This window comes from Novosphingobium resinovorum, from assembly GCF_001742225.1.
Taxonomy (GTDB): Bacteria; Pseudomonadota; Alphaproteobacteria; order Sphingomonadales; family Sphingomonadaceae; genus Novosphingobium; species Novosphingobium resinovorum_A.
This window is the reverse complement of sequence record NZ_CP017076.1, coordinates 1,070,344-1,185,686: the sequence shown is the minus strand read 5'-3', so window position 1 is coordinate 1,185,686 and position 115,343 is coordinate 1,070,344. Positions and strand designations below refer to the sequence as shown.

The following is a 115,343-nucleotide window of genomic DNA, read 5'->3' as shown; positions in this document are numbered from 1 at the left end:
TCGACCGGTTCTGGAACGAGTTCTCCGCCCGGCCCGAGCGCTTCAGCGAAGCCTCGCGCGTCCACTATGCCGCGCTCTACGCCCGGCCGGGGGCCATGCACGCGGGCTTCGCCCAGTTCGCCGCCTTCGACCAGGACGCGATCGACAACCGCGCCTTCGTGGCAGCGGGCAAGCTGGCGATGCCGGTGCTGGCGGTCGGCGGGGAGAAATCCTTCGGCCCGATGATGGCGACGGTCATGCGCTTCGCCGCCTCCGACGTGACCGAAGCCACCATCCCCGACGCCGGGCACTGGCTGATGGAGGAGCAGCCAAAGGCCACCGTCGCAGCCGTGCGCGGCTTCCTCGACACCCACAAGTAAGCGCCCCCGCGCCTCACGCACTACCCATCACAAGCACTACAGGAGCAGTACGAATGACCGACTTTTCAGGAAAGACAGCCCTCGTCATCGGCGGCAGCCGGGGCATCGGCGCCGCGATCGTAAAGCGCCTCGCCGCAGACGGCGCGGCCGTGACATTCTCCTACGCCGGGGCGACAGACGCCGCACAGGCGCTGGCCACCGAGACGGGCGCCAGCGCAGTCCGGTCGGACGCGGCCGATCGTGACGCGGTGATCGCCCTTGTCGCCGATGCCGGACCGATCGACATTCTCGTCGTCAATGCGGGCGTTCTCGTGTTCGGCGATCCGCTGGAGCAGGACGCCGACGTCATCGACCGCATGATCGACGTCAATGTCCGCGCCCCCTACCATGCTGCCGTGGAGGCCGCCCGGCGCATGCCGGACAATGGCAGGATCATCTTCATCGGATCGACCAACGGGGACCGCATTCCATTCACGGGCGGCGCGGCCTATTCGCTCACCAAATCCGCGATACAGGGGCTGACCCGGGGCCTCGCCCGCGATTTCGGCGGCAGGGGCATCACCGTCAACACCGTCCAGCCCGGTCCGACCGATACCGACATGAACCCCGGCGACGGGCCGATGAAGGACCTCATGCACGGCTTCATGGCGATCAAGCGCCACGGCCGCCCGGACGAGATCGCCGGGATGGTCGCCTATCTCGCCGGTCCGGAGGCCGGCATCGTGACCGGCGCGCTCCATACCATCGACGGCGGGTTCGGGGCGTGATGCCCGATACCTGCAAACTCCGCATCGGCGATCAGCGGGCCGTAGCGGGTCCGCGTGTCCAGATTGGTCAAGTCGTAGCGGCGGTTTTGCGGCATTGAACTTCGGTGGAAGGGGCTTGTCCGCGCGACAGGCCCCTTCGCGATACCGCGCATTCAGGAGCCGTCAAAGCGGCCAATGCGTCCCGGCATGACGGCAAGGAGAGGTTGGATGGAGCAGGCTTTACGCGAGATGATCGACCGCGAGGCGATCCGCACTTGCGTGGCGCGGCTGGCGCGCGGCGAGGACCGGCGCAGCGCGGACCTGATCCGCGCGTGCTGGTGGCCCGATGCCCGGTTCGACTACGGCGTGCACGGCGGCACTTTCGACGCCTATCTCGCTTGGGTCGTGCCCGGCGCCGATGCGATCAAGGACACCCAGCACCTGCTTGGCCAGACGCACATCGAACTGGCGGGAGCCACCGCGCGCGCCGAGACCCACGTGTTCTCGTACCACCGTGTCGATATGGGCGAAGGCGATCGGGATACCTGCATCGGCGGACGCTATCTCGACACCTTCGAGAAGCGCGCCGGTGCCTCGGCCGAGCCGGAATGGCGGATCGCCGACCGGGTGATGCTCTACGACTGGGAACAGGACTGGGGCGCCGCAGCGGACTGGTCCAAAGGCGTGATGGGCTATCCTTTCACCGCAGACCATTTCCCCGGCCGCGCCAAGGGCGACTACAGCGAAGACTGGTTCGCAGGGAACGCGGCATGAGCGCGCCGCTTGCGGGCAAGGTCGCGCTGGTCACCGGCGCCAGCCGCGGCATCGGCAAGGGCATCGCGCTCGTCCTCGCCGAGCAGGGCGCCACGGTCTACGTCACCGGGCGCACCGTCAGGGAGGGCTACTACTACCTGCCCGGCACGGTCGGCGGCACGGCTGCCGAGTGCGACGCGCGCGGTGCGACCAGCGGTGGCAGCGGCATCGCCGTCGCCTGCGACCATGGCGACGACGAGGCCGTGGCCGCGCTGTTCGCCCGCATCGCGGCGGAGCAGGGCCGCCTCGACATCCTCGTCAACAATGCCTTTACGCTGTCGGACGACCTGCTGGAACCCAAGGGCTTCTGGGAAAAGCCGCTCTCCAACCTCGAGATGTGGGACGTCGGGGTGAAGTCCAACTACGTCGCGGCGTGGCACGCGGCCAAGATCATGGCGCCGCAGAAGTCGGGGCTCATCGTGGCGATCTCGGGCTTCGCGGCGGTGACGTATACCTACAGCGTCATCTTCGGCACGTCGAAGTCGGCGGTCGATCGCATGGCGCGCGACATGGCGATCGAACTGGAACCCCACGGCGTCGCCTCGCTGACCTTGTGGCAGGGGCTGACCCTGACCGAGAAGGCGCAGGACAACCTTGCCAAAATGGGCGACAAGATGACCACCTCGATCACCTCGATGCAGGGCAGCACGGTCGAGCATCCGGGGCGCGTCGTGGCCGCGCTCGCCGCCGATCCCGAGGTGATGAAGCGCTCGGGCGGGGAGTTCGTCACCGCCGAACTGGCGCAGGAATACGGCCTCACCGACGTGGACGGCAGCGTCATTGCATCGGCTAGGGCGACGCGCGGCTCGCCGATCTGGAAACCCGTTTCGGAGGTCGACTACCGTGGCAAATGATCGTGAGGCCCGTATCGCGGCGATGCTGGACAAGCACGAGATCCGCGAATGCCTGGAGCGTTTCTCGCGCGGGATGGACCGCTTCGACCGCGCCGTCTACCTCTCGGCCTTCTGGGACGATGCCGAGATGGCGGCCGGACCTTTCGTGGGCAGCGCCGCGGACTGCTGGGACTGGGCGGTGCCGATGCACGAGGCCGGGCAGATCGTCACGCATCACGCGCTGTTGCAGTCCAACATCGACCTCGACGGCGATACCGCCCATGCCGAGACGTATTACCAGTTCGTCGGCCGCAACCGCGACGAGAGCCTGTGGATCGCGGGCGGACGCTATGTCGACCGGCTGGAGCGGCGGGGCGACGCATGGAAGATCGCGCTGCGCACCAACCTGATCGAATGGGGCTGCCTGCCGCCGCCGATGCCGATCCCCTTTGCCGACGTGCCCGACATCGCGCTGAACGGCGTATCGGCCCGCGATCCCGGCGATCCGTCCTACCACCGCCCGCTCGTCAACCGGCGCCAATCCGCCAATCCGGGAAAGCCGTCTTGAGCGGACTTGCCGGCAAGGTCGCGCTCGTCACCGGGGCGACGCGCGGGATCGGCAAGGGCGTCGCCTGCGCGCTGGCGGATCAGGGCGCGACCGTCTACGTCACCGGTCGCACGCTCTCCGCAGGCGGCCACGTCCTGCCCGGCTCGCTTGAGGAGACGGTCGCCGAAGTGAACGCGCGCGGCGGGCGCGGTGTCGCTGTTGCGCTGGACCTGCTCGACGATGCCCGGATCGGCGCGGTGTTCGATCAGCTCGCGCGCGACGAAGGGCGGCTCGACCTGCTGGTGAACAACGCCATGGCCATTCCCGACAGCATGACCGAGCGCACCGGTTTCTGGGAAAAGCCGCTTCAGGATGAATGGCAAATCTGGGATACCGGCCTGCGCGCCGCTTACGTCGCCGCCTGGCATGCCGCGCGGATCATGGTGCCGCAGGGTTCGGGGCTGATCGCGGCGCTGTCCGGCTACGTCGGGGTGACCTACACGTACGATGTGGTATTCGGCACGACCAAGACCGCGACCGACCGCATGATGCGCGACATGGGCCGCGAACTTCAGGGCACCGGCGTCAGCGCGGTCTCGCTCTGGCAGGGCTTCACGTATACCGAGCGCGCGACCGAGAACCTCAAGTCGGTTCCCGGCATGGCCAGCCAGCTCAACAGCGCGGTCGGCTCCTCGCCGGAGTTTCCGGGTCGGGTGATCGCGGCGCTGGCGATGGACCCGGCGGTCGGGGACAGGTCCGGCGGCACCTTCATCAATGCCGAGCTGGCAATGGAATACGGCGTGACCGACAAGGACGGGCGCACGATCCCTTCGCTGCGCGAAAGCCGGGGCGCACCGCTCTGGGGCGCCGGCGACACGACATGGACGGAGCCGGCGAGCAAGGTTTCATAAGGACGGTCGCGCGGCTTCACCCGTGCGCTTTCCTACATGCCGCGCCGTCCGGTACATTGCTCCGCATGGCCCGTCCGCTTCACAAGGTTACACCGCAAGGTGACACATTGCCCTCAAGGTGACATGTTGTCCTTACAAGGTGACACTTCCGCCGCGAAATGTGTCACCTTGCGCGTGCGAGGTGACACATTTCTGCCCAAGGTGACACCTTTTCCCCCTGGACAGTGTAAACCGTGTAAACCCTGTCACCTTGCAGCGCGCCTGCGGTCACGCGTTGGCCAGCCCGGAAGGCTCTTCGCGGGCGAACGTCGGCTGTATCGCCTTGCCGTCCCGCGCGCTCAGGAACGCGCGTACCTTGCGTTCAGCCCAGGTGTACGCGTGGGCGAAGACGATGCCGAACCCGATCGCCACGGAAAGCGCCACCCACGGCTTCGGCCCGTGGAACATACGGATGATCAGCGACCGGACCTGATAGTGGCTGAGATACATGAACATCGACGAACCGGCGACTTCGGACACCATCGACTTCACGAACGACGGCACCTTGATCGACGTTCCGAAAAGCAGCAGCGCCGCTCCGCCCAGTATATAAGCGCTGGCCGAGGTGACACCGTGATGGACCAGCACGGCGACGCACACCACCGCCATCGCCACCATCCGGCTCTGCAGGTCCCGCGCGCTGGCCATCAGCATGCCCACGGCGACCGTCCACATGTACCAGATCGGCGTGCGGTGGAAGATGTAGTTGGTATCCCAGACCCTCTCCACCGTCCAGCTGACCACCGTGGCCACCGCGACCAGTACCGTGCAGAACGTCATCGGCCTTGCCTTGAGAAACTCGCGGATCGCCGGGAACGAGAACAGCGCGGCGAGCACGAGCAGAAGCTGCATGTACAGCTCCGCGAAGTAGTAATAGGCGATGTGATACTGGTGCGGATCGAACCAGTTGGAGATCAGCAGCAGCGGCTTCACTTCCATTTTTCCGGCCCACAGCTGCATCGCGATGGTGACCATCAGGGTCGGGATGGCCACGCTGACGACGGTTCCGAAGATCGTGCCGACCTTTCCGGTGCGGCTGATCTCCGGCCACTGGAAGCGCATCACGCTATAGCCGCACAGCATGAACAGGAAGTACGCCGCTCCCCAGTTCCGGCTGTAGACGAAGGTATCCAGATGCAGCGCGACGATGCAGATCATGAAGAAGGCGCGCGTCAGCATCGCGGCGTCCAGCTTGCGCCAGCTGTCGACGGCCGTGGTTCCGGCGCTCTTCTCCAGTTGCTCGACCGTCAGCGATTCCCAACCATCGGGAAGGGCGCCGAAACGGCCCTCGAAACCTAGCGAGAACTGGATGTAGCTGAGCGAATCCCCGCCCATGCTTTCGAAGCTGTCGTTCGGACCGATGCGGCGGCCGGGGAAGAACTGGCGGAAGAAGCCCTGCACGTCGCGCGGTGCAGCCTCCACCGCCCGTTCCACGACCGGCTCGGGAGGCGCGGACTTGCGTTCCTCGACGAACTCCTGGGTCAGGACGCGGCGCATGGCCTTGCCGGTCGCCGTGCGCGGAATCTTCGGCATGACCCTGACGTGCAGGGAATCTCCGGCAACCACGCCGAACGCCTTCAGCGCCTCCGCCGATGCGGCATGCAACCGATCGACTGCAATGTCGGTCGCATCGGACGCGACCAGCACACCCTCGCCGCGCAGCGCGTCAGGCACCTTGGCGACGACGACTTTGCCGCTCTGGCCAAGAAGCTGGGCGATCCGCGCTTCGAGCAAGTCCGGGTTGAGCTTCACCCCGCCCGAATTGATCAGATCGTCCGCTCTGCCGTCGTAGTAGAGATAGCCGTCCTTGACGTGTCCGAGGTCGCTGGTTTCGAGCCAGCCGTCCGCGCCGCAAAGATCGCGCATTTCGTCGCCGTCCAGCCGCCAGCGCGCGACGTGCGGACCACGGATGCGGATGCGCCCCTCTTCGGAAATCGCGACCTCGGTAGCGCCGACGGCTCTCCCCACGGAATCCAGCAGTTCGTCCGGAACCTCCGAAATCTGCAGGAACGTGCTGCGCGAAGCCTCGGTGAGACCATAGTGCTGCACGATCCGGGCATTGGGAAACAGGTCGCGGATACCGCGCTTCTCGGCGCCGGACATGTACTGCGAACCGATCTCCAGCCACAGCAGCTTCTTGCCCGCGTCCCCGATCACCGCCTTCTGCTGCAGCACGATGCGCAGCAGCGTGGGGACGGCCGACAGCGCATTCACTTCGCCCGCCTTGAGCATTCGGGCAAGCTCGAGCGGATCGAACCCGCGTGGCGGCAGATAGGACCGGCCGCCCACGGCACTGACCGCACGGATACGGCCGATCCCAAAGCTGTAGGTGACCGGGACGCCGACATACTCGCGCACGTCGGAAGTGAGGCCCATCTGGTCGATGATCCGCTCCGCCGCATCGGCCAGGTTTGCGTAAGTCAGGACAATGCCCTTGGGCTTGCCCTCCGTACCCGATGTATAAGTGACCTGAGCGGGCCGATCGTCGTGGATCAGCGGGCGGCTCTCGTCGAACCAGCCGCCCCCTTCTTCCGGCACGATGCAGGAAACGACGTCCAGTCCGGTCAGCGTCGCCGCATGCGCCTCGTCAGGAACATTGACGAAGGCCTGACGGGCCTCATTCAGCGCGAATACGTTCCGGACGTAGGACAGTGAACTTCGAGTAACGAGCGCGGTGGCTGTCAACTTCTGGTTGCGCACTGTAGAGCCCCTGTGCTGATCGCCGTCAGGCGATAGTGACGAACGGCACGAATCAGTGCTTGCACGCCAAGCCCCCAGTGCAATTCAGGCAGAAGGGTAAATCCGCTCCCTGCGCCCGAAAATGCTGAGAAACACCAACCGAGAAGCGTGATCACAGGATCGGGACGCCCCTTTCGAAGCGCCCTTTCCTGGGGGTTGGCTCACTCTCCGGTCTTGTGTGCCGAACCGACCGAACTGTCGGGGCGGCCGCTGCGCAGGACTTCGGCCCGCGTGCGGATATACTGGCGCAGGGCTTCGACCTGATCTGGCGTGAATTCACCGAACCTGGGCATTCCCGCCGGGACCAGCGCGCCGTTGCGGACGACTTCGGCGAAAGCCTCGGCATTGGCGGGGATCGGCGAAGTGCGCAGGTCCGGCGCAGTGCCCCCGGCGATGACCGAGGTGCCATGGCAGACCGCACAGCGACCGCCGAAGATGCCTTCTCCGCGCGCGGCCTTGCCTGCGTCCGGCTTGAAGTCGGCATCCTCGAAGGCGACGGCCTTGTAAGGTTCGCGCGGCGGCAACTGCTGCTTGCCGCCGATCGCGAAAGTCAGCACCCGGCGCGCCTGCGTGCGATAATCGATGCCGTACTGCGCGAACATCGGGCCGAACAGGCCGACGCTGGTGCCGATCCCGGCGATTACCGTGACGTACTGCTTCCCGTTTACCCGGTAAGTGATCGGCGGCGCCACCACGCCCGCGCGGGCGTCGAAGTTCCACAAGCGCTTGCCGTCCTCGGCGTTATAGGCCGAAAAGCCGCCGTCGGGCCGCCCCTGGAACACGAGATTGCCGCCCGTCGCCATGATGCCGCCATTGCCGTGTGTGGGCATCGGCAGCTTCCAGCGCGCCTTCTGCGCCACCGGGTCCCAGGCGACGAGCCAGCCGGTGACGTCCTTGCCCCCCGCGTCGATCGCGTAGCCGACGCCCGGAGACAGTCCCATGCCCTCGGCGAACTTGAAGTTTTCCCGGGTGATGCCGGTGTCGTCGAAGTGCGCCTGCAAATCGATGGCGGGAATATAGGTCAGCTTCGTCTTCGGGCTGTAAGCCATCGGCATCCAGCTATGCGCGCCGAGCGGCGTGGGGCGGAACGAAGTCCTGCCGCTTTCGTAGCGCACGCCGGGGTTCTCGACCGGACGGCCGGTGGCAAGGTCGATCTTCTTCGCCCACGTCACTTCCACGAAAGGCTCGGCCGAGATCAGCTTTCCATCCTTCCGGTCGATCACGTAGTAGAAGCCGTTCTTCGGCGCCGTCATCACCACCTGACGCGGCTTGCCGTCGATGGTCAGGTCGGCCAGTTCCATATCCATCGCGGCGTTGAAGTCCCAGCTTTCGCCGGGGTTGATCTGGTAGTGCCACTTGTACTTGCCCGTCTTCGCATCGAGCGCGACGATCGAGCAGACGAACAGGTTGTCGCCCTTGCCCAGAGAACGGATCTTGTGGTTCCAAGGCGCGCCGTTGCCGGTGCCGAGCAGGATCTGGTCGTTGGCCTTGTCGTAAGTGATGGCGTTCCATACCGAACCGCCGCCGCCGTACTTCCACCAGTCGCCGCTCCAGGTCTTAGCGGCCATCTTCTGCGTCTCGTCCTCGAAGCCCTTCGCCGGGTCGCCGGGGACGGTGTAGAACTTCCAGAGCTGCCTGCCGCTGTCCGCATCGAAGGCGGTGACGAAGCCGCGCACCGCACTTTCATCGGACCCGGCATTGCCGATGATCACCTTGCCATCGAACACGCGCGGCGGACCGGAGATGAACATCGGCGCGCCCTCCTCCAGCGTCTGCACGGTCCAGACCGGCTTGCCGGTCTTCTCGTCGAGCGCGAGCAGGCGGCCGTCCTGCGTGGCGGTGATGACCTTGTGGTTCCAGTAAGCGATGCCGCGACTGCCCCAGCCCTGCCTGAGGCGGATGCCGGAGGCTTCGGGGGCCTTGGGATCGTGTTCCCATTTCACCTTGCCGGAAGCGACGTCGATCGCGCGGACCACCGAATAGCCGCTGGCGAGATAGACCGTGCCGCCCACCTCGATCGGCCCGGTCGCGGGGTTGCCCGCCGGAAGGTCCACCGCCCAGACGAGGCCGAGATCCTTGACGTTCCCGGCGTTGACCTGATCAAGCGGGCTGTAGTGCTGCTCGCCGTAGGTGCGGCCGAAGGCGGGCCAGTCGTCGCCGTCACTGGCATCGTCTAGCTGGCGCTCCCACCCCTCGGGAGCGCCCTTGCCCGCCAGCGCCTGCTGATCTGCCGATCCGCAGGCCGCGAGCGACCACGTCAGCGCGACGGCAATCCCGCCGCGCAGCACCTTTGCCTCAAACATCAAGCACCTCTCAAAGATGGTCGCCGAACGACAGCCCGAGTTCGACACCGAAGTAACGCGGCGCCCCGTATTGCGAGTTGAGCCACAGCCCCGCGACGTTCTGCACCGCCACGCGGTAGCGCTTGTCGGTCAGGTTCTTGCCGATCAGGCGCACGTAGTAGCGGTCATCCGCCTGCGCGAGCGTGATCGAGCCGTTCACCAGCGTCCTCGCATTGAGGAACGTGTTGCCCAGCGGATCGTCGATCGCCTGCGTATTGAGGTTGCGCCCGGTATACGCGACGTTGCCGTTCACCGTCAGCTTGTAGTCGCTGCCCAGCGGCAGCGCGTAGGAGCCGTCCAGCGTCCACTGCCACTTCGGCGCGCGGTCCAGCGGGGCGGAAGCAAGATCATAACCCGCGTTCTCGGCGGTATAGGTCTTGTACTTACCGTCCTGGTAGCCGAGCACGCCGCGCAGGGTCAGCCCCTCGACCGGAGTGGCGGAGAGTTCCGCCTCGATACCCTTCACGTCGGCGCTGGCGGCGTTGACGAACAACGTAACCTGATTGGGCTGGCCGTTGACCACGATCGGCACGTTGAGCTGCTTCTGCAGATCCTTGTACTTCACGTAGAAGCCGGTGAGGTTGAAGCGCAGCCGGTTGTCGAGGAACTGCGACTTGAAGCCCAGTTCGAAGCTGTCGGCCTTTTCCGGGTCGGTCGGCCGCGCGGCGGCGCGGAAGGCGTCGAGGTCGGTGCCGAAGGCCGCGAAGCCGCCGATCTGGTCGTTGAAACCGCCGCCCTTGTAACCGTGCGAATAGCCGCCGAAGACGAAGATATCGTCGGTCGCCTGATAGCTGATGCTGGCGCGGTACGTCGGCTCGCGCCACTTGCCCTTCACGCTGACGACGCCCGCCGGGTATTTGTAGACGCTGGCGTCGAGCGCCTCGTTGATGGTGATCGTCGGGTCGAAGCCGCCGTTCAATGCCGGGATGAAGGTCTGCTGGCGGCCGAGCCAGGTCTTGTCGTCCCAGGTATAACGCCCGCCCGCCGAAATCGTCAGCTTCTCGCCCAGCTTCAGCGTGCCTTCGAGGAACACCGCACGCGACTTGGCCCGCTGCGCGTTGCACAGCACGTAAGGCGTGTCGTTCCAGTTGCCGAACGGCAGCGGGCCGGAGGTGAGGTCAAGGAAGCCGAGGATCTGCGCCACGCAGAAGTCGATCTTGTCGCGCTGGTAGAACCCGCCCGCGACGAAATTGAACGGCCCCTGCAGGTCGGAGGCGAAGCGCAGTTCCTGCTGCCAGGTCTTGCGGTTATCGTCGCGGGTCGCGTCGAAGAACGACAGGTACTGGCCGTCCGCCGCCACGGCCGTCGCACCCGCGTAGGAGTTGGGAATGCGCGAGCGCTGGTTGCGATAGCCCGAGACCGAGGTGACGGTGCCGATGCCAGTGTCATATTCGAGGTTGGCGTAGAACCCGTCGACCGAAATGCGCTGGCCCTTGTCCATGAACAGCAGGCCGTCGTGCCGTCCGGTGTAGGCCGCCCGCTTGAGCGGATCGGTGCCTTGCGCATTCGGATCGGTCAGCCCGAGCAGGTCGGTGACGAAGGGGTTGGTCCCCGTATAAAGATAGTTCTCGTTCACCGACGGCACCGAGTCCGAACGATCGCGAATCCATTCGTACTGGAACAGCGCGCTAAAATTGGGCGATGGCTCGACCAGCAGCTTGGCCCGGGCCTGCCACACGTCCTTGCCGCCGATCGTCTCGCCGCCAAGGCAGCCGCTGCGCCCCTGGAACTTGTTGTCGACGAAGCCGGTGACCGGGCCGTAACAGGCCCCGTTCTTGTAGAACCCGTCAGACTTCTCGTAACCGCCGACGAGGCGGAAGGCGGCGATATCGCCGATCGGCACGTTGAGCGCGGCCTGCACCTTCTTCTGGCCGAAGTCGCCGTACTCGGCGCGCGCATCGACGCCCACGTATTCCATCTGCGGGCGCTTGGTGCGCACTGTAACGACGCCGCCGGTGGTGTTCTTGCCGAATAGCGTGCCTTGCGGCCCGCGCAGCACCTCGACCTGCGCGATGTCGAAAGTATCGAGCAACTGCGTCTGGACGGAAGGCACCACGAAGTCGTCCACCAGCACGGCCACCGGCGGCTCGAAGTAGACGATGATGGAGGTTTGCCCCACGCCGCGCATGGCGAAGCTGGCGGCGTTGAAGTTGGCGATCGTCGCCGCCGAGAAGTTCGGTACGAAAGCCGCTATGTCACCGAGATCGCGCGGGGCGGCCTGTGCGATCAGCGTGCTGTCGACCGCCGAGACCGAGACCGGCGTGGACTGAAGGTCGGTGGCGCGGCGAGTTGCGGTGACGACGATCTCGGCCAGGCCACCCGACGCTTGCGGCCCCGATTGCTGCTGGGCTGCGTCGGTGGTTGAATTGTCCTGTGCGAAGGCTGGCGTGCTTGCGATTCCGGCGACGAGCGCGAACGCGCAAGACGAGCAGTAAAGCTGCCTGGTGAACATGCCTCTCTCTCCTAATGCCCCGCCATTTGTTTGCGGGTTGCATTAAGGATTATCACGAAGACTGCATTTGGCAATCATTCATGTATGTTTTTTTGACGACTATTTTCGTCATATGCCTCGGGCTCATGCGATGGTTGTGGGCAAACTTCTCAGGGGGCGGGAAAACGCGATATAGCATGCATTCATGATTGTTTTTATTTTGCGATCGCCTATCCTCGATTCCACGGAACGCGCGCCGGGATAGGCGCGGCATCGGAGAGAACCTGCGGATGTGCGAGCGAATCGCCCCCGTACTGAAAGGAGAGATTGCCTCATGGCCTTCAGTTTCCTGTCCCGCTTCCGCGTCCGCGACGACCGGCAGGACGATTTCATCGCCCTCGCCCTCCAGATGGAGGATTTGTCGAAGCAGGAACCGGGCACGCTTGCCTACAAGTTCTTCCGCCTTGCCGAACCTGGCATGTTTGCCGTCCACGAGAGCTTCGTGGACGAAGCCGCGGACGAGGCGCACATGGCCTACGATCATAACAAGCCGCTGATCGAAAAGATCGTCGGCTGCATGGAAGGCACGTACGAACGCGAGTTGCTGTTCGACCTCGCGCCTCACGGAAGGGCCTGACCCGATGCCCGCCAAGAGCTTCATCGCCCAGCTGCGCACCCGTCCGGAAAAGCGCGGCGACATGATTGCCCTGCAGTCGGAACTGAAGGGCCTCGTCTTCCAGAACGAGCCCGACGCACTCGTCTACGAGCTGTTCCAGTCGGAAGCCGATCCCGACCTTTTCCAGGTCGTCGCCACCTTCCGCGACGAGGCCGCCTACGAAAAGCACATGCATATAGACTTCCATGACCGGCTGGTCCCGCCGATCCTCGAATGCGTGGCCGAGGACATGAAGCTGGAGTTCTACCGCTCGCTGCCGTGATCGAGGCTGCGAGGGCACTTTCGCCCCTCGCAAGCGGCGCTTATACGGCGGGGATGCAAACCGATGCCGCCCCTCTCTCCACCGACGCCGCGCTTTCGGCTGTCGCGATCAGCGCTCTCGACATCTTCTCTATCGGCATTGGCCCGTCCAGTTCGCACACGGTCGGGCCGATGCGCGCGGCGCTGGCGTTCATGGAGAGCCTGCCGCAGGCGCCCTCGCGCGTCGCCTGCGACCTCTACGGCTCGCTGGCGCTGACCGGGCGGGGCCATGCGACCGACGCGGCGGTGCTGCTCGGCCTCTCGGGGCTGCGCCCGGAGTCGGTCGATCCCGATGCCGTGCCCGCGACCATCGCCGACATTCGCGAACACGGCCGCCTCGTCAGCCGGACCTTCGACACGGAGATCGGTTTCGACGAGAGCACCGACCTCGTCTTCCATTTCGGCGAGTTCCTGCCCGCTCACGCCAACGGCATGCGCTTCACCGCCTGGTTCGCGGAAGGGACCGAACCGGTCGAGCAGCATTGGTACTCCGTCGGCGGCGGCGCGGTGGTGCGCGGCGATGCGACGTCCCTTGCACCCCTGACGCCCGAGAGCGGGCACAACCTGCGCCAGCCTTTCCCGTTCTCCTCGGGCGCGGAACTGCTGGCGCTGGGCGAGGAAACCGGCCTCTGCTTCGCCACGCTGGTCCTGCGCAACGAAGGCGTCTGGCGGCCCGAAGCCGAGACGCTTGCGGGGCTCGACCGCATCATCGACGCCATGGACGCCTGCGTCCAGCGCGGACTGAAGCAGGAAGGCCTGCTGCCCGGCGGCCTCAAGGTGCGTCGCCGCGCCCGGACCATTCACACCCGCCTGCGCGCCCAGAAGGACAGCTTCGGCCCGGCGCAAACATTCGAATGGGTCAGCCTCTTCGCGCTGGCCGTGAACGAGGAGAACGCAGCGGGCGGCCGCGTCGTCACCGCCCCTACCAACGGCGCCGCCGGGGTCATCCCCGCAACCCTGCTCTACTACCGCAAGTTCGTACCAGGGGCCGACCGCGAGGGAGAGCGCACCCTGCTGCTGACGGCCGCGGCGATCGGCTTCCTCTACAAGAAGCGCGCCTCGATCTCGGCGGCCGAGATGGGCTGCCAGGGCGAAGTCGGCGTCGCCTGCTCGATGGCGGCGGCGGGTCTGGTCGCGGCGCTGGGCGGCACCAACCAGCAGATCGAGAACGCCGCCGAGATCGGCATGGAGCACAACCTGGGCCTCACCTGCGACCCCATCGGCGGCCTCGTCCAGATCCCCTGCATCGAACGCAACACCATGGGCGTGGTCAAGGCGATCAACGCCGCCTATCTCGCCCTGCAGGGCGATGGGCGCCACATCGTCAGCCTCGACGCGGTGATCGAGACGATGCGCCAGACCGGCGTGGACATGGCGAGCAAGTACAAGGAAACCAGCCTCGGCGGTCTCGCCGCCAACGTCGTGGAATGCTGACCGCGCGCCGGAACGCCGGGCGATCCAGAGCGTTTGCCTCGCATCGGGGCCTCGCTTAAGCACCGATTCTAGAGATGGTTCGGGACAGGCATGGCAGCTGGAAACGAAAACGGCCTGACGGCTACCCCCGTGACGATTCCCGCGGCGCTGGAGGCGCTTTCGGTGGAGGAACTGAGGCGCCGCCTCCACGAAGCGGAAGAAGCCCTGCGTGCCATCCGCGAGGGGGATGCCGACGCCATGCGCAGTGCGGACGATAGGCGCCAGACCCTGCTGATGCATGAACTGGATCACCGCGTAAAGAACACGCTGTCGATGGTTCTGTCCATCTGTAGTCGGACTTTGTCGAATTCTGACGGGCTCGACGACTTCCGCGTGCGCTTCACGCGCCGCATCCAGGCGCTGGCAGCCACCCACAACCTGCTCGCCGATGTCTCCTGGACCGGGGTTGACCTCTCCGCGATGATCCGCTCCGAACTCGCGCCCTACCTTTCTTCTCCCGGACCACGCATGGAACTCGCCGCACTGGATCGTCTGGTCGCACCCGACGTCGCGATCGCCTTCGGCCTCGTCGTGCACGAACTTACGACCAACGCAGTCAAGTACGGCGCATTATCGGCCGAAACCGGCTGCGTGACCGTCGGGGGACGCGCGCTCGACGGCGATCTCTACGAAATCATGTGGACGGAAAGCGGAGGCCCGCGCGTGGAATCACCCAGGCGCCACGGTTTCGGCCAGACCCTGATCACCCGCAGCCTCGCCCGCGGAGAAGGCACCGGAGCGACGGTGAACTTCACGGCCGACGGGGTCGTCTGCCGAATGGTCCTACCTGTCGAGGCCCACGCATGACCGACGCTTTCGGCCGGCCCAGCCATGAGGAACTGCGTAAATGGCAGGCATTCCAGCTGCGTCTGCTCGACCGCATGCGCCGCAGCGAAGACGCCGAGGACATCCTCGCCACGGCAGCGCAACTGCTGGGCGAGCACCTCTCGGCTGGCCGCTGCGGCTTCGCCACGATAAGCGACGACGGTGTGAGGGCGCATCTGGACGCGGACTGGTCGAGCACCCTGCCAAGCCTCGCCGGAGAGACGCGCGTGCTCGACAGCTTCGGCCCCGCGATCATCGCAGAACTGCGCCTTGGCCACACGCTGGTAGTCGCCGACAGCGATACCGACCCGCGCACCGCCGCCTTCGCTGAAGGCTGGCGAAGCATCGGCTCGCATGCGCTGGTGGTCTGTCCGATCTTCCGCGAAGGCAGGTTCGACAGCGTTCTCTATGTCCACCACGCAACCCCGCGCATCTGGACGGAAAGCGAGACCCGGCAAGTGGAAGACGTCGCCCTGCGCACCCGCGATGCCGTCGATCGCGCCCGCAGCGAAGTCGCCTTGCGCGCCAGTGAGCAGCGCTATCGCTCCCTTTTCAATTCCATCGATTCCGGTTTCTGCGTCGTCGAAGTCGTATTCGACGATGATGGCAAGGCCAGCGACTATCGCTTCATAGAGGTCAACGATTCCTTCGAGGCCTACACCGGCATCGCCAATGCCCAGGGCCGATGGATGCGCGAGATCGCACCCGCCCATGAGCAGCACTGGTTCGATCTCTACGGCCGTGTCGCCAGGACTGGCCGCCCCGAACGGATCGAACTTCCCGCCCGCCAGTTGGACGACCGCTGGTACGCCGTACAGGCCTATCGCGTCGATGACCCCGCCCGGCACCACGTCGCCGTCCTGTTCACCGACCTGACCGCACGCCGCCGCACCGAGCGCGCGCTGGAGCGCAGCCGCGAGGAACTGGAACTGGCCGTGCGCGCCGCCGAACTGGGCCGCTTCGACTATCGCCCGCGCGAAGGCACGCTGACCTGGGACGACCGCTGCCGCGCCTTGTTCGGCCTCTCCCCGGGTGTAAGCGTCAGCTACGAGACGGCCTTCCTTGCAGGGCTTCACCCTGAAGATCGCGACCGCGCCGACCGCGCCGTGGCGGCATCGCTAGACCCTGATGGATCGCATCATTTCGAGGTCGAGTACCGAACCATCGGGATCGAGGACGGCGAACTGCGCCACATCAGCGCCCATGGCCTCGCCTTCTTCGAAGGTCGCGCGCCGGTACGCCTGATCGGCACCGTGCAGGACGTCACCAGCGACCGGGAAGCCAATGCGGCCCTGCGCGAAGTGGGCGAGCGGCTGCGCCTTGCCGGGCGGGCCACCAACGACGCGGTGTGGGACTGGGACTTGCGCGCCGACCACGTCACCTGGAACGAGGCCCTGGCCCATGCCTACGGTCACGTGCCCGAGGCAGTGGCTCCGACCGGTGAATGGTGGCTGTCGCAAATCCACCCTGACGACGCTCGCCGCATCCATGAAAGCATCTTCCGCGTCATTGACGGACAGGGCACCGACTGGACGGACGAATACCGCTTCCGCCGCGCCGACGGCAGCTACGCCGACGTTCTCGACCGCGGCTACGTCATCCGCGACGAGGCCGGACGGCCGCAGCGCATGGTCGGCGCCATGCAGGACGTGTCCGCTCGCAAGGCGGTGGAGCGCCAACTCGAGGAAGAACGCCGCCGCCTTCACGAGGAAGTCCTCGAAACCGCCGCCGAGCGCGACCGCGCCGAGGATGCGCTGCGCCAGTCGCAGAAGATGGAGGCAGTCGGCCAACTCACCGGCGGCCTCGCGCACGATTTCAACAACCTGCTGGCCGGCATCTCGGGCGCGCTGGAGATGATACACACACGCATTGGGCAAGGCCGCACTGGCGAACTGGAGAAATACTCGACCGCCGCGCAAGGCGCGGTGCGCCGGGCGGCAGCGCTGACGCATCGGCTGCTTGCCTTTTCCCGCCGCCAGACGCTGGCACCGACTCCTACCGATGTCGCAGCCCTCGTGGTCGGCATCGAGGATCTGGTGCGTCGCACGGTCGGGCCGCAGGTCGAAGTGCGAACCTCGTCTTCCTCCGGGCTGTGGTCCACCCTGGTCGATCCCAACCAGCTTGAGAACGCGCTGCTCAACTTGTGCATCAATGCGCGCGATGCCATGCCCGGCGGCGGCATTATTCGGATTTCTAGCGCCAATGTCACCCTGTCAGACCGACAGGCGCGTGAGCAGGACCTGGAGCCGGGAGAATACGTCGAAATCAGTGTATCGGACACCGGCACCGGCATGACACCGGCCGTCGTCGAACGCGCCTTCGACCCGTTCTTCACCACCAAGCCGATCGGAGAGGGCACCGGGCTCGGCCTGTCCATGATCTATGGTTTCGCGCGTCAGTCCGGTGGACAGATCGGTATCGCGACGCAGCCCGGGCAAGGCACCATCATGCGCCTCTACCTGCCGCGACACGAGGGGACGGAGGCGCCCGCCGCCGTTGCAGCGCCCGTTCCCGAGCAGGAACCGGTCGCCGAACGATCGCAGCGAACCGGCCGGATCCTCGTCGTGGACGACGAACCGACGGTGCGGATGCTCGTGGTCGAGGTCGTGGAGGAGCTGGGCTATCGGGTCATGAAGGCGCACGACGGACCCAGCGCCATGCGGATCATCGAAAGCGGACAGCCGATCGACCTGCTGATAACCGACGTCGGCTTGCCCGGAGGCATGAACGGGCGGCAGATAGCCGATGCCGCACTGGCCCGCCTGCCCGCGCTCAAGGTGCTGTTCATCACCGGCTATGCAGAGCAGACCGTGATGAGCAACAACCAGCTGGCGCCGAACATGGCGATCATGACCAAGCCGTTCGCAATGGAGGCGCTGGCGAACCGAATCCGTGAAATAGCCGATTAGCAGGTTGCGGAAAAAGGCTCTTTCCTTGAACCGCTTGAGGTGATTCAGACGCCTTCAACTGAGGTTGAAGGATTTGAGATGCGGGGCGGCGATTACCGGAGCGAAGGGTTGTTTTCCTACGTGAGCTGCGAAGCTCGGGTTCCGGCTAACCATCCACTTCGGGCGATCCGCGCGATCGTCGACGAAGCTCTCGAGGTGATGTCGGCTGATTTCGATGCGATGTATTCGCGCATTGGCCGGCCATCGATCCCGCCCGAGAAGCTGCTGCGCGCATTGCTCCTGCAGGCTTTCTATACGATCCGCTCGGAGCGCCAGCTCATGGAGCAGATGGATTACAACCTGCTCTTCCGCTGGTTTGTCGGCCTGGCGATGGATGCGCCGATCTGGGATGTCACGGTCTTCACCAAGAACCGCGAGAGGCTACTATCCAGGGACGTTGCCGCCAGGTTCCTGTCCGCCATCATCAACCAGGCCCGCGTGCAGGCTCTTCTGTCCGACGATCATTTCTCGGTGGACGGCACGTTGGTCGAAGCGTGGGCCAGCGTGAAGAGCTTCAGGCCCAAGGATGAAGGCGGCCCCGGGGATGACGATGGCGGTGGTTCAGTCTCCGGCCATGGCGAGCAGAAAACAGCGCCGAGCAATGCCGGACGCGATTTCCGGGGCGAGAAGCGCAGCAATGCGACCCATGCATCAACCACTGATCCCGATGCCCGCTTATTCAAGAAAGCGCGGGGCCAGGCAGCCAAGCTGTGCCATATGGCCCATGTCCTCATGGAGAACCGCAATGGCCTCGTAGTCGATGCGATCCTCACCCACGCGACCGGCACCGCCGAACGCGAGGCCGCACTGACCATGCTGGGCCGGATGGAAGGGCGCCATCGGATCACGCTGGGCGCGGACAAGAACTACGACACCGCCGCCTTCGTCGAGGCATTGCGCGAGATGGACGTCACCCCGCACGTGGCCCAGAATAACACCAATCGCCGTTCTGCCATTGACGGGCGTACGACACGCCATCCCGGCTACGGCCTCTCCCAGAAAATCCGCAAGCGGATCGAGGAAGTGTTCGGATGGGCAAAAACCTGCGGCACCATGCGAAAAACCCGACACCGTGGGCAAGATCGCGTCGGATGGTCCTTCACGCTCACCGCTGCCGCCTACAACCTCGTCAGGCTGCCGAAACTGCTGGGCGCAACCTAGGCCTGCGCCTCATAGCGCCCGAGGCCGGTCAAAAACGACCGGATTCTGGAAGGTTACCTCCCAGAATGACTGACGCCTTGGGCTAGAAAACGGCGAAAGCGAGGCCAATGGCCGGCTCTGCCAACCCTTTTTCCGCAGCCTGTTAGAGAGGGATGGCTTCAAGGGGAACCATCCTTCGCTCGTACTGAAGATGCCCGGTGCGGTGATCGCCCTCAGGCCACGCTTCCGGGCCGGCCTTCAAATCATAATTATCATATGAAACGTTCTTGTCCGGCCTGCCACGCGCACTACGATGGCATTGCGCGACGGCGCAACGAAAAGGACAAGGACGGTTTCGTGGCAGGGTCTTCCCATCTCACAGTCGATGAACCGGCGACCCAGCTGGGCCGGAACCTGACATACGGACTGCTCGACAATATCGGCCGCGCCATCGTCACCGGCCGGTTCGAGAACCAGGTCTTCCCGACCGAGGCGGAACTCGCCAAGCAGCACGGTGTCAGCCGGTCGGTGACGCGCGAAGCGGTGAAGATGCTGACCGCCAAGGGGCTCCTCAGCGCTCGCCCGCGTCAGGGCACGACGGTTCAGCCGACATCGTCGTGGAATCTGTTCGATACCGATGTGCTGCGCTGGATGCTGGAACGCCGGCTTTCGCTAGACCTGCTGCGCCAGTTCAACGAACTGCGCGTGGCAGTGGAGCCCGAGGCCGCAGCCCTCGCCGCCCGCGTCGCGGGTGAGGACGATATCACGCGCATCGACGACGGCCTGCGCCGCATGCAAGCGGCCGAGCGGGGCCTGGATGACCCATTGGAGGCCGACATAGCCTTCCACGTCGCAGTGCTGCGGGCCTCGAAGAACCCGTTCTACATCCAGTTACGCGACGTGGTCGGCACCGCGCTGCGCACCTCGATCCGCTTCACCAATCGGATCAAGGGACGCACGGCGGACGTTGCCGAACACGCCAAGGTACGCGATGCCATCGCCTCTCGGGATGCGAGCGCCGCACGGGTCGCGATGCGCACGATCATCGGCGACGTGCTGGTACTGGTCGAGGACCGCCTGCCCTCCATCGACCGAGCAGCCGAGCCCCCACGCACCGCCTGAGATTAATGGCCGTAGGGTGGAACTACAGTTCCAGTTCACATGTCAAACAGGAACATCGCCAAGTATCTGCACGCGAAAACCGGACCGGACTTGGGGGAAATAGTCCCAGGTCGCCGAGTGTTGCGTGCAGCGGTTGTCCCAGAACGCGATCGAATGCTGCGCCCAGGAGAAGCGGCACTGGAACAGCGGATGCTTCACGTGATCGAACAGGTAGCCGAGCAGCGCGTCGCTTTCGGCGCGCGGCAGACCTTCGATATACGTGGTGTATCCCTTGTTGACATAGATGGCCCTGCGGCCCGTAGCCGGATGCGTGCGGATCACAGGATGCGTGCTGCGCGGCAGCTTCATGCCCTCCGGCGTGATGCCGCCGAAGCCGACCACCGCGTCATGAACCGCCGTCAACCCGTCAAGATGCGCCTTCATCCGGTCCGAAAGCGCATCGTAGGCGGCATACATGTTGGAAAACGCGGTATCCCCGCCCACCGGCGGCACCGTGTGGAGGTAGAGCACCGAACCCAGCGGAGGCTCGGCATCGCAGCTCATGTCCGAATGCCAGTCTTCGCCCGCGACGAAAGTGGAATCCCCGTCGGCGTGCATGACCGTGATTTCGGGGTGTCCCGGCTGCTGCCAGGGCTTGGTGCTGGGCGCGATGTGGATGCCGCCGAAGTAATTGGCGAAGCGCTTGTGCGCCGTATGGTCGATGGGCTGATCGCGAAAGAAGATCACCAGCCGATCCTCCAGCGCGCGGTGCAGTTCCTCCACCTCCAGATTGGAGAGCGGCTGCGTGAGGTCCACACCCGAGACCACCCCGCCCATGCCGGGGGTGAGCGGGGTCACCGTAATCGCCGAGTATTCCACCTTGTGCGTCCCTTCCTTCGTCAGATGATCGGCCATTCGCTGACCAGCGGCAATCCCGAACGCCCGAGCACCGCTTCCGCCATCGCCTGGCCCTCGGTCCAGAGCGCGTCCTCGTCGATGAGAGTGCAGCGATGATCGGCCACCACACGCACGCCATCGACCCAGACCGAATCGACGCCCCGCCCATCGGCGGAGGCGACCAGCTGCTCGACCGGATTGTTGAGCGGCACCCATTCCGGGCGCCGGATGTCATGCGCGACGATGTCCGCCTTCATGCCGACCGCCAGAGCGCCGATGCTGTCCGACAACCCGAGCACTTTCGCGCCGTTCAGCGTCGCCATCTCCAGCGCTGCGTGCGCGGGGAACAGCGAACGGTCCTCGCGCGCGTCGCGGAATAACGAGGCCATCAGCGCCATGACGCGCATCATGTCGTGGTTGTCCGCGCCGTCGGTTCCAAGCGCGATATTGACGCCCGCCGCCGCCATTTCCGGAAACAGCCCGCGCCGCGTCACGCCGTAACCGCCGCGCAGGGCCGCATCGGGGCAGTGTGTGACATTGGCTCCGCTCGCCGCGACCAGTTCGGCTTCGCGCGCATCGATGTGGACCATGTGGACGAGGTTGAGATGCGGCCCCAGCACGCCAAGGTCGGACAGATGCTCGACCGCGCGCTTTCCGGTCTGGGCAAGATACCATGCGGAATCGCCGGCGACAGGGCTCATGTGCGCGGAGACCCCGGTGCCGGTTCGCCGGGCGAGATCGGTCACGCACCGCCACAAGGCGTCGGTCGCGGTCATGTGGCCAATGAGGTTGGGCCAGGCGGCAATGCGGCGGCCATCCTGCGGGTATGCCTCCAGATCGCGCTCCAGCGCCGCGAAAGCGTTCCGGGTGAGCGCCTCTGCATTGGCGGCCGGGTCCCAGGCGCGATCCTCGGTCCAGCGGCCGACCCGCCCCCGAATGCCGGTTTCTGCGATTGCTGCCATGACCTCGTCGAAGGCGATGACCGTGCCCGCCTCCAGGAAGGTCGTCGTGCCGGTACGCAGCATCGCCGCGATGGCCAGTTTCGCCGCAACCGCCTGTTCGGCGGGCGCGTGGTCCTTGTAAAGGGGGATCACCCAGCGGCCGAGCGTCTCGTCGAACGGCAGGTCGCCGGGAATGAAGCCCCGGATGAGGGTCTCGGTGAGGTGGACATGGGCATTGACGAAGCCCGGCGTCAGCAGGAACCGGGAGCCATCCACCACCTCGCGCGCCTCGATCGCCGCCAGATCGGCGGCCTTCCCCACGGCGACGATGCAGTCACCTGAAAAGGCGATGCCACCGTTACGGATGACGCGGCGCTCGGCGTCCATCGTGATGACGGTCGCGCCGGTGATGATGGTGTCTGCCTGCATGCGTCCCCGCCGTGGTGATGGCTGCGACTATAGCTCTGGTGCCGGGCGGCACTTGAGCGAGCGCGGCAGTTTTGTTGATCGCCCCCGTAATCGTTAGATCCGCAATCTTCAGCCAGGCAATGTCGAAGTCTGCCGCAACCCTTCGCCAAGGGCCAGCGCCGCCGAAGTCGCGAGATTCATCGAGCGAACCTGCGGACGCATGGGAATACGCACGCGGGCATGGCATGCATCGGCGACCGATGGGGGAACGCCTGCGCTTTCCTTTCCAAACAACAGCACGTCGTCAGGCAGGAAGCTGAACTCGTAGGCGGATTCGCTGCTCTTGGTCGTGAACAGCACCAGCCTGCTTTCGCCGACCGTGCCTCTGAACGCCTCGAAATCGGCATGGCGCGTCACGCTGACGTGATCGATGTAGTCCATCGCCGTGCGGCGCACGCGGCGGTCGTCCCACTCGAAGCCCATCGGCTCGATGAGGTCCACACCGACACCGAAACAGGCGCACAGGCGAAGGACGGCGCCGACGTTGCCGGCGATTTCCGGTTCGAATAGAGCAATGCGCATCGGCCGCTAATAGGCACCGCTGCATGTTTCGCGCAAGCCTGCGCTCAGCGCTCAGCGCCAGGCGAAGCCCAGCGCTTTCTGGATGGCGACGTAATCCCCTGTCAGGGCGGCACGCGCTGAGACGAGGTCCTGCTCGGCGCGGTTGAGGTCGTTGCGAGCGCTGAGCGCGGCGATTCTCGTTGCTGTCCCAGCCTGATAGCGGCTCTGCGCCAGCCGTTCGGTCAGAGCCGCCTTGTCCCGCACGCGCGCCAGCGAGGCGACGGTCACGCGGGCTTCGCGGAACCGTGCAAGGGCGTCTTCCGCGTCCTGCAGGGCCGACAGGACGGTGCCGTCGTAGCGGGCCTCCGCCTCGTCACGGGTCGCCCTGGCCTGCCCGACTTTCGCCTTGGTGCGGCCGAAATCGAGGAAACTCCAGCTCAGCTGCGGCGCGCCGACCGCCACGAAATCGTCGAGATTGCCGAGATCGCTGATCTTGGTGCCGCCGATGCCGATGAGGCCCATGAACGACAGGCGCGGGAAGCGGGCGGCCTCCGCCTGGCCGATTTTCGCGGTATCGGCGGCCAGCGTACGCTCGGCAGCGCGAATGTCGGGACGGTGCGCAAGCAGCACCGAAGGGTCACCCACCGGCACCAAGGCGGGGGGTAAGGGTATCTCACCGGCCGCCGACAGGTCCGCATCGACCGCGCCAGGCTGCTGACCGGTCAGCACCGCCAGGGCATTGAGATAGGCGTCCCGCTCGGCCGCCAGAGGGGAAATCCGTGCCCGCGTCGCATCCAGCTGGCTCTCGGCCTGCGCGACGTCCGCCGCTGTCGCCGTGCCGCGGTCGAAGCGCTGGCGGGTGAGCGCCAGCATGTCCGTCTGCATCGCCACCGACTGCTCGCCCAGCGCGATGCGCTGCTGGCGGTCACGCAAGTTCAGGTAGTTCTGCGCGACGTTGGCGGAGATGCTGACCTGCACGTCGGCAAGGCTCGCCTCGGTGCCTTCCATCTGTGCGCGCGCGGCTTCGACGGTGCGGCGCTGGCCGCCGAACAGGTCGATCTCCCAGCTCGCGTCGAAGCCGAGGTTGTAGAGGTTGAGGTCGCTGCTGGAACTGCCGCTGCTGTCGCTGGACCCCAGGCTCGCCCCGGGAATGTGCGCGTGGGCATAGAGGGCGGAGGCGCTCGCCTTGGGTGCGCTGTTCGCGCGCTGCTCGCCCAGCGCGGCCCGGGCCTGCCGCAACCGGGCTTCGGCAGCGCGAATGTCGGTGTTACTGGCAAGAGCGCGGGTGATCAGGGCGTCGAGCTGTGGATCGCCGAGGGTCTTCCACCAGTCGGCGACCGGCGGCGCGCTGGTCGTGCCCGCATCGGCGCGCACGAAGGCCGCGCCAGCGGCATCCGATGCCGTCTTGGGCGGCCCGGCATAGTCGGGGCCGACGGTGCAACCGGCCAGCAAGCCGGTGGCGAGGGAAAGCAGCAGAATCTGGGAACGCATGGTCTTCCTCAATGTCCGGACGCCAGCGGCGCGTTCTTGGGCAGCGGGCGCAGGAAAAGCACGAGCGGGATCACGAACACGATCCCCACCGACATGATCCAGAACATGTCGCTGTACGTCATCGTCAGCGCCTGGGTCTGGATCGTCGCCGCGATCGAGCGCAAGGCGCCGCTCCCCTGCCCGGCGACGTAGTCCTGCACCGCCAGCGAGTTGGCGTTGAGGCTCTCCTCGAGCCTGCGGCTATGCAGCCACAGCCGCTGGTCCTGGATGATGGCGATCCCGGCCAGAGCGAACGAGCCGCCCAGGTTGCGCGCGGAATTGTAGAGCCCCGAGGCGTCGCCCGCCTGCTCCGGCGGCACCGATCGGATCGCCGCCTGATTCAGGAACATCATGCAGAACACGGTGCCCATGCCGCGCAGCAGCTGGGAATCGGTGAAATCCGAACTATCGGACGTGGCAGTCAGCCCGGTCTCCAGCCAGGCGCTGAGCGCCAGGATGCACAGCCCGAGGCAGACGGAAATGCGGATGTCCACGTTGCGCAGCAGCCAGGGCGTGATCGGCATCATCAGCATCACCGGAATGCCCGAGAGCATCACCACCTGCCCCGCCTGCAGCGAATTGTACCCGGCGATGGTCGCAAGGAACTGCGGGATCGCATAGGACGTGCCGTAAATCACCATGCCGACCACGGTGACCATGGCGACGACGCTGCCGAACTGCCGGTTGAGCAGGAGGCTCAGCCGGATGACGGGCTTGCGCGCCGCCACCTGCCCAAGCCCCAGCAAGGCGAAGCCCAGCAGCGAGATCAGCGTCAGGGTGATGATCAGCGAGGATTCGAACCACTGTTCGCGCTCGCCCTCTTCCAGCACGACCGTCAGCGCGCCCAGCCCCAGCGCAAGGCCGAGGATGCCGAGCCAGTCCGCCTCGCGGATCAGGTGCAGCTTGGCCGGCTGGTGCGGGATCGCGAGGAGCAGCAGCGTCACCAGCGCGATGCCGACCGGCAGGTTCAGGAAGAAGGCGTAGTGCCAGCTCACGTTCTCGGTCAGCCAGCCGCCAAGCACAGGGCCGACCACCGGCCCCAGCAGCGCGGTCGCACCGAACAGGGCGTTGCCTACCGGTTGCTGCGCGCGAGGCAATCGTGTCGCCACGATCGTCATCGCCGTCGGGATCAGCGCGCCGCCGGTAAAGCCCTGCCCGATGCGGCCGACGATCATCATCGGCAACGTCGTCGAAAGACCGCAGGCAATCGAGAACAGGGTGAACAGGATCGAGGCGACCAGCAGCAGCGTGCGCAGGCCGAGCAGCCGCTCAAGCCAGCCGGAGAGGGGAATGACGATGATCTCCGCCACCAGATAGGCCGTCGCGATCCACGTGCCCTCGGTGCCGCTGGCGCCGATTTCGCCCTGGATCGTCGGCAGCGAACTGTTGACGATCGACACGTCGAGCGTCGCCATGAGCGCACCGAGCGTGCCCGCCGCCACAGCCAGCCAGGCCGCCGCATCGGCGCGCTGTTCAGGTTGAGGCGCGGAAACCGCGTCGTTCACGGCTTGGCGTCCCGGCGTGCCTCTTCCTGAGCGGCGATGCTGCGCTGCGCGCCCTTGGCCGAGATCGTGTCGACGGTGACGACGACCGACAGGCCCGGCACCAGCACGCGCCGCGCTTCGGTGCCCGCGTCGATGGCGATGCGCACCGGCACGCGCTGGACGATCTTGGTGAAGTTGCCCGTGGCATTCTGCGGCGGCAGCAGGGAGAACTGCGCGCCCGTGCCCGGCGAGATGCTCTCGACGTGTCCGGCGATCTTCGTGCCGTCCAGCGCGTCGATCTCGATCGTCGCGGGCTGGCCCGGACGCATCAGGCCGATCTGGGTTTCCTTGAAATTGGCGGTGACGTAGAGCTTGGACAGCGGCACCACCGACATCAGCCGCGTACCCGCCTGCACGAACTGCCCGGCACGCACCGTACGGTCGCCGATCCGGCCCGCAACGCTGCTCTTCAGCACGGTCGACCCTACGTTGACGTGCGCGGCGGCCAGTTGCGCACGCGCCGCCTCGCCCTGCGCGTCGGCCTGGCGGACCTGCGCATTGAGCGAAGCGATCCGGCGCTCGGCCGAAAGCAGCGTGGCGCGCTGTGCATCCGCGACGGCGCGGGCTTTCGCCGCCTGATTGCGCAAGCTGGACAGACGCTCGGCGGTCTCCGCTCCGCTGGCGGCGAGCGGCGCGTAGCGGGCCGCCTCTCCAGCGGCGAAGCGTGCGTCCTGCTCGGCCGAGGCAAGCTGGGCGCGCGCCTGCGCGATGGCCGCTTCCTGCTCGCCGATCGTGGCGCGAACATTGTCGGCATTGGCCTTGGCGACGTCGATCTGGGCCTGATACTGCTGCGCCTGCGCATCGTAGTCGCGCGGGTCGATGCGGACGAGCGGCTGGCCCACCTTCACATCCTGGTTGTCACCGACGAGGACTTGCTCGACATAGCCGGAAATCTTGGGAGAGATGGTGACGGCGTCAGCCTGGATATAGGCGTCGTTGGTGTTCTGCTCGAATTTGCCGTAGATCTGGTACTGGGCCAGCCACAACCCGCCCGCCACCAGCACCAGAACACCCGCCGCCAGCAGACCACGACGCACACCCGGGCGCTTGAGCGGTGGCACCCGTTCCGGTCCCTGATTCGCGGCAGACTGCCCCTGCGATTCGCTCAAATCCGTTGCCATCAATCGAAATCCATACCGTTATTGCTGCATCGCAGCGGCGATCGCGCTCGCACTTGCACCTAAGCGCGATGTATGGCAACACCATTTTATATGGTCCCACACTATTTCTCGTCATGAGCATCGAGCAAGAAATCCTCGAAGAGATGCGCGATCTGCACCAGCGGATGCATCGCCTGTTCAACGATCGCGTGCGCGAGCGGGGCACGTCGCTTGCGCAGCTCAAGCTGCTGATGCTGCTGGATCGCGCCGGGCCGATCCGCTCGACCGACATCGCCGACACCCTCAATCAGGCGCCGCGCACGGTGACCGAGGCTGTGGATGCGCTGGAACGCGATGGCCTGGCGATGCGCACGCCCGATCCGAACGATCGCCGCGCGAAGCGGATCAGCCTTACGCCGGCCGGGGCGGTGGTGGTGCAGGAAGTCGCGCCTTACCGAGATGCGTTCGCCGCCGAGTTCTTCGAGACTCTTCCGGCAGCGGACATGGCAGAGTTCCTGCGCATCCTGAAAACGCTGAACGACCGGATCATCGAGATGGGCGCGCCGGTCGGCCTGATCCCGGGTGCAGCCTCAGGTCAGTAAGGCAACCGTCAGAGCCGCGATCGTGCCGGTGCACATCACCGCAATGCACAAGATGCGGAATTCGCAGGCGCAAAATACGGATTCCAAACCGTCCATAGCCTCTCTCCATGCCGCCTCATTCTTGAGTGCGTCAGGGAGAATACCACGGACGATAATGGCCCGCCAGCGGCGGCTGACGGGCCATGAATGCATCGCGGCGGCGTTGGCCTACGCCTGTGCGGCGCTCTTGCGCGCGAAGAGGCCGAAGCCCGCGATGACCGCGTAGCATAGCGCCGGAAGCACCAGCGCCACGCCGAGATTACCCCCGGCCGCGTCGGCGATCGCGCCGGTCGCCAGCGGCACGATCGCACCGCCGCAGATCGCGACGTTGATGATGCCCGACCCGTCCGCCGCACGCATGCCCAGCTTATCGCAGGCGAGGCTGAAGATGGTCGGGAACATGATCGAGTTCATCAGTCCCACCGCCAGCAGGGCATAGCCCGAGACATGGCCGCTGGACGTCACCGAAAGCGCGATCAGCGCTATCGCCGCGCAGGCATTGAAAGCCAGCACGATGCCGGGGTTCAACACGCGCAGCACCGCCGAACCGATGAAGCGGCCGACCATCGCTCCGCCCCAGTAGAGGCCGATCAGCTTGCCCGCCGACTGCTCGGGCAGCGCCATCACATGGTCCTGCATCAGGTAGCTGACGATGAGCGAGCCGATCGAGACTTCCGCACCGACGTACAGGAAGATGCAAAGCGCGCCGTAGCCGAAGCGCGGGCGCTTCAGCAGGTCGAAGCCCGCAAAGCCGCCGGTGTCCCCGTGCTTCTCGACCGGGAGACGATTGCGGAACATCCACACGGCTCCCGCGACGATCGCCAGGGCGACCGCGATGCCCAGATAGCCGTGCACGATCGCGGCGCTTTCCGCGCGGCGATAGGCGTCGAGCGCCTCTCCGGTCAGGTCATGGGCGGACACCTTGGCCAGACTGCCGAGGATCAGCACCGACCCCGCGATCGGGAAGATCGTGGTCCCCAGCGAGTTGAACGCCTGCGCGAACGTCAGGCGCGAACTGGTGGTTTCCGGCTTGCCGAGCAGGCTGATCAGCGGGTTCGCCACCACCTGCACGATCACGACCCCCGCCGCGAGCACGAAGTACGCGGCCAGGAACAGCCAGTAGCTCGCGGTCTGCGAGGCCGGGATGAAGGCCAGGCAGCCCGCAATCATGATCACCAGGCCGGCGGCCGCGCCGCGCATGTAGCCGACCTTGCGCACCAGCATCGCGCCCGGAATGCCGATCACCGCATAAGCCGTGAAGAAGCAGAACTGCACCAGCATCGCCTGCGTGTAGCTGAGCGTGAACAGTTCCTTGAGCTTGGGGATGATCACGTCGTTCAGGCTGGTGATGCCGCCGAAGATGAAGAACAGCGCCATCACGAAATAGCGCAGCTCGGCCGCATCGACGTGGCCTCCGGGCACTTCCTCGGCGAATTGCGGATCACTGCTGGTGGACGGCGCCATCGCCATGACTGGGGATTCCTTGTGCTGCGTGTCGGGAGCGGTCGTAGATCAAGCGGGGGTTTCTGCAAGGCCGGTCGCGGAGGAGGGTGCGACCGGCCTTGCTGGGAGGATCAACCCTCCCAAAGCTCTCCGCCCGGCCGCGCCGCCACGGGTTCGCCCGGCTTTTGCGCCGAAGCGACTGCAAGGAATTCGCTCACTGTCCCCTCCCGCTCTGCCGGCGCGCTTGAAGATTGCGCCTGACGTTTGATCTGCTGCATATGTATTTCCAAAAAACAGCGCTGTCATTAAAAAAGATGCTTGCGATTTCAGGTAGAAAGTGACCGCTAACAGGATTGCTTGATACAACGCTGTCTTCATACTGAACCCGCTTCCCGCGTGATGGCGATTGCCTTGCATTCGGGCGGGCTTGGTGAAACAGAGGCCATGCACAAAGCCAATCTGAGGACGCACCGGGGGAAATGAAAAAGGTCACCATCATGGACGTTGCCCGTCAGGCGGGCGTCTCGATGAAAAGCGTCTCCCGGGTTATCAACAACGAAGCGAGCGTCCGCCCCGACCTCAAGGCCAAGGTCGACAAGGCCGTCGCCGAACTGGGTTACCGCCCCAACTTCGCCGCGCGTGCGCTGGCGGCCGGGCGCTCGTTCTTCCTCGGCATCCTGTTCGACAACCCGAGTCCGGGCTACACGCTCCAGATTCTCAACGGCGCTTATGCCGCCTGCCGCGCGGCAGGCTTTCAACTGGTCATCGAGAGCGTCGACACCTCGGCCAGCGACATCCGTGAGACCATGGACGGCCTGCTCGCCAGCGCCCGCCTGGACGGCATGGTCGTCACCCCGCCCGCCTGCGACAACGCGGCCGTGATCGCCGCCCTCGACGCGCGCAAGCTGCCCTACGTCCTGCTCGCCCCGATCCGCGACAATCCCGAAGTCGCCAGCGTCCGCTCGAACGACGCAGCGGCGGTGCACGATCTCGTCCGCCACCTCTGGGGCCTCGGCCACCGCAGGTTCGGCCTGATCGACGGCCCGGCGACGCATGGCGCGAGCCAATGGCGGCGCGAAGCTTTCGTCGCCGCGCTGGAGGAACGTGGCCACGCCCCGTCCGACATCGTCACCGCCACCGGCGAGTTCACGTTTTCCTCCGGGATCGGCGCTGGCCTGCAGATCATGCGCGCGCCCCAGCCGCCGACCGCGATCTTCGCGGAGAACGACGACATGGCCGCCGGTGTCTTCGCTGCCGCCGCGCAGCTGGGCGTCAAGATCCCCGACGACCTCTCCGTCGTCGGCTTCGACGACAGCTGGATCGCCCGCAGCGTCTGGCCGGAACTGACGACGATGCGCCAGCCTATCTTCGAAATGGCCGAAGAAGCCGTGCGGCTGCTCCTCGACTTCAGGAAGACCAGCGAAGTCGGCAAGAAGACCTTCGACTGCACCCTGGTGACGAGGGGATCGACCGCGCCCCCTCGCCGCTGAAGGCGCTTAATCCTCCAGGAAAAGTTCGGCGGCGGCGTCGATGATGGCGTCGGCATCGAGGCGGTAAGTCCGGTAGAGATCGTAGAGGTCCCCCGTCTGCCCGAAGCGGTCGGTGCCGAGCGGGCTGACGCGCATGCCCTTGACCCCGCCCAGCCACGACAGCGCCCCCGGCGAGCCGTCCAGCACCGTCACCAGCCCCGCCCCCGGCGCCAGCGCGCCCAGCAAGGTCTCCGCATGGCTCGGCGCCTGCTTCTGCCCGTTCCAGCGCGCCGCCCGCCGCGCCGACCAGCCCCGATGGAGCAGGTCCGGCGAGGTCACGTTGAGCAGGCCGATACCCGGCAGATCCTCCGCCAGTTGCTCCCACGCCGCCAGCGCTTCGGGTGCCACGACGCCGGAGAAGGCGATCGCCGCCTGCGCGTCCGGACCCGGCTTCTTCAGCCAGTATCCGCCCTTCAAGGCATCGGCCTGCCAGTCGTCGTTCTCGCGCGACACCTGCGGGATCGCGCGGGTGGAGAGGCGCAAGTAGACCGAGCCGCCGTCCTCGCGCTGCATGTGGTCGAACGACCAGCCCATGATCAGCGCCAGTTCGTCGGCGAAGGCCGGGTCGAAGGCCGTCAGCCCCGGCTGGCCCATGCCGATCAACGGCGTGTTGATCGACTGGTGCGCGCCGCCCTCCGCCGCCAGCGTCAGGCCCGAGGGCGTACCCACCAGCAGGAAGCGCGAGTCCTGATAGCAGCCGTAGTTCAGTGCATCGAGCCCGCGCGAAATGAACGGATCGTAGACCGTCCCCACCGGCAGCAGCCGCGTGCCGAAGTGCGGCCCGGCCAGCCCCAGCGAGGCGAGCATGATGAAGAAGTTGTTCTCGGCGATGCCCAGTTCGATGTGCTGGCCCGCCCCGTGCGCCGACCACTTCTGCGCCGAGGGGATCTTCGCCTTCTGGAACACGTCGGCCAGTTCCTGCCGCCGAAACAGCCCGCGCTGGTTGACGAAGCCGCCGAGGTTGGTGGTCTGCGTGACGTCGGGCGCGGTGGTGACGATGCGGTCGGCCAGTTCCTCGCCCGACTTGGCGATGTCGAGCAGGATGCGCCCGAAGGCGGCCTGCGTGGATTGCTCCGCGCCTTCGGGCGCCGGCAGCGCGGGCACGGCAACCATCGGCGCCAGGGGCTCGGCGGGCTTGCGGGCGATCGGGCTGGTCTTGACGAAGGCGTCGAGCGCGGCGGCGGCATTGTCGCCAAGGCCGCCCCAGGGTTCCCACTCCTGCCCTTCCGGCACGCCCATCAGGGTGCGGAACTGCTCCATCTGGGGCGGGTTCATCATGCCCGAATGGTTGTCCTTGTGCCCCGCCAGCGGCAGCCCGTGGCCCTTGACGGTGTAGGCGATGAACAGCGTCGGCCGGTCGTCGTCGCAGGCATCGAAGGCGTCGATGAGGCTCTCGATGCAGTGGCCGCCAAGGTTCGTCATCAGCGCCGCCAGCGCATCGTCGTCGTAGCTGTCCAGCAGCTTGCGAACTTGCGCCTTGCCGCCGATGTCGGCCATCAGCCGCGCGCGCCACGCCGCGCCGCCTTGATAGGTGAGCACCGCGAAATCGGCATTGGGGCACTGGTCGATCCATTCCTCGATCGCCTTGCCGCCGGGCTTTGCGAAAGCCTCGCGCTGCAGCTTGCCGTACTTGAGCGTGACGACGCGCCAGCCGCAGGTCTCGAAGATGTCGTCGAAGCGGCGGAACATGCGGTCCGCCGTCGTGCTGTCGAGCGACTGGCGGTTGTAGTCCACCACCCACCAGCAGTTGCGCAAGTCGTGCTTGTAGCCTTCGATGAGGCATTCGTAGATGTTGCCCTCGTCGAGTTCGGCATCGCCCATCAGCGCGATCATCCGCCCCGCGTCTTCCTCGCGCACTTGACCATGCGCGACGAGATAGTCCTGCACCAGACTCGAGAACGCCGTCACCGCGACGCCGAGGCCGACCGAGCCGGTCGAAAAATCGACGGGGATCGTGTCCTTGGTGCGCGAGGGATAGCTCTGCACGCCGCCGAGGCCGCGAAAGCGCTCCAGCTTCTCGCGCGTCTGTTCGCCCAGCAGGTAGTGGATCGCGTGGAGCACCGGCCCCGCGTGGGGCTTCACCGCCACCTTGTCCTGCGGGCGCAGCGCATGGAAGTAGAGCGCGGACATGATCGCCGTCATCGAGGCGCAGCTGGCCTGATGCCCGCCGACCTTCAGGCCATCGCGCTTGGGGCGCAGGTGGTTGGCGTTGTGGATCGTCCATGCCGAAAGCCACAGCAGCCGCTTCTCCAGTGCCTCCAGCGTCGCGACAAGGTCGGCGCGGGTCTGGGTGATCGTGTCGGCCATCTGCTCATGCTCCCTGAATGGCGCTCGAGCGCCATCGCGGCAGGATACGCTCGGCGGGCTGCGCATGTCCTTGCGTGTTCGGCCTCTCAGCGCGTATCCATTGGCAGAACCTGCCGATAATTCCACAATGGACGCCATAATCATGCCATCACCGCTGGACTCGATTGACCGCCGGATTCTCGACGAGCTGCAGTCCGACGGACGCATCACCAATCAGGAACTGTCGGAGCGGGTCGGCCTGTCCCCCTCCCCCTGCCTGCGCCGTCTCAAACAGCTGGAAGGCGAAGGCGTGATCACCCGCTACGTCGCGCTGGTCGATCCCGAGACGGTAGGTCTTGGCGTCACCGCCTTCGTCCGCGTGCGACTGGACCAGCAGGATGACCGCCACCTGGAAGCCTTCGAAACCGCGATCATGCAGTTTCCCGAGGTCATGGAATGCTACCTGATGACCGGGGAGGCGGACTATCAGTTGCGGCTGCTGGTGCCTTCGCTGGGCACTTTCGAGGATTTCCTGCGCAACAGGCTGACGCGGATCGAGGGCGTCTCGCAAGTCACCACCAGCTTTGCACTAAGGCCGGTGGTGTACCGGACTAAAATCCCGGTGTGATGACGGCAGGGACGTCGTCCCGGACTTGATCCGGGACCGCTGGCCGTGACCAGCCCACTTACGGGAGCAGCACCCTGCCGACAGAACTCGCCTAAAGACAGCCACCGGTCCCGGATCAAGTCCGGGACGACGAACTGTCACGGCGTCGCCGAAGGACTCGGCGCGACCGATGATCTCGGTGCGGGTGAGGCGCTGCCGCTCGGTTCGATGCGCAGGCCCTGCCCCTCCAGCGTCACGTCGAGCGGCACCCCTTCGACCCTGGTGCTCAACACCGCCTGCCCGTTCTCGATGCGGATGTGGTTGTCGTCGCCCACCGGAATGTCGCCGAGGTCCGGCACGTCGAGCGGCTGGACCGGGCCGTCCGGATCGGCAGCCTTGCGCGGCGGCGGCGCGGCCTTCTCGCCCAATGCCTCGCGCATGAAGTCGCGCCAGATGCGCGCCGGGACGGTGCCGCCGGAGACCCCGTTCAGCGGCGAATTATCGTCCTTGCCGACCCAGACGCCGACGACGAGATCACCCGAATAGCCCACGAAGAGCGCATCGCGGTTCTCCTGACTGGTGCCGGTCTTGCCGAAGTTCGGCGCCTGCAGCATGGCCGCACGGCCGGTGCCGCGATTGACGGTGGCGCGCAGCATGCCCTCGATCGCCTCGTGATCATGCTTCGAGAGCGAGCGCTTGCCGTCGAGCAACCAGTCGAACCAGCCCGCCTCCGGCACCGGGAAGGCGCGCGGCTCGACCGGGAAGCTGTTGGCGGCGACACCCGCATAGGCGGAGGTCAGTTCCAGCAGCGTCATCGTCGCGGTGCCGAGCGCCAGACTGGGATCGCCCATCGGCAGCGGCGAAGACACGCCGAGCCGCCGCGCCATGTCGATCACCGACTCGTCCCCGACCCGGTTGAACAGCCGCACCGCCGCGACGTTGCTGGACCGCGCAAAGGCATCCTCCAGCGTGATCGTCGGCGAATAGGCCCCGCCGGCGTTCTGCGGGCGGTAGGAGCCGGTATCGATCGGCGTGTTGGGGATCGTATCCTCGGGGCTCATCCCGGACTTGATCGCGGCGAGGTAGACGAACAGCTTGAAAGTCGAGCCTGGCTGGCGGCGCGCCTGCGTGACGCGGTTGAACGGGCTTTGCGAATAGTCCCGCCCGCCGACCATGGCGACGACCTCTCCGTTGCGGCGCATGGCCACGAGCGCGACCTGCGTGCCTGCAGGAACCTGCCGGGTGGCGCGGTGCGCGGCGGCTTGCAGGCGCGAATCCAGCGTGGTGCGATAGGACTCGGCGTGGCCCGCCGCTTCGAGCTGGCGCGCCTGCGGCAGCGCCCAGTCGGCGAAGTAGGTGCCGGTCGGAAGCTCGGCCCGGTTGCGCACGTCGAGACGGGGCGTGGATACGGCCTTCGCGTGCTGCGGAGTCATGTATCCCGCATCGGCCATGGCTTGCAGGACCACCCTCATCCGCTTTTCGGACGCGGCGAAGTTGTTGGTCGGCGCCAGGCGCGAGGGAGCCTTCATCAGCCCCGCCAGCAGCGCCGCCTGCCCCTCGGTCAGCTTCTCGGGCTGGCGATGGAAGTAGTGCAGCGAGGCCGCGCGGATGCCGTAGGTATTGTCCCCGAAGTAGGCGTTGGAAAGGTAGCGCTCGAGGATCTCGTCCTTGGTCAGCCATGCCTCCAGCCAGAACGCGATCAGCATCTCGCGCGCCTTGCGCGTGAGGCTGCGCTCCGAGCTGAGGAAGGTGAACTTGGCCAGCTGCTGCGTGATGGTGGAGCCGCCCTGCGTATTCCCGCCGGTCACGTTGCTGAGCGCGGCGCGGGCGATGCCGCGCGGGTCGATGCCCCAGTGCGAATAGAAACGCCGGTCCTCGATCGCCAGGAATGCCTGCACGACGTGCGGCGGCAGGTCCTTCACCTTGACCGGATCGTCGGTGACCGCGCCGTTGCGGGCGATCGGCGTACCGTCGGCGGCGAGCAGGGTGATCTCGGGCGGCGCGATCGGCTGGAGCGACTTGGACAGCGGCGCGGTGACCGCGAGATAGCCCACGGTCAGCACGAACAGCGCCAGAACCCCCGCGAAAGTGCGGACGATGCGCTGCTTCCACGTCCAGCGGTGCCACGGCAGAAGCCGCCACAGCCATGCCAACAGTCGGCGCGGCCAAGTGCGCCACCCCCTGCCTTCGGGCAAGGGGGTCTCGACGAGCACGTTGTCCAGTTCGGGCTCGCGGGGGTCGGCGGCTATATGGCGGGAAAGCTCCATTGCCGCCTGCGTTTAGCTGATTCTCCCGGCAAACGCATCCGGGGTTTCGACGAAAGGCGTACAGCGTCCTGCCATCGTCGTCAGGTCGCCTTTTCGGGATAGGGCATGATGATCGTGCCGTCGGGCGCGGCGGTGAAGGTCGTCTGCGTGGGATAGGGGATCGCAATGCCCTCCTGCGCGAACCGCTCGACGATCGCCACCATCAAGCGGTCGCGCAAGGGGTGGGCGATGCCCCAGTCCTTGCCGGGCACGTCCACCAGCAGGCTGAAATCGAGCGAACTGGCGCCGAAGCTCTCGAAACCGGCGCGCGATGCCTTGCCGCCTTCCGCCTCGACAAGTTCGGTCAGGATGCCCGGAATGCGCGCCAGCGTCTCCGGAGGGGTCTCGTAGGCGACGCCGATGGTGAACGGCAGGCGGATGTGGTCGCGCCCGCTGACGTTCAGGATCTCCTTGTCGAGCAGGTTCTTGTTGGCGATGATCCGCAGTTCGCCGGTATAGGCGCGGATGCGGGTGGACTTGAGGCCGATCGCCTCGATAACGCCCGAACTGGTGCCGAAGCTGATCTGGTCGCCCTTGCTGAAGGGGCGGTCGAAGATGATCGCCAGCGCCGCGAAAAGATCGGCGAAGATGCCTTGCGCTGCCAGACCGATGGCGATGCCGCCCACACCCAGACCCGCGACGAGGCCGGTGACGTTGACGCCGATGTTGTCGAGCAGAACCACCGTCGCCACCGCGAAGACGACCACGCTCACCAGCAGGCGGATGAGGCCCATGGCGTTGATGATCGCCTCGCCCTTGAAGTGCTCGGCCGAAGTCTTGTGCTCGATCGCGCCGAGGATGAACTCGCGCGCCCAGATCGCGCCTTGCAGGACGGCGGCGAGGGTGAAGAAGAAGGTCACCATCCGGTCGATCATCGGCGGCGTCTGCGCGTAGCCGTCGACCGCGCGGATCGCGACCATGATGATGAAATAGTTGGTCGTCTTGGTGACCACCCGGCCGACGATGGTGAGCCAGTCGCCCCGCCCGCGTTCTTCGCGGCACAACCGCGCGCCGAGGCGGCGTAGCGCGTAAAGCGCCGAGACGATGGCGACGGCGATGGCCACCGCGATGATGATCTGCAGCCAGTAGGTCTGGAACCACGCGAAGGTCGAATTCGACAAGTCGCGGACCTGCACGGAAACGTCGGGAATGGGGGACTTTGCGGGAGCCGGAGTGGCGGCGGGGGCGGCTGCCGCTGCGGCGATAGTGGTGATTACGCTCATCGCGTGCTCGTGATCCTGCGTCTGTGGCGCCGGCTGCGGATGGCGACCCGAACCGGCGGATGGGCGACGCTCCCGAAGCGAAACGGAGCGTCGGCGCGGGCTTTTGAAATGAACGGCCCTCGACTTTGTTCCCGTATCGGGACCGCCCGGGCGGGTCAAACCTTGCGGCTTCTCCGCTTATACCCTAAGGGGGTATAGGTATGGCACATCTCGGCAAGGACAATCAGGCGCTCATCATGCGGATACGTCGCATGGTCGGGCAGTTGCAGGCGGTCGAGCGCTCGCTCGTCGAAGGGGAGGACTGCGCGAAAGTGCTGCTGCAGAGCGCGGCGGTCCGCGGCGCGGTCAACGGTTTCATCGACGAACTGATCGAGGACCACCTGCGCACCCACGTCTCCGCGCCCGACCTCTCCGATGCCGAGCGCGAGGACGGCGTACAGGCCGTGATCGCCGCCATCCGCCGTTACGCGAAGTAGAAAGACCGCATCTCCCATGGCTTCCCTGCCTCACCCAACCATTCACGATCATGACTTCCTCGGCGCCTCGCACGACGCCAACGCCCGCCGCACGCAGTGGGTCGTCGTGCTCACCGCCGTCATGATGGTGGGCGAGATCGTCGCCGGATATGCCACCGGATCGATGGCGCTGCTCGCCGACGGGTTCCACATGGCGACCCATGCCGGAGCGCTCGGCGTCGCCGCGCTGGCCTATCGCTATGCTCGCAGGCACCGCCGAAATCCGGCCTTCAGCTTCGGGACCGGCAAGGTCGGTGACCTCGCCGGCTTCGCCTCGGCTCTGGTTCTGGCGCTGTTCGCGGTGGGGATCGGGGCGGAATCAGTGGAACGCCTGCTCAACCCCGGTCCGGTGGCGTTCGGGGACGCCACCATCGTCGCGGTGATCGGCCTGATCGTGAACATCGTCAGCGCCCTGCTGCTCTCCGGCGACCATCACCACCATGGGCACGGGCATGGGCACCATCATGATCACGGGCATCGTCACGGCCACGCGCACAACGACAACAACTTGCGCTCGGCCTACCTGCACGTGCTGGCCGATGCGCTCACCTCGGTCATGGCGATCGTCGCGTTGTTGGCCGGGCGCTATCTGGGCTGGACCTTCCTCGACCCGCTGATGGGCGTGGTCGGCGCGGTCGTCATTGCGCGCTGGTCATGGTCGCTGATGAAGGACACCGCCGCCATCCTGCTCGACCGCACCGACGACCACGTCGCGGAAGAAGTGCGCGAGGCCATCGAAGGCCCCGGCGACGCGCGCATCACCGACCTTCACGTCTGGCGCATCGGCCCCGACGCCCATGCCGCGATCATATCGGCCAGTTCGGCACGCGACCATGGCGAACTGCGCCGCCGCCTCGCGCCGGTGCATGAACTGCGCCACGTCTCGATCGAGCGACATTGAGGGCCTGCGTCGTCCCGGCGCAGGCCGGGACCGGTGGCTGTCTTTAGGCACGGCCTTGCTCACCGGGGGCTTCGACAAGCTCAGCCCGAGCGGGATTTGGGGGCTGGTCCTCCACACCGCCTATCCAAAGAGAATGTGAAGACCCGTTTTCGACACCGCTCAGGTTGAGCTTGTCGAAGCCCCCGCGAACCAAGCCGTATCCTCGCCCGTGGCGGTCGCGTAGCGCTCCAGCTGGCTGTCGAGGCCGGAGAACTCCCAGGTCAGGCGCAGGAACACCGCATCCTCGCCGTGCACCCACAGCCGCGCTGGCGGCCAGTGCGGTTGCCAGCGCAGTTCGTAGACGTCGGCCGTGAACGTGCCCGCCGGGACGGTCACCTCCTCCTTGCCGACATAGGTAACGCCGATCGTGATCGGCAGCGCGACAAGCGAGCTTTCGCCGTTGATGTCGTAGGAACAGGTGACGCTCGGGATCATCCGCTCCGCACCCGGCTCGTCGATCCCGCGCGCAAGCGCGATGGCACCGTCGCCCACGAGCGGATGCAGGCCGAGATAATCGACCCGTCCGGGCAAGGTCTGGCTGGTGCGACCGAGGTTCGCGGTCAGCGACTCGCAGTGCGTGGCGTCGGGCGTGAAATAGTACCACGAACTGCCGGTCAGCTTGCCGTGCTGGACGACGCGCACCTGACCCTCGACCGGGCGCAGATCGGCATCGAGGCTCCACGAGGCGTCGCGGGTCAGGGCGCCGTCGCCCATCTCGCAATAGGCGCGGACCGTGCGGCCATCGGCGCGCACGTCGATGCCAAAGTCCTCGATCCCCTGCGGACCATCGGCGTGATGATAGACGATGCGGCCCGCATGACGGCGAAGATAAGTCACTGCACTTTCCATCACAGGGCCACGGTCACGGCCTTGGTCTCCAGATAGAGGTCCAGCCCCTCCCGCCCGAACTCACGCCCCCAGCCCGACTGCTTGAAGCCGCCGAACGGGATGTTGGCGCCGACCGCACCGTGAGTGTTGACCGAGACATGGCCCGACCGCACCCGCGCCGCCATCTTGTGCGCGGTGGACAGGTCCTGCGTCCAGACGCTGCCCGAAAGGCCGAAGTCGCTGTCGTTCGCCATCGCGGCGATGGCGTCGAGGTCGTCGCCCTCGAAGCGCTGGACGGCCATGACCGGGCCGAAGATCTCCTCGCGCACCACGCGCATGTCGGGGGTGGTGTCGGCAACGATGGTGGGTTCGACGAAGTGGCCGGGGCCTTCGGGCGCCTTGCCCCCCGCGACGACGCGCGCCGGGCCTGCCTTCGCCTCCTCGACGAAGCTCATGACGCGGGCCTTCTGCTTGGCGGAGATCAGCGGACCGATCATCGTGTCCGCATGCAGGCCATGGCCGATCTTCATAGACCCGGCGAACGCGGCCATCCCTTCGAGCAGTTCGTCGTAGATATCGGCGTGGACGAAGATGCGCGTGCCCGCCATGCAGTTCTGGCCCTGCAGGAAGAAGGTCGCCATCGCAACGCCCGGCACGGCCTTGGCCATGTCCGCATCCGGGAAGACGATCACCGGCGACTTGCCGCCCAGTTCGAGGCTGACTTTCTTGAGATCGTCGGCGCATTCGCGCACGATCAGCTTGCCCACTTCGGTCGACCCGGTGAACGAGATCTTGGACACCAGCGGATGCTTGACCAGCGCCGCGCCCGCCGTCGCGCCATCGCCGTTGACGATGTTGACGACGCCTTCAGGGAAGCCCGCCTCCATGATCAGACGGCCGAGCACGACGGCGCTGAGCGGCGTCTCCTCGGCGGGCTTGAGGACCACGGTGCAGCCCGCCGCCAGCGCCGGAGCCAGCTTGAGACACGCCATCGAGAGCGGGACGTTCCACGGCACGATCTGGCCGACGACGCCGACCGGCTCGCGCAGGGTGTAGGTCAGCGCCTCTCCCGCCGCGAGGACATGCGCGGGCGGGGTCGTGGTGGTGCCCTCGATCCGCTCCGCCCAGCCCGCGTAGTAATGGAACAGTTCGGCATTGTTGCGGGCGGTCAGGCCAGCGAGCCACATCGGCATGCCGTTGTCGATGACCTCGAGTTCGGCCAGCACTTGCGTGTTGGCCTCGAACAGGTCGGCCAGCTTGCGCAGCAGCCTTGCGCGCTCGAAGTGCGAGAGCTTCGACCACGGGCCGCCGAAGGCCTTGTGGGCCGCGCGGACCGCAAGGTCCACGTCCACCGCATCGCCGAGCGCGAAGTCCGCCAGCGCGGCGCCGGTCGCGGGATCGTGGGTTACGCCCGCCGCGCCGCTTGCGGAAGATACGAACTTGCCGTCGATCAGGAGCGGGAAGTCGCCGCGCAGGACGTCCCAGGTGCCGGGCGAGAGTTCGACGGGGAAATCGGCTGCAGTCAGGGTCATCTTATACTTCCACCTTGCCGGCATCGTAGGCGAACAGGCCCAGCGTTTCCTCGTTGCGGACTTCCTTCTTGCCGAAGTTGTCCGCGTCCTTGCTCTGCAGGCGTTCGGCGTTGGCGTTCGATTCCGCCTGGATGAACGTCGCATGCTCGATGCGCGCGCGTTCGTAGCGTTCGATCGCCTCGGCCACCGTGTCGCTCCCCTCCATCGCACGGGAGAGCACGACCGCGTCCTCGATGGCGCAGGAAGCGCCCTGCCCCAGGAACGGCGTCATCGCGTGCGCCGCATCGCCGAGCAGGGTGATGCAGCCGCCCTGGTTCCACGTCGACAGCGCCGAGCGGGCGTTGATCGCCCATTTGAACAGGCGGTCTTCCTCCAGATGCGCGATCATGTACTGGATCGGCTCGCACCAGCCGGCGAAGACCTGCTGCAGTTCGGCGCGCCTGGCCGGAATCGTCCAACCGTCATCGGTCCAGCCTTCCTCGCGGGCGAAGAAGACGAGGTTGATCTGCGTGCCGCCGCGTAGCGGATACCACACCGCCATGCGCTCCGGCCCGATGAAGTTGCCGGGGTTCTCGGCAAGCTCGCGCAGTTCGGCATCCACCGGCACTACCCCGCGCCATGCGACGTGGCCGGTGAAATGGGCCGAGATCGGCTCGAAAATCCTGCGCACCACCGACTTGAGGCCGTCCGCGCCGACCAGCAGGTCGCCGCGATGCTCGGTGCCGTCCTCCAGCTTCAGCCAGGCTTCTGCGCCGTCATGCCCGGCTTCGGACACGCGGGCCGAGAGATGCAGCTTGCCGCCCAGCTCCCGCGCCGTCTCGACGAGGATCGCGTGAAGGTCGGCGCGGTGCATGTAGAGGTACGGAACGCCGTACTTCTCGCGCATCTGGTTGCCGCGCTCCAGCGTCTTGAGGACACGCCCGTCCTCCCAGTGCCGCACCACCTGCCGCATCGGCTCGCTGCCCGCAGCCTCGATCCTTGGGCCGAGGCCGAGGTACTGCAGCCCCGCCATCGCGTTGGGAGCGAGCGTGACACCCGCCCCCACTTCCCCGAAGCTCTGCGCGCCTTCGAAGACCTCGACCTCGAACCCCTTGCGCAGGAGCCCGATGGCCGCGGCCAGCCCGCCAATGCCGCCGCCGGCGACGAGAACCCTAGCCTTGTCCATCAGCCGACCCGACCCTGGCCAAGTTGACCCTGCCCAAGCTGACCCGGAATATGGCTCTCGTGGTTCTGGAGATACCACTCAGCGATTTCCTCGCGGGTGGCCCACCAGACGCCGTCGAGCGACTTCGCGTGCTCGATGAACTCGCGCACCGCGCGGACGCGGTGGGCGCGGCCGGCGACGTGCGGGTGCAGGCCGATGTTCATGATCCGGCCGCTCTTGGCGCCTTCGGCATAGAGCACGTCGAGTTCCTCGATCAGCGCATCGCGGAACTGGTCGGTGGTAAAGTTCTTGCGGGTGATGAAAGTGAAGTCGTTGATCTCGTTGGAGTACGGGACCGAGACGATGGGGCCGTTCGGCGTGCGCAGCAGGTACGGCTGGTCGTCGTTCATGATGTCGCAGTAGAAGGTGCAGCCCTCCCCTGCGAGGATGTCCGCCGTCTGCATCGTGCCGCGCAGCGACGACGAGAGCCAGCCCTTCGACTTGCGGCCGGTGTACTTCTCGAACTGCTCGAGCGAGCGCATGATGATGTCGCGCTCCTTCTCCGGCTCGTGCGCGAAGGTGGTGAGCAGTTCGCCCTGCTCCCAGTTGTGGGTGAGCAGTTCCCAGCCGCGCTCCAGCACCGCATCGGTCATCGCCTTGCGACGCTCGAAGGTGACGGCGTTGGTGGTGCAGCTGGCCTTGACGCCCAGTTCGTCGAACAGGTCGAACAGGCGCCAGATGCCCACGCGCTGGCCATATTCGCGCCAAGTGTAGTTCGGGAAGTCCGGCGTGTTGCCGGGCAGGATGTCCGGCAGGATCGCCGGGCCGCCCGCGTAGTAGGGCTTGTCGGTATCCTTGGTGAGATCCCAGGTCTCGAGATTGAAGGTGATCAGCAGCGCCACGCGCTTGCCGTCCGGCCACTGGAGCGGCTGGCGCTGCGGCATCGGGACGTAATCGTATTCCATTGTGAACTCCGTATTCTAATCTCTCGACCCTGAGGTCAGCTTAGAGCGCCGATGCCGTATCGCCAGTGCTTGCTTTGCAAGTGGCGGATCAGAAATCCGCAAGCAGGCGGCCGAAACCTTCCTTCTGGTCCGTGAAGCCCATCGTGCGCAGGGCGTGCCAGTAGGTGGCGGTGTTGATCGCGATCACCGGCTTTTCCAGCCAGAACTCGGCCATGGCGGCGACTTCGGCGAAGGCCAGGTTGGTGCCCGCCTGGATCACCGCGTCGACGCCCTCGCTTACCTTGATGGCGGCGCGCTTGAGGGTCTGCTTGCTCTCGTGCGCGATAAGCATCGGCGACTGGCACTTGAGGCCCTCGACGTGGACGACCTCGTAGCCCTGGTCCTCGAAGAACTTCTTGACGTTGGCGTCGCCCACCGGCGCATAAGGGGTGAGGATGCCGATCTTGCGGATTTTCTTGCCGTCGGCCTCCCCATAGGCCCGGATCGCGGCGTCCACGGCGGTGGAGCCCATGATCACCGGCACGCCGCCGGTCCGCTCCAGCATGCGCTGGTGCAGGCGCTCGGCGCCCTCGGCACCGTCCCAGAAGGTCTCGGCCGACATGCCCATGACGACGCAGCCCGGGTCCATCGACATCGACACGTCGACCGCATCGAACGTGGCGCTGCGGATGTTCTCCAGCATCTCCACGAACGTCGCGTCGTCCACGACCTTGGTGTCGGGAATCGCGATGCGCGAGAAGTGGTTGGTCACGCCGCGCGGGCGCATGTCCGCGTACTCGGGCTCGACGCTGGTGTTGGTCGAGGGGGCGACCACCGCGAACTTCATGCGGTAACCGAGAGAATCCGTCATTTTCTATATCCCACGCAGCTGGAGAGCGGACTCTCCGAAAGAGTTGCAGACGGGCCGGCAGAACCCTGGCCGGAAGATCGTGTCGCCCTTGCGGATCGGGGGCTGCTGATGCTCCCGGTCATGACCGTTCATCGCGCCCCGGGCCGACCTTCCGCAAGGCGGCACCCGTCCCGTTGTCCACCTGACGACCATTGGCGGCCGCGCGCTCGCGGCGGCGCGGCAGGACGGGAACTATCGGGGCGAACCAGCAAAGGCAGACCGATGACCGAGCATCCCTCCTCCGCCCTCGTGCGTGCGACGATCTTCGTGCGCGATCTCGACAAGGCGACGCAGTTCTACCGCGCCATCGGCCTCACCGAGACCTACTTCGAGGGCAAGCTGAGCCATCCTTCGGCGACCGAGATCCTGGGCTTCGACGACCCGCGCCCATTCGAGATCCGCATCGTCAAGCGCCCCGGCCCCAACTACGGCATGGTCGGCCTGTTCAAGCTGGCGGACGGCACCACGGACGACGCCATCCCCCCCGCAACCGGCCCGGCGCGCATCGGCGAGGTGGCGCTGGTCTTCTACGTGACCGACATGGCCGGAACGATGGAAACGCTGCGCGCCCTCGGCGCAACGTGGGCGCCGGAGCCACAGGTCTTCGCGATGGAACACCGCGCGCAGCTGGAAGTCTGCATCCGCGACTGCGATGGGGTATTCATCAACCTCGTTGAAACCGACCCCGCGCAGCAGGAGCGCACCCGCCCGGAACTGGATTATTCCTGATCCACGTCGTCCCGGACTTGATCCGGGACGACGCCAGAAACTCTTCCACCGCGCGCGCGACGCCTTGCGGGTCCGCGGTGGCCTGGAAGTTCGCCCCGCCGGTGACGGCAAGGCTCGCGCCGGGGAAAGCGGCCTTCGCGCGGTCCAGCTCGGCGTGGAAATAGTCGTCGGGTGAGGTCAGCAGCAGCACTGGCGCGGTGACGCGCGCTGCCAGTGCAGGCGTGTCGGACTTTGCCACCGCCATGTAGGCTTGTGGTCGGGCCTTCCATGCGCGCAGCATGGCGACGACTTCGTCATGGATGATCTCCACGTCGATGCCCTCGTTGTAGCCGGCGGCGTAGTCCCAGTTGGTCTGGAGGTGCGATCCGTCGCGCTTGAGGCCGATCGGCTCGCCATGCGTCTGCTCGAAGTGCGCGCGCTCATCCGGCGTCATCAGCTCGGCGCCCGCCAGTATGATTGACGCCACCCGCTCGGGATGGTTCGCGGCGAAGTACACCGCAAGGCTGGAGCCGGTGTGATGCCCGAAGACATGGAAACGCCCGATCCCGAGCGCGTCGATCCCTTCCAGAATCCACGCCGCATAGTCCGCGAGCGAAGGCCAGCCGACCGGATCGAAGCTGCCCCCGAAGCCCGGCGTGTCGATCGCGACGAGCCGGTTGGGCAGATCGAGTTCGGCCAGCAGCGGGTCGTAGCTCTGCGCCGAGCACGCGGTCTGGTGCAGGAAGACGATGGCGGGCTCCCCGCCCGGCGCTTCAAGGCCCGCCACCTCGCGCACGTGCAGCTGCCCGTCCGCAAGGTCCACGTAGGACTTGCGGACGGTGTTACGGGTCACAGGCCCAGCACGCCCGGACCAATGAGGCCCTGCGGATCGAGCGCCGACTTGATCGCGCTGACCAGCGCCTTGGGCTCTGCTCCGAGGCGCGCGGCGTAGGGATAGGCACGGCCGAGCTGGAAGTGCAGCGCGCCGTGGGCGTCGTAGAGATCGACAAGCTCACCCTTGAGCCGATGGACGTACTCACGCGCGGCCGGGTTCGCCGGGAATTTCGGCAGGCTGGCGAGGTAGTCGCCGGGCACCGATTCCGCGTGGTAGGCGGTCTGCTCGTCCGGCCAGTAGAGCGCGATTTCGTAAAGGAAACCGCTCGACCCAACGGTGGAATACATGCCGCCGCCCCACACGCCGTGCTGCTTCATGTCGGCGGCGCGGTCCGCGTAGAAGCGCTGGAGCGCTTCGTGGAAATCACGCACGCGGTCGTGCGCCATGACGCCGTGCAGCGGCACCCAGCGCTCGCCGCCCGGGCCGAGCGTGTTGTAGAGCGGTGCGAAAGGCATGCCGCGCACCACCGAAGGCACCGTCGCGACGATTTCGCGGCCGAGGTCGGCGGTCAGGTCGCGCAGGCGCTGCAGCTTGGCGCGGCACTCGGCATCGTCGAAACCCTCGACGATGTAGTGCGTCATGAAGTTCGAGGCCGAAATCTGCTTGCGGGCGAGAATGCCCGCCGCCGCGACCTGCTTGAGCCCGGCGAAGACCGAGGGCGAACTCTTGACGATGGACATCGCCATCGCCAGCTGCCCGCCCGCGCGCTCCTGCTTGGCGATCTGGCCCTGCGACAGCGCAGCGTCGAGCGCGAAGTGCGAATCCTCGACCCGCTCCATGGCGATGCGGCGCATCGATTCGTGCATCTGCGCGAATTCAGCGAAGGCGAAGGACAGCACGCGATGCGCGGGCTTGTGGCGCAGCAGCGGCAGCGTAACGCGGGCCTTGAGGCCGAAAACGCCGCAGTCGCCGGTGAACAGGCCGGTGAGGTCAGGTCCCGCATGACGGCCGAACGGCTTCTCGCCCAGCGCGCCTGTGCCGGTGCGCAGCAGGCTGCCGTCGGCGAGTACCACGTCGAAGGCCAGCGCCGATTCCGCCGAAATGCCCCATGCGCCCGAGCCGTGGCTGATCGAGTTTTGCGACATCGATCCGCCGATGGTCGCCGCGATCCCCGAGAACGGCCCACGGAACGGCGTGCGCAGGCCCTTGGCCTCCAGCGCGTCGGACAACTGGAGCCAGGTAACGCCCGCCTCGACGGTGACGTAGCCGTTGAACTCGTCGATCTCGACGATGCGGTTCAGGCGGCTCATGTCGATGAGCAGGTGCGAGCCGTCCACCGCATTGTAGCCATCGGTGTAGGACGCGCCGCCGCCGCGCACGGTGAACGGCAGCTTGGCGGCCGCCGCCTCGCGCACCACGGCCTGCAGTTCCTCGATCGTGCCAGGACGCGCGACCGCGCCCGGCATGACCTGTGCGCGGTAGACGTCGGTGGCAAAGTAGGCGACCTTGGCCGGGTCGGTCAGCAGGTTGTCCGCACCGACGATGTTCGCCAGCGCGCTCGCATTCATGCTCATTGTATCGCTTACCCTTCCGCGATCGCGTCGAGGGTGGCGATGTAGCCTTCGGTTGTTTCCTTGCCTGCCGCCTCGGAAGCTTCCTTGCGGACGAGATAGAACATGCGTTCCAGCATCTGCTGGCGGCGCGCCTCGCGGGCTTCCAGCGCCGCGTCGTCGAGGACGAGCGCATCGACTTCGGCGCGCGCGTCGATGTTGTGGTTGGCCAGCACGCGCTGGGTGGAATCGAGCTGGTCGGCCAGCACCGAAACCTCACCCGCGAGGACCATGATCATGCCCATCATCTGGTCGAGGGCCGGGTCCTGGTAGAACTGGGGCCGCTTGCCCCGTGCGTCACGCTTCATGTCTTTGTCTCGTTCCTAAGGGATCAGGCAGTAGGCTGAGCGTGGGGCTTTTGGGCGATGAGAACTTCCCAGCCGCCGCCGGGAGCGAACTCGCCCGCCGTGAACTCGCGCTCGGCGACGTCGGCGGCAGATTCCTCGGTATAGCCCGCACCCGCATATTCCATCACCGCCATCGGCGCGGTGTCGAAGCGGATGGTCGCCGGGTCGAAGCCCGCCTTGGTGGCCAGCGCGATCTGGTCCATGTCGCGCATCGCGCCCCAGAACGGCTCGTTGTTGTAGTACGTCTCGTTGTCGAGGATGAACTGCGTGAACGGGTCCATCAGGTCGAACGGCGGCAGATCCGCGTGGATCATCAGGCCGCCGGGCTTGAGGACGCGGGCGCATTCCTCGAACACGCGGGGCATCGCCTTGCCGCTGGTCTCGTGCAGCAGGATGTGGCTGACGACGAGGTCGAACGAGGCGTCCTCGAACTCGGTCTTCTCGGCGTTCATCTGCGCGAAGTTGACGTCGAGGCCGAACGCACCGGCGCGGGCGTGGGCATAGCGCACCATCGGACCGCCGACATCCACGCCCCAGATCTCCGCCTCGGGGAACAGTTCCTTGTACGGCAGCGTCGAGTGGCCGACCGTGCAGCCCAGGTCGAGGATGCGCCTGGGCTTGAAGTCCGGCATGTTGCGCTTGAGGTAGTTCACCACCGAGCGGCCCATGTCGTCGTTGAACGGGCCGGTGTAGCCCATCGAATAGAGGTACACACCGCGGTCGTAGAGCACGCCGAGCGAGACGTCCGAAGCATCGTCCGGGCCGCCCGCATAACCACCCGGCATGCAGTGGATGTCGAGCGAGGAGACGTAGCGCGGAACCTCGAAGCCCTCGGGGATGTGCAGCTCGCCCTTGTTCTTCGCCGAATTCTCTGCGGCGGCGGCCTTGAGGCTGTCTTCCTCGCGCTCGATCGAATCGATCACGCTGTCCCACAACAGTTCCTGGCTGATGCGGTTCACGGCGGCGTAGTGGCGGAAGTAGTTGTCCGGCACCATCGCCTTGCGGATGTCGTGGCGATCGACCGGCGCGCGACCCGCTTCCTTCTCGAAGCGCTGGGCGGCGCGGCCCGAATAGATCGGGTGCAGGCCGGGCAGCAGGCCCTGCTGGATGAAGTGCTTGAGGCTCTTCGCGAACTCCTGCCGCGAGGCTTCTTCCGAGGTCGGGGTGGGCAGCATGCCATGGATCTGCTGCTGGAAGGTGTTGAGCATTGGGTTATCCCTGAAGACGTATGCGCAAACTATAAGCGGGGCCGGCGATCACGCACCTGCGAAAGTGGAATCTCCACCCCTCGGACAGTGGAGCGTCACACCCACTTGCCCGAGGTGTAGCCGCCATCGACCGGGATCGCCGCCCCGGTCACGAAGCTGGCTGCATCCGAGATAAGGAAAGCGACCATTTCCGCAACCTCGGCGGGCTTGCCGATGCGGCGCAGCGCGTGGGCCTGGAGGTTGGCCTGCATCAGCGCCTCCAGCCCGGCATCGGCGAGCGGGGCCGTCATCTGCGTCTCGATCAGGCCGGGGCACACGCAGTTCACGCGCACGCCCGCATCGGCAAGGTCTACCGCCATGCATCGGGTCAGGTGGATGACCGCCGCCTTGCTCACGCCGTAGGCCACGCAGTCGTTGCGCGCGACGAGACCGAAGGTGGAGCCGATGTTGACGATCGAGCCGCGCCCCCGCGCGCGCATCGCCGGAAGCACCGCCCGGCAGCCGAGCGCCGTGCCCCGCAGGTTGACGGCCATGATGCGGTCCCAGTCCTCGATGGCGATCTCGTCGATGGCGCCGAGGCCGCCGACGCCCGCGCAGTTGACGAGGCCGTCGATACCACCCTCGGCCTCCAGCCGCGCGACGAGTGCATCCCATGCGGCGGGATCGGCGACATCGAGCGCGACGCCGCGTCCGTCGTGATCGTGCAAATCCGCGCGAACCACCGTGCGCCCGGCCGCTTCGATCAGGTCCGCCGCCGCCTTGCCGATGCCGGACGCCGCGCCCGTGACCAGTACGACGCCCGCGCCCTGCGTTGCGGTAAGCTCTGCCATCATGACCTCCACTGCGTTGATTTCGCGGCAGTCTGACGCTCGCCCCTAAAAGTGGCGCGCTACCCGGCCGTTTTTATCCGCACAGCGGTTCATGCATGGAGCGATGCGTCTGAGTTATCATCCTGCGGACAGTTTGCGGCGCAGCATTGCCACAAAACCTTATCACCGACAGCTTCCGCTTTGCCTGACGGGCGCCGACGCAAAGCTCCTTTCGAAAAGAGCCACGTCGCCACGGGCCAGGGTTCAGAAGATACTACGCACAAAGGTTCATTCGACACCATGATGAAGGCATTCTCCAAGGGGCTGCTGCTCGCGACCGCGATCGGCTCCTTCCCCGCCATGGCCGCCGCGCAGGACGCCGCCGCAAATGCGAGCAGCGACGCCAACGGCTTCGGCGACATCGTCGTCACCTCGCAGCGCACCGAACAGCGCCTGCAGGACGTGCCCATCAGCGTCACCGCCATCACCGCTGACGAAATCCAGACCCGTCAGGTGAACACCCCCACCGACGTCGCGCGCCTCGTCCCCAACCTCAAGCTGGACGGCGTGACCGGCGGCTCGGCGGGCCTCAAGGCGTACATCCGCGGCGGCGGCGGCACCGACGGCGGCTACGTCATGTCGGAAGCCGAAGTCGCGCTCTACATCAACGACGTCTACAACGCCCGCATGCAGGGCGCGCTGATGGACTTCGCCGAGATCGAGCGGATCGAAGTCCTGCGCGGCCCGCAGGGCGTGCTCTACGGCCGCAATGCCTCGGCCGGTGCGATCAACATCATCACCAAGCAGCCCTCGGACGAGTTCACCGGCAACGTGCAGGTCGGCTACGGCACCTGGAACGAGCGCCGCGTGAAGGGCTACATCTCGGTCCCGCTGAGCGAGGACGGCAAGTGGGCCGCATCGTTCAACGGCATCGTGCGCGCCCGTGACGGCGGCCGCCAGTACAACGCCACGCTCGACAAGAAGGTGGGCAAGGAAGACTTCAAGGGCGGCCAGTTCGACCTCGCCTACAAGGGCGACGTGGTGAAGGCCCGCCTGAACCTGTTCTACCTCGACCTCAACTCGGACGGCCAGTGGTCGGTCAACACCACCACCAACGACGAGGGCAAGATCGTCCCGCTCTCGGGCTCGTACCGCACCGTGCTCTCGCCGGTGGCATCGGACACCCGCGTCAAGCAGAAGGGCGGATCGCTCCACCTCTCGGCCGACTATCCGGGCGGCACGCTGACCTCCATCACCGGCTACTCGGAGATGGACGACTTCTGGATTCAGGACTTCTCGGGCGGCGTCTATCCTTCGATGATCGGCTCCACCGGCACGACACCGCTTGCTCTGTTCGTGCGCAGCAGCGACTCCCAACAGTGGCAGTTCAGCCAGGAAGTTAACGCCGCCGGCTCGCTGGCTGACGGCCTCGTCGATTACGTCGTCGGCTTCTACTACTTCCACGAAAACGGCGACCAGATCGTCGACACGACGACGTTCTTCGTGCCCTCGCGCACCAACTTCCATGCCAAGACCGACGCCTGGGCGGGTTACGGCCAGCTGACCTTCAACGTCACCGACCAGCTCGCCCTTATCGCCGGCGGTCGCTATACGCTCGAGGACAAGGCGCTCAACGCCGACATCGGCGGCGATCTGGCCGTGAGCCGCGACCACTACAAGAAGTTCACCCCCAAGCTGGGCGTCAACTTCAAGCCGAGCAACGACGTGCTGCTCTATGGTTCGTACAGCGTCGGCTTCAAGTCGGGCGGCTACAACGGCCTCGCCTCCACCGCCGCGCAGCTGGCCGCAGCCTTCAAGCCACAGAGCACCGATGCCTTCGAAGCGGGCATCAAGGCCGACCTCGGCAGTACCGTGCGCGTGGCGCTCTCGGGCTTCGTCAACAAGATCAAGAACCGTCAGGAATCGATCAACCTCGGCGACGGCGGCTTCCTGATCGAAAACTACAACATGACGATCAAGGGCCTCGAAGCCGAGATCGCATGGAAGCCGGTCTATGGCCTGCAGATCTGGGGCAACGGTGCACTCAACAAGGGCAAGTACCGCACCTCGGGCGGTTCACTCGCAGGCAATGCGCCGCCGTTCCTGCCGGATTACCAGGCAACCGTCGGCTTCGACTACAACTTCGATCTCGGCTCGGGCAAGGTCAAGTTCGGCGCCGATGCCAACTTCCGCGACAAGTTCTTCTCGACGGCAGACAACGCCGCGATCGGCGCAGTCACCTCGACGCAGATCGTCAATGCCTATGTCGGTTACGACGTCGGGCCTTGGCAGTTCCAGGTCGCGGGCAAGAACCTGCTCAACCAGATCAACTGGCAGACCGGCTTCGGCTTCTCGGTCGTGAACCCGCGCTTCATGACCGATCCGCGCACCGTGCTGGCGACTGCCCGCTACAGCTTCTGATCTCTCCCGGACCGGGTGCCAGAAATGGTGCCCGGCCCACCCTCACCCTAAAAGGCCCGGCGGGACGCAAGTCCTACCGGGCCTTCTTTTTTGTCCTACATCCTCCCTGTTGCGCAGCAATGGGGAGGTGGCAGTCGCGAAGCGGCTGACGGAGGGGAAATTCCCCCTCCACCACCGACTGCGTCGGCGGTCCCCCTCCCCATCCCTTCGGGACAGGGAGGATTCCTGCATCACACCACAGCGCAGATGGTCTTCGTCTCAAGGTAGCTTTCCAGCGCCTCGCGCCCGCTGTCGCGGCCGTAGCCGGACTGCTTTACGCCGCCGATCGGCAGGCTGGCGTCGTACATCGAGTGGCAGTTGATCCACACCGTACCCGCCTTGATCCGCGAGGACAGGCGATGCGCGTGCGAGAGCGATTCCGTCCAGACGCTGGCGGCGAGGCCGTAGACGCTGTCGTTGGCCATCGCGACGACTTCTTCCACGTCATCGAACTTCTGCACGGCGAGAACCGGGCCGAAGACTTCCTCGCGCACGATCTCCATGCTGGCGGTCACGTTCGCCACCACGGTCGGAGTGATGAAAGTGCCGGCCGGACCAAGGCGCTCGCCGCCCGCGACGATGGCCGCGCCTTCGCTGCGCGCACCGGCGATGAAGCCGCTGACGCGTTCGGCCTGACGCGCGTTGACCAGCGGCCCCATCTGCGTCGCCGGGTCAAGACCGTGGCCGAGCTTGAGCCCGCCGGCATAAGCCGCCAGCCCCTCGACCACCTGATCGTAGACCGAGGCGTGGACATAGGAGCGCGACCCCGCCACGCAGACCTGTCCGGCGTTGAAGAAGATCGCGTTCGCCGCGCCGGGAATCGCGAGGTTCAGGTCGGCATCGCCCATGATCACGACCGGCGACTTGCCGCCCAGTTCAAGGCTGACGCGCTTGAGGTTGCCCTTCGACGCGTCGAGAATCGCCCGGCCCGTCGCAGTGCTGCCGGTAAAGGCAACCTTGTCGACGTCGTGATGCGAGGCCAGCGCCGCACCCGAAATCGCGCCGCGACCGGTGATCACGTTGAACACGCCGTCGGGCAGGCCCGCTTCCTGGATCAGTTCGCCCAGACGAATCGCCGAGAGCGAGGTGTCCTCGGCCGGTTTGAGCACGACCGCGCAGCCCGCCGCGAAGGCCGGGGCCAGCTTCATCGCGGTGAGCACCAGCGGCGAGTTCCACGGCACGATCGCCGCAACGACGCCGACGGCCTCGCGCACGGTCCAGGCGCGCATTTCCTTGCCCTGCGGCTGATAGGTGATCGACGGGGTGATGGTCTGCCCCTCGATCGCCATGGCCTGCCCGGCGAAGAAGCGGAACTGGCCCACCGCGCCCGGAATCTCGGCCCAGCGCGCCACGTAGAGCGGCTTGCCCTGGTCGAGCGCTTCCAGTTCCGACAATTCGTCGATGTTAGCTTCAATAAGGTCGGCGATCTTCCAGAGGATACGCGCACGCTCGGCGGGCGGCGTCGCGGCCCACGGCCCTTGCGCCTTGCGCGCTGCGGCGACGGCGGCGTCCACATCGGAAGCGGAGGCGTCAGGGATCGTGCCGATGATCTTTCCACTGGCCGGATCGAGAGTCTCGACGACGGCGCCGTCCGCCGCATCGACCCACTGTCCGCCGATGAGCATGCGGGCGGCCTTGGGGGCATCGAGCAGCGCGGAAACGGCGGAACTCTGGGGCTTGGGGTCAAGTAACATCGGTTTTCCAATTCTGTAGGCCGGCATGGCCGAGTTTCCCTGTCCTGCGTTCTGCCACATGCCCCGGACGGCAAGGGGTGATCAAGGCCGAGTGATCGCAGCGCGAACATCGGTGCAATCACCGGATCACCTCCCGCCAAACTCGCTTATGCCGAAACAGGGCAGCGCGCCTCTTGGGACCAGAATTCGCGAAAAGTCGAAGGGCAGTCCTGCAGGCGGCGCACAGTCCGACACGTCGTTTTCAGTTCACTGGGGGACGGTCTTCGCGCAGTCGTGCAAGTCACGGCGACGTTTGGCGACCTTACCTGACAGGCATTTACTCATCGGGGGACGCCTTGCTGCTACCACTAGACAATTCACGCTCGCAGGTACTGGTCGCCGGTGGCGGCCCAGTGGGCATGGTGGCTGCTTATGCTCTGGCGCTGCAGGGGATTTCAGTCCGCGTTCTGGAAAGCGCGCCGACCTGCCTTGAGGACATGCGCGCCTCCACCCTCCATCCGCCGACGCTCGAGATGCTGGAAAAGCTCGGCCTGCGCCAGACGCTGGAAGACCAGGGCCTGCGCGCGCCGCTGTACCAATACAGCAACCGCAACACCGGCCGTACCTTCTCGCTCGACATGAGCGAAATCGGCGACATCACGCCCTATCCCTATCGCCTGCAGTGCGAGCAGTGGAAGCTGACCCGCCTGATCGCCGCCAAGCTGGCCGAGATGCCGAACGCGGAAGTGCTGTTCTCGCACCAGGTCGCCAACTGCGTGCAGGGCTCCAACGGTGTACAGGTTTCGGTCGAAACCCCGTTCGACATCAAGCTATTCCACGCGGATTACCTGATCGGCGCGGACGGCGGCAATTCCACCGTGCGCAAGTGGCTGGGCATCGGCTTCGATGGCTTCACCTACGACGAAACCTTCCTGACCCTCTCGACCGCCTATCCGATCGAGGAGCACCTGCCCTGGGTCAAGGAAGTGAACTACGTCAGCGGCGATCCGTTCTGGTGCGTCCTGCTGAAGGTTCCCGGTCTGTGGCGCGTCCTCGTGCCGCAGAAGTCGGGCGCTTCGGTCGCCGAAGTGACCAGCGACGCCGCCAAGGACGCGGTTTTCGCCGAATTGCTGGGCGTCAACATTCCCGTCCAGACCGAGCACCGCACCTGCTACCGCGTCCACCAGCGCGTGGCGAACAGCTTCCGTCAGGGCCGCATCATGCTGGCGGGCGATTCCGCCCACCTTAACAACCCGCTGGGCGGCTTCGGCATGAACTCGGGCATCCATGATGCGGTGAACCTGGTCGAGAAGCTGAGCCGCGTGATCCTCGAAGGCGCGGACGCCGAAGCGCAGCTCTCGCTCTACGACCGCCAGCGCCGCACCGTGACGCGCGATTTCGTGCAGGCGCAGACCATCGCCAACAAGGCGGCGGTAGAGGACAAGGTCGATGCCCGCGAAACGCACCTCGCCCACCTCGAGGCCGATGCCGATGCGCGGCACGAGTACATCGTACAGCAGGCGATGTTCCGCAGTCTCGAAAAGGCGGCCGCGATCGTCTGATCGTCCGAATCGCAAACAGATAGAGGCCCCGGCGGACGCAGGTTCGCCGGGGCCTTTGCGTATGGGCACGCCCGCCAGTCGGATAGTCCGGGCGATCTTTCGGACATCGGCAAAGCAGTCGATAAACTCGGCCTGTCCCCGATAAAGAAGGTTAGCCATGATCCGCATTCCGCTGCTTGCCGCAACAGTCGCAATTTCGGTGCTGGGCCTCGTTCCGGCTGCCGCCCATGCGCAGAGCGCCGCAGCCGCGACCAAGGCTGCCCTGCCCTACCTCACGATCGAGGACCTGCGCCGCAAGTATGCCGATGCGCAGAGCCGCTATGCCGTGATCGGCGGGCTGAAGATCCACTACAAGGATGAAGGGCCCAGGAACGCACCGGTGCTGTTCATGGTCCACGGCTCGGAAAGCAGCCTGCGCACGTGGGACCGGATCGCACTGGCGCTCAAGGGCCGCTATCGCATCATCCGCTACGACATTCCCGGCTACGGGCTGTCCGACGGCGCCACCGACACCGCTGCGAAGACGATGCAGCCGACCGACATTCCGGTGGAACTGCTCACCCGCCTCGGCGTGAAGAAGCTCACGTTCGTCGGCGTGTCGAGCGGCGGCACGATGGGCATGTATCTGGCCGCCCGCCGCCCCGATCTCGTCGAGCGGCTGATCCTGTCGAACACCCCGTCCGATCCGGTGGATACCAGCCACCTCGTCATGCCCAAGTCGTTCACCGACGCGACCGAGCGGGCCAAGCAGACAGGCTTTCGCGACCAGACCTTCTGGAACGAATTCCTGAGCTATTTCGCAGGCGATGCTACGCGTATCTCCGCCCAGACACGCAAGGAATACTATGACTTCTACCGCCGTATCCCTGAGAAGAACCTGATCGCCCTCGTCGCCCGCATCGGCGATGGCAAGCAAGCCACCGTCGAAATGGCCAAGGTCCGCAAGCCGACTTTCCTGATCTGGGGCGCCGCCGACCACCTGCTGCCGGAATCGGCCGCTAATGCGATTGCGCGCTATCTCAAGAACGCGCAAATCTCGCGCGTGATGATGCCCGACGTCGGCCACTATCCGCCGCTGGAAGTGCCCGAGCGCTTCGCCCAGCTCATCGCCGCCTATGTCGAGGCGGGCACCCCCAATCTGCCTGCGGAAACCACCGCTCCCTGAGGCCGGAACCCGCGCCCGGCTAGTTACCGGGCGTGAAGCCCTCGCCCGCGATCCACCAGCGGAATTCCTCGAGCCAATGGTCGGTCGTGCCGCCGGTCTGCTTCATGCCGAAGCCGTGGCCGCCCCGCTCATACAGGTGGGTTTCGGGGCGGTAGCCGCTGGCGAACAGGGCATCGTAGAAGGGCCGGAAGCCATAGCCGACCGCCATGTCGTCCTGCGCCATGGCCAGGAACAGCGGCGGCAAGCGGCCCGGCGCGGGCTCGGCCGCAGGTCGCAACCAGGGATCGCTGGGCGCGCCTTCCGGATAGGGAAGGTTCGCGGGCGGGATTTCCGGCAGCTTCGCACCGAACGGCATGCCGTAGATCAGCCCGGCGAAATTGGGCCGGACGGCCTCGGGAGCAAAAGCCATCATGCCCGCGACATGACCACCCGCCGAAAAGCCGACGACACCGATGCGTTTGGGATCGATGCGGTACTCGGCCGCGCGTGAGCGTAGCAGCCGCAAGGTTTCCAGCCCGTCCGCAACGCCCGGATCGCCGCCGACACCGGCGGGAATCGTCGCGCCCACCCGCTTGCGCATCGCCTCGTTGGTCTCGCCGGGAAGGGTCTGGATCAGGCGATATTTGAGTACGAAGGCCGCGATGCCGTGCTCCGCCAGCCATTCCGCCACGCGCGTCCCCTCATGCCGCATGGCGAGCAGGCGAAAGCCGCCACCCGGCGCGATGATCATCGCCGCTCCCGTGGCCTTGCCGGGCGGGGGCAGGAACGCCTGATAGGACGGAACGGTGACGTTCCACAGCGTCTCGCCGTCATCGCGCAGTTCTTCGGTCACCGGGGCGCTGGCCTTGCCCGGCCAGCCCTTCAGCTCCGGCGCGCCCTTGGGCCAGATCACGGTGGGCGCCTGCACCTCCACCCCATCGGCCTGCTGGCCCGCAGGCGCATTGCCGAGCGTGGAAAGAGCGGCAGAGGCCGACACCGGGGAAAGAACAGTTACCGCAAGCAGCAAGGCGCAAAGAGAACGACGCACGTGCAATCTCCCTGAAACGGCCGAAATCCGGGTGGCCGAAAACCACCCGGATCATGCGCATTCAATGGAAATTATTATCAGTGATTACGAAAACTGATCGCACTTCGGAGAAGTGTTTGCGTCAGGCTTCGAGAATTTCGAGGGCCACGCGCTCAGCCGACTCCAGCGCACCTTCGAGACCGCGCGCGCCGGTGGCCGTATGCTCGCCGCAGAAGTGCAGGCGACCGGCGGGCTTGGACATTTCGGGGACGAGGCGACTCACCTGACCCGGCCCGAAGTAGGCCCAGTCGCCGCCGTTGAAGACTTCCTGCGACCAGCTGAAGTACGTGCGCGCCACCAGCTTGCCCTTGGCCGCCGGGCGCATCGCCTCGATCTGCGCAACGATCATTGCCAGCGCCTTGTCCCGGCCCAGACGGTCCCAGTAGTTGGCGAGGCCGCCGCGCGCCTGCACCAGCAGGCCGGTGACTTCATCCGGCGTTGCGCCGTAGTGCTGCGGAATGACGGTGCCCGCGAGGCCGTCCGTCCACATGCCGGGCGACAATCCGTCCTCATCCCAGAACGGCGCGGTGGCGGTGAGGAAAGCCATCGACAGCGGCTGATAGGCGATCTGCGACACCGCCTCCGCCTGCGCGCCGGACAGGCCCGGCAGAATCTTCACGTAGCGTAGCGTCGAAAACGGCAGCGAGCAGATCACCCGCTTGGCGCTGAATGTCGAGCCATCCCGACAATAGACGGTCGAGCCGCTATCGGTGGCCTCGATCGCGACCACTTCCTTGCCGAGGATGACGTCGCCCTTGAGCAGCTTGGCCATGCCCATCGGCAAGTGCAGGTTGCCCCCCTTGACGCCGAAAGACTTTGTCCCCGCCTCGAACTGGGCCTTCACGAAGCCGTCGTTGAACTCCAGCATCAGCGCGGAGACGTCCCACGAATTGGTGCCGTAATAAGGCGAGACATCGTTGGCGAGGCGGATCGCCGGGTCCGAAAGCCCCTGCGCGCGCAGGAAATCGTGCAGCGGCACGTCGAGCACGGCGCTGGCCGGGTCGGTCCAGGCGTTCCAGTCCTTGAGCGGCGTGCGCTCGGCAACCAGCTTGTTTACCATCTCGGCAGGGAGCACCGATTTCATTGCATCCGGGAACGGGTTACCGGGATGGCGCGCCCATTCCTCACGCGTGAGGGGCTGGCCGTTCATCCACAGCATGGGCGGTTTGCCGACGCGGTATCGGCCGCCGATGTCCTCCAGCGTCACCCCGGCGCGCTGCGCGGCGTCGATGCCGCGGCCATAGCCCTCGCCCATCGAGTTGAAGCCCATCTCGGGATAGCCCGGCTCGTCCAGCAGCGTCATCACCCGCCCGCCGACGCGCTGGCGCCCTTCGAGCACGGCGACCTTGAGCCCCTGCTCCTCCAGCATCCACGCCGCCTGCAGGCCGGAGACACCCGCGCCCAGCACCAGCACGTCGAGCCCGGCCGCTGCCTTCTTGGCTGGGGCAGCGAGTGCTGCAGCAGGCAGCATCGATGCCATTCCCACACCGATCGCGCCATTGGCCATACCAAGGGTGAAGCTACGCCTGTCCATCGTCATGGCTCGAAGACTCCTAGACTCTCTTGCAGTGATCAACTGATTCGACACCCCAATGCCACGCCCGCGCGGGACCCGGCAGGCAAGCGATCAATATGACCGAACAGCGATCAATCGGACGCAAAAGGCTCGCGCGTGCACCTCCTGCAACTAGGCAAGGGGCAGCCGATGGGCATTTTCAAGACATCTTATGGAGTGGCGATGATGGTGAACAAGGTCTCGCAACCCGGCATCCGGGAAGCCATGCCTCTGCTGTGTAACAACGAAGGCGTGTGGGAAGGCTGGTATCGCTACTACGACGCGAAGACCGGCGAACTGACCGACCAGCATCGCTCGCGCCTGTTCTGCCGCCTCGTCGGCGAGCCGGGCCACGAGGAATACCACCAGACCAACCACTACTTCTGGGACGACGGCCGCGTCGATGTGCGCGACTTCCCGGCGTGGTACGAAGACGGCCGCATCCGCTGGGACAACGAGCTGATCAAGGGCTGGGCCGCCGCGATGCAGCCGGACGACTACAATCGCTCGACCTGCCTCAACTGGACCCGCCACAACGAGCCCGGCATCTATCTCTACGAGATGATCCAGGTGAACGAGGACTTCACCAAGCGCGCCCGCACCTGGCAGTGGTTCCGCGACGGCGAATGCTACCAGCGCACGCTGATCGACGAACGCCTCGTCACCCGCGACTGGCAGAACTTCCAAGACACCGGCGCTCCGCAGAACTGAACGCCCTGCACGGCGGGGAGTGCGACCGATGGCCCCTTCCCGCTGGCAAGGCTGGACAAACCCGAGCCCGACGATCAACGGTGACGCGCATGGACCTGGTCAAACTGCAACGCATGGTGGCGATCTACGAAGCCGGGAGCTTCCGGCAGGCGGCGCGCGATCTGGGCATCTCCCAGCCCGCCCTGACCTGGAGCATGCACCAGCTCGAGGAAACGCTGAACGGCCGCCTGTTCGAGCGCGGCCCGCGCGGCATTCGCCCGACGCCACTGTGCGACCGTCTGGTCCGCCGCGCCCGGCTGATCTTCCGCGAACAGGAGCGCATCCTCGACGAAGTCGCCGACAGCACGCACAACCAGACGATCAACATGGGCGTGCACTCGATCTTCCTGACCGACGCCTTCGCCCGCTGCATCGCCGAGTTTTCGGAGCAGTACCCCTCGACCACCTTGCGGGTATTCGAGGGCTTCAGTTCGCAGCTCCTCGGCCGTCTCCAGCAGGGTGAGGTCGACTTCGCCTGCTGCGCCATCCCGGCTGACGATGAACATGGCGGCACCCTGCTGACCGAGCCTTTGGGAACGCTCAACTATTCCGTCGTCGCGGCCGCCACGCACCCGGTTTTCGACGATATCGCCAAGCGCCGCCCGATCTCCCAGTACCGCTGGGTGGAGTTCGACACCGCCATTGTCGGCGCATTTCCGGGCCAGAGCGACATCGTCTCGGTCATGGCGACGGCAGGCCGCGATGTCGCGCGCAAGAGTGTGCGGACGGCCTCGATGGACGTTATTCGCCTGCTGGTTCTCAGCGGCGACTTCATCGGCCTGATCGCCGACGAGCGGGTTGCCGAGGAGCTGGAGAACGGCACCCTCAGGCGCGTACCCGGCACCGAGGTCACCGCCTCGCAGTTCGGCTTCGTCAGCATGGCGGAGAACTTCGAGACTTCGGCCTGCAAGGCACTGCGCGAAATTCTCGAGAAATCGGCCTTCGAACCAATGCGCAAGGCGCACTGAACGGCACCCAAAGGCACCCTAGCGGCACCTGACAACACCCTGACCGCGCCCGACAGCGCGGCTCGGGGCCAATAGACGTGCCTGCCTTGACCGTACTCAATGATCAAAAATTGTGATCGGCGATCCGCCGTATCTGTCTGGCGATCATTCGTGGGAGCTTGATCGACGCTGGCCCCGGCTTCATCCATCCCCATCGCGGCACATAGCCTCTCGGCCTCATGGAGTGATCAGCTCATGTCGAATAACACGTTTACCCGCCGCGAAGGCCTCAGCCTGGCGGCCATCGCCGCAGGCGTGGCGGCGCTTCCCACGGTGGCGTCCGCCGCCGGCAAGTCCGCGACGGCTGCGTCGCGCCTGAATTTCACCACCAGGCTGGACTTCAAGGACCCGGTGTGGAACCGCGATACGTATGCGCGCATCGACGGTGACGTCGATCCCACCAAGGAAAAGTGCGGCTGGCTGCGCGGCAAGGCCTTCGGCGTGCGCGACAACGAGAAGATCCGCCCGCTGTTCATCGCCGAGGGCTTCAGCTTCACCCGCATGAAGCGCCTGGACGACGGCAGTTGGCGCCGCATGCTGCGCGAAGTCGTGTTCTATCGCGACATCGAGACCGGCAAGCTGCTGGACACTTGGGACAACCCCTATACCGGCGAGAAGGTCAAGGTCGTGCCGATCGCCAACGACCCGTTCAACTTCACCATCAGCGACAAGGTCCCCGAGCCGCCGAGCTACGGCGGGCTGCAGAAGGTGAAGACCGAGCCCAAGCCGTTCCTGATGGACTGGATGGAGGGTCCGGAAGGCACCCTGATCGTCAACACCGACATCGACATGATCTATCCGAACGCGCTGCAGCCCGACAAGTGGCCGCGCGAATCCTCGGGCGTGATGAACCGCGTCTCCGAGCACTTCATCTACACCGTGAAGCGCGAGGACGTGCTGAACCCCAACCTCACCCACATCCCGCATATCGGCGCATGGACGCGCATGACGCCGTGGCTGCCCTGGATGCTGATGGGTCAGGCGCCCGGCCACATCACTTACTTCACCACGTTCCAGACGCTGCCCGGCGGCATCAAGGAACTGCCGCAGGACCTCGTCGAGGCCGCGCGCGCGATGGACGAAAAGTGGCTGCACTCGCCGACCGAGGACTACGGGCCTTCGCTCTCCAGCCTCGAGAACTACGCCCGCGAGCAGAAGCCCGCGCCGGTTCCGGCGGGCTGGTCCCCGCCGCAGCCCCCGGCCGCGCCGAAGAAGCTGGGCTGAAACCTTATCCTCCCTGTTCCGAAGGAATGGGGAGGGGGACCGCCCGCGCAGCGGGTGGTGGAGGGGGAGAAAACCCCTCCGTCAGCCCTGCGGGCTGCCACCTCCCCATCGCTGCGCGACAGGGAGGAATGCCCCGCCGTACCATCGGTCCTGGAAAGTCTCGAAAAAGCAAAACGCCCGGTCGTGAGACCGGGCGTTTTTCGTGCGACCGTCGGATGATTCCGATCAGTTGAGAACCGGAAACTCCATGTCCGGCAGTTCGGTGCAGTTGATCTCCTCGGTGATCGCTGCCGCCGTCGCCTTGAGTTCCGCGAGGTGGCGTTCCACCGCCTCGCCCTGCTTCATGGCGGCGGCGAAGTAGATCATCGTCAGCGCCGCTTCGAACTGGCCGTCGCGGAAGATCGGCACCGCCACCGACGAGGTCTTGCCCGGCGTCAGGTTGTGCTGGCCCCAACCGATCGCCGCGTAGCCTTCTTCGCGGATCTTGTTGAGCGTGTTGACCGAGACGTAGGCAGTCAGGTCCTGCTCCGACGGCGAGCCGACGAGCGAAACCCAGTCCATGACGCGGTCGAGCTGTTCCGGCGTCATATGCGCAAGGCACACCCGGCCCGAAGCGCAGTCCATCAATGGCAGACGGAAGCCCGGATAATACCGCTCGAAAGTCAGCGAGGTGTCCGCGTGGGTCGAATCGCGCACGACCATGTGCGTGCCGATGCGAACCGTCAGCGAGACCGGCCAGCCGATCTTGTGCGTCAGCGCCCGAAGATGCCGGCGGCTGTGTTCCACCAGGAAGCTGTCCGCCTGAAAGCCCTGCGACAGCGACTGGACGAGCGCGGTAGGCCGGTAGAACTTGCGCGCCGGCTCCTGCTCGATGAGGCCCTCATGCATCAGCGTCTGCACGATGCGGCAGGCGGTGGGATAAGGGATGCGCCCACGCTTCGAGATCTGCATCATCGAAAGCGAGCCCATCTGATTTATTTCCTGAAGTATCGAAATAGCCCGGCAAACCGCCCGGATCGGTACACCTCGTTCCATAGCTTCACCCTAAACCCGTGTTCTTGATCGGACCCCTCCTCCGATGTTTGTGAAGCTATCGTTACGGCCCCGATTACCGCCTGGCGAATGCTTTTTTATCCGCAGGGTGAGCACAAAATCCGCACACCGACCAAAAAACGGCGGATGTGCGCGTTTATCCGCGCAGCGGATCGCGGTGAAATGCGCCTGTCATATGGTTGATCACGATCAATCCTTTGCTCGCGTCCGGAAGCAAGGCCCGGATTGGCTCCTTCACCAACGGCGAATCCGAATCACTCGGGGCTCGGACGCGAAGAAGTCCACGCTCTCAACTCCGCTCAGGCTGAGCTTGTCGAAGCCCCGGCGGCGAGGCGCTGGCCGCACGCGATGCAGCAGATGGCCCGGCGTTGCGGGCGGGCTTCGACAAGCTCAGCCTGAGCGGGGGATGGTTTTGGGATCAGAGGTACGGACCGCGACAGATTCGCTTCGCAATGACGATTCCAAGAAAGCGAGCCGGGCTGGCGCGCATCACCGGGCGCGACTATCCGTAGAACGGACATGCCGCGCCGATCGCTCGACGGCGCCTCTTGCCCATTCCAATGCGTGACGTGATGACCAGCCAATCTGCTCCGAGAACGCTCTACGACCGCCTCTGGGACGCGCACACGGTCGTGCGCGGGGAGGCTGGCAAGGACCTGATCTATATCGACCGCCACCTCCTGCACGAGGTGAGCACCCCGCAGTCCTTCGAGCTGCTGCGCGACAATGCCCTTACGGTGCGCCGCCCGGTGACGCAGCTGGCGGTGCCAGACCATGCCGTGCCGACCTCGGAGCGCGGCGGCGCGATCAAGGGCGAACTCGCGCGCAAGCAGGTCGCGCTGCTGGAGGCGAACTGCGCCGAGTTCGGCATCGAATACCTCGCGCTGGAAGGCGAGCGGCAGGGCATCGTCCATGTCATCTCGCCCGAGCAAGGCTTCACGATGCCCGGCATCTCGCTAGTCTGCGGCGACAGTCATACCGCCACACACGGCGCCTTCGGGGCCTTGGCCTTCGGCATCGGCGCCAGCGAGTGCGGCACGGTGATGGCCACGCAGACGCTCTGGCAGGCGCGCAACCGGAACCTGCGCGTCCACTACGCCGGGCAGCTGCAGCCGCATGTCACCACCAAGGACATGATCCTCGCCCTGATCGGCACGATCGGCGCGGGCGGCGGCATCGGCCATGCGATCGAGTTCACCGGCGAGGCGGTGCGCGCCGCGTCGATGGAAGCGCGCATGACGCTGTGCAACATGGGCATCGAGGCCGGGTCGCGGGTCGCCCTCGTGGCGCCGGACGAAACCACCTTCGCCTGGCTCAAGGGCCGCCCGCGCGCGCCGCAGGGCGCGATGTGGGATCAGGCCGTCGCCTGGTGGCGCACCCTGCGCTCCGACGACGACGCCGTGTTCGACCGCACCGTCGAGATCGACGCCGCCGCCATCGCCCCGCAGGTGACCTTCGGCACCTCGCCCGATCAGGTCATGGCTGTGGACGGCACCGTGCCCGCCGGCCCTGCCCGCGCGCTGGACTACATGGGCCTTGAAGCGGGCAAGCCGATCGCCGGGATCGGCATCGACTATGCCTTCATCGGCAGCTGCACCAACAGCCGCATCGAGGACTTGCGCGCCGCCGCGGGCGTGATCCGCGGCCGCCATGTCGCCGAGGGTGTCACCGCGATGGTCGTCCCCGGCTCCACCGTCACCAAGCACCAGGCCGAAGCCGAAGGGCTCGACAAGCTGTTCGAGGCGGCGGGATTTGCGTGGCATCACGCGGGCTGCTCGCTCTGCGTGGCGATGAACGGAGACTTCGTGCCCGAAGGCAAGCGCTCCATCTCCACTTCCAACCGCAACTTCGAGGGCCGTCAGGGCGCGGGTGCGCGCACGCACCTCGCCAGCCCGGCGATGGTCGCCGCCGCCGCGATTGCCGGCCACATCGTCGATGTCCGGAAGGAGTTCGCCTGATGCCCGGCTTCACCCCCTTCACCGCCCCCGCCTTCGTGCTGGCGGAGGATGACGTCGACACCGACATCATCTTCCCCGCGCGCTTCCTGCTGCACACCGAGCGCAAGGGCCTCGGCCGCTTCGCCTTTCATGACCGGCCGGCCCTGCTCGAAGCCTACGAGGCTGCGGGCAAGCCGCCGGTCCTGCTGGCGGGCGCCAACTTCGGCTGCGGATCGAGCCGCGAGCATGCCGTCTGGTCGCTCGACGGCATGGGCCTGACCGCCGTGTTCGCGCCCAGCTTCGGCGAGATCTTCCGCGGCAACTGCGCCAACAACGGCATGGTGGCAGGGATGATGGAGCCCGCGACGCTCGCCGCGCTGCAGGCGCTGGCGAAAACGGGCAACGACCTTGCCATCGACCTCGCCGCGCAGACCGTGACCTGCGCCGGGCAGGAATTCGCCTTCACCGTTCCCGACAGCGACCGCGAAATGCTGCTCGCCGGCTGGAACAACACCACCCGTATCCTCGCCCTGCACGGGCAGGACATCACCGCATTCGAAAAGGCCCAGCGCTCAGCCGCGCCGTGGCTCTGGACAGAGGAAACTGAAGCATGAGCGCAAACATCCTGAAGGCCAAGCTGGCCAAGGGCGAGTTCTTCCCGGTCCCCGGCGTGCACGACATGATCGCCGCGCTGATGGCGGAGCGCGCGGGCTTCGACGTCGTCTACGGCAGCGGCTACTGGACGACCGCCTCGGGCTACGGCCTGCCGGATGCGGGTATCGTCAGCTACACCCAGATGCTGGACCGCATGGCGACGATCAAGCGCACCATCGGCTCGGCCCTGATCGCGGACGCCGACACCGGCTTCGGCGGTCTTCTCAACGTCCACCATACCGTGAAGGGCTACGAGCAGGCGGGCATCGCCGCGATCCAGATCGAGGATCAGGAATTCCCCAAGAAGTGCGGCCACACCCCGGGCAAGCGCGTCGTCACCACCGAAGAGATGGTCGACAAGATCAAGGTCGCCGCCGAAGCGCGCGAGGACATGCTGATCATCGCCCGCACCGACGCCTACCAGAGCTTCGGCCTCGACGAGACGATGCGCCGCCTCGAAGCCTACGACAAGGCCGGCGCCGACATCCTCTTCCCCGAGGCCGTGACCACGGAGGAAGAGATGCGCAAGGTCTGCGAGACCTTCGGCAAGCCGGTCATGGTCAACATCGCCAACGGCGGCGTGACCCCGCCCTACCCGACCGACGTGCTGGCCGAACTCGGTTTCGCCTTCGCGATCTACCCCGCGCTCACCAGCCTCGTGTCGGCCCGCGCGATGGAGCTGGCGCTGAACCAGCTGCGTGACCACGGCACCGGCGAGCCGACCGAGCCCGGCCTGTTCGATTTCAAGGAATTCTGCTCGCTCGTCGGCTTCGAGGAGGTCTGGGCGTTCGACAAGAAGTGGGCGCGCTGATGGGCACCACGACGCGCGCGGCGGTGCTCGCCCAGTCGGGCGGGAATGCCAAGCCTTACGCCGAGAACGCACCGCTGCGCTTCGCGGAACTGGACCTCGACGCACCCGGACAGGGCGAAGTGCGCGTCGCCATCGACGCGGCGGGCCTGTGCCACTCCGACCTATCGGTGGTGAACGGCGACCGCGTGCGCCCGATGCCGATGGCACTGGGCCACGAAGGCACCGGCATCGTCGAGGCACTCGGCCCCGGCGTAACCGGCCTCGAGGTCGGCGACCGCGTGGTGCTGGTGTTCCTGCCTTCGTGCGGCCGCTGCACCCCGTGCCTCTCGGGCGAGGGCTACTTGTGCGAGACGGGCGCGGCGGCGAACGGGCGCGGCGAGCTGATCGGCGGCGGCTTCCGTCTGCACGACTGCGGCAGCGACGTGCACCACCACCTCGGAGTCTCGTGCTTCGCGACGCATGTGGTGGTCGATCAGCGCTCGACCGTGAAGGTGGACCGTGACATTCCCGCCGAAGTCGCCGCCGTGTTCGGCTGCGCGGTGCTGACGGGCGTGGGCGCGGCGATCAACAGCGCCGCGATCCGCGCCGGCGAGACAGTGGTGGTCTTCGGCCTCGGCGGCGTCGGCCTTGCGGCGCTGATGGGCGCCGTGGCGAGCGGGGCGGCGACGGTCATCGGCGTGGACCTTGCACCGAACAAGATCGCGCTGGCCGATGATCTCGGTGCGATCGGCACCACCCCGGACCAGCTTGAGGCCGTGATGGCCGAGCATCTGGGCGGGAAGGCCGACGTCGTGATCGAGACCGTGGGCAACGCCAAGGTGCTGGCCTCGGCCTATACCGCAGCGCGTCGCGGCGGCCGTGTCGTCACCGTGGGCCTGCCCTCCCCCGAGCAGCGGCTCGACCTGCAGGCCGTCTCGCTGGTGGCCGAGGGCAAGTCGCTGATCGGCTCCTACATGGGCTCGTCGATCCCGGCGCGCGACATTCCGCGCTACGTGGCGATGTGGAAAGCCGGCCGCCTGCCGGTGGACCGCCTCATCAGCTCCACGCACAAGCTGGACGACCTGAACGAAATGCTCGACGCGATGGATCGCGGCGAGGCGATCCGCCAGATCATCCGGTTCTGAGGCATGGCCTCACCTCCGTCATTGCGAGCGTAGCGAAGCAATGACGAGCGGGGGAAGTGGGGCAGGTGAACATGCACGTCGAAATCCAACAGGCGGGCAAGGCACTGCAGCCTCCTTGCCCGCAGCCGGCAGCTGGGATCGACTGATGCTTGCAGCGATAAGCTGCATCTATCAGGGATTCCTGCATGTCATTCAGGCTCGCTTTTCTGGCCGCGCTGAGCGCCGCCACCGCCATGCCGCTTGCGCCAGCCACCGCGCAGCAGCCGGTACAGCTTGATCCGTCCACTTGCGTCACACCGCCGTTCTATTCCGGCCCAGCCCCGTTCAAGTCGGTCGAACAGCTTCCCGACCAGCGCGTCACCTTCCGCATCTGCGCGCCTGATGCGAAAGAGGTGCTGCTCACCAGCACCGACATCGCGAAGATCATCCCGATGGGCTTCCCGCCAGGTACGCCGCAGGGCCTGACGATGGCGAAGGACAAGACCGGCCTGTGGACCGTCACCACGCCCCAGCCCGTCCCCGCCGACACCTCCCGCTTCGCCTTCCGCGTCGATGGCGTGAAGACGCCCGATCCGCTCGGCAAGACTTTCTCCGAGGAACTGAAGGGCATCAATTCCACCTTCGAGGTCATCGGCCCCGAAGGCGCGTTCCAGACGTGGGATGCCAAAGTCGCCCACGGCACCGTCTCGACCGTCGAGTATTGGTCCAATTCGCTCGGCATCAAGCGCCGCGCCCATGTCTACACGCCGCCCGGCTACACGAAGGACGCGCGCAAGTACCCGGTGCTCTATCTGGTCCACGGCGCGGGTGACAGCGACGACAGCTGGACCAGCGTCGGCCACGCCAACCTGATCCTCGACAACTTGATCGCCAGCGGCAAGGCCGTGCCGATGATCGTCGTCATGCCGGACGGCCATACACCGCTGCGCGAAGGCGTCATGACGCTCGACAACCCGGACTTCGGCAACGAACTGATCAAGGACCTGATCCCTTACGTCGACGCCAACTACCGCACCGACGCGCGCCCGGCAACGCGGGCGATGGCGGGACTGTCGATGGGCGGATCGCACACGCTGCGCAACGGGTTGACGCATCCCGACCTGTTCCGCTGGATCGGCGTGTTCTCGATGGGTCTGGGCGTTGGTCCCGACAAGGGCCGCGTGGACGAATACGCGAAGACTTATGATGCCGCGCTCAAGCAATCGGCGCGCGATCTCAGGCTGCTCTACTTCGCGATGGGCAAGGACGACTTCCTCTACGGCACCGTCGCGCCGACCCGCGCGCTGTTCGATCGCTACCACATCGCGTATCATTACAACGAGACCGGCGGCGGGCATGAATGGCCCAACTGGCGCCGCTACCTCGCGGACTTCGCGCCGAGGCTGTTCCGCTAGGCCGAGGGGCTTCGACAAGCTCAGCCTGAGCGGGGTGGAGAGGGCCGTGACTACTGGTCCCTGCACCACCCCCGCTCACCCTGAGCCTGTCGAAGGGTCGCAGCACCGCCCTCTCCATCTGGCGATCAATTTACTGTTGCACCCTAATAGATTTCCGATTCTCGATCATTCTCGCCTCGCCAGAAAGGCAGAGGGAAGACAGGGATGACACAGGACAGCCGGGCCACCGGCGAATTGACGGTAATCCAGCTCGAAGTCGAACCGGCTAGCGCCGAGGCGCTGGCGCCGTTCGGCGCGATCGTCGGCCGCGAGGCGCCGGTCACGCCGGTCTCGGTCGACTTCTACAAGGGCGCGGTGAAGATGAGCTACCCGGCGCGCTTTCTATGCGAGCATCCGGTGGAGATCACCCTCGCGCAGATGGACCGCCGCCAGGGCGAAGTGCGCTACATGGAGCGCCATTTCCAGCACACGCAGGCATTCCTGCCATTGGGCGGCAAGCCCTTCGTCGCAGTCATGGCCCCTCCCGGCGAGGACGACCTGCCCGACTTGTCGAAAGTCCGCGCTTTCCGCTTCGACGGCAGCGCCGGCTTCGCCATGCACATCGGCACCTGGCACGAATTTCCCTTCGCGGTGGAGGACGGCACTGACCTCGTCGTGATCCTCTCCAGCCAGACCGGCTACGACCTCAAGGCCAAGGACGCGCAGACCGAGGAAGCCCACGGGCCGGACCTCGACAAGAAGGACATCGTGGCGCGCACCGGCCACGTCTTCCGTTTCGATCTGGGAGTGAACTGACAGTGGCGGACCGCATCAACCTCGACCGCAAGGCGCACTCCAAGGGCAGCCAGCCGGTCATCTTCGAAAGCGAGACGACCGACGCCCTCGCCGGCATGGTGCTGGCGCTGCTGGGCGAAGTCGTGGTCCTCAAGGACCGCCTCGACGCGAACGAACGCCTGCTCGCGGCGGCGGGCTTGCACGGTCCGGCGGACATCGACATGTTCGCACCCGACGCGCAGACGAAGACGGAGCGCAGCGCCTATCGCCAGGCGATCTACGACCGCGTGCTCGGCTCCGCCCGCGACAAGCTGATGCCCGAGGCACTCGCACAGCAGAACGACTACGAAGGCGTCCTCGACGCCGTGACCCGCGACTGAGGCAGGAGGATCACCCATGGAACAGTACCGCCAGGAACACTTCGGCCACGCGGTCATGCCGCAGGCCACTCATGACGAGCAGGCGATGGAGGACCATTTCCTCGCGATGCGGGCGTGGACCAACCGCAACATGGACCCGCTCGACCGCCGCCTGCTGGACGAAGTGATCGTCCCCGGGATCGAGAAGAAGACCGGCACGAAGCCCACCTCCAGCGCGCAGGTCCGTCAGGCGCTGGAAGCGCATCCGCTGCACCAGTACTGGCTGACGCTCTCGCTCACCTACCAGGACCGCATCTGGCAGGCGCTGGACGGCGCGATCGACCGCCAGTACGACGAACTCGCAGGCAAGGTGAAGGCGCAGGTGGCCGAGCCCAAGGGCTCGCTGCGGCTGAACCCGGAGCTTGAGATCCCGCGTTACATCGCCGCCTTCGACCATCACCGGATGCCGGGCAGCTACGTGGTCGATACCGCGCAGGACGATTTTCGCGCCGGGGCGCTCTACGACCGCTTCGCCTCGACCTACCTGCGCAACCTCAACGGTGGATGGAAGAACGACGGGCGCGGGCACAGCCTCGCCAGCCACGTTCAGGACTTCTACCCGGACTTCAAGCCGAAGCGCATCCTCGACCTCGGCTGCTCGGTGGGCCATTCGACCGTCGCCATCGCGCAGGCTTTCCCGGACGCGGAGATCTTCGCGCTCGACGTCGGCGCGCCGATGCTGCGCTATGGCCATGCCCGCGCGGAATCGATGGGCGTGCCGATCCACTTCAGCCAGCAGGACGCCGAGCATACCGACTTCGCGGACGGCAGCTTCGATCTCGTCTGCTCGTCTGCCGTGATGCACGAGACTTCGGCCAAGGGAATGCGGCAGATCTTCAAGGAATGCCATCGCCTGCTGCGGGACGGCGGCGTGATGTGCCACGTGGACGTACCGCCGCGCCACGAGCACCTGTCGCTCTGGGACCAGATGCGCTGCGACTTCGAGAGCCACTACAACAACGAACCGTTCATGACCTCGCTGGCGCGGATCGACTGGCACAAGGTCGCCGTCGATGCCGGTTTTGCGGGTGACACGGTGCTGGTGGGCTACCGCAAGGGCACGTCTTACCTGAAGCCCGATCGCGAGGACTTCTTCACCGAAGGCCACCCGCAGGGCCAGGCGATGATCGGCAGCTGGTACGCCTGTTCGGCGATGAAGTGAGGCCTTAGCGTCGTCCCGGACTCGATCCGGGACGACGTCATTTCCCCGCCACGCGCTTCAGGAACGGCATCGCCGTGTCCACCGAGCGCGCGGGGCAGTCCATCGGCATCATGTGCCCGCACTGCGCCACCACCTCGAGGCGCTTGTCCTTCGCCCCGAGCAGGTCGAGCGCCTGCCGCCCGTCCTTCTCCAGCGGCACTTCATGGTCGTCAGAGGACCACAGCAACAGGCTCGGCACGGTGATCGCGCGCAAGTCATCCGGGGTGCGCGCGAACGCCAGCGAGCCCGTCGCCGCCTTCATCGCGCCCGCCGTGGTCGCCGGATCGCGCATCGCGCGGTTGTTGAGGTCGGTCCACTGATCCACCAGTCCGGGCGTGACCGCCTTCGCGTCCAGCATGTTCGCCAGCATGATCTGGCGCCAGAATTCAGGCTCGTGCCAGCCGGGATGCTTCGCATCCTGCGCCACCGCATCCTTGAGCGCCTGCGGCATCGCCGCGTAGTCGATCTTGAGCGGCCCGGCGGCTATGTTCGAGAGGATCACGCCCGAGACCCGCTCGGGCCGCGCGACGGCGTAGGCAGCGGTTTGCACACCCGCACTGGAGGTGCCGACGATGACGAAGCGGCGGACGCCGAGCTTGTCCATCAGCGCGTCGATCACGGCAATGCGCTGGCTCAGTTCATAATCGTTGCGCGGGTTCGGACCGGACAGGCCGAGCGGCGACTGGTCGAAGCGGATTACCCGGTAATGGCGCTTCAGCTTCGCCGCCCAGCCGTCCCACTGCCGCAAGTTCGCATAGGAGCCATGCAGCAGCAGGATCGCCGGACCGCGCCCTTCGTCGACGTAGTGCAACGGCTCCCCGGCAATGGTGTCGAAGTGCGAAGCCGGGAGGGCGTAGCGTTCGCGAAGCTGCGCGTCGGAGGGCACCTCGGGCGGCTGAGCGCCGGCCATGGAGGTAATCGCCAGCATGGCGGCTCCGAATACCCAGCGCATCGTCATCTCCTTAAAGGGCTTCCCCTGCGAGCAGGCGCGCACATTCACTGTCGCCGCGCAGCCGTGCCTTGCGGATGGCGCGAAGGGCCACGGCGTAGAGCCCGGTGCCCAGCAGCAGGAACGGCACGCAGACCAGCGCGATCGACCAGCCGACGCTTGCCGGATCGCCGAACACGCGCTCGGTCACGCTGGCGACCATGAGCGGGCCAAGGCTCGCCCCGAGGATGGTGTTGAGCACCAGCGTCAGCGCGATGGAGCTGCCCCGCATGCGCGGCGGCACCACCGACTGCAGCGTCGCGAACATCACCGTGCCGACGACCGAGAACACCGCATTGGCCGAGGCGACCAGCACGGTCGCGAAATGCAGCTCGTGCGCCAGCACCGAAAGCGTGAAGGGCAGCGCGAAAAGCGGCGCGACCGACAGGATGCGGAACCGCGCCAGCGTGTCGCCCGAACGCATCGAGCGATCCAGCAGCGTACCGCCGACCAACGGCCCGATCGCCGAAAACAGAATCGACAGCGGACCAAGCCACGCACCGAGATAGGCAGGCGTGGCGCCATAGGCGCGCAGCAGCATCGAAGGCGCCCACGACGCGCCGCCGTAAGCGACCGTGAAGCAGGTCGCGAAACCGAAGTAGAGTGGCAGCAGCACAGCGCGGTTGCGCCACAGGTAAGCCGCCTCGGCCGCGCCGGGTACTTGCGCCGCGCCCTTGGGGGCATCGCCCTGCCGGGGCGGCTCGCGCGTCAGCAGCAGCATGGCGAGCGCAATGACGAGCCCGCAGGCGCCGAAGATCACGAACACCGTACGCCACGCCGCCAGCCCGCCCAGCACCGGGAAGCCAAGGAATGCCCCCGCTCCCGCCGCCGCGAGGATAAGGCTGGTCAGCGAGATGGCGATGCCGTTCGCCAGCCCCTGCCCCATCATATAGACCGAGATCGGCCGCCCGCGCCGTGCGGGCGCGAAGAGGTCCGCGATCAGCGAGATCGCGGCGGGACCGAGCGCCGCCTCGCCCAGTCCGACCAGCAGGCGCGCCGCGAAGAGCGAGCCGAACGACTGCGCCAGGCCGCTCCCGATCGTCGCGAGGCTCCACAGGCCGATGCCTGCGACGATCAGGTTGCGCCGCGAAATGCGGTCGGCAGCAAGGCCCATGGGAATGCCCATGAAGGCATAGAACAGCCCGAAGGCGAGGCCCTGCAGCAGCCCGATCTGCTCGTCGCTGATGCCCAGCGTGCCGCGTACCGGGTCGACCAGGATGTTCAGCGCGGCCCGGTCGATCACCGACAGGATACCCGCAAGGAACAGCATGATCACCATGGTCCAGGCACCGCGCGTGTTCGGCCGCACGGCGTCGGTCGCGGAGACCTCAGGCATATCGAGAGCGATCGGGCCGGCCATCGTCAGAGCAGTCCGGCGACGCGGGCGCGCGTCTTGATGTAGTCGCCCAGCCAGTCGAGATTGCGGAAGCGCAGCGTGCCGCGTCCCACCGCCGTCGAGCTATGCGCCATCCCTGCGACAAGGCGCAGACACTTGGCCATCAGGAACACTTCAATCGCATCCCTCTCTTCGGGCGTGAAGGGGCGCACAGATTCGTAGCCCGCCTCGAAAGCCTCGCCGATCTTGGGATCGAAGCCGTAGAAGAGGTTGCCCCACACGAAGTTCTGCACGTCCTGCATGAGGAAATCCTCACCCGCCGCGTCGAAATCCAGAAGCGTGATCTGGCCGTCTTCCGCCACGTGGACATTGCTCGGGTGGAAGTCGCGGTGGCACACACCGAGCGGAACCTTGCCCGAAGCGGCGTATTCGTCCAGCCGCTTGTCGAGATTGGCGGCGATGATCGGGTAATCGCGCAGGTCGTCCGGGCGATCGTAGACGAAGTCTATCAACGCGGGCATGCAGATGTTGTAGTCCTTGGCCGTCTCGGTCGAGAACGTGTGGTCCTTGCCTGCCTGCTCCTTGGCCCATGCGTCGCCATGAAGGTGCATTTCGGCCATCGCCGCGCCGATGCGGAAGGCGGTTTCCTCGGACAGCCGATCGCCGAACTTCACGCCCGGCGCCCAGTCGTAGAGCGCGAGCGCACGCTCGCCCTCGGGCGACAGAACCTTGAAGTAGAGCTTGCCGTCATGCTGCGGCACACCGACCGAGGCGGGGAAGCCCGCGCGGCGCAGGTAGTCGAGGAAATCCAGTTCATAGGACACGTCGTCGACATCGCGGTAGGTCTTGCGCCACACGCGCAGGGCGTACTTCGCCTCGGCGTCCTGCACGAGGTAGACGTCATTCATGCCGCGATAGAGCAGGAAGCAGGTGAGGTCGCCCTTCAGCGCGTAGCGGCGTGCCACTTCGCGAACGATGAAGTCCGGGTGGAGGACCGAGTGCGATACTTCGGCAAGCGGAAGGTCAGAGGTGGTCAAGGAAGTCTCGCAATTCATCAGCTAGTCGCTCCGGTGCAATATCGAAAATGTCGCGGTCGAGGTCGGTAAGCTCGACCACTCGGCAGGAAGGCAGCCGCGCGGCCGCCTTGAGTGAAAGGTGCATGAGGTCTTCGGCGGGCTGCAGCAGCAGCGCGGGCTGGGAGACCTGTTCGAGACGGGCGAAGTCCCACGACCACACGCCCCGATAGGCCCAGGTGAAGCGGTCCATCGCACGCGCCTTGTCGGCGAAGTTCAGCGCCGCCTTTTCGAGCGGGACGCGGGCGTCGCGCTTACCCACGACATAGGCCCAGAGGCCCGCCGTCAGGTCGCGCACCACGGTGCCCTCCTCGTCGAGCGGGGGGTAATTCTCGGCATCGGCAAGGCGTTTGGCGAGGGCCTCGGCGTCATACATCGGGATGCCGGTAAGGCCCATCGCGCGCACCCGGTCGGGCCGGGCGATTGCAAGCTCGCAGGCCAGCAGCGAGCCGGTGTGGAAGCCGTAAAGATCGACCTTGCCCGCCAGCACGCCTTCCTCCGTCAGCGCATCGAGGGCATCGGAGAAGCCGGCCGCATAGCCCGCCATGCCCGGGGGCGCGGACGGCGAATCCGACATGCCGTAGCCCGGCGTATCGAAGGCCACGACCAGACGGTCAGCGGCGAGCGCGGCGATCAGCGGCTCGTACTCGAAGGACGATGACGGGTTCTGGTGGAGCAGCACGACGGGCGCGCGCTCCCCTGCCGTTCCGGCGATGCGGTAATGCATCTGGCCGTAGCGGCAGGTCGTATAGGCTCTTCTGATCACAGGGCGGTGTTCCCGAAGCCCTCTTCGCTGCGCAGGCGCGCGGCGGCGAACTTGTCTTCGTCGAGGTCGTAGGCCCACAGGAACAGCCCGTTGATCGTGAACATGATCGAGGGGATCACCGCGAAGCCGACCTTCAGCGCCAGCATCGCGCTCTCGGGCTGCTTGACGATCGCGCCGCCCGTCGTCGGCACGTAACCGAGCGCATGGAGAAACACGCCGAGCACCGCAACGCCGAGCGCGAAGCTGACCTTCTCGACCACGGCGATGGCGCTGGAGAGCAGGCCCTCGCGCGCCTCGCCGGTCAGCACGCGGTCATAGGCCTGCGTGTCGCCCAGCATCGAGATCGACATGAGGATGATCGCGCCCGAACCGAGGCCGCCGCCCACCGCACGCACCATGATGCCGACGGTGGTGATGGTGTTGTCGGCCAGCAGCCAGCTTAGCGTGGTCAGGCAGAAGATCACCACGCCGCAAAGGTACGTGCGGCGCTTGCCGATGGTCTTGCCGCTCCACACCCACAGCGGCATGGCGAGCGCGGTGACGACGTTCTGCGTCACGGCCATGATGATCTGGCCGGTATAGCCCACGCCCACGACGTTGAGCATGTAGAGCAGCATCGTCGATGCGACCGAGGCGAACGAAAGGAACTGGAAGACTTTCGCGCCCAGCAGCATCATGAACGGCCGGTTGCGGGCGATGGCGCGCATTTGCGCGAAGCCCGGCAAGTGCTTGCCCGTCGCGGGCTGCGTACCGTGCTGGACCGGCACCGAAAGCGCCGTCGCAGTCATGGCGCCGCCGATGATGAGCGCCATGACGAGGCCCATCGTCGCGAAGCCCGCGCGGCCCGCGCCGCCGCTCTGGATCAGCCACGCAGTGCCCGCCATCGCCAGCAGCTGGCCGATGGAGACGAACACGGTGCGGAAACCGATCAGGCGGGTGCGTTCGTGGAAGCCGTCGGTCAGCTCGGCGGGCAGCGCCATGTACGGCACGTTGAACAGCGAATAGGCAGTCGAATAGATCACCAGCGCGGCGATCATCCAGACCATCAGCGCGCCCTGCCCCATGACCGGCGGCGCGAACAGCATCACGAACGACACCGCCGAAAGCAGCGCCCCTGCGGCAAGGAACGGCTTGCGGCGGCCCCAGCGGGTGCGGGCCCGGTCGGACAGGCTGCCGATCACGACGTCGATCACCGCGTCGGCCAGCTTGGAGACCATCAGCAGGTAGCCCGCGATCTCCGGCGACTGCCCGAGCACGGTGGACATCAGCGCCGGGAAATAGGTGGTCACGGTATTGAGCATGATCGACACACCGACCGTGCCCACCCCGAAACCGAGGCAGATGCCGATGTCGAGGCGCTTGTGCGCACCCGCTGCGGTGGTAGCGTCCATCTTCATGCTCCGGCTGCGAGGAATTGCGCGATCACGTCCGCCTTGGCCTGCGCCGAGCCGCCAGTGGATGCCTCGTGCCCATCGGCCAGCAGGCCGAGCGCGGTCTTCACCGAGGCGTTGAGCAGGGCCAGTTCGGTTTCCGGCTTGAGCAGCAGCGTCGGCGCGGCGATCCGCGCCATGCGCTCGAACGCGCGGTAGCGGAACGCGGCGATATAGGGCTTGGGGTAGGTATCCAGCGCCTTGAGCACGTCGAGCGTGATCCGATGCAGGATCTGCGGCGGCGGCATCGGCACGGCGAGGCGGTGCTCGGCATCCTTCATGAAGTGCGGGAAGAACAACGCCTGGTCGCGGCAGAAGTTGAAGGCCCAGATCAGATGGCGGCCGTACTCGTCGGGCTCCACCACGGGCGCGTAATTGGCGACGACGGCGTCCCGCAGTTCGTCCTCATACTCGGTGATGCCGTCGAGGACGAGGCGGCGTACGCGGCCTTCATGGCCCGCCGCCAGCTCGCAGGCGATACGCGCGCCGGTGTGGGTGCCATAGGCATCCACCGCATCGAAGCCGAGCACCGTGCAAAGCCGGTCCATCGAATCGGCGAAGTAGGCAATGTCGGGCTCGGCCGGAGCGGGCGGCGGCGAATCGCCGTTGCCCAGCGTGTCGGGCGCGACGATCTCGCCCAGACGGCCTGCTGCGCGCAGGGCGAGCATGAAGTCCTGCAGGAACCAAGAAGAGGCAGGCGAGGCGTGGAACAGCAGCAGCGGCGTGTGCCCCGGCTCTGCGGCCGGAAGGCGCCGCAAGTGAAGCTGGCCCTCGTCGAGCCGCACGAAAGTGCGCTCGATCTGCGCAAATGGGTTCTTGTCAGTCGGGTTCATGAGAGGCAGGCTATCGCAGTCGCTCGCCAAGCCACGACATGAAGAGAAAGTTTATCGGCTAGCGAATAAAACTTTAGCACTGAGCGCGAACCGCGCCCGGTCGTGTTCATATTGCAGCATGGACACGACACTCCTCCCCGACGATGGCGCGTTACTCGCGGCGCTCGAGCGCGAAGGGCCGATGAACCTCGCCCGCGCTCTCGCCGTCATGGAGCGGCACGATCTGGCCGGGCTGGTGCTGGGCGATCCGATCAACGTGTTCCACGCGCTGGGCCACTGGCCGCAGATCGGGCGCACCCGCGCCGGGCAGCCGCCGGGGACTTTCGCCCTGATCGCGCGCGAAAGGCTGGAGATTCCGGGCCTCGTGACCAGTCGCTTCCTGCATCACTACAGCTGGGCGGACGGCCGCAGCCGCAGCGACGTGGCGGTCTGGCTCTATACGCACATGGGCGACGAGGGCGACGAGACCGCGCTCGAAGTGCCCTTCTCTCCTGTCCTTCCGGAACGGCACTCAGCGGCACTCAGCGGCACCGAACGGCACCGGGCGGCCGTCAGCACGACCCTCAGCGGCGCCATGACCGCACGCAGCGACGCGGGCGGCGCGATCGTCGCGGCCATGAAGGGCCTGGGACTCTGGCAGGGCCGGGTCGGCTTCGACCACACCGTCATCGCCGAAGTCGCCGAGCGTCACGACCACCCCGGCGCGATGGTCCAGGCCGACAACATCCTGCGCGAGATCCGCCTCGTGAAGTCGCCGCTGGAACATGCGCTGATGGCGCGCGCGGCGCGATCCAACGTCGATGCCCTCAATGCGGTCGGCCATGCGATCCGCGCTGGCGCCACGCACGTTGAGCTTCAGGCGCTCTATCGCATGGAGTGCGCGGCGCGGGGCAACACCGCGCTGTTCCTCAACGTCGACCGCGTCTCCTCCGACCTCTCGCGCCTTCAGGTCGAGGACGGGCAGACGCTGATGCTCGACGGGGTGAGCCAGTTCCTCGGCTACCATGGCGACTTCGCGCGCACCGTGTTCGTCGGCGAGCCCACGCGCGAGGCGCGCCGCGCCGCCGAGGCTGCCGCCTTCGGCTGGCAGGCGGTGCGCGAACAGTTGCGCCCGGGCCTGCGCTATTCCGAGATCGCCGCGATCGGCGAGGCCGCGATCCGCGCTGCCGGGTACGAGGCCGCGATCGGCTTCGGCCCGCACAGCGTCGGCCTTGCCCACACCGACGAGCCCGGCGAAGTCCACGGCGGTTTCTGGCGCAAGCCCGACATCGTCCTCGAGCCGGGCATGATCCTCTCGGTCGACTGCCCGACGCTGGACACCGGCATCGGCGGCTCGGCGCACTGCGAAGACCTCGTCCGCATTACCGAGACCGGCTGCGAACCCATCCATCCTCTCCACGACCCGGTGATCATCGTATGACCAGACCTTTCATCCTTTCCGCCTCCGTGGCCGAACCGGCCTTCGCCGTGCCCGGCCATGCCCGCGCCGTGCTGCAGGCCGCCGAAGCGGCCGGGTTCGACCTCCTCATGCTCGGCCGTTCGGGCGAGCGTCCGTTCGACGCGCAAGTGCTCGTCGCCTGGGCCGCACCGATGACCTCGACGCTGGGCGTGGTCGCCACCGTGCCCGCATCGAAGGCGCACCCCTTCCACGTCGCCCGCGCGCTGTCGGCAGTGGACTTTCTCGCCGCCGGGCGCACCGGCTGGTCGGTCGTCCCCGAAGGCGCGCCCGAGGGCATGGCCGAAGACATGGTCGGCGCCGCCCGCGCGTTGTGGGACGGCTGGGGCAGCGACACGCTGATCCTCGACAAGACAAGCGGCCGCTACCTCGACGCATCGAAGGTCAAGGCATCGAACTACAAGGGCGCGTTCTTCAAGGTCGCAGGTCCCGTCAACGCGATGCGCCCGCCGCTCGGCCATCCGCTGCTGGTGGTGGACGGCGACGATCCGATCGCCATCGACGATGCCGACATCGCACTCGTGTCCGACGGCACCGCCGCCCCGCAGGCGACCAAGCGGCTGATCAAGGTCGGCGCCGATGCCGACGCCGCCATGCTGGCCGAACGCTTCGAGGCGCGCGAGATCGACGGCGCGCACTTCACCTTGAGCGATGCCCTGACGCAGCTGCCGCAGATCGGCGCGCGTCTCGCCTCCCTGCTCGCGCCTCGCCCGGCTGGCGACCTGCGCGCACGGCTTGGCCTGCCCATCCCTTCCACCGCCTCCAACCAGCCCGGCGGCGCCGTGATCCCGGAGATCGCATGATGCAAAACCAGATTCATCTTTGGGCCTTCCTGCAAGGCATCGGCTTCTTCCCGACCGGCTGGAAGCATGAGCGCGCGCGCCCCGAGGGCGTGTTCCACATGGACTACTACACCCGCGTCGCGCAGTTGGCCGAACAGGGCCGCTTCGACGCGATCGTCTTCGGCGACCAGCTGCAGTCGCGCGGGGCTGGCGGCCGCGCGCCCGAGCGTCTGGCGATGCCGACGCTCGATCCCGTCACGCTGCTGACGGCGATGGCGGCGGTGACCAAGCATATCGGCCTCGTCGCCACCGTCTCCACCACGTACAACACGCCCGAGATGCTGGCCGAGCGCTTCGGCACGATGGAGCGCATCACCGGCGGCCGTTCGGGCTGGAACATCGTCACCACCGCGCACCCCGACACCGCGCCCAACTTCGGCGAGACCGAACTGCCGCCCAAGGACGCGCGCTATCGCAACGCCGTCGAAGTCGTCGCCCGCGCCTGCGAACTATGGGCCGAGATGGACCGCGAAGGGCCGCAGCTGCCGCAGGGCCGCCCGGTGCTGGTGCAGGCAGGCCAGTCGCCCGACGGCCGCGACTTCGCCGCGCGCACGGCCGAAGCGATCTTCTGCCCCGCCGCCACGATCCAGGCGGGTGTCGATTTCCGCACCGACCTGCGCAGCCGCGTGGCGGGCGTCGGCCGGAGCCCTGACGGCGTGCGCATCATGCCCGGCCTCTCCTGCGTGCTCGGCGGCACCGAGGAAGAGGCCCGCGCCGAGCATACCGCGATCCTCGACCTTGCCGACGATGCGCTGGCGATCGAGTATCTGTCGGAATCGCTGTGCTGCGACCTGACCGGCTTCGATCCGCTCGGCCAGATCCCGGTCGACGAGATTCTCGCGAAGACCCTGCTGCCGCAGGGCGACGTCGCCCGCTCGATCGTGCCGGGCGCCGAGAAGGGCACGCCGCTGGGCGAGTTCGCCGCCAACTTCATGCGCCACCCGCGCGGCCACAACGTCTTCATCGGCACGCCCGAGCAGATGGCCGACATGATGATCGAGTGGCGCGACGCGGGCGCCTGCGACGGCTTCACCCTGCAGCCCAGCTACATGCCGGGGGGCCTTGAAGACTTCGTCGGTCAGGTCGTGCCGATCCTGCAGGCGCGCGGCCGCCTGCGTACCGACTATCCGGGCGCCACCCTGCGCGAGACGCTGGGCCTGCCCGCGCGCGAAGCGGTGACGGCATGAAGATCGGCCGCATCGCACTCGCCACGCTGGGCGCAGTCGTCCTCGTCGGCGGCGGCACCGTTCTGGCCTTGCGCGCCGGAGCGGGCGAGTCCGACCGTGCGCAGCTGGAAAAGCGCTGGGCCGACGGCCCCTCGCGCTTCGTCACCATCGACGGCGTGCGCCTGCACGTGCGCGAGGAAGGCCCGGTCGGCGCCCCGGTGATCGTCCTGCTCCACGGCTCGATCGTCAACCTGCACGAGTGGGACGACGTCGCCGCGATCCTCAAGGACAAGTACCGCGTCGTGCGCTTCGACTGGTCGCCTTACGGCCTGACCGCGCCCGATCCTTCCGGGGTCTATTCGACGCCGCGCTCGGCACAGCTGATGAACGGCCTGCTGACGAAACTCGGCTACGACAAGTTCGCGCTCGTCGCGACGTCGAACGGCTCCAACGTAGGGCTGGAATACAACCGCGCCTATCCCGGCCACGTGACGGCGATGGCGTTCTCGATGCTGCCGCTGGAGCGCCCCAGCCAGACCCGCAAGGTCAACTGGCGCCTGAGCTGGAGCCTGCCGGTATTCAAGGCGGTGCTGCCGAACTGGCGCCCGCACTGGTTCTGGCGCGCGATGCTGGAAGATACCACCCCGCCCGGCTTCCAGCCGACCGACCGCATGGTCGACCAGATCACCGAGATGAACAACCTGCCCGGCGCGCTCGACCGGCAGGCGCAATACATCCAGGCGAACGTCAAGGCGTTCAAGACATCGGACGTCGGCGCCGTGGCCGAAACCGTCCACGTGCCCGTGCTGCTGCAATGGTGCAGCTACGATGACGTGATCTCGCAAAGCGCCGGTGCCTCGGTCAAGCGCTTCACCAACGCGCCGGTGACGCTGATCGAATACCCCGACCTCGGCCATTTCCCGATGTGGGAGAAGCCGCAGAAGTTCGCCCGCGACCTCGAAGCCTGGCTCACGAAAGTCGCTGTGCGGTGATGAATGCGCCTGTCGGACGCCGTTGCATCCGACAGGCGAACAAAGGGCACGAGCCTCTTCAATAGAGCGCGAGTTAAGGGAATTCTTACGGCGATAAAAATTTCTTGATTCACCGAAAATCGTAAATTGAAATTTTATCACGATCGGGCCGACAGGACGGCCAATGGCTTACTCGCTTCCGGTTCTGCACGTCAGTGCAGAACGTGCATAGTATCATTACAAAAACCAATGGCAGTGAAATTCGCAGATACGCAGGGAACGTGACAACAATTGGCGCCGCAAGTGCGCCTTTAACATTGAGGGACGAAATGACCGGCAAATATAAACTCCAGTTCGCCTCCACCTTGTCAGGCATTGCTATTGCAGCAAGCCTGACCGCGGCTCCCGCGATGGCGCAGGACACCGGCGGCGACATCATCGTCACCGCACGCAAGACCGGGGAAGACATCCTCAAGGTTCCGGTCACCGTTACCGCGATCACCTCCGAAACGCTCGACGCCAAGGGCATCGTCTCGGTCACCGACATGGCCGCCTCGACCCCGGGCATCAACATCAACAACAGCTCGTCAGGCCACGCCGACCGCTCGTTCCAGCAGGTCGTCATGCGCGGCATGACGCCGTCGACCACGCTCGCCACCACGACCTCGATGTTCATCGACGGCGTCGCGGTGTCCTCGCCCTCGCAGGTCAGCGCGATCAGCAACCCGGAGCGCGTCGAGATCATCAAGGGCCCGCAAAGCGCCTACTTCGGCCGCAACACGTTCGCGGGCGCGATCAACGTCGTGACCAAGATGCCCGGCAACGACTGGGGCGGCGAAGTGCTCGGCATGCTCGGCACGCGCAACAACTGGCGCCTGCGCGGATCGATCGAAGGTCCGATCATCCCCGATCTCCTCTCGTTCCGCATCAACGGCGAGCAGTATTCCCGGGACGGTTCGTGGAAGAACCAAGACGGCGTGACGCTGGGCGACCAGCAGACCAAGAGCGCTTCGCTGCTGCTTGCCATCACCCCGGCCTCGAACGTCACCATCAAGCTGTTCGGCATGCTGAGCGAGGACAAGGACGGTCCTTCCGCTCAGACCCGCCTCTATTCCTACGACGTCAAGGCGCCGAACGGCAGCACTGTCGTCCAGGGTCAGGCGAACTGCATCCTCACCGGCGATACCCGCGGCGTGCTCAACCCGGTCACCGGCCTGCCCGCCGGCGCTGCGGTGCAGAACCCCTACTTCTGCGGCACCATCCCGACGATGGCGAACCCGGTCACCGCGAACGTCACCAACACGGACTTCGTGCGCCAGTTCCTCAACATCGGCACCAATCGCATCGTCGATCCCTCGGAAGGCGTGCAGGGCTACGGCCTGCTGCGCCGTACCAAGCACGCTCATGCGACGTTCGACTGGGAAGCCACCGACAAACTGACCATCTCGGCGCTCGCAGGGTACAACCGTGAGGTCTGGACGACCTTCATCGACCTCGACAGCTACGACGGCAGCGCCCTGCCCAGCGGCTACGACTACAACGGCAACGGCAGGATCGACGCCACCGAGATCTTCGGCGAAGGGTACTTCAACTATCCGTACCTGATCGAACGCAAGATCGACGACTTCTCGCTCGAAGGTCGCCTGTCCTACGTCTCCGGCCGGTTCCACGGCGTAGCGGGCATCAGCTACCTCAGCGCCGACCAGCTCCAGGGCCTGGGTGGCGGCACCGGCGCGCTGACCGCGTCCAGCCTCTCGCCCGGCGGCCTCAGCCGGAACAAGACCACTGGCCTGTTCTTCGGCCTGACCTACGACGTGACCGACACGATCTCGGCCAGCTTCGAAGGCCGCTACCAGATCGACCAGTTGCAGGCATTCGCCCGCCCCTCCGGCGTGAGCGTCGCATCGAGCGCGTTCATCCCGGCTGGCTTCTACACCGGCGGCACCGTGCTCGCGAGCGCGAAGTACAAGAACTTCACCCCGCGCGCGATCGTCAACTGGCAGATCACGCCCGACACCATGGTCTATGTGTCGTGGGCCAAGGGCGTGAACCCGGCGCAGTTCAACACCAACATCCTGTCGCAGGTCGGATCCGTGCAGCAGGCGGCCTTCGATGCCGGCGGTGAACTGGCGATCAAGCCCGAGAAGATCACCAACTACGAGATCGGTCTGAAGGGTCGCATCGGATCGACCCTGCGCTACACCTTCGCGGCCTACTACGCCCAGTGGCGCAACCAGATCAACTCGACCATCATCGTCGCGCCCGACGCCACGCAGCCCACCGGCTACAGCTTCGTCACCGCATCGATGAACGCGGGTTCGGTAAACCTGCGCGGTATCGAGGGTGAAGCGTCCTGGCGCCCGACCGAGTTCCTGACCATCGACGCCGCCGGTGCGATCAACGACTCGGACATCAAGGCCTTCGCCAGTTCCACGGTCAGCGCCCTGACCGGGATCTACGACTATTCCGGCAAGGAGATGAAGAACACCTCGAAGTACTCGGCCAACGTCGGCGTCCAGGTCGGCACCGAGATTTCGGGCTGGGACAAGGGCAGTTGGTTCGTGCGCGGCGACTGGAACTTCAAGTCGGGCGTATGGTCGAACGAGGCGAACCTGGCACGCACGCCGGACCTGCACCTGTTCAACGCACGCGCGGGCATCACGCGGGGCAACCTCTCGCTCGAGGCGTTCGTGAACAACATCTTCAACAACAAGACGCCGCTGACGATCTCGGACAATTACACGCTGTCGCCGGGCTTCGTTTATGCGGCGCGGACCTCGGCGCTGATGCTGGGGCTTGGCGATCTGCGCACCGCAGGCGTGCAGGCGAAGATCAAGTTCTGATCCGGCGCTGCTGCGAGACAAGGAAAGGCCGGGGGAAACCCCGGCCTTTTTTATTCCTCCCCGAGCTTGTCTCGCCCAACTTGAACAGTGCTTTCGGAAAAGGCATTTTTGTTCAATGACATGCGCGCGCCGACGTAAATGTTACCACTACATTTTCGGGATCGGTTGAGCTTGCAAAAGCTCAGGTTTCCGGCGGCAACTCGCTGATATTGGCCGGCAGCGCGATGCCGGTTGCCTTGAAGACATTCCCCACCTGGCCCGAGACGTGGGTGCGGGTGGTTATGACCTTGCCGTCCTTTTCGATGGTGGCTTCCTGAAGGCGATCGAGATCGTTGAGGAGCGGCTGCCATTCGGGCTGTAAGCCCTTTTCCTGACACAAGCGGGTGAGTTCCTTGGCCAGCGTCAGAGCGAGGAACGAGACAAACACATGGCCGCGGATAGCGGCATCGGACTGATGGAAGATGGGGCGGGTGTCGAAGCTGGCCTTGGCAACCCGGAACAGGGCCTCGACCTGAAGCAGGTCACGGTAGCGGATGACGGCCTGCAGCGGGGTGATCCGGGCATTGGTGCGCAACACGCTGATGCCATCGTAGCGGGCCTCATCGGCAAGCTTGCCCATGTCGATCTCGAAGGTCTTGCCGCTGGCCTTGAGATAGCGGCGATAGGCTGAGTTACCGACCAGGGCCTTGTCGCCCTTCTTCAGCTGGGTCTGGAGGCCATCGATGATCGCTTGCCGGTCGGCCTTGTCCTTCCTTGCCTCAGCTTCGTTGAGCGTGACGACGTAGCGCTGGGCATCGGCGCCTTTGCCAACGCGCACTTCCTTGACCCACAGCTGAGTGTCTCCTGCCTGCCTCTCGAGGACCAGGGGCACCATCGGGGCAGTGTCGGCAAGCACGACATCGCGGATGACGCTGCTGGTACGCTCTCGCGCACCCAGGATGTATTCCATCCCCAGTTCTTCAAGGGCGGCGATCGTATCGGCGCTGATCATGCCGCGATCGGCCACGACGCACGAGCGGGTGATACCGAAGCGGGTGCGCAGGCGCGTGACGATGGGCATGAGCACCTTCACGTCAGCCGTGTTGCCCGGGACCATCTCGGTGCAGATCGGACGCCCCTCGGCGTCGATCACGACAGCCAGGATCATCTGGGCAAGCTCGGGCCGGTGGTCCTTGGAATGACCACGCCGACCCAGGGTGTCGCCGCCTGCACCATAGAACGAGAGCGACGTCGTATCCATGAATACAAGACTGAGGTCGGTGAACAGGTCTCGGTGGCGATCGAACAGCTTCTCCTCGATCACGTCCTTCACGCAGCGAGGTGCCAGCGCGCCCTCAGCCTTTTCCTCGATCTCTTCGCCCAGCCAGGCCATGGCGCGATAGAAGTGATGGAGGGCGAGATCCTCGCTGCCGTCGATGGCGTAGCTCTCCATCCAGTCAAGGCAAGCTCGGTCCGAGCCGGAGACGAACAGGCGGTGCAGTGTGGCGACGAATACGGCGCGCTCCACGGCAAAGCCGAACTGGCGGCCTTCCAGCACTTCTTCCAATACAGCATCGATGCCAAGCCGTTGCCACAGGCGCCCGAACAGCAACGGGCCGCCAATCCTGCGGGCTGCGATCCGGCCTGCATCGATATCGGACAGAATGACGCTGCGCTCTGCGTGACGTGCGATCGAGGCGGCCAGCCTGTCGAGTTCGCCACTTGCGGCCAGCACATCCTTGCGGCCCAGAGCCTTGATCGTGCGCTGGCGGACGGTTTTGCCCTCTCGCACGCTCTCGACCAGGTAAAGATAGCGGTGCCCGCGCGCGACTCGTTCGACGACATACATGACAAAGTTGTTACTGCCTGGACCCGTAAAGATAAACCAAACCGACAGTCACAGCAAAAATGTTGTTAGCACACCCGATTTTGCCGCCAAATCCACTCCCCGCAAAATCAGATACTTATGGTCTCGCGTTCCCTGCGTGTTCCGCTAGCACTGTTCAACTTGGGTCTCGGGGAGGGGGCGCCGACGCAGTCGGTGACGGAGGGGGAATTGCCCGGCCTCTCCCCCTCCACCACCGCTTCGCGGCGGTCCCCCTCCCCGAGACAAGCTCGGGGAGGAACAAAAAAAGGGAGGCACAGCCTGCGCCGTGCCTCCCCTTCATCTCGCTTGTGGGAGCGACCTCATCCCATCAGGGCGATGGCCTGCTCCTCGCTGAGCACTTCGGCGTACTTCTTCGACAGGTCGAACAGGTTCGCCTCGTGCGGGCGCTCGTCGCGGTCGCCGCAGGCGTCCGCCACGACCAGCGGAACGAAGCCGTTCTGCAGCGCATCGAGCGCCGAAGCGCGCACGCAGCCCGAGGTGGAGAAGCCGGTGATGAACAGGCTGTCCACGCCCATGCTGGTCAGCGTCGCCGCCAGCGAGGTGCCGAAGAACGACGAGGCGTACTGCTTCGTCACCACAACTTCGTCGGCACGCGGCTGCAGCGTATCCGGGAAGGCGCCGAGCGGCGAGCCCTCCAGGAAAGCCTCCAGCGCGGGCACCTTCCTGTAGAACAGCCCGCCGTCCTTGCCGCCCGCGCGGTAGACGACGTTGGTGAAGATCACCGGCACCCCCGCCTTGCGCGCCGCTTCCGTCAGGCGCTCGCACGAGGCGAGAGCCGTCTCGAAGCGCGGCGAGTAGAGCGGCTGGCCGGGCGTGAGATACGCCACGACCACGTCCACCAGCAACAGCGCCGGCTTCTTGCCGGGCTGCAGAGCCCCGCCGAAGCCGCCACGGTTGTAGTCGTCGAGAAGGTCGCTCACTCGGCGGCCTCCGCGAATTCGACGGTAGCCCACTTGGGCGCGGTCGGCGCAGGCAGGCCGGTTTCGGCGAGGCAGTTCGCGCGCAGCGTCTCGATGTCGGGGCCGAAGTCGAACACGCCGATTGCACCGCGCTCGGTACGCAGCTTCTCGCGCAGCGCCGAGGTGGCGGCTTCATCGACCGCGCCGTCCGTGATGACGACGCCGTAGTCCTTCGCGCCCTCGGCGGTGACGAGGCCCTGGCCGATTTCCTTCAGCACCAGCGCGGGGTCACGGTCGAGCGGGTCGCCCCAGCCGCCGCCGCCCCAGGTGATGAAGTGCAGCACGTCACCGGCCTCGACCGGGTAGTCCTCCAGCTTGTTGCCGACGACGATCTCGGTGCCGTCGGCCTTCACCAGCAGCTTGCGCGCGCGCTTGCCCGGGTGGCCGCCGTTGACGCCCCAGGGCGGCACGAACCAGCGGTCGTCGTGGATGGCGATCACGCCCGGCTCAAGGAAGCGGTAGACCATGTTGATGCCGTTGCCGCCGCGATGCAGGCCCGCGCCGCCCGAATCCGGCACCGTCTCGTACTTCTCGATGACGAGCGGGAAGTAGCGCTCCAGGAACTCGTTGGGCACGTTGGTGAAGCCGGGGAACAGCGAGTGCCCGTCCGGCCCGTCGCCCAGCGGACGGCCGGGAATGCCGCCGAAGCCGATCTGGAACAGCTGGAACCACTTTCCGGCCTTGTCGGTGCCTGCGTAGAACAGGTGCGGGCTGGACGAGAAGCCGGCGGCGTTGAGGAATTCCGGGGTCTTCTGGCCCAGCAGGCCGCCCAGGATGTCGAACAGGCGGCCCAGCACGTGGGTGCGGCCCGAAAGCGCGGCCGGGAACTTCGGCTTGAGCAGCGAGCCTTCCGGAATGCGCACGTCGATCAGCGGATAGTAGCCGTCGTTGAACAGGATCTGCGGATCGAAGACCATGATCATGTAGATTCCGAAGAACATGCGCATCATGTTCTCGTTCAGGAACATGTTGATCGAGGCCTGGCTCTGCGGATCGGTGCCGTCGAAGTCGAGGACGACGCGGCCGTTCTCGCGCCACATCGTGCACTTGATCTTGTACGGGCCGAAACCCATGCCGTCGTCGCAGATGTAGTCCTCGAACGAGACCTTCTCCTCGCCGATCGAGCTGGCGATCAGCTGCTGCATCGCGCGGAAGTTGCGGTCAAGCAGCAGGTCGGTCGCCGAGACGAAGACGTCGTCGCCGAAGCGCTCGGCCATTTCCACCACGCGGTGGGCGGCGACGCGGCACGAGGCGATCAGCGCGTTGAGGTCCGCCTTGCACCACGCCGGGGTGCGCGACTGGTGCATGACCAGCTTGATCAGGTCCTCGTTGTATTCACCCTTCTTCCAGATCTTGACGGGCGGGATGCGCACGCCTTCCTGGAAGATCTCGGTGGCGTGGATCGGCATCGATCCGGGCACCATGCCGCCAATGTCGCTCTGGTGGCCGAACATCGAGGTATAGGCGATCAGGCGCCCGTCCTTGAACACGGGCAGCAGCACGAGCCAGTCGTTGCAGTGGCTGATCGCGCCGCCGACCGAGTAGGGGTCGGACAGGAAGATCATGTCGCCGTCTTCCACGGTGCCGTCGAAGCCGTCGAGGAATGGGCCGATGTAGGAGCCGAACTGGCCCACGATCATGCGGCCCTGATGGTCGGCGATCAGCGGGAAGGCGTCGCCCTGTTCGCGGATGCCGGGCGACATGGCGGTGCGCACCAGCGTCGCGTCCATCTCGACGCGGGCATTGCGCAGCGCGTTCTCGATGACTTCGAGGGTGACGGGGTCGATATCGACCTTGTTGAAGGGCGTTTCGTTAGCCTGGATGATACGTGCGGGCATTGGTTCTCTCCCCTCAGGCCAGGTTGATCAGGATGTTGCCGACGGCATCGACGGTGCCGACGCAGTCGCCTTCGATGAGCGTGGTCGAGTCCATCTCGGTGACGATCGCCGGGCCCTTGATCACGTCTCCGGCGCGCAGCTTGGCGCGGTCGTAGATCGCGGCCGGGGCCATGGCGCCGTTGAACCACAGTTCGTGATCGCGCACCTTGGCGTCGATCGGGTCGCCGTTGCCTTCGGGCAGGCGCAGCGCCTCCAGTTCGAGCAGCGGCCCGAGCGCCACGGCGCGCAGGTTCACCAGCTCGTGCTCGGTGTCCATGTTGAACGTGAACAGGCGCTCGTGCTCGGCATCGAAGCGCGCCTTGACGCCTGCGAGACCATCGGCCTTGAGCACGTCGGGGCTGATCGAGAGCGGCACTTCGAAGGCCTGCCCTTCATAACGCACGTCGAGTTCGAACTGCACGGTGACGTCGGCGTCGGCGATGCCTTCGGCGGTCAGTTCCTTCGTGGTCTGCGCGGCCATCTCTTCCAGCAGCGTGATCACCTCGGCTTCCTCGGTTTCCGAGAAGCGCTTGGAGAACGAGCGCGCCGTCTCGGTGCGCATGCGCGTGGTGGCATCGCCCAGCGCGCAGAGCACGCCCGGCGAGACCGGCGAGACTGCGGGCCACGAACCCATCAGCTTGGCCACGGCGTTGACGTGGAGCGGACCGGCGCCGCCGAAGCCCATCACCGCGAAGTGGCGCGGATCGTAGCCCTGCTGCACCGAGATCATGCGCAGCGCGCCGAACATGTTCTCGTTGACGATGTCGATGATGCCGCGCGCGGCTTCCATCAGGCCGATGCCCAGCTTGTCGGCGATGGTCTGCACCGCCGCCTTGGCGCCTTCGCGGTCGAGCTTGAAGGTGCCGCCCAGCAGGTTCTCGGGCAAGTAGCCGAGCACCACGTTGGCGTCGGTCACGGTCGGCAGCTTGCCCCCCTTGCCGTAGGCCACCGGGCCCGGCACCGCGCCCGCCGACTGCGGGCCGACGCGCAGCGCGCCGGTCAGTTCGGGCACGTAGGCGATCGAACCGCCGCCCGCGCCCACCGTCTTCACGTCCAGCGCCGAGGCGCGGACCGAGAGGTGGCCGACTTCGGTGGTGCGAACGCGGCGCGCCTCGAGGTTCTCGATCAGCGCCACGTCGGTGGAAGTACCCCCGACGTCGAGCGTCAGGATGTTGCGGATGCCGGAGTTCTTGCCGACCCACAGCGCGCCCGTGACGCCGCCTGCGGGACCGGACATCAGCAGCGCGACCGGATGCTCCTCCGACTTCTCGGAGGACATGAGCCCGCCATCGGAGCGCAGCAGCGAGAGCGAGCCCGCCATGCCGCCGGAGCGCAGGTTGTCGCGCAGGTTGCGCACGTACTTGCCCACGACCGGGCGCACCGCCGCGTTGGCGACGGTGGTGAGGGTGCGCTCGTATTCCTGCATCTCGGGCAGGACAAGGTGGCTGAGCGAGATCGGCACGTCGGGCATGATCTCGGCCGCCAGCTGCGCCACGCGCTTCTCGTGCGCGCCGTTGAGGTAGCCGTTCATCAGGCTGACCGTCAGCGCCTCGACGCCCTGCGCCTTCAGCTTCTCCAACGCGGCGCGGATACCGGCTTCGTCGATCGGGCGGATCTCGCGCCCTTGCGCATCCATGCGCCCGGCGATCTCCACGGTGTCCTCAAGCGCGGCGAGCGGTTCGGGCTTGGGCCACACGATCCAGCCGGCGAGGCCGCCGGGCACGAACGAGCGTGCGATCTGCATGACCTGGCCATAGCCCTCGGTGACGACGAGGCCGACGCGCGAACCCTTGCCTTCGAGCACCGCGTTGGTCGCAACGGTCGTGCCGTGGAGGAAGTACTCGATGTCCGCAGGCGTGATTCCTGCCTTCTCGCAGATCGCGCCGAGACCGTTGAGGATGCCTTCCGAGCTGTCATGCGGGGTGGAAGGCGTCTTGTGGCGCCAGAACGAGCCGTTCTTCTGATCGAGCAGCAAAAGGTCGGTAAACGTCCCACCGACGTCCACCCCCAGGCGATAAGTCATGAACCCAATCTCCGTTAGATTGGTATCTAGCAAGCATCGCGGGGGCTGCAATGACAGGGTTGTGCCCCCAACTGACCGGCAGGTGGAGAAGCCTGATCACGCTGCGGAACGATTGCAGCGCCATGCCGATCCGCGCGACTCCAAAGTCTTGTTGAGATTACCGCTCAATACACTTTCGGACAGCTTGATGCAGGCGCGGCAAAGTCCTGCGACACCGCCCCGTCATACCGGCCCAATCGAAACCCGACGATGGACGCCGCCAGATGACCCGCCTGCTCCCCGCCTTCGCAGCCCTTGCCGTATCCTCGGCCATCCTGACGAGCGTGGCCGCCGTCGCAACGCCGCCGAGCGTGCCGATCATCGGCGCCGAAAAGCCGGTGTTCCTGGGCCGCATGGTGGTGACCGCGACGCCGCTCTGACACGGCAACATCCAATACCGCAATTCCCCACCAGTCGATAAATCCTCGATTGGTGACCAGAGGCACCAGCCTCGATTTGCCGCGCGCCCGGTGTGAGGCAGCCTCGACGTCGAACCCCGCAAATGGACCCGGCCCCAACAATTCGGGCCGTCCATCCGGATCGACAGAGAGGTAGACCGAATGCCGCTTACCCGTACCACCGGCAGCTACGTGATGGGCCCCAGCGACGACCGCTCCAAGTGGGTCGAGTGGGAGAACTTCATCGTCTCCACCAACCCCGACGGCACCCATACCGCGCAGTCGATGACGCGCTTCCCCGGCACTTCGCTGGTGCGCCACGTCACCCAGACCGTGAACACCGAATTCATGCCGATGGACGGGCACCTCCGCCTGTTCGTCGGCAGCGAGTTCCAGGGCGTTCTGGTGCGCCGCGTGGTCGGTGACGAGGTGACGTCGCTCCTCATCGCGCCCGACGGCAGCCCGATCGAGCAGGCCCAGCTTCCCGGCGGCGCCGACCTCGTCCTCGGCTACCACCCCACCGTCGTCGAGGGCTGGAAATTCACCCAGTGCGACCGCGCGGTCGAAGGCACGCAGCACGTGCGCATCCTCACCACCTCGGCCACCTGGAACGGCGGCCAGATGACGCACGGCAAGGAAGTGACGCTGGCCATCGAGTACATCGGCGAGGAGGAGATCGAAGTCCCCGCCGGCAAGTTCGTCTGCGACCACTACCTCTGGCACACCGGCGCGATCGACGCCGACATCGAGGTCTGGACCACCGGGCAGGACCGCATCTGCGCCCGCGTGATCGGCCATGCCAAGGGCGTGACCTACGAACTGGCCGAATTCGACCAGAAGAGCTTCGGCGACACCCTCGAATTCGACTTCTGATCCGAAAGGCGCGCACGATGCTACGGGTAGCTACAGCACAGTTCGAAACCGGCAAGGACACCGACCGCGTTCTTGCCGACATCCTTCGCCTTGCCGACGAGGCGGCGGCGGGCGGGGCCAGGCTGGTGCACTTCCAGGAGTGCTGCAACTACCCCACCTCCTACACCGACCGCGAACACGCATGGCGCGAGGCCGTTACCCTCGAAGGTCCGCTGGTCTCGGCGATCCGTGCCAAGGCGCGCGAGCATGGCCTGTTCATCGGCTTCAACGCCGCCGTGCGCGGGCCATTCCCCAAGGCATGGATGGTCAACCACCTGATCGGCCCAGACGGGGAATACATCGGCTCCAACAAGAAGCAGGTGCTGATGTGGATCGAGCGCGACGCGTTCTTCCCCTCGGACGAGGACGGGCGCGTCTACGACACCGAAATCGGGCGCATCGGCATGATATCCTGCATGGACGGGCTGGTGCCGGAAACCTCGCGCACGATGGCGTGCCTGGGGGCGGACATCGTGCTCAACTCGCTGTGCTCGAACGGGGTGGATGAGGCGAACCTGCACATCCCGGCGCGCGCGGCCGAAAACGGCTATTTCATGATCTCCGCCAACCGGGTGGGGGACATGGTCAAGGGGCAGGACCTGCAGGACCTGATCGACGCCGCAGGCATGACCCGCGACTTCGTGAAGGGCGCAGGGGAAAGCCAGGTGGTCGGCCCGGACGGCATGCCGCTGGCCCGCGCGACGCATGACGACATCGGGCTGGTGTTCGCCGACATCGACCTGTCGACGCTGGAACGCGAAGACCGCATGGCGCGGCGGCGGCCCGAACTCTACACGCTGATGGGCGAGGACAACGCCGCGCTGGCGGCGCTCGCCGAAGACCGCGCGCCAGCGGGGAAAGTCGCGCTGACGACCATCGTGCCCGGCGGCGCGACGTTCGACGAACGGCTGGCGCAAGCCCGCGAAATGATCGCCTCGGCCCCGGCCGGACTAGCGGTGCTCCCCGAATTCTTCGCGTGGGATCTCGGGGACGACACCCGCCTGGACGAAGCAACCGCAGCCCTCATCAAAGCCGCCGCCGAAGCCCGGACCTACCTCGTCGCCGGTCTGCCGGGGCGCGAGCATGGCAAGCGCGTCAACCGCGCCGTCCTCTTCGGCCCCGAAGGCGTGATCGGCGAATACGGCCAGATCCACGCCGATCCCGGCTCGAACGACATGGCGCTGGGTGACGATCTGCCGGTCTTCGACCTCCCGTTCGGCCGCCTCGGCCTGCTGCTGGGCGAGGACCTGCTGTTCCCCGAGGCTGCCCGCGTGCTCGCCCGCAAGGGCACGGACCTCATCGCCTGTCCGACGGCATGGCGCGAGGACTGGCATCACGAACTCATGCTTACCGCGCGTTCGGCGGAGAACCACGTCACCATCGTCAGCGCAGGGCGCTCCGACAGCCTTTGCGCGAAGCCCGGCACCGTCTGCACGACCCCGCCGGAATACCGCTTCCCGCAGACCAAGGAAGTCAACGCGCCGGACCGCCACATGGCGCCCTCGCTCACCGGCGCGTTCACCGTGGAGGTCGACCTCGCCCCCAACCGCGACAAGCGGCTGATGGGCGCGACCGACCTCATCATGGACACGCGCCCGGAACTCTACGGCGCGATCCTGGCGCTGCGCGAAAGCGTCCCGGCGTGAGCCGCCCGTCCATCGGCACCCTGCGCGGCGCGGCCAGCCTCGACGATGAGAGCTACGTCGATTTCGTCGAGGGAATGCGCGCCTTCAACCTTTCGCGCATGGTCCCGCGCCTCGTCCAGTCGGGCGATGCGATCGGCGCCGGGATGGCCGCGCAGTCGCCCCGGCCGCGCGTGCAGGACCTGTTCACCGCGCTCGACCACGTGCCCGCCGCACAGATGGCGCGGCGGATGATGCGCTCGACCCAGATGATGATGTGGCGCGGCACCGGCGACACCTATCGCCGCATCGCGGGCGAACTGGAGGACTGGCTGAAGCAGGCCGAGGCCGCCGCCCCCCACCTGCTGCGCATCGACCCGGCCTTCGCCTATCCCGACTACTTCCGGGCGCAGGACATCCACCTGCAGCCGGGCAACTACCACGACGACGCGCTCGCCGGGTTCGTGTTCCACTACGGCTCCAAGGTGTTCTTCACCGGCGGCAACGACGACGACCGCCTGCACAACGTCATGGCCGCATGGTGCCCGATCGACGGCTCTCCGCAGCGCATCGTCGATCTTGGCTGCGGCGTCGGCCAGTCCACCACCGCCTTCAAGCTGCGCTTCCCCGAAGCCGAGGTCCACGGCATCGACCTTGCTGCGCCGATGCTGCGCTACGGCCATGCCCGGGCGCGGGAACTGGGGATCGAGGTCCACTTCACGCAGGGCGACGCCGCCGCGCTCGATTTCGCCGACAACAGCGTCGACGCGGCGCTGGCGATGATCCTGTTCCACGAACTGCCGCCCGAAGTGGCCGAAGGCGTCGTGAAAGAGGCCGCGCGCATCCTGAAGCCGGGCGGCACCTTCACCATCATCGACTTCCCGCACATCGCGGCCGAAGAACTCAGCGGCCGCCACTGCATGCGCCTGTTCGACAGCTGGTACAACGGCGAGCCCTACGCCCCCGCCTTCGTCCATTCCGACTTCACCGCGCTGCTGAAAGCGCACTTCGGCGACGTCGATCCCGACTACCGCCCTGCCGCCACCTCCACCGGAGCGCTGCAGATCCGCGTCTGCAGGAAAACCGCATGACACCCGACGAAGTCACCGACCTGCGCCGCTGGCTGGACAAGAGCGAGGGCCTTGCCGACGGCCGCCCCTTCCTCGGCGACCGCCGCCTCGACGCGATGATGGACGTCATGCTCGAAATGGCGGCGCAAGTCTGGGTGCTCAAGCGCCGCAACGCCGTTCTGGAAGGCGTCCTCGCCGCACAGGGCGCGCTCGATCCCGAGGCGATCGAGAGCTTCACCTTCACCCCCGACGAAACCGCCGCGATGCGCGAAAGCCGCGCCGCCTTCGTCTCCACCATCTTCCGAAGCCTCGCCGAGCTGCCGCTCGCGCCCGAGGCCAGCCAACAGGAGCCGTCATGATCCCGACCATCGATACCGCGCCCGTCAACTTCAAGCGCGGCTATTCCAGCTGCTTCCTCGGCCAGCTCCACTACCGCGAGCATGGCGAGGGCGAGCCGGTCCTGTGTCTCCACCAGGCCCCGCAGTCGAGCGGCATGTTCGACACCGTGCTGCCGATGCTGGGCGAGCACTTCCGCGCGATCTGCATGGACACCATCGGCTACGGCATGTCCGACCTGCCCGGCCGCCTCGTCGAGCCCGAGGAATATGCCCGCACCATCGTCGAATTCCTCGACGACTTGGGACTGACCGATCCGATCTCGGTAATCGGCGTCCACACCGGCGCCTACTTCGCCACCCAGCTGGCGGCGCAGTATCCGGAGCGCGTCAAGAAGTTCGTCCTCTCCGGCCCGGTGCTGCTCCACCCGGACGAGGGCGTGGTGCCGATGCGCGCGCCCGCGACCATCGCCGAGGAGGACGGCAGCCACCTGACCCGCCTGTGGCAGCTGCGCTGGAAGAACGTTTCGCCGGTGAACAACCTCAAGGCGTTCGAGAAGCTCTACGTCGCCGCCCTCACCGCCGGGGAGAACGCGCAGGCATCGTATTACGCGGCCAGCAAGCTCGACACGCTCAAGCAGTTGCGCTTCGACGTGACGGTGCCGGGCTTCATCGTCTGGGGCGACAAGGACCTCTCCGCGCCGGGCATCATGAAGTGCCTGCATTTCCTGGAAGGCAAGGTGCCCGACTACCGGATCGAGGGCGGCACGCTCGACACCATAGAGGAGTTCCCGGAGGAGTGGACCGAAGCCTGCGTCCGCTTCCTCAAGGAAGGCTGACGGAGTTGGCCCCGCATTCGCAGACCGGCCATCCGAAGCTGGGGGACTTCGCCGCGTCGAGCATGGCGGACGCGCAGGGCAAGTGGCTGCTGCGCGAGAACCCCGCCCGGCCTGACGAACTGGCCGGGCGCATCCGCCGCGACAGTCCCGCCGACGTCCTCGCCGCCGCCTCTGCCGCAGCGGCCGCACAGAGGGAATGGGCCGCGCTCGACTTCGAGACGCGCGCGGATACGCTGCGCATGGCCTTCGGCGCGGTGGAGGGCATGGACGCCCTCGCCCGCACGATGGCGAGCGAGATGGGGAAGCCGGTGGGCGAATGCGCCGGGGAAATCCGCTTCGCGCTAGCCTTCGCCGCCGACATGGAGGGCCGCGCCCGCCGTCTCCTTGCCGACGACGTTCGCGGCGAAGGACCGGGGCGGCGCGTGGTGCGGCGCGCGCCATATGGCGTCATCGCGGCGATCGTGCCGTGGAACGCGCCGATCATCCTCGCCATGACCAAGATCGCGCCCGCCCTGCTATCGGGCAACGCGGTGCTGGTGAAGCCCTCCCCCTTCGCGCCGCTGACCTTGAGCGCCATCGTCGCCATGATCGCCGCGCACCTGCCGCCCGGCCTGCTGCGCGCCGTCAACGGCGGCGCCGAGACCGGCGAGGCACTGATCGGCGCTCCCGAAGTGGCGAAAGTCGCCTTCACCGGCGGCGGCACGGTGGGCCGCGCAGTGCTGGAACAGGCCAGCCGCCGCTTCATCCCCAGCGTGATGGAACTGGGCGGCAACGACCCGCTGATCGTGCTGGAAGACTTCGAGCCGACCACCGCGCGCATGGAAGCGCTCGTCTGGGCCAGCTTCCTCAACGCCGGGCAGGTCTGCATGGCGGCCAAGCGCCTCTACGTCCACGAAGCCGTGGCCGACCGCTTCGTGGACGCCTACGTCGAGACGGCGCGGCGCCTGCTCCACATGGGCGACCCGCTCGACCCGCGCACCAACATCGGCCCGGTCATCAGCGCGCAGGCGCAAGGCCGCATCAGCCGCGTCGCGGCGCAGGCGCGCTGCGACGGGGGCATGGTCGTGCCGCTCCTGAACGACTTCTCCGACTACCCGGAGCAGGGCTATTTCGTGGCCCCCCAGCTCGTCACCGGCCTGACTGACGATGCGGAACTGGTCCGCGACGAACAGTTCGGGCCGATCGTGCCCGTGGTCACCTGGCGCGACGAAGCCGATGTGCACCGCTGGGCCGCCACCGGGGACTGCCTCAGCGCCTCGGTCTGGTCATCCGACGCCGAGCGGGCATGGGACCTCGCGGCCTCGCTGCCGGCCGGACTGTGCCTCGTCAACGCACACAACCGCAGCGGCTTCTCGTTCGACCTGCCGTTCGGCGGCTCGGGACCGAGCGGCTTCGGGCGCGAGTACGGCGATGAGGGGCTGCTCGAATACTCCATGCCCAAGGCCCTGCACCAGCCCGCGACCGGCTCGGTGGCAAGCGCCTATCCGGGGAAAAGCTGATGCTCGAAGCGACCTACGACGCCGCCATGACCTCACCCCCGGCACGCACCCCGCGCGTCAGCCTTGCCACCCGGCTCGGCTATGGGAGCGGGGCAGTGGGGGCGCAGATCTTCCGCGACACCCCTGCGCTGATCCTGCCGATCTACATGATCACCGTGCTCGGCATCCCGGCGTGGATGGCGGGCATCGCGATCCTGATCCCCAAGGCGTGGATCGTGTTCTGCGACCCCCTCGTCGGCGGCTGGTCGGACCGGCGTGCCACCAGCTGGGGCCGCGCCCCCTTCCTCGGCGCGGGCGCGCTGCTTTCGGGCCTCGCCTTCGTGCTGATGTTCAGCGCGCCGGACTTCTCTTCCCCGCTGGCCAGCGCAGCCTACATGTCGCTCGCCTTCGCGCTCGCCTCGACCGCCTACAGCCTGTTCTCGGTGCCCTACCTCTCGGTCGCGTCCGAGATGAGCGAGAGCCCGCGCGAGCGCACGACGATCCTCGCCTATCGCCTTGTCTTCCTGGCCGTCGGCGTCGCCATCGGCGCGGGCTATGCGCTGCCGGTGGCGCAGTGGCTGGGCGACGGCTGGCACGGCTTCAACCGCATGGGGATGCTCTACGGCCTCGTCTGCCTAGTGAGCATGGGCGTCACCTGGGCGACCGTGCGCCGCACCCGCCTCATCACCCTGCCCCGCCCCGAAGGCGCGACCGGCAAGGCCGACATCCTCGCCTTGTGGCGCAACCGCGGCTTCGTGAGCCTGGCCACCACCTATTTCTTCGCGCTGACCGCGCAGGGCATGACTTATACCGTCTTCGGCCTGTTCTTCCTCTACGTCCTGCACGATGCGGGCGCGCTGGCGATCGTCAACGTCTTCGCCGCCGCTTCGGTGCTGGTAGCCCAGCCGCTGACGGTCTGGCTGAGCCGCCGCTTCTCCAAGCGCGCGCTGTTCGTCACCGGAGTGCTCGGCTGGTCGCTGCTGTGCCTTTCGTGGATCACCGCCGGGCCGACCGAGAACGGCTGGATCGCCGCCCACCTCGGCATCCCCGCGCCGGGAATCGTGCTGATGGCGCTGCGCGGGTTCCTGTGGGGCCTGTTCAACTCGATGTACCTGCTGATGGCGCTGTCGATGCTGACCGACACCATCCAGCACGACCGCGAGACCACCGGCGCATCACGAGCGGGCGTCTATTCCGGCGTGTTCAGCGCGCTGGAGAAAGTCGCCTTCGCGCTTGGCCCCGCGATCACCGGCGTGCTGCTCAGCCTCGGCGGTTTCGTCGGCGCCAAGGGCAGCGGCGCGGTGCCGCAGACGCCCGGCGCCCTCACTACGCTGGTGCTCTGCTTCGCGGTCTATCCGGCCGTACTCAAGGCGCTGAGCCTCCTCGCCTTCATCCGTTACCGGGGACACTGATCCGATGACCGCCGATCCCTCTCTCGCCCCCTCTGCAGCCCGGCGGGACTCCCACAATTCCCTGCGCCGCGCCCTCGTCGAGCGCCTGCGCGACGGCCGTACGGACCTGGCCGAGACCGTCATGGAGATCGACGCCCACGCCTACGTCGATCCTGACCGCCATGCCCGGGAGCGCGAGGCGTTCCGCAAGCTGCCGATCATGGCCTGCCTTTCGCTCGACGTGGCGGAGCCGGGCGACAAGCTGCTGTTCGATGCCCTCGGCCCCGAGATCGTGATCCTGCGCGACGGCGAAGGGCAGGTACGCGCTTTCCTCAATATGTGCCCGCACCGCGCCGCGCGCCTCGTGACCGAATGCGACAGCCGCAAGCGCATGACCTGCCGCTTCCACGGCTGGACCTTCGACCTCAAGGGCAAGCTGATCGGCCTGCCCGGCGCGGAGGGCTTCGCGGGCATGGAGCGCGAGGCGCGCGGGCTGGTCGAGCTGCCGGTGGCCGAATGGGCGGGCATGGTCTTCGTGCGCGCCGATCCGGAGGGCGGCCTGATCGACGTGGCGGAATGGCTCGGCCCTTTCGCGGCGGAACTGGAGCACCTCGAACTCGGCCGCGCCCGGCCGATGCGCCGCAGCCGGCTGGAAACGCGCACCAACTGGAAATGCGCCTGGGACACCTACTGCGAAAGCTACCATTTCGCGACCCTGCACGCGACCACGGTAGCGCCGCGCCTCGTCTCCAACGTCATGGCGCTGACCCCGTTCGACCGCCACGCCCGCATGGGCTTCCCGCGCAAGGACTGGTATGCGCTCGCCGACGCGCCGGAGACGGAGTGGCCGGACGAGAACTTCGGCGGCAACTACTTCATCTTTCCCAACATCAACCTCAACGTCTCCTCGGGTCCGAACGGGGAGATGTTCTACGGATTCTACCACCTCTACCCCGGTGAGACGTCCGGCAGCACGGTGACGCGCATGGCCACCTATCGCCCCGGCCACGCCGACGGCCCGCAGCCGGACGAGGACTGGCAGGTGCTCCACGGCTTCATCGAGGATGTCGTGCGGACGGAGGACTACAGTGTCTCGGAGGAAGCCTACCGCAACCTGTCGGACGCGCCGGAGGGGTTCAGCGCCGTGTTCGGGGCGAACGAGATTCTCGTGCAGAAATGGCACCGCGACTGGGCGGATCAACTGGAAGAACTGGGGTTGGGTGAGGCCTGAGAGGCCCACCCCGCTGCGACTAGGCGATAAATCGCCAAGTCTCGCGCCCCTCCCGCGAGCGGGAGGGGGAACCTAGCGCCACCCTATCATCCCCCTCCCGCTTGCGGGAGGGACAGGGGTGGGCCTCCCTACGCCAGCCCTCACCCCCGTCGTTCCAGATAACGCCCATACCCCCCCGCGCCCGTGACCCGGCCATCCTGCATGATCGTCTCCCCGCGCAGGATCGCCCGTACCGGCCAGCCCCGCAGGGTCCAGCCTTCGTAAAGGCTATAGTCCGAATACGAAGCCAGCGCCGCAGGATCGACCACGCGGCTCTGCTCGAGGTCCACCAGCGTCACGTCCCCATCTGCACCGGGAGCCAGGCTGCCCTTGCCCTTCATGGAAAATATCTCCGCCGGACGGCTGGTGAGCAACTGCGCGATCCGCTCCAGCGACAAGCGCCCCTTGTGATACCCCTGGTCGAGCAGCACCGGCAGGATCGTCGCCGTGCCGGGGAAGCCCTGCGATGCCTGCCAGACCGGCTTCTCCTTGGTGGCGCGCTTGCGGGGTACGTGGTCCGAAGCGACGACGTCGATGGCGCCGTCGGCCAGCCCTTCCCATAGCGCCGCGACGTCGTCCGGGCTGCGAAACGGCGGGTTCGCCTTGCCGATGGGGCCGATGTCCGCATCCCAGTCGTGCGTCAGGTAGTGCGGGCAGGTCTCCACCGTCACCCGGTCGTAGCGGCCCCGCCAGCGGCGCACTTCGTCCAGCGCCATGCGCGTGGAAATGTGCGGGATATAGATGCGCGCGCCCAGCTTTTCCGCCAGATAGAGCGCGCGGATGGTGCTTTCCGCCTCGGTGATCGCGGGCTTGGAGAGGTTCCAGTCCTTCAGCGTCATGCCGCCCCCGGCGATGCTGGCGCGGCGGAAGCGGTTGACCAGTTCGATGTTCTCGGTGTGGACGACGATGGTGACTTCGCCAAGGCTCGCGGCCTTTTCCAGCAGCGCGTAGAAGTACCCGTCGTCGGTCCCGTCAAGGCCGAGGTAGCGGCCTTCCTCGCCCTTGAAGTTCATGAAATACTTGAACGACGTGACGCCGTAGTCGGCGACGTAGCGCTCCATTTCCTCGACGTGCCGCTCGCTGGCGACGGAGAAGTGGAAGCCGAAATCGACGTGCGACCGCTCGCGGGCATGGGCATGTTCGGCGTCGAAGATGTCGCCGTAGCCTTCGCTCGACAGAAAATAGCCAAGGATCGACGTGAAGCCGCCGATGGCCGCATGCTGCGTCTCGGTGGTGTATTCGGTAATCGGTTCCCCGAACCCGAAATGGACATGTGTGTCGATGAGGCCGGGGAAGACGTGCAGTCCCGTGGCATCGATCGTTTCGCGCGCCGTAACTCCGCTGCCGGAGGCGAGGCGCGCGGCGATGCGGCCATCGGTGATGGCGATGTCGCCCTGAGCGATACCGCCGACGGGATCGACGATGGTGCCGTTGGCGATCAGGAGGTCGAAGCCGCTCATTGCAGGTCCTCTTTGGATGGGGGCATCGTGCCCTCGGGTACGTGGAGCCACGGAAGCAACGCGGCGATCTCGCCTGCCTCGCGCCGCTGGACGATGACGGTGAGGTGCGGCGCGGCACCGTCGGCGGACGGCGGGGCGTCGGTCACCGAGAACCGCGCGCCGACGCCCTGCACCAGCAACAGGCGGCCGCGCGTCCGGGCCAGCCCCTTGCAGCGCAGCAGGTCCGCGCCCAGCCGGTGATCCAGCGCCGCCGCGAAAGCCGCGAGGCCGGAGCGGGTGACCGGCTCGCCCAGGGGAAAGCTCCAGGCCCGCACGCCATGGCTATGCGCCGCGTGATCGTCCGTCACGGCAGGCCGCGCCCCGCGCGAAGGGGCCAGCAGCAGCGCCGGATCAGCGAGGACGTCCGATGCGGTGACCACGTCCGCCAGCGGATTGGCCCCAGCGATCCAGACGCATTCCTCGGGCGCGAGGGGATCGCGCAAGTCCAGCTTGGTCAGCACCAGCCGGTCGGCCAGCACCAGTTGGCGCAGCGCTTCCGGGTGACGCTCCACCTGCGTGCGGCCGCCGAGCATGTCGAGCGCGGTGACGACCACGCCCAGCGACAGGAAATGCGACAGCAGCGGGCTGCGGCGGACCACTTCCATGATCGGACCGGGATCGGCGAGCCCGGTCGTCTCGATGACGATGCGCCCGAACCTCGGCAGTTCTCCGCCAGCGCGGCGGCGCACGAGATCCAGCAGCGTTTCGGGAAGCGAGTCGACCACGGCGCAGCACAGGCAGCCGCCCTCCAGCAAGGCCACCTGCCCAGGCGCGGTTTCGACGAGAAGGTGGTCGAGCCCGATCTCGCCCAGCTCGTTCACCACCACGGCGGTGTCGCGAAAGGCGCCTTCCGACAGCATCCGGTTGAGCAGCGTCGTCTTGCCGCTGCCGAGGAAGCCGGTCAGTATCTCCACAGGGATGCGCTCGTCTGGCGTCATCCGGGCAGACTAGGCCGGCACGCGCACAGGCCAGCCCCGATGCGCCGCTTTACCCGCCAGCCGAACAAACTCCGCCTGCCGGATAGCGCCCGCGCGCCGCCTCCCGCGTGGCCACGGCAGCGATAGTCTCCGGCCTCATGACCAGACACGAATTCAAGCTGCGCCTATCTTCACCAAACGGGGCAGACAAGCGCGCCGTCCTGCTGCCGGGCGTCGCCAATCCGCTGGCCGCCCGCGTGGCGCAGGATCTTGGCTACGAGGCGCTTTACGTCACCGGCGCGGGCGTGGCGAATACCGAGCTGGGCCTGCCCGACATCGGCATCCTCGGCCTGTCCGACATGGCGCAGGCGGTGGAGCGGATCGCCGCCGTAGTGGACCTGCCGCTGGTGGTCGATGCCGACACCGGATACGGCAATTCGGTCAGCTGCTATCACGCGGTGCGCCGCCTCGAGGCGGCCGGCGCGGCGGTGATCCAGATCGAGGATCAGGTCTTCCCCAAGCGCTGCGGCCACTTCGAGGGCAAGGACGTGGCCCCCGCCGCCGAGATGATCGGCAAGATCAAGGCGGCGGTGGACGCCCGGCGCGACGAGAACACGCTGATCATGGCCCGCACCGACGCCAAGGCGGTGGAAGGCTACGAAGCCGCCATCGAGCGCGCCAGCCGCTATGCTGAGGCGGGCGCCGACATCCTCTTCGTCGAGGCGCTGACCACCGAAACCGAACTGCGCGACGCGCCCGGCCGCAATCCCGGCCTGCCGCACCTCGTCAACGTGGTCCACGGCGGCAAGACCCCGCCCTTCCCCGCAAGCGAGTTCGAGGCGATGGGCTACGGCCTCGTCCTCTACGCCAATGCCGCGCTGCAGGCTTCGGTGCTGGCGATGCAGCAGGTGCTGGGCGCACTGAGGGACGACGGTTCGCTGCAGAACGTGGGCGATCGCCTCGCCGACTTCGTCCAGCGCCAGAAAGTTGTGCGCACCGCAGAGTGGGACGCGATGCGCCTTCACTACGAAGGCGACGTGAAGCCATGACAAGCCCCCCGGATCGACCATGGACCGGAATCGTCTCCGAGGAGGAGGAGCGCCGCTACCGCGCCGCCGGTTTCGGTCGCCCGGGCGGTCTCGGCAAGCGCCCGGCGCTGCTCATCATCGACGTGCAGTACCGCACCATCGGCACGCGCGAGGCGCCGTTCTGGGACTCCATCGAGGAATTCAAGACCAGCTGCGGCGATGCCGGGTGGGAGGCGGTGCGCCACATCGCCCCGCTGCTGGCGAAGTTCCGCACACTCGCCCTGCCGGTGCTCTACCCCCATGTCGCGCCCAAGGAGGCGTTCGATCAGGGGCGCCTTGCCGCCAAAGTCCCCGAACTGATGACCATCGGCGCCGAGGGCTATCGCTTCGTCGAGGACGTCGCGCCGCTCCCCGGCGACGTGCTGCTGCCCAAGAAGCACCCTAGCGCCTTCTTCGGCACCCCGCTCGCCAGCTACCTGATCGACCTGGGCTGCGACAGCGTGGTCGTCACAGGTTGCACCACCAGCGGCTGCGTGCGCGGCAGCGTGGTGGACGCCTTCGCCTACAACTTCCGCGTCACCGTGCCCGAGGAATGCGTTTACGACCGCAGCCCCACGGCCCACGCGGTGAACCTGTTCGACATGGCCTACAAGTACGCGGACGTGGAACCGCTGGCGCAGGTGCTGGCAGCGCTGGACGGATTGAACGCATGAGCGACACGCCTGAACTCCCCCGCCCCGAACTGGCCCGTACCGTGCGCGGCAAGCGTCCCGAGTTCTTCGCGACCGAGGGCGTCGACGAAGTGCTCTCGATGGTGCTGGTGCTCGCGCAGGAACTGCACGTCGTGCGCGAAAGGCTCGACACCGCCGAGCGGGTGATGAGCCGCCACGGGATCGACCTCGCCGCCGAGATCGAGGCGCTCCAGCCCGACGATGCCCTGCTGCGGACGCGCGAGCAGGCGCTTCAGGACTTCTACGGCAGGCTCTTCCAATTCTCGCGCCAGCGGCGCAGCGAACTCGAACACAAGTACAGCGACCGGACCTACCGCGAGACGCTCGAAAAGGTCGCGACAGGAGACATTTGATGCAGCATAATTGGCCCCGCCGTCATTACGCCGACGGTCCGTTCGGGCAGGTCCATTTCCAGGAGACGGGTGAAGGCCCCGCGCTGCTGATGTTCCATCAGGCGCCGATGACCTCGGGCCAGTTCGACAACGTCTACGCCCCGCTTGCGGCACGCGGGTATCGCGCGATCGGCATCGACATGCCCGGCTTCGGCATGTCCGACCCGACGCCGGACACTCCGACTGTCACCGATTATGCGCAGGTCATCCCCGCCGTGCTGGGCGCGCTGGGGATCGAGCGCGCGGCCCTGCTCGGCCACCATACCGGCGCGCTGGCGGCAACCGAGGGCGCACTGCTGTTCCCCGACCGCATCGCCGCGCTGATCGTCAACGGCCCGCTTCTGGTCAGCGCCGCGGACCGCCAGAACTTCCTCGACAACCTGCATCAGTGGGAACTGGGCTACCACGCGCGCGAGCATGCCGGGCACATGGCGGAACTGTTCGACATTCGTAACAACCTTGCCAGCGGCACCATCCCGCACGCGCGCCTCAGCGACTACGTGGTGCAGGCGCTGATCGGGCGCGGCGCCTTCTGGTACGGCCACAACGCCGCCTATATGTACGATCAGGAACCGCAGCTGGCGCAAGTGAAACAGCCGACGCTGATCCTGTCGAACACCGGCGACATGATCTTCGACCACGCGCAGCGCGCATCCGAACTCTTCCCTCATTTCGGCTTCGCCGCGCTGGAGGGCGGCGGCGTCGATATCGTCGACCAGCAGCCCGAGGCATGGGCCGATGAAGTCGCGAAGTTCCTGCGCGGAGCGGGTTGGCAGTGATCCCGCGCCGGGTCCTGCTCGTCGGCGCGACGCAGGGCCTCGGCCTTGCGCTTGCGCAGCGATACCGCGCCGAAGGGTGGGACGTAGTGGCGACCACCGTGGTCCCCTCCCCGGCGCTGGAGGCGCTGGACGGCATCACCGTCCTGCCGCTCGACATCACCGACGAGGGGCAGGCGCTCGCCCTTCGCGACAGCCTAGCCGGGCAGCGGATCGACGTGCTGCACATCGTCGCGGGCATCCTGCCTCAGGGCGACGCGCCGATCTGGGAGCGCGCCGACGAGGAGGTCCTGCGCGTCCTCAAGACCAACGCCATCGGCAGCGTACGCCTCGCCACCCTGCTGGAACTGCTGGTGCCCGAAGGCGGCACATTCGCCTTCACCAGTTCGGGCATGGGCTCGATGGTGCGCAACACCCTGGCGGGCGCGGACCTCTACCGCGTCAGCAAGGCGGCGCTCAACATGCTGGTGCGCAGCTTCGCCGTTACCCACGGCGGGAAGCGCGCGGTCCTCATCATCTGCCCCGGCTGGGCGAAGACCGAGATGGGCGGCGCCGACGCCACCGTCGAAGTCGCCGACAGCGTGGACGGCATCTACCGCCTCGTCAGCACTGCCCACCCCTCGGCCGATGGCGCCCCGTTCCTCGAATACACCGGGGACACCGTTCCCTGGTGAGCTTTTCCAAAGGACCGACCATGACCTACCAGATTCCGAAGCATCTCTCCGGCCGTGTCGTCCACCTCAAGGAAAGCGACGAGGAATGGGGCCGCGAGGCCTTCACCATGTCGGTCTGGGACAAGGGCCGGCTGATGAACGCCACCATCGAGTTCGACGACCGCAAGGTCCTGCGCAACGCGACCTGGTCGGTGGACGGCGACTGGAACCCGATCGAGGCGCAGACCCGCGAATTCGTCGACGGCGACCTCAAGGCGCACTGCTGGTTCCGCGTCGACGGCACCGCGGTGGAGGCGGAAGTCTTCTCGCAGGAGGCCGGGCGGTTCTCGCAGCGGCTGGAGACGGGCAAGCGGATCGACTACCTGGGCATGCACACGATCCTTGCCGACGTGCTGGTTGCCGCAGCCTGCGGCACCGCCGATCCGGGCGTCGAGAAGCCGGTGACCTGCGTGACCAACTCGATCTCCGAATGGGGCATGGGCAATTACCGCGCGCACTGCGTGACGCCGCTGGTCACTTACGTCGGCCGCGAGGAGATCACCGTGCGCGCAGGCAGCTTCGAGGCCGAGCACTTCAAGGTGCGCTGGAGCGAATTCGTGCCCGAATACGCCGACTTCTGGGTGACCCCGGGCGATTACCTGCCGCTGCGTCTGAAAGGCTCGTTCGGGCCGGTGCGCTATGAATTGGCAGGACTGGACTGATGCTCAACGTTTTCCAGCAGGGCGACCACCCGGTCCTCCCGCGCGCCAGCCACGACGAGGCGAGCCGCCAGAACTTCGCCAAGGGCCTGCGCGGCTTCATCCAGCGCGAGGTCCTGCCCGGCCTGACCCCGCTGTTCGCCAAGACGGCGGCGGAATCGCAGTCGCTCGGCGTCGATCTCGCCAGCCGTCACGACGTGCGAAAAGCGATGAAGAAGGAGCCGTTCTTCCAGTCCTACGCCGCGCTCAACCGGACGGCGCAGGAGCTGCTGTGGCTCTCGGTGGTGGACACCATCGAACGCGACTGGCCCCGCCTCGCCGCCGAGGTGAAGGCACGCGAGGGACAGGGCGGCGAACTGCGCATTCCCGAAGCGTTCGACGTGCCCCGCTACGTCACCGCGCTAGACATCCACTGCATGCCGGGCGGCTATGCCTCCCGCCATGATGCCGAGCAATTCGCGGCTGGCGCCCTCTACGAACGCGGCGTCTACCTCTACGGCATGGGCTACGGCGGGCCGTTCAACGACGGCAAGGGCCGATCGGTGGTGAACTATATCCGCCGCACCATGCCCGATTTCGCGCCGACACGCGTGCTCGACATGGGCTGCACGGTCGGCCACTCGACCCTGCCCTACAAGGAGTTCTTCCCCGAGGCGGAAGTCTGGGGCATCGACGTCGCCGAGCCGCTGGTGCGCTATGCCCACGCCCGCTCGGTGGCGCTGGGCGAGACGGTGAACTTCGCGCAGATGAACGCGGAGAAGACCGAGTTCGAGGACGCCTCCTTCGACCTCGTCGTCAGCCATATCCTGCTGCACGAGACCAGCGGCAAGGCGATGCCCAGGATCTTCGACGAGTGCTTCCGCCTGCTGCGTCCCGGCGGCCTGATGATCCACTGCGACCTGCCGCCGTTCGACCTGATGGACCCGTTCACCCAGTTCATCCTCGACAACGAGACCTACTACAACAACGAGCCGTTCTGGGGCGCCATGCGCGAGATGGACCAGGTGGGGCTGGCCAAGAACGCGGGCTTCGATCCGGAAACGATCCGCTTCGACACCGCGCCGATGGTCATCCGTGAATACGCCGGGGCCGACGCGAAGGGTTACGATGCCGCCAAGGCCGACGAACTGGCCGACCGCGAATTCAAGGCGGGCGAATATGCCCCCGGCGGCGGCTGGGAAGTGCTGATCGCACGCAAGCCCTGAAACGTACGAGAGAAGACGCCCATGACCCTGCCCGACGCCCTTGCCCTTTCCCCGTCGCGCCTGCCTGACGGCGAGGCGGCGTTCTTCGGTTCCGACGTCTATCGCCGCCACGCAACCCCGGCGGGCGTGTTCCGCCCGACCAGCGTGGAGGACTTGCGCGCGATCGTGCTCGCGGCGGCGGAGGCGGGCCTTGCCATCCACACGCGGGGCGGCGGCGTCTCCTATACCGACGCGCATTTGCCCAGGCGCGCGGACAGTGTGGTCATCGACAGCTCCGGCCTCGACCGCATCGTCTCGCTCAACGAAACCGACATGACCGTCACCGTCGAGCCCGGCATCAGCTGGAAGGCGCTCGACGATGCGCTGGCGCCGCGCGGTCTCAAGGTGCCTTTTGTCGGCACCTTCAGCGGGCTTGCCGCCAGCGTCGGCGGCACCATGAGCCAGAACGCCAACGGCCATGGTTCCAACGCCAACGGCATTTCGGCGGACAGCGTCGTGGCGCTCGAAGTGCTGCTGCCGGACGGGACGTTCGTGCGCACGGGCACGACCGGATCGCAGGCGAGCCGGGGCCGCTTTCGCAACTACGGCCCGGACCTTGCCGGGCTGTTCCTCGGCGATTCCGGGGCGCTGGGGATCAAGACCGCGATCACCCTCAAGCTATTGCGCCGCAAGCCCGCGCACGAGACCGCGTCCTTCACCTTCCCCGACTTCGCCGCGCTGCACGGCTGCATGTCCGCCATCGCCGGCATGAAGATCGAGGAGAAGTCCTTCGGCCTCGACCTCGCGCTGTCGCAAGGGCAGATCGCCAAGCAGGACACCGGCACGATGCTCTCGGTGGCCAGGGGCGTGTGGCAGTCCTCGCCCAGCGCGCTGGCGGGCGCGCGCAGTCTGCTGCGCATGGCGGCAGCGGGACGGCGGGTGCTGGCCTCCGCGCCTTACGCCGCGCACTACATCGCCGACGGCTACTCCGCCATCGAGGCGCGCGCCAAGATCGATGCTATCCGCAAGGTCGCGCTCGGCTTCGGGCGCGAGATCGCCAACTCGGTGCCGACGGTCGTGCGCGCCATGCCGTTCCAGCCGCTGCACAACATGCTCGGCCCCGCAGGCGAGCGCTGGGTGCCGCTGCACGGCCTGCTGCCGCACTCGCGCGTCGCGGCGTTCCATGCCGCCTTCACGTCCTACGTCGACGGCAAGCGCGCGGAGATGGATCGCAAAGGCGCCTATATCGGGGCGATGTTCTCGTCGATCGGGGCGGGGACGTTCCTTTACGAACCGGCACTGTACTGGAAGGACGCACTGACGCCCTATCACGAACGGATGATGGAGCCGGGTTACCTTGCCGGGCTGCCCCGCTATGCCGAAAACCCCGACGGTGCCGCGCTCGTCGAGGAAATCCGCACCGAGATCATCGGTCTGATGCATGCCCACGGAGCGGGCCATTTCCAGGTGGGCAAGCTCTATCCCTACACGCGCGAGCGTGACGAGGGCGCGTTGACGCTGCTGCGTGCGGTGAAGGCGCAGGTCGATCCAAAGGGCCTGCTCAACCCGGGTGCGCTGGGGATTTGACCCCTGCCTCGTCATTGCGAGCGAAGCAATCCAAGGCAGTATAACGCCGCCCTGGATTGCTTCGCTTCGCTCGCAATGACGAGGGATGCGGCTATTTCCTGCTGATCCGCACCGGCAGCTCATCCAGCCCTCGGAAGGTGAAGCTGTTGATCCACGGCCGCTCGGCGGAGAGGATCGCCACGTCGTAGCTGCCGAAAAGCTCAGTAAAGAACTCCGCCAGTTCCATCTTCGCCAGCAGGTGACCGAGGCAGAAGTGCATGCCCGGCCCGAACGCCATCGAGCGGTTGTTGTCGCGGTCCGGGTCGATCTCGTCAGGCCGCTGCCACATGCGGGGGTCGCGGTTGGCCGATATGTTCATGCCGTAGACGAAGTCGCCCTTGCGGATCGTGTGACCATGCCACTCGAAATCCTCGCGCGCGATGCGCAGCATGCCCTTGGCCATGCCGATGTAGCGCAGCAGCTCGTCCACCACTTTCGCCGCATCGGCCGGCCCGGAGAACAGGCGCGCCTGCAGCGCGGGCCGCTCGTGCAGTTCCAGCATGCCCAGCGTCAGCATGTGCATCGTCGTCTCGAACCCGGCGATGATCGTGGCGTGGCAGGCGCCCAGCAGCTCGTCGTCGGAAAGCTGGTCGTTGGCATCGCGCGCCTGGACGAACTGGCTGAGCAGGTCTTCCTTCGGGCTCTCGCGCCGCTCGGCGATCAGCTTGAGCAGTTCGACGTTCATGTCGGCGAGGGTCTGGTGATAGAGGTCCACCATCTCGCGCGTCAGCACGGCCGCGCCGGTGGCCTGCTGGATCGCGCCCGCCCAGTCGGCGAACTGGTCGCGCAAGTGGTCCGGAATGCCGAACATCGCGGTGATCACGCGCGCCGGCAGTTCACGCGCGACGGCGTGCACGTAGTCCACCTCTCGCCCGTTGACTTCACGCAGGATGTCCTCGCTGATCTTGCGCGAGGCGGGGCGCAGGGCATCCACCACCTTGCGCGAGAAGGCGTTCGCCATCAGCCGCCGCAGCCGCGAGTGGACGGGCTGGTCGACGTTGGAGATCCACTTCTCCTCGAAATGCGCGACGAGCGGATACTCGGCGCGCACATCGGCCACCAGCGTGGAAAGAAACGGCACAATGCGCGAGGCGGACAGGCGCTGGTCGCGGAACGTCGCCATGACATCTTCGTAGCGGGTGACGATCCACGCCTGCTGCTTCTCGCTCCAGAACACCGGGTCCTGATCCTGGAGCGCACGCAGCGGGCTCCAGGGATCTTCGAGGAAGGCCGGGGAGCCGAAGTCGACATCCTGCACCGGTTCTGCGATTCCGGTCTCTCCGGCCATATCCGTCACTCCTTCAGGTCACATCTTGTAGCGGAAGCCGACGCGCCACACGCGCGGCTCCAGCGGGATCTTGTAGCCGAACAGGCCGGGCACGAACTCGGCCGAGGCGAACCAGTCCTTCGAATTGAACAGGTTGCTCGCCTGCGCGTAGAACTGGATATGGTCACCCGGCAGCTTGTACGTCACCGAGGCGTTGGCGCGCCCGATCGCCGGGTTTTCCGAAGCCTGCGAAAGCGAGACGAGCGAGTTGTACGACGTTCGGTAGCTGTAATCCGCCGCCAGCGTCACCGTGCTGTCGCCGATCGGAAGGTCGGCGGTGCCGCCCACCTGATACTGCCAGCGCGAGATCAGCGGCAGATGCTCCGCCCCTGCCTGCGCCGCCTGCGAACCCGGGTCCAGCTCCTGATATTTGTCGTAAGTATAGGTGAGGTTGCCGAAGAAGCTTATGCCCTGAACGGGTCGCAGCGTGGTTTCCAGTTCGATGCCCTGCACCTTCGCCTTCGCCGCGTTCTGGGTCAGGTAGCTGCCCGCGACATTGCCCAGCGCCAGCGTCTGCAGGTCGGTAAGGCTCTCATGGTAGGCGGCGAGGTTGAGCTGGAGCGCGCGGTCGAGCAGGTCGACCTTGGCACCGATCTCGTAGGACCATGCGAACTCCGGCGCATAGGGCCTTCCGAAGCCGGCCGGTTCGCCCGAGTTGAGGGAGTTGAACCCGGCCGCGCGATAACCGCGCGCAGCGGTGGCATAGACCATGCCGGTGTCCGACCACTTCCATTGCAGGTTGAACTTGGGCGTCCAGACATTCGCCTTGATGCCATAGTTCAGGACGTAGATCGTGCCTGCGGAATCAGGCGTCGTGCCGAAGAACGACTTGATGTCATGGGTATAGCGAATGCCCGCCGAAGCCGTCAGCCCGGGAATGATCTCGTAATCGGCCTGACCGTAACCGGCATAGCTCCTGGACTTCGTCTCGATGCTGGAGGGAGGAAGCGGGAAGCCGGTGAAGATGTCGTTGGTGTCCTGCCTTGCATGCTCGCGGAAGTAGAAGAAGCCCGCGATCACATGGAGGCGATCGTCGGCGCTGTTGGCAAGGACCTGCAGTTCCTGCGTAAACTGGTTCTGCTTGCCGAGACTGTCGCGATAGAATCCCGGGATCGGATCGGCATTACTGCCCGGCGCGACGTAGCCGCCCGCGAAGTCGAGCGCCCAGTGTTCATCGAGATGCTGATAAGCGGTGATCGAACGCACCGTGATGGTGTCGGTGAGATCATAGCCGAAGCGGCCGGAGAACGAATACTGCTCATTATTGCCGATCGCCGGCAGAGGCGTGCGCGTCTGATAGAAGCCCAGCGCGGGATTGTAGGGCGGCGTATCGTTGATCGGCAGGAAGTGCTGTCCGTCGCTGGTGCTCTTGGCATAGCGTGCCGTGACGACCGCCTCGACCCGGTCCACGTTGGTCAGGCCGAGCGCCACCTGGCCGCCATAGCGTCGGAACTTGGTGACGTCCTCCCGGGTGAAGACGTTGTACTGCCAGCCCTTGTCACGGTTGTCGTAGAAGCCCGAGGCCGCAAGCGCGAGGTTCCCGGTGAGCGCCGCGCCGACGCTGGCCTTGGCCTTCACTTCATCGAAGCGGGCGTAGCTGATGTCGAAGTTGGCCCAGTTATCGCCGTTGGGCTGCCGGGTGACCAGCTTCATAGCGCCGGTCATCGAGTTGCGGCCGTAGAGCGTACCCTGCGGCCCGCGCAGCACTTCGACCCGCTCGATATCCGCCAGGTCATAGTCGGCTGCCGAGAGGCGGGACTGGTAGACGTCGTCGATGTAGATCGCGACCGGGGATTCCGAAGTCACCGACCCACCGCTCTGCTCCAGCGCGCCGCGCATGGCGATCTGCAGCGTGCTGGGCGACGCCGTGCCCTGGCTCAGATAGAGACCCGGCGTGTTCGATGCGAGAGCGATCACGCTGTTGACCGCGCGGTCCTCCAGCATGGCGGAATTGAACGCGCTGACGGCGATCGGCGTGTCCTGCAGCGATTGTTCACGGCGCTGCGCGGTGACGACGATATCGTTCCCGCCAACGGCGTCGGAAGAGGCCTGCGGAGCCTCCTGCGCCATGGCGGGCACCGTAGAAAGAGTGGTGACGAGAGCAGTGCCGAAAAGGAAAGCGAACCGACTGGACATGACGATTTTCCCCGAACCTTTGTTGTCCGGTGAAGGTGCCTCACGTGCGATTTTGAACAATTTGAATCGAGTTTGTTGATCACCAGCCGATGATTTATCACTAGGCGGAGAGCCCCCAGAATCCGTGCTTGCCCGCGAACGACGAAGGTTAACCGCGAGACAGGCTCACGGCTGCGACTGAGCGGACGATGGGCCGAAAGCGCACTTTTTCGGGATATCAAGTCACGATGATTCAAGACAATTTTGCCGGACTGAACGTCGTGGTGACCGGTGGCGCAGGCGGTCTGGGCCAAGCCATAGTCTCGGCCTTCGCCGCACGCGGAGCCACCGTCATCAGCGCCGATCTCGCCGCCTCGGGCGACACCTCGACTGATGGCAAGATCATCGAGCGCACGCTCGACGTGACCAGCGAGGATTCCTGGATCGCTTTGATGGACTACATCGACCGCGAACTGGGCGGCATCGACGTGCTCGTCAACAACGCCGGCATCTACCGCCCCAACATCGCGTTCGAGGACATGCCGCTGGAGATGTGGCAGAAGCACTTCGCGATCAATTCCGACGGCGTGTTCCTCGGCTGCAAGCACGCGATCCGGCGAATGAAGGTGAAGGGCAACGGCGGCGCCATCGTCAACATGGGTTCGGGCATGTCGATCACCGCCAACCCCACCGGCGCGGCCTATTGCGGCTCCAAGGCGGCGGTGCTGATGACCACGCGCACCGCGGCGCGCGCGGCGGGCCGCTACGGAGTGCGCGTCAACGCGGTGCTGCCGGGCGCAGTGCCCACCGAAATGCTCATGGGCAACAAGCTCGACGGCGAGAGCGACGGCGATTTCCTCGCCAAGATGGAAACTTACAGTCCTCTCGGCCGCCTCGCCACGCCGGAAGACATAGCGAACAGCGTGTTGTTCCTTGCCGATCCGGCCAACAAGGCGGTGTCGGGCGTGTTCATCCCGGTCGATGGCGGCAATATCCCGGGCGCCTGACCGGGACTTCCCATAGGGCATGGAAAAGCCCGCCTCGCACAGTGCGAGGCGGGCTTTTTTGTTTTTACCGCATTGACCCGATCAGCGTTCCAGACCAGGCGACGGCTCGAGCCGCGCGGCGTCCTGCCAGTTCTCCGGCCCGGTCGTGATCTCGGCCGGGTCGAGACGGTATCGGGAGAACACCAGC

The 115,343-nt window shown here is 66.4% G+C and carries 98 protein-coding genes (2 of these 98 only partly in view); 56 read left to right on the top strand and 42 right to left on the bottom strand.

Features of this window, described 5'->3' with window-relative positions; translation table 11 throughout:
* The 6 genes from BES08_RS22665 to BES08_RS22640 all read left to right on the top strand — a co-directional run.
* Positions 1-359, top strand: partial view of an alpha/beta fold hydrolase gene (locus BES08_RS22665; protein WP_036530332.1) — the end only. The gene continues 574 nt to the left of window position 1, outside the view; 359 of the gene's 933 nt are visible here — the last part of the coding sequence; the start codon falls outside the window, past its left edge; its stop codon occupies positions 357-359.
* 53 nt (positions 360-412) lie between these two features.
* Positions 413-1,126: an SDR family oxidoreductase gene (gene bdcA, locus BES08_RS22660; RefSeq protein ID WP_036530329.1), complete on the top strand. Its 714-nt coding sequence runs from the start codon at positions 413-415 to the stop codon at positions 1,124-1,126.
* A 207-nt stretch (positions 1,127-1,333) separates the two neighbouring features.
* On the top strand, positions 1,334-1,879 hold the full coding sequence (locus tag BES08_RS22655; RefSeq protein WP_036530326.1) for a nuclear transport factor 2 family protein: 546 nt from the start codon (positions 1,334-1,336) through the stop codon (positions 1,877-1,879).
* On the top strand, positions 1,876-2,772 hold the full coding sequence (locus BES08_RS22650) for an SDR family NAD(P)-dependent oxidoreductase (RefSeq protein ID WP_036530324.1): 897 nt from the start codon (positions 1,876-1,878) through the stop codon (positions 2,770-2,772). The genes BES08_RS22655 and BES08_RS22650 overlap by 4 nt, the downstream gene beginning before the upstream one ends.
* A 22-nt stretch (positions 2,773-2,794) precedes the next feature.
* On the top strand, positions 2,795-3,319 hold the full coding sequence (locus BES08_RS22645) for a nuclear transport factor 2 family protein (RefSeq protein ID WP_051587214.1): 525 nt from the start codon (positions 2,795-2,797) through the stop codon (positions 3,317-3,319).
* Positions 3,316-4,209, top strand: coding sequence for an SDR family NAD(P)-dependent oxidoreductase (locus BES08_RS22640; protein WP_008830379.1), 894 nt, complete (start codon positions 3,316-3,318; stop codon positions 4,207-4,209). Before BES08_RS22645 ends, BES08_RS22640 begins: the two co-directional genes overlap by 4 nt.
* 267 nt (positions 4,210-4,476) lie before the next feature.
* Here BES08_RS22640 and BES08_RS22635 read toward each other — a convergent pair whose 3' ends face one another.
* From BES08_RS22635 to BES08_RS22625, 3 genes are all read right to left on the bottom strand, one after another.
* A complete protein-coding gene (locus tag BES08_RS22635; RefSeq protein ID WP_036530322.1) occupies positions 4,477-6,948 on the bottom strand; it encodes an AMP-binding protein in 2,472 nt (823 codons plus the stop codon).
* Positions 6,949-7,148: 200 nt separating this feature from the next.
* Positions 7,149-9,290: a PQQ-dependent dehydrogenase, methanol/ethanol family gene (locus BES08_RS22630; protein WP_036530321.1), complete on the bottom strand. Its 2,142-nt coding sequence runs from the start codon at positions 9,288-9,290 to the stop codon at positions 7,149-7,151.
* A 10-nt stretch (positions 9,291-9,300) separates the two neighbouring features.
* Positions 9,301-11,781: a TonB-dependent receptor gene (locus BES08_RS22625; RefSeq protein WP_069709464.1), complete on the bottom strand. Its 2,481-nt coding sequence runs from the start codon at positions 11,779-11,781 to the stop codon at positions 9,301-9,303.
* A gap of 313 nt (positions 11,782-12,094) precedes the next feature.
* Here BES08_RS22625 and BES08_RS22620 point away from each other — a divergent pair, with 313 nt between their 5' ends.
* From BES08_RS22620 to BES08_RS22590, 7 genes are all read left to right on the top strand, one after another.
* The gene (locus tag BES08_RS22620) at positions 12,095-12,397 is read left to right on the top strand and encodes a putative quinol monooxygenase (protein ID WP_036530317.1); all 303 of its coding nucleotides are present in this window, start codon (positions 12,095-12,097) and stop codon (positions 12,395-12,397) included.
* Positions 12,398-12,401: 4 nt separating this feature from the next.
* Positions 12,402-12,698, top strand: a complete 297-nt coding sequence (locus BES08_RS22615; RefSeq protein WP_008830374.1) for a putative quinol monooxygenase — start codon at positions 12,402-12,404, stop codon at positions 12,696-12,698.
* 53 nt (positions 12,699-12,751) lie between these two features.
* Positions 12,752-14,170 (top strand): L-serine ammonia-lyase, encoded by a 1,419-nt coding sequence (locus tag BES08_RS22610; RefSeq protein ID WP_051587213.1) that lies wholly within the window; start codon positions 12,752-12,754, stop codon positions 14,168-14,170.
* A gap of 90 nt (positions 14,171-14,260) precedes the next feature.
* The gene (locus BES08_RS22605) at positions 14,261-15,016 is read left to right on the top strand and encodes a sensor histidine kinase (protein WP_051587212.1); all 756 of its coding nucleotides are present in this window, start codon (positions 14,261-14,263) and stop codon (positions 15,014-15,016) included.
* Positions 15,013-17,943 carry a PAS domain-containing protein gene (locus BES08_RS22600; protein WP_008830371.1) on the top strand — a complete coding sequence of 977 codons (2,931 nt, stop codon included), beginning with the start codon at positions 15,013-15,015 and terminating at the stop codon, positions 17,941-17,943. The genes BES08_RS22605 and BES08_RS22600 overlap by 4 nt, the downstream gene beginning before the upstream one ends.
* Positions 17,944-18,021: 78 nt before the next feature.
* Entirely contained in the window at positions 18,022-19,143 is a 1,122-nt protein-coding gene (locus tag BES08_RS22595) for an IS5 family transposase (protein WP_036531299.1), read from the top strand.
* 255 nt (positions 19,144-19,398) lie between these two features.
* Entirely contained in the window at positions 19,399-20,244 is an 846-nt protein-coding gene (locus BES08_RS22590) for a FadR/GntR family transcriptional regulator (RefSeq protein ID WP_231958334.1), read from the top strand.
* Positions 20,245-20,286: 42 nt separating this feature from the next.
* Here BES08_RS22590 and BES08_RS22585 read toward each other — a convergent pair whose 3' ends face one another.
* From BES08_RS22585 to BES08_RS22560, 6 genes are all read right to left on the bottom strand, one after another.
* Positions 20,287-21,138 carry a TauD/TfdA dioxygenase family protein gene (locus BES08_RS22585; RefSeq protein ID WP_008830369.1) on the bottom strand — a complete coding sequence of 284 codons (852 nt, stop codon included), beginning with the start codon at positions 21,136-21,138 and terminating at the stop codon, positions 20,287-20,289.
* Positions 21,123-22,490, bottom strand: coding sequence for an amidohydrolase family protein (locus BES08_RS22580; RefSeq protein ID WP_008830368.1), 1,368 nt, complete (start codon positions 22,488-22,490; stop codon positions 21,123-21,125). Before BES08_RS22580 ends, BES08_RS22585 begins: the two co-directional genes overlap by 16 nt.
* 108 nt (positions 22,491-22,598) lie before the next feature.
* Positions 22,599-23,051, bottom strand: coding sequence for a tRNA (cytidine(34)-2'-O)-methyltransferase (locus tag BES08_RS22575; protein ID WP_008830367.1), 453 nt, complete (start codon positions 23,049-23,051; stop codon positions 22,599-22,601).
* A 51-nt stretch (positions 23,052-23,102) separates the two neighbouring features.
* Positions 23,103-24,521 carry an efflux transporter outer membrane subunit gene (locus tag BES08_RS22570; RefSeq protein ID WP_008830366.1) on the bottom strand — a complete coding sequence of 473 codons (1,419 nt, stop codon included), beginning with the start codon at positions 24,519-24,521 and terminating at the stop codon, positions 23,103-23,105.
* Positions 24,522-24,529: 8 nt separating this feature from the next.
* Positions 24,530-26,065 carry an MDR family MFS transporter gene (locus tag BES08_RS22565; protein WP_008830365.1) on the bottom strand — a complete coding sequence of 512 codons (1,536 nt, stop codon included), beginning with the start codon at positions 26,063-26,065 and terminating at the stop codon, positions 24,530-24,532.
* The gene (locus BES08_RS22560) at positions 26,062-27,225 is read right to left on the bottom strand and encodes an HlyD family secretion protein (protein WP_036529041.1); all 1,164 of its coding nucleotides are present in this window, start codon (positions 27,223-27,225) and stop codon (positions 26,062-26,064) included. Before BES08_RS22560 ends, BES08_RS22565 begins: the two co-directional genes overlap by 4 nt.
* A gap of 113 nt (positions 27,226-27,338) precedes the next feature.
* Here BES08_RS22560 and BES08_RS22555 point away from each other — a divergent pair, with 113 nt between their 5' ends.
* Complete coding sequence (locus tag BES08_RS22555) at positions 27,339-27,806, top strand: MarR family winged helix-turn-helix transcriptional regulator (RefSeq protein ID WP_008830363.1); 468 nt, start codon at positions 27,339-27,341, stop codon at positions 27,804-27,806.
* 207 nt (positions 27,807-28,013) lie between these two features.
* Here the strand turns inward: BES08_RS22555 and BES08_RS22550 are convergent, their stop codons facing one another.
* Positions 28,014-29,315 carry a sugar MFS transporter gene (locus tag BES08_RS22550; protein WP_036529039.1) on the bottom strand — a complete coding sequence of 434 codons (1,302 nt, stop codon included), beginning with the start codon at positions 29,313-29,315 and terminating at the stop codon, positions 28,014-28,016.
* A 452-nt stretch (positions 29,316-29,767) separates the two neighbouring features.
* Here BES08_RS22550 and BES08_RS22545 point away from each other — a divergent pair, with 452 nt between their 5' ends.
* Positions 29,768-30,778, top strand: coding sequence for a LacI family DNA-binding transcriptional regulator (locus BES08_RS22545; RefSeq protein WP_036529037.1), 1,011 nt, complete (start codon positions 29,768-29,770; stop codon positions 30,776-30,778).
* 6 nt (positions 30,779-30,784) lie between these two features.
* On the opposite strand, the gene BES08_RS22540 is transcribed toward BES08_RS22545, so the two are convergent.
* A complete protein-coding gene (locus BES08_RS22540; RefSeq protein ID WP_036529033.1) occupies positions 30,785-33,124 on the bottom strand; it encodes a thiamine pyrophosphate-binding protein in 2,340 nt (779 codons plus the stop codon).
* Between the two features lie 127 nt (positions 33,125-33,251).
* Here BES08_RS22540 and BES08_RS22535 point away from each other — a divergent pair, with 127 nt between their 5' ends.
* The gene (locus BES08_RS22535) at positions 33,252-33,731 is read left to right on the top strand and encodes an Lrp/AsnC family transcriptional regulator (protein WP_008832660.1); all 480 of its coding nucleotides are present in this window, start codon (positions 33,252-33,254) and stop codon (positions 33,729-33,731) included.
* A 137-nt stretch (positions 33,732-33,868) separates the two neighbouring features.
* Here BES08_RS22535 and BES08_RS22530 read toward each other — a convergent pair whose 3' ends face one another.
* Both BES08_RS22530 and BES08_RS22525 read right to left on the bottom strand, forming a co-directional pair.
* Complete coding sequence (locus BES08_RS22530; RefSeq protein ID WP_036529031.1) at positions 33,869-35,977, bottom strand: transglycosylase domain-containing protein; 2,109 nt, start codon at positions 35,975-35,977, stop codon at positions 33,869-33,871.
* Positions 35,978-36,057: 80 nt separating this feature from the next.
* Positions 36,058-37,239, bottom strand: coding sequence for a mechanosensitive ion channel family protein (locus BES08_RS22525; protein WP_155986429.1), 1,182 nt, complete (start codon positions 37,237-37,239; stop codon positions 36,058-36,060).
* Between the two features lie 200 nt (positions 37,240-37,439).
* Here BES08_RS22525 and BES08_RS22520 point away from each other — a divergent pair, with 200 nt between their 5' ends.
* Entirely contained in the window at positions 37,440-37,715 is a 276-nt protein-coding gene (locus BES08_RS22520; protein ID WP_008832657.1) for a metal/formaldehyde-sensitive transcriptional repressor, read from the top strand.
* A gap of 16 nt (positions 37,716-37,731) precedes the next feature.
* A complete protein-coding gene (dmeF, locus tag BES08_RS22515) occupies positions 37,732-38,655 on the top strand; it encodes a CDF family Co(II)/Ni(II) efflux transporter DmeF (protein WP_036529029.1) in 924 nt (307 codons plus the stop codon).
* A gap of 159 nt (positions 38,656-38,814) precedes the next feature.
* Here the strand turns inward: dmeF and BES08_RS22510 are convergent, their stop codons facing one another.
* From BES08_RS22510 to BES08_RS22490, 5 genes are all read right to left on the bottom strand, one after another.
* On the bottom strand, positions 38,815-39,531 hold the full coding sequence (locus tag BES08_RS22510) for a hypothetical protein (protein WP_155986428.1): 717 nt from the start codon (positions 39,529-39,531) through the stop codon (positions 38,815-38,817).
* An 11-nt stretch (positions 39,532-39,542) separates the two neighbouring features.
* Entirely contained in the window at positions 39,543-41,054 is a 1,512-nt protein-coding gene (locus tag BES08_RS22505) for an aldehyde dehydrogenase family protein (RefSeq protein WP_036529025.1), read from the bottom strand.
* A 1-nt stretch (position 41,055) separates the two neighbouring features.
* Positions 41,056-42,219: an FAD-dependent monooxygenase gene (locus tag BES08_RS22500; RefSeq protein WP_036529023.1), complete on the bottom strand. Its 1,164-nt coding sequence runs from the start codon at positions 42,217-42,219 to the stop codon at positions 41,056-41,058.
* Complete coding sequence (locus tag BES08_RS22495) at positions 42,219-43,163, bottom strand: polysaccharide deacetylase family protein (RefSeq protein ID WP_036529021.1); 945 nt, start codon at positions 43,161-43,163, stop codon at positions 42,219-42,221. Before BES08_RS22495 ends, BES08_RS22500 begins: the two co-directional genes overlap by 1 nt.
* A gap of 88 nt (positions 43,164-43,251) precedes the next feature.
* Positions 43,252-44,013 carry a maleate cis-trans isomerase family protein gene (locus BES08_RS22490; protein ID WP_036529019.1) on the bottom strand — a complete coding sequence of 254 codons (762 nt, stop codon included), beginning with the start codon at positions 44,011-44,013 and terminating at the stop codon, positions 43,252-43,254.
* Positions 44,014-44,274: 261 nt separating this feature from the next.
* Here BES08_RS22490 and BES08_RS22485 point away from each other — a divergent pair, with 261 nt between their 5' ends.
* On the top strand, positions 44,275-44,781 hold the full coding sequence (locus BES08_RS22485; protein ID WP_036529017.1) for a VOC family protein: 507 nt from the start codon (positions 44,275-44,277) through the stop codon (positions 44,779-44,781).
* On the opposite strand, the gene BES08_RS22480 is transcribed toward BES08_RS22485, so the two are convergent.
* The 5 genes from BES08_RS22480 to BES08_RS22460 all read right to left on the bottom strand — a co-directional run bounded on the left by BES08_RS22480 (position 44,717) and on the right by BES08_RS22460 (position 49,590).
* On the bottom strand, positions 44,717-45,613 hold the full coding sequence (locus BES08_RS22480; RefSeq protein ID WP_051587113.1) for an alpha/beta fold hydrolase: 897 nt from the start codon (positions 45,611-45,613) through the stop codon (positions 44,717-44,719). The two genes, BES08_RS22485 and BES08_RS22480, sit on opposite strands and share 65 nt — an antisense overlap.
* Complete coding sequence (locus tag BES08_RS22475; RefSeq protein ID WP_069709463.1) at positions 45,610-47,169, bottom strand: FAD-binding oxidoreductase; 1,560 nt, start codon at positions 47,167-47,169, stop codon at positions 45,610-45,612. Before BES08_RS22475 ends, BES08_RS22480 begins: the two co-directional genes overlap by 4 nt.
* Before the next feature lie 8 nt (positions 47,170-47,177).
* Positions 47,178-47,513, bottom strand: a complete 336-nt coding sequence (locus tag BES08_RS22470; RefSeq protein ID WP_036529014.1) for a hypothetical protein — start codon at positions 47,511-47,513, stop codon at positions 47,178-47,180.
* Between the two features lie 23 nt (positions 47,514-47,536).
* Complete coding sequence (locus BES08_RS22465; protein ID WP_036529012.1) at positions 47,537-48,760, bottom strand: class I SAM-dependent methyltransferase; 1,224 nt, start codon at positions 48,758-48,760, stop codon at positions 47,537-47,539.
* 95 nt (positions 48,761-48,855) lie between these two features.
* Positions 48,856-49,590 (bottom strand): SDR family NAD(P)-dependent oxidoreductase, encoded by a 735-nt coding sequence (locus BES08_RS22460; RefSeq protein ID WP_036529053.1) that lies wholly within the window; start codon positions 49,588-49,590, stop codon positions 48,856-48,858.
* 279 nt (positions 49,591-49,869) lie between these two features.
* Here BES08_RS22460 and BES08_RS22455 point away from each other — a divergent pair, with 279 nt between their 5' ends.
* Entirely contained in the window at positions 49,870-51,990 is a 2,121-nt protein-coding gene (locus BES08_RS22455) for a TonB-dependent receptor (RefSeq protein WP_036529010.1), read from the top strand.
* A 230-nt stretch (positions 51,991-52,220) separates the two neighbouring features.
* Here BES08_RS22455 and BES08_RS22450 read toward each other — a convergent pair whose 3' ends face one another.
* A complete protein-coding gene (locus tag BES08_RS22450) occupies positions 52,221-53,654 on the bottom strand; it encodes an aldehyde dehydrogenase family protein (protein WP_083274806.1) in 1,434 nt (477 codons plus the stop codon).
* 404 nt (positions 53,655-54,058) lie between these two features.
* Between BES08_RS22450 and BES08_RS22445 the strand changes: the two genes are divergently transcribed.
* Together BES08_RS22445 and BES08_RS22440 are read left to right on the top strand one after the other, a co-directional pair.
* The gene (locus BES08_RS22445) at positions 54,059-55,264 is read left to right on the top strand and encodes an FAD-dependent oxidoreductase (RefSeq protein WP_231958333.1); all 1,206 of its coding nucleotides are present in this window, start codon (positions 54,059-54,061) and stop codon (positions 55,262-55,264) included.
* 157 nt (positions 55,265-55,421) lie between these two features.
* On the top strand, positions 55,422-56,429 hold the full coding sequence (locus BES08_RS22440) for an alpha/beta fold hydrolase (protein ID WP_036529009.1): 1,008 nt from the start codon (positions 55,422-55,424) through the stop codon (positions 56,427-56,429).
* A gap of 19 nt (positions 56,430-56,448) precedes the next feature.
* Here BES08_RS22440 and BES08_RS22435 read toward each other — a convergent pair whose 3' ends face one another.
* Together BES08_RS22435 and BES08_RS22430 are read right to left on the bottom strand one after the other, a co-directional pair.
* Entirely contained in the window at positions 56,449-57,456 is a 1,008-nt protein-coding gene (locus BES08_RS22435; protein WP_231958332.1) for an alpha/beta hydrolase, read from the bottom strand.
* 121 nt (positions 57,457-57,577) lie between these two features.
* Complete coding sequence (locus tag BES08_RS22430) at positions 57,578-59,035, bottom strand: flavin monoamine oxidase family protein (RefSeq protein WP_036529007.1); 1,458 nt, start codon at positions 59,033-59,035, stop codon at positions 57,578-57,580.
* A gap of 165 nt (positions 59,036-59,200) precedes the next feature.
* Between BES08_RS22430 and BES08_RS22425 the strand changes: the two genes are divergently transcribed.
* The 3 genes from BES08_RS22425 to BES08_RS22415 all read left to right on the top strand — a co-directional run bounded on the left by BES08_RS22425 (position 59,201) and on the right by BES08_RS22415 (position 62,031).
* Positions 59,201-59,761 (top strand): DUF3598 domain-containing protein, encoded by a 561-nt coding sequence (locus BES08_RS22425; RefSeq protein ID WP_231958331.1) that lies wholly within the window; start codon positions 59,201-59,203, stop codon positions 59,759-59,761.
* 89 nt (positions 59,762-59,850) lie between these two features.
* On the top strand, positions 59,851-60,768 hold the full coding sequence (locus BES08_RS22420) for a LysR family transcriptional regulator (protein ID WP_036529006.1): 918 nt from the start codon (positions 59,851-59,853) through the stop codon (positions 60,766-60,768).
* Between the two features lie 234 nt (positions 60,769-61,002).
* Positions 61,003-62,031 (top strand): DUF1838 family protein, encoded by a 1,029-nt coding sequence (locus BES08_RS22415; protein WP_036529005.1) that lies wholly within the window; start codon positions 61,003-61,005, stop codon positions 62,029-62,031.
* Between the two features lie 225 nt (positions 62,032-62,256).
* Here BES08_RS22415 and BES08_RS22410 read toward each other — a convergent pair whose 3' ends face one another.
* On the bottom strand, positions 62,257-63,066 hold the full coding sequence (locus tag BES08_RS22410) for an IclR family transcriptional regulator domain-containing protein (protein WP_036529004.1): 810 nt from the start codon (positions 63,064-63,066) through the stop codon (positions 62,257-62,259).
* 590 nt (positions 63,067-63,656) lie between these two features.
* Between BES08_RS22410 and leuC the strand changes: the two genes are divergently transcribed.
* From leuC to BES08_RS22370, 8 genes are all read left to right on the top strand, one after another.
* The gene (gene leuC / locus BES08_RS22405; RefSeq protein ID WP_036529046.1) at positions 63,657-65,042 is read left to right on the top strand and encodes a 3-isopropylmalate dehydratase large subunit; all 1,386 of its coding nucleotides are present in this window, start codon (positions 63,657-63,659) and stop codon (positions 65,040-65,042) included.
* The gene (locus BES08_RS22400) at positions 65,042-65,635 is read left to right on the top strand and encodes a 3-isopropylmalate dehydratase small subunit (RefSeq protein WP_036529003.1); all 594 of its coding nucleotides are present in this window, start codon (positions 65,042-65,044) and stop codon (positions 65,633-65,635) included. Before leuC ends, BES08_RS22400 begins: the two co-directional genes overlap by 1 nt.
* A complete protein-coding gene (locus tag BES08_RS22395) occupies positions 65,632-66,486 on the top strand; it encodes an isocitrate lyase/PEP mutase family protein (protein ID WP_036529001.1) in 855 nt (284 codons plus the stop codon). The genes BES08_RS22400 and BES08_RS22395 overlap by 4 nt, the downstream gene beginning before the upstream one ends.
* Positions 66,486-67,610 (top strand): zinc-binding dehydrogenase, encoded by a 1,125-nt coding sequence (locus BES08_RS22390; RefSeq protein WP_069709589.1) that lies wholly within the window; start codon positions 66,486-66,488, stop codon positions 67,608-67,610. The genes BES08_RS22395 and BES08_RS22390 overlap by 1 nt, the downstream gene beginning before the upstream one ends.
* A gap of 185 nt (positions 67,611-67,795) precedes the next feature.
* A complete protein-coding gene (locus tag BES08_RS22385) occupies positions 67,796-69,004 on the top strand; it encodes an alpha/beta hydrolase-fold protein (RefSeq protein WP_036528999.1) in 1,209 nt (402 codons plus the stop codon).
* A 204-nt stretch (positions 69,005-69,208) separates the two neighbouring features.
* Positions 69,209-69,799, top strand: a complete 591-nt coding sequence (locus tag BES08_RS22380; protein ID WP_036528998.1) for an ureidoglycolate lyase — start codon at positions 69,209-69,211, stop codon at positions 69,797-69,799.
* A gap of 2 nt (positions 69,800-69,801) precedes the next feature.
* On the top strand, positions 69,802-70,158 hold the full coding sequence (locus BES08_RS22375; protein ID WP_036528996.1) for a hypothetical protein: 357 nt from the start codon (positions 69,802-69,804) through the stop codon (positions 70,156-70,158).
* Between the two features lie 16 nt (positions 70,159-70,174).
* Positions 70,175-71,359: a class I SAM-dependent methyltransferase gene (locus tag BES08_RS22370; RefSeq protein ID WP_036528995.1), complete on the top strand. Its 1,185-nt coding sequence runs from the start codon at positions 70,175-70,177 to the stop codon at positions 71,357-71,359.
* Between the two features lie 37 nt (positions 71,360-71,396).
* On the opposite strand, the gene BES08_RS22365 is transcribed toward BES08_RS22370, so the two are convergent.
* The 6 genes from BES08_RS22365 to BES08_RS22340 are packed head-to-tail and all read right to left on the bottom strand — an operon-like array spanning position 71,397 to position 77,824.
* On the bottom strand, positions 71,397-72,350 hold the full coding sequence (locus BES08_RS22365) for an alpha/beta fold hydrolase (protein ID WP_036529044.1): 954 nt from the start codon (positions 72,348-72,350) through the stop codon (positions 71,397-71,399).
* A gap of 10 nt (positions 72,351-72,360) precedes the next feature.
* Positions 72,361-73,746: an MFS transporter gene (locus BES08_RS22360; protein WP_036528994.1), complete on the bottom strand. Its 1,386-nt coding sequence runs from the start codon at positions 73,744-73,746 to the stop codon at positions 72,361-72,363.
* 2 nt (positions 73,747-73,748) lie between these two features.
* Positions 73,749-74,759, bottom strand: a complete 1,011-nt coding sequence (locus tag BES08_RS22355; RefSeq protein ID WP_231958329.1) for a phosphotransferase enzyme family protein — start codon at positions 74,757-74,759, stop codon at positions 73,749-73,751.
* On the bottom strand, positions 74,746-75,561 hold the full coding sequence (locus BES08_RS22350; protein ID WP_036528992.1) for an alpha/beta fold hydrolase: 816 nt from the start codon (positions 75,559-75,561) through the stop codon (positions 74,746-74,748). Before BES08_RS22350 ends, BES08_RS22355 begins: the two co-directional genes overlap by 14 nt.
* A complete protein-coding gene (locus tag BES08_RS22345) occupies positions 75,558-76,952 on the bottom strand; it encodes an MFS transporter (protein WP_231958328.1) in 1,395 nt (464 codons plus the stop codon). Before BES08_RS22345 ends, BES08_RS22350 begins: the two co-directional genes overlap by 4 nt.
* A 2-nt stretch (positions 76,953-76,954) precedes the next feature.
* On the bottom strand, positions 76,955-77,824 hold the full coding sequence (locus tag BES08_RS22340) for an alpha/beta fold hydrolase (protein WP_036528988.1): 870 nt from the start codon (positions 77,822-77,824) through the stop codon (positions 76,955-76,957).
* A gap of 118 nt (positions 77,825-77,942) precedes the next feature.
* Between BES08_RS22340 and BES08_RS22335 the strand changes: the two genes are divergently transcribed.
* The 5 genes from BES08_RS22335 (at position 77,943) to BES08_RS22315 (ending at position 85,102) form a co-directional block, all read left to right on the top strand.
* Positions 77,943-79,244 carry a M24 family metallopeptidase gene (locus BES08_RS22335; RefSeq protein WP_036528986.1) on the top strand — a complete coding sequence of 434 codons (1,302 nt, stop codon included), beginning with the start codon at positions 77,943-77,945 and terminating at the stop codon, positions 79,242-79,244.
* The gene (locus tag BES08_RS22330; protein ID WP_036528985.1) at positions 79,241-80,083 is read left to right on the top strand and encodes an LLM class flavin-dependent oxidoreductase; all 843 of its coding nucleotides are present in this window, start codon (positions 79,241-79,243) and stop codon (positions 80,081-80,083) included. Before BES08_RS22335 ends, BES08_RS22330 begins: the two co-directional genes overlap by 4 nt.
* A complete protein-coding gene (locus BES08_RS22325; protein WP_231958327.1) occupies positions 80,083-81,309 on the top strand; it encodes an LLM class flavin-dependent oxidoreductase in 1,227 nt (408 codons plus the stop codon). The genes BES08_RS22330 and BES08_RS22325 overlap by 1 nt, the downstream gene beginning before the upstream one ends.
* Positions 81,306-82,280 carry an alpha/beta fold hydrolase gene (locus BES08_RS22320; protein ID WP_036528982.1) on the top strand — a complete coding sequence of 325 codons (975 nt, stop codon included), beginning with the start codon at positions 81,306-81,308 and terminating at the stop codon, positions 82,278-82,280. The genes BES08_RS22325 and BES08_RS22320 overlap by 4 nt, the downstream gene beginning before the upstream one ends.
* A 308-nt stretch (positions 82,281-82,588) precedes the next feature.
* Complete coding sequence (locus BES08_RS22315; RefSeq protein WP_036528979.1) at positions 82,589-85,102, top strand: TonB-dependent receptor; 2,514 nt, start codon at positions 82,589-82,591, stop codon at positions 85,100-85,102.
* A gap of 181 nt (positions 85,103-85,283) precedes the next feature.
* Here BES08_RS22315 and BES08_RS22310 read toward each other — a convergent pair whose 3' ends face one another.
* The 4 genes from BES08_RS22310 to BES08_RS22295 all read right to left on the bottom strand — a co-directional run bounded on the left by BES08_RS22310 (position 85,284) and on the right by BES08_RS22295 (position 91,828).
* Positions 85,284-86,930, bottom strand: a complete 1,647-nt coding sequence (locus tag BES08_RS22310) for an IS1634 family transposase (RefSeq protein ID WP_036531207.1) — start codon at positions 86,928-86,930, stop codon at positions 85,284-85,286.
* 338 nt (positions 86,931-87,268) lie between these two features.
* The gene (locus tag BES08_RS22305; RefSeq protein ID WP_036526979.1) at positions 87,269-87,889 is read right to left on the bottom strand and encodes an isochorismatase family protein; all 621 of its coding nucleotides are present in this window, start codon (positions 87,887-87,889) and stop codon (positions 87,269-87,271) included.
* The gene (locus BES08_RS22300) at positions 87,886-89,766 is read right to left on the bottom strand and encodes a hydantoinase B/oxoprolinase family protein (RefSeq protein WP_036526980.1); all 1,881 of its coding nucleotides are present in this window, start codon (positions 89,764-89,766) and stop codon (positions 87,886-87,888) included. The genes BES08_RS22305 and BES08_RS22300 overlap by 4 nt, the downstream gene beginning before the upstream one ends.
* 13 nt (positions 89,767-89,779) lie before the next feature.
* Entirely contained in the window at positions 89,780-91,828 is a 2,049-nt protein-coding gene (locus BES08_RS22295; protein ID WP_036526982.1) for a hydantoinase/oxoprolinase family protein, read from the bottom strand.
* 263 nt (positions 91,829-92,091) lie between these two features.
* On the opposite strand from BES08_RS22295, the gene BES08_RS33080 reads away from it, so the two are divergent.
* From BES08_RS33080 to BES08_RS22255, 9 genes are all read left to right on the top strand, one after another.
* Positions 92,092-92,247 carry a hypothetical protein gene (locus BES08_RS33080; RefSeq protein WP_155986305.1) on the top strand — a complete coding sequence of 52 codons (156 nt, stop codon included), beginning with the start codon at positions 92,092-92,094 and terminating at the stop codon, positions 92,245-92,247.
* A gap of 180 nt (positions 92,248-92,427) precedes the next feature.
* Complete coding sequence (locus tag BES08_RS22290; RefSeq protein ID WP_036526983.1) at positions 92,428-93,138, top strand: hypothetical protein; 711 nt, start codon at positions 92,428-92,430, stop codon at positions 93,136-93,138.
* 17 nt (positions 93,139-93,155) lie between these two features.
* Positions 93,156-94,823, top strand: coding sequence for a nitrilase-related carbon-nitrogen hydrolase (locus BES08_RS22285; protein ID WP_036526985.1), 1,668 nt, complete (start codon positions 93,156-93,158; stop codon positions 94,821-94,823).
* Positions 94,820-95,890, top strand: a complete 1,071-nt coding sequence (locus tag BES08_RS22280) for a class I SAM-dependent methyltransferase (protein ID WP_051586929.1) — start codon at positions 94,820-94,822, stop codon at positions 95,888-95,890. Before BES08_RS22285 ends, BES08_RS22280 begins: the two co-directional genes overlap by 4 nt.
* Positions 95,887-96,228 carry a hypothetical protein gene (locus tag BES08_RS22275; RefSeq protein WP_036526986.1) on the top strand — a complete coding sequence of 114 codons (342 nt, stop codon included), beginning with the start codon at positions 95,887-95,889 and terminating at the stop codon, positions 96,226-96,228. Before BES08_RS22280 ends, BES08_RS22275 begins: the two co-directional genes overlap by 4 nt.
* Complete coding sequence (locus BES08_RS22270; protein ID WP_051586930.1) at positions 96,225-97,043, top strand: alpha/beta fold hydrolase; 819 nt, start codon at positions 96,225-96,227, stop codon at positions 97,041-97,043. Before BES08_RS22275 ends, BES08_RS22270 begins: the two co-directional genes overlap by 4 nt.
* Positions 97,044-97,048: 5 nt before the next feature.
* Positions 97,049-98,542, top strand: a complete 1,494-nt coding sequence (locus BES08_RS22265) for an aldehyde dehydrogenase family protein (protein ID WP_051586931.1) — start codon at positions 97,049-97,051, stop codon at positions 98,540-98,542.
* Complete coding sequence (locus BES08_RS22260) at positions 98,542-99,933, top strand: MFS transporter (RefSeq protein ID WP_051586932.1); 1,392 nt, start codon at positions 98,542-98,544, stop codon at positions 99,931-99,933. The genes BES08_RS22265 and BES08_RS22260 overlap by 1 nt, the downstream gene beginning before the upstream one ends.
* 4 nt (positions 99,934-99,937) lie before the next feature.
* Positions 99,938-101,143, top strand: coding sequence for an aromatic ring-hydroxylating oxygenase subunit alpha (locus BES08_RS22255; protein ID WP_036526988.1), 1,206 nt, complete (start codon positions 99,938-99,940; stop codon positions 101,141-101,143).
* Positions 101,144-101,283: 140 nt separating this feature from the next.
* Here BES08_RS22255 and BES08_RS22250 read toward each other — a convergent pair whose 3' ends face one another.
* Both BES08_RS22250 and BES08_RS22245 read right to left on the bottom strand, forming a co-directional pair.
* The gene (locus BES08_RS22250) at positions 101,284-102,642 is read right to left on the bottom strand and encodes a dihydroorotase (protein ID WP_036526989.1); all 1,359 of its coding nucleotides are present in this window, start codon (positions 102,640-102,642) and stop codon (positions 101,284-101,286) included.
* Entirely contained in the window at positions 102,639-103,595 is a 957-nt protein-coding gene (locus BES08_RS22245; RefSeq protein ID WP_051586933.1) for a CobW family GTP-binding protein, read from the bottom strand. The genes BES08_RS22250 and BES08_RS22245 overlap by 4 nt, the downstream gene beginning before the upstream one ends.
* 161 nt (positions 103,596-103,756) lie before the next feature.
* On the opposite strand from BES08_RS22245, the gene BES08_RS22240 reads away from it, so the two are divergent.
* From BES08_RS22240 to BES08_RS22205, 8 genes are read left to right on the top strand one after another with little or no spacing between them, the layout of a single operon-like run.
* A complete protein-coding gene (locus BES08_RS22240) occupies positions 103,757-104,647 on the top strand; it encodes an isocitrate lyase/PEP mutase family protein (protein WP_051586934.1) in 891 nt (296 codons plus the stop codon).
* A complete protein-coding gene (locus BES08_RS22235; protein ID WP_036526991.1) occupies positions 104,644-105,339 on the top strand; it encodes an isochorismatase family protein in 696 nt (231 codons plus the stop codon). Before BES08_RS22240 ends, BES08_RS22235 begins: the two co-directional genes overlap by 4 nt.
* The gene (locus tag BES08_RS22230) at positions 105,336-105,710 is read left to right on the top strand and encodes a hypothetical protein (protein WP_069709461.1); all 375 of its coding nucleotides are present in this window, start codon (positions 105,336-105,338) and stop codon (positions 105,708-105,710) included. The genes BES08_RS22235 and BES08_RS22230 overlap by 4 nt, the downstream gene beginning before the upstream one ends.
* A complete protein-coding gene (locus tag BES08_RS22225) occupies positions 105,710-106,528 on the top strand; it encodes an alpha/beta fold hydrolase (protein WP_036526993.1) in 819 nt (272 codons plus the stop codon). The genes BES08_RS22230 and BES08_RS22225 overlap by 1 nt, the downstream gene beginning before the upstream one ends.
* Positions 106,525-107,199: an SDR family oxidoreductase gene (locus BES08_RS22220; RefSeq protein WP_051586935.1), complete on the top strand. Its 675-nt coding sequence runs from the start codon at positions 106,525-106,527 to the stop codon at positions 107,197-107,199. The genes BES08_RS22225 and BES08_RS22220 overlap by 4 nt, the downstream gene beginning before the upstream one ends.
* Before the next feature lie 20 nt (positions 107,200-107,219).
* On the top strand, positions 107,220-107,900 hold the full coding sequence (locus tag BES08_RS22215; protein WP_036526996.1) for a DUF3108 domain-containing protein: 681 nt from the start codon (positions 107,220-107,222) through the stop codon (positions 107,898-107,900).
* Positions 107,900-109,102: a class I SAM-dependent methyltransferase gene (locus BES08_RS22210; RefSeq protein WP_036526997.1), complete on the top strand. Its 1,203-nt coding sequence runs from the start codon at positions 107,900-107,902 to the stop codon at positions 109,100-109,102. Before BES08_RS22215 ends, BES08_RS22210 begins: the two co-directional genes overlap by 1 nt.
* 21 nt (positions 109,103-109,123) lie before the next feature.
* Positions 109,124-110,668: an FAD-binding oxidoreductase gene (locus BES08_RS22205; RefSeq protein ID WP_036526998.1), complete on the top strand. Its 1,545-nt coding sequence runs from the start codon at positions 109,124-109,126 to the stop codon at positions 110,666-110,668.
* A 91-nt stretch (positions 110,669-110,759) separates the two neighbouring features.
* On the opposite strand, the gene BES08_RS22200 is transcribed toward BES08_RS22205, so the two are convergent.
* Together BES08_RS22200 and BES08_RS22195 are read right to left on the bottom strand one after the other, a co-directional pair.
* A complete protein-coding gene (locus BES08_RS22200; RefSeq protein WP_069709460.1) occupies positions 110,760-111,995 on the bottom strand; it encodes a cytochrome P450 in 1,236 nt (411 codons plus the stop codon).
* 18 nt (positions 111,996-112,013) lie between these two features.
* Positions 112,014-114,170 carry a TonB-dependent receptor gene (locus BES08_RS22195; protein ID WP_083274792.1) on the bottom strand — a complete coding sequence of 719 codons (2,157 nt, stop codon included), beginning with the start codon at positions 114,168-114,170 and terminating at the stop codon, positions 112,014-112,016.
* Between the two features lie 227 nt (positions 114,171-114,397).
* Here BES08_RS22195 and BES08_RS22190 point away from each other — a divergent pair, with 227 nt between their 5' ends.
* Positions 114,398-115,156 (top strand): SDR family NAD(P)-dependent oxidoreductase, encoded by a 759-nt coding sequence (locus tag BES08_RS22190; RefSeq protein WP_036527002.1) that lies wholly within the window; start codon positions 114,398-114,400, stop codon positions 115,154-115,156.
* An 81-nt stretch (positions 115,157-115,237) separates the two neighbouring features.
* Here the strand turns inward: BES08_RS22190 and BES08_RS22185 are convergent, their stop codons facing one another.
* A protein-coding gene (locus BES08_RS22185) for an MFS transporter (RefSeq protein WP_069709458.1) crosses the window boundary here: on the bottom strand, positions 115,238-115,343 show its 3' portion. The gene runs 1,322 nt beyond the window's last position; only the last 106 of its 1,428 coding nucleotides appear in the window; its start codon lies off the right edge, out of view; its stop codon occupies positions 115,238-115,240.

Coding starts and splice junctions, on each gene's coding strand:
- bdcA (WP_036530329.1), top strand. CDS start 413: ATGACCGACTTTTCAGGAAAGACAGCCCTCGTCATCGGCGGCAGCCGG.
- BES08_RS22655 (WP_036530326.1), top strand. CDS start 1,334: ATGGAGCAGGCTTTACGCGAGATGATCGACCGCGAGGCGATCCGCACT.
- BES08_RS22650 (WP_036530324.1), top strand. CDS start 1,876: ATGAGCGCGCCGCTTGCGGGCAAGGTCGCGCTGGTCACCGGCGCCAGC.
- BES08_RS22645 (WP_051587214.1), top strand. CDS start 2,795: ATGCTGGACAAGCACGAGATCCGCGAATGCCTGGAGCGTTTCTCGCGC.
- BES08_RS22630 (WP_036530321.1), bottom strand. CDS start 9,290: ATGTTTGAGGCAAAGGTGCTGCGCGGCGGGATTGCCGTCGCGCTGACG.
- BES08_RS22625 (WP_069709464.1), bottom strand. CDS start 11,781: ATGTTCACCAGGCAGCTTTACTGCTCGTCTTGCGCGTTCGCGCTCGTC.
- BES08_RS22620 (WP_036530317.1), top strand. CDS start 12,095: ATGGCCTTCAGTTTCCTGTCCCGCTTCCGCGTCCGCGACGACCGGCAG.
- BES08_RS22615 (WP_008830374.1), top strand. CDS start 12,402: ATGCCCGCCAAGAGCTTCATCGCCCAGCTGCGCACCCGTCCGGAAAAG.
- BES08_RS22610 (WP_051587213.1), top strand. CDS start 12,752: ATGCAAACCGATGCCGCCCCTCTCTCCACCGACGCCGCGCTTTCGGCT.
- BES08_RS22605 (WP_051587212.1), top strand. CDS start 14,261: ATGGCAGCTGGAAACGAAAACGGCCTGACGGCTACCCCCGTGACGATT.
- BES08_RS22600 (WP_008830371.1), top strand. CDS start 15,013: ATGACCGACGCTTTCGGCCGGCCCAGCCATGAGGAACTGCGTAAATGG.
- BES08_RS22595 (WP_036531299.1), top strand. CDS start 18,022: ATGCGGGGCGGCGATTACCGGAGCGAAGGGTTGTTTTCCTACGTGAGC.
- BES08_RS22590 (WP_231958334.1), top strand. CDS start 19,399: ATGAAACGTTCTTGTCCGGCCTGCCACGCGCACTACGATGGCATTGCG.
- BES08_RS22585 (WP_008830369.1), bottom strand. CDS start 21,138: ATGGCCGATCATCTGACGAAGGAAGGGACGCACAAGGTGGAATACTCG.
- BES08_RS22580 (WP_008830368.1), bottom strand. CDS start 22,490: ATGCAGGCAGACACCATCATCACCGGCGCGACCGTCATCACGATGGAC.
- BES08_RS22575 (WP_008830367.1), bottom strand. CDS start 23,051: ATGCGCATTGCTCTATTCGAACCGGAAATCGCCGGCAACGTCGGCGCC.
- BES08_RS22570 (WP_008830366.1), bottom strand. CDS start 24,521: ATGCGTTCCCAGATTCTGCTGCTTTCCCTCGCCACCGGCTTGCTGGCC.
- BES08_RS22560 (WP_036529041.1), bottom strand. CDS start 27,225: ATGGCAACGGATTTGAGCGAATCGCAGGGGCAGTCTGCCGCGAATCAG.
- BES08_RS22555 (WP_008830363.1), top strand. CDS start 27,339: ATGAGCATCGAGCAAGAAATCCTCGAAGAGATGCGCGATCTGCACCAG.
- BES08_RS22550 (WP_036529039.1), bottom strand. CDS start 29,315: ATGGCGATGGCGCCGTCCACCAGCAGTGATCCGCAATTCGCCGAGGAA.
- BES08_RS22545 (WP_036529037.1), top strand. CDS start 29,768: ATGAAAAAGGTCACCATCATGGACGTTGCCCGTCAGGCGGGCGTCTCG.
- BES08_RS22540 (WP_036529033.1), bottom strand. CDS start 33,124: ATGGCCGACACGATCACCCAGACCCGCGCCGACCTTGTCGCGACGCTG.
- BES08_RS22535 (WP_008832660.1), top strand. CDS start 33,252: ATGGACGCCATAATCATGCCATCACCGCTGGACTCGATTGACCGCCGG.
- BES08_RS22530 (WP_036529031.1), bottom strand. CDS start 35,977: ATGGAGCTTTCCCGCCATATAGCCGCCGACCCCCGCGAGCCCGAACTG.
- BES08_RS22525 (WP_155986429.1), bottom strand. CDS start 37,239: ATGAGCGTAATCACCACTATCGCCGCAGCGGCAGCCGCCCCCGCCGCC.
- BES08_RS22520 (WP_008832657.1), top strand. CDS start 37,440: ATGGCACATCTCGGCAAGGACAATCAGGCGCTCATCATGCGGATACGT.
- dmeF (WP_036529029.1), top strand. CDS start 37,732: ATGGCTTCCCTGCCTCACCCAACCATTCACGATCATGACTTCCTCGGC.
- BES08_RS22505 (WP_036529025.1), bottom strand. CDS start 41,054: ATGACCCTGACTGCAGCCGATTTCCCCGTCGAACTCTCGCCCGGCACC.
- BES08_RS22500 (WP_036529023.1), bottom strand. CDS start 42,219: ATGGACAAGGCTAGGGTTCTCGTCGCCGGCGGCGGCATTGGCGGGCTG.
- BES08_RS22495 (WP_036529021.1), bottom strand. CDS start 43,163: ATGGAATACGATTACGTCCCGATGCCGCAGCGCCAGCCGCTCCAGTGG.
- BES08_RS22490 (WP_036529019.1), bottom strand. CDS start 44,013: ATGACGGATTCTCTCGGTTACCGCATGAAGTTCGCGGTGGTCGCCCCC.
- BES08_RS22485 (WP_036529017.1), top strand. CDS start 44,275: ATGACCGAGCATCCCTCCTCCGCCCTCGTGCGTGCGACGATCTTCGTG.
- BES08_RS22475 (WP_069709463.1), bottom strand. CDS start 47,169: ATGAGCATGAATGCGAGCGCGCTGGCGAACATCGTCGGTGCGGACAAC.
- BES08_RS22470 (WP_036529014.1), bottom strand. CDS start 47,513: ATGAAGCGTGACGCACGGGGCAAGCGGCCCCAGTTCTACCAGGACCCG.
- BES08_RS22465 (WP_036529012.1), bottom strand. CDS start 48,760: ATGCTCAACACCTTCCAGCAGCAGATCCATGGCATGCTGCCCACCCCG.
- BES08_RS22460 (WP_036529053.1), bottom strand. CDS start 49,590: ATGGCAGAGCTTACCGCAACGCAGGGCGCGGGCGTCGTACTGGTCACG.
- BES08_RS22455 (WP_036529010.1), top strand. CDS start 49,870: ATGATGAAGGCATTCTCCAAGGGGCTGCTGCTCGCGACCGCGATCGGC.
- BES08_RS22450 (WP_083274806.1), bottom strand. CDS start 53,654: ATGCTCATCGGCGGACAGTGGGTCGATGCGGCGGACGGCGCCGTCGTC.
- BES08_RS22440 (WP_036529009.1), top strand. CDS start 55,422: ATGATCCGCATTCCGCTGCTTGCCGCAACAGTCGCAATTTCGGTGCTG.
- BES08_RS22430 (WP_036529007.1), bottom strand. CDS start 59,035: ATGACGATGGACAGGCGTAGCTTCACCCTTGGTATGGCCAATGGCGCG.
- BES08_RS22425 (WP_231958331.1), top strand. CDS start 59,201: ATGGGCATTTTCAAGACATCTTATGGAGTGGCGATGATGGTGAACAAG.
- BES08_RS22420 (WP_036529006.1), top strand. CDS start 59,851: ATGGACCTGGTCAAACTGCAACGCATGGTGGCGATCTACGAAGCCGGG.
- BES08_RS22415 (WP_036529005.1), top strand. CDS start 61,003: ATGTCGAATAACACGTTTACCCGCCGCGAAGGCCTCAGCCTGGCGGCC.
- BES08_RS22410 (WP_036529004.1), bottom strand. CDS start 63,066: ATGGAACGAGGTGTACCGATCCGGGCGGTTTGCCGGGCTATTTCGATA.
- leuC (WP_036529046.1), top strand. CDS start 63,657: ATGACCAGCCAATCTGCTCCGAGAACGCTCTACGACCGCCTCTGGGAC.
- BES08_RS22400 (WP_036529003.1), top strand. CDS start 65,042: ATGCCCGGCTTCACCCCCTTCACCGCCCCCGCCTTCGTGCTGGCGGAG.
- BES08_RS22395 (WP_036529001.1), top strand. CDS start 65,632: ATGAGCGCAAACATCCTGAAGGCCAAGCTGGCCAAGGGCGAGTTCTTC.
- BES08_RS22390 (WP_069709589.1), top strand. CDS start 66,486: ATGGGCACCACGACGCGCGCGGCGGTGCTCGCCCAGTCGGGCGGGAAT.
- BES08_RS22385 (WP_036528999.1), top strand. CDS start 67,796: ATGTCATTCAGGCTCGCTTTTCTGGCCGCGCTGAGCGCCGCCACCGCC.
- BES08_RS22380 (WP_036528998.1), top strand. CDS start 69,209: ATGACACAGGACAGCCGGGCCACCGGCGAATTGACGGTAATCCAGCTC.
- BES08_RS22370 (WP_036528995.1), top strand. CDS start 70,175: ATGGAACAGTACCGCCAGGAACACTTCGGCCACGCGGTCATGCCGCAG.
- BES08_RS22365 (WP_036529044.1), bottom strand. CDS start 72,350: ATGCGCTGGGTATTCGGAGCCGCCATGCTGGCGATTACCTCCATGGCC.
- BES08_RS22360 (WP_036528994.1), bottom strand. CDS start 73,746: ATGGCCGGCCCGATCGCTCTCGATATGCCTGAGGTCTCCGCGACCGAC.
- BES08_RS22345 (WP_231958328.1), bottom strand. CDS start 76,952: ATGGACGCTACCACCGCAGCGGGTGCGCACAAGCGCCTCGACATCGGC.
- BES08_RS22340 (WP_036528988.1), bottom strand. CDS start 77,824: ATGAACCCGACTGACAAGAACCCATTTGCGCAGATCGAGCGCACTTTC.
- BES08_RS22335 (WP_036528986.1), top strand. CDS start 77,943: ATGGACACGACACTCCTCCCCGACGATGGCGCGTTACTCGCGGCGCTC.
- BES08_RS22330 (WP_036528985.1), top strand. CDS start 79,241: ATGACCAGACCTTTCATCCTTTCCGCCTCCGTGGCCGAACCGGCCTTC.
- BES08_RS22325 (WP_231958327.1), top strand. CDS start 80,083: ATGCAAAACCAGATTCATCTTTGGGCCTTCCTGCAAGGCATCGGCTTC.
- BES08_RS22320 (WP_036528982.1), top strand. CDS start 81,306: ATGAAGATCGGCCGCATCGCACTCGCCACGCTGGGCGCAGTCGTCCTC.
- BES08_RS22315 (WP_036528979.1), top strand. CDS start 82,589: ATGACCGGCAAATATAAACTCCAGTTCGCCTCCACCTTGTCAGGCATT.
- BES08_RS22310 (WP_036531207.1), bottom strand. CDS start 86,930: ATGTATGTCGTCGAACGAGTCGCGCGCGGGCACCGCTATCTTTACCTG.
- BES08_RS22300 (WP_036526980.1), bottom strand. CDS start 89,766: ATGCCCGCACGTATCATCCAGGCTAACGAAACGCCCTTCAACAAGGTC.
- BES08_RS22295 (WP_036526982.1), bottom strand. CDS start 91,828: ATGACTTATCGCCTGGGGGTGGACGTCGGTGGGACGTTTACCGACCTT.
- BES08_RS33080 (WP_155986305.1), top strand. CDS start 92,092: ATGACCCGCCTGCTCCCCGCCTTCGCAGCCCTTGCCGTATCCTCGGCC.
- BES08_RS22290 (WP_036526983.1), top strand. CDS start 92,428: ATGCCGCTTACCCGTACCACCGGCAGCTACGTGATGGGCCCCAGCGAC.
- BES08_RS22285 (WP_036526985.1), top strand. CDS start 93,156: ATGCTACGGGTAGCTACAGCACAGTTCGAAACCGGCAAGGACACCGAC.
- BES08_RS22275 (WP_036526986.1), top strand. CDS start 95,887: ATGACACCCGACGAAGTCACCGACCTGCGCCGCTGGCTGGACAAGAGC.
- BES08_RS22270 (WP_051586930.1), top strand. CDS start 96,225: ATGATCCCGACCATCGATACCGCGCCCGTCAACTTCAAGCGCGGCTAT.
- BES08_RS22260 (WP_051586932.1), top strand. CDS start 98,542: ATGCTCGAAGCGACCTACGACGCCGCCATGACCTCACCCCCGGCACGC.
- BES08_RS22255 (WP_036526988.1), top strand. CDS start 99,938: ATGACCGCCGATCCCTCTCTCGCCCCCTCTGCAGCCCGGCGGGACTCC.
- BES08_RS22250 (WP_036526989.1), bottom strand. CDS start 102,642: ATGAGCGGCTTCGACCTCCTGATCGCCAACGGCACCATCGTCGATCCC.
- BES08_RS22240 (WP_051586934.1), top strand. CDS start 103,757: ATGACCAGACACGAATTCAAGCTGCGCCTATCTTCACCAAACGGGGCA.
- BES08_RS22235 (WP_036526991.1), top strand. CDS start 104,644: ATGACAAGCCCCCCGGATCGACCATGGACCGGAATCGTCTCCGAGGAG.
- BES08_RS22230 (WP_069709461.1), top strand. CDS start 105,336: ATGAGCGACACGCCTGAACTCCCCCGCCCCGAACTGGCCCGTACCGTG.
- BES08_RS22225 (WP_036526993.1), top strand. CDS start 105,710: ATGCAGCATAATTGGCCCCGCCGTCATTACGCCGACGGTCCGTTCGGG.
- BES08_RS22215 (WP_036526996.1), top strand. CDS start 107,220: ATGACCTACCAGATTCCGAAGCATCTCTCCGGCCGTGTCGTCCACCTC.
- BES08_RS22210 (WP_036526997.1), top strand. CDS start 107,900: ATGCTCAACGTTTTCCAGCAGGGCGACCACCCGGTCCTCCCGCGCGCC.
- BES08_RS22205 (WP_036526998.1), top strand. CDS start 109,124: ATGACCCTGCCCGACGCCCTTGCCCTTTCCCCGTCGCGCCTGCCTGAC.
- BES08_RS22200 (WP_069709460.1), bottom strand. CDS start 111,995: ATGGCCGGAGAGACCGGAATCGCAGAACCGGTGCAGGATGTCGACTTC.
- BES08_RS22195 (WP_083274792.1), bottom strand. CDS start 114,170: ATGTCCAGTCGGTTCGCTTTCCTTTTCGGCACTGCTCTCGTCACCACT.
- BES08_RS22190 (WP_036527002.1), top strand. CDS start 114,398: ATGATTCAAGACAATTTTGCCGGACTGAACGTCGTGGTGACCGGTGGC.